The sequence below is a fragment of the Streptomyces sp. NPDC037421 genome, from assembly GCF_055602105.1.
Genome location: NZ_JBVJWV010000012.1, coordinates 1 through 81816, shown reverse-complemented (window position 1 = coordinate 81816; position 81816 = coordinate 1). Strand labels below are relative to the sequence as shown.

The window sequence follows — 81816 nt, the reverse complement described above, 5'->3', positions numbered from 1 at the left end:
ACGAACCCCCGCCCACCCCCCCCCCCCCCCCCCCCCCCCCCCCCCCCCCCCCCCCCCCCCCCCCCCCCCCCCCCCCCCACCCCGGTCCCGGCGGCGGCCTACATCCCGGGGGCGGGCTTCAGCAGCGCGAACACCGCCCCGGCCGGGTCGGAGGCCCAGGCGATCCGGCCGACGTCGGGCACGTCCGCCGCCGGCATCAGCACCGCGCCGCCGTTCCCCTCGACCGCGGTGACGGTGGCGTCGACGTCCGCCACCTGGAAGTACGGCACCCAGCGCGGCACCATCGTCGAGGCGCCGCCCGCGCCCTCGCCCTGCGGGGCCACCCCGCCGAAGGACCCCTCCTCCTGGTCCCCCTCACCGATGCTCAGCACCCGGTACGTCATCCCCGGCGCCTCCATCTCGGTGTACCGCCACCCGAACACCCCGGCGTAGAACCGGATCGCGGCGACCGGGTCGGGTACGTGGAGCTCCGCCCACACCAGGGTGTTCACCTCGGAGGCGACCTCCAGCCCGCCGGTCTTGCCGGGCTGCCAGGACGCGAACTCGGCGCCCTGCGGGTCGGTGAACTGGGCCAGCCAGCCCTCGCCCATGACGTCCATGGGCTCCATCCGCACGGTCCCGCCCCCGGCCCGCACGGCCTCGACCGTGGTCCGCATGTCGGGGCTCTGGAAGTGCACCATCCACGCCGAGTGCGCGCCCTCCTGGGTGAGCGGGCCGAGCGCGGCCACGGTCTTGCCGCCGAGCTTGAAGAACCCGTACCCGCCCGCGTCGGGCCCGGCGGAGGTGAACTGCCAGCCGAACACCGACCCGTAGAAGGCGGCGGCCGCGTCGGTGTCGGGGCTGCCGAGGTCGAGCCAGTTGGGCGATCCGGTACGGAAGGCGGTGCCGAGCATGGGGTCCTCCAGCGGGTGGGGCGACACGGTCGCTGGCCACCATGCCCACCCCTCGCGCACGGGGCGGCGTACGGCCGCCCGGGGCCCGACGGATTCACCCGTTCGGGGGGGGTGCGGGGCCGGTCCTCAGCCGCCGAGGACGAGCCCGACGCCGACGAGCACCAGCACCAGCAGCCCCGCGCACAGGACGCCGGCGCCGCGCCCGAACATCAACGCGGGCCCCACGTCCCGCGCCCGTGCGTACAGCGCCCCGGCGACCGGCAGCACCGCGAGCCCGGCGACCCACGCCCAGGTCGGCCCGAAGGGCAGCCCGCGCCGCCATCCCTCGGCCGCGTACAGGGCCGCGAGGGCCGCGCCCAGCCCGACGGCGAGGGCCGGGGCGGGCAGGCGGGTGCGCCGGCCGAGGGCCCGGGCGGCGGCGGTGACGGGCAGGGCGAACAGGACGGTGTGCAGCAGCCCCAGCAGCGGGAACAGCAGGGGGGCCAGGCAGATCAGGAGCATGATTCCGAAGGCCCCGCCGCTGGGGTCGTAATCCTCCTGCTGCGCGGCGAAGAGCGCGGCGCCCGCCAGCAGCAGCACGGGCTGCCCGGCCGCCAGGGCCATGGCCCCGGGCAGCTCGCGGTTCCACACGCTCGCCGGCTCGCGGACCTGCGGCCCCCGCCCACGCACACGTACCGCGTACGCCATCGCGCCCCACCCACTCCACTTGAACGCGTTCAATACGCTCGCACCCTACACCCGGCCGCCGACACCACCCCCGCACCCCTTCACATCTGACGATCCGTCAGCTTCAATCGGGAGGGTGATGGGACACGCAGGGATGGCGGCCACCGTCGTCCGATACCTCAGGTCAGCCGGCTCCCCCACCTCCGCCGGACACGTCGACGCTCTGCCCCGCCCCGATCTCCGGGCCGTCGGCGAGGACGAGCGCGCGCCCGTCAGCCCTGCCGAGTTCCGGGCCGTACTGGGCAACTTCGCGAGCGGGGTCACGGTCATCACCGCCCCGCCCGCGGAAGGCGAGGAGGGCCCGGCCGGCTTCGCCTGCCAGTCCTTCGCCTCGCTCTCCCTGGACCCGCCCCTGGTCACCTTCATGGTGGCCCGCACGTCGACCACCTGGCCGCGGATCGCCCGCGCCGGGGTGTTCTGCGTCAACATCCTCGGGGCCGGCCAGGGCGAGCTGTGCCGGGCCTTCGCGGTCAGCGGCGCCGACAAGTTCGCCGGGGTCTCCCACCGGCCCGCCCCCGCGACCGGATCCCCGCAGCTGGACGACGTACCGGCCTGGATCGACTGCCGGATCCACGCCGTCCACACCGGCGGGGACCACCTCATCGTGGTGGGCCGGGTCGAGGCCATGGGCGCCGCCGGCGAGGGTGACCCGCTCCTCTTCCACAAGGGCCGCTTCGCCCGCCTGGCCGACTGACTCCCCTCCCCCGACCGGCCGTTACCATGCGGTCGACGTCAAGGCGGGGGGCCGGGGGGCCATGGGGAACACGTACGGGCCGGGTCGCACCCGGTGGACGAGCACCACCGGGTGGCTGATGGTGGGCAGCGCCGCGGCCGCGGTCCTGTGCGCCCTCGTCGGAGTGAGCCCGTACCCGCCGCTGACCGCGGAGACCTGCCTGGCCGGCGCCTCCGCCCTCTTCGCGGCGTGCTGGGTGGCGGCCTCCCTCCACGCCCGCCGCGTCCCGCCCCGGGTCGACCTCCGCAAACGCCCGCCGGGACGCCGGCCGCGCGGCCGCGTGCTGCGCATCGTGCTCGCCTTCGGGATCCCCGTGGCCACCTTCGCCGCGCTCGTCGTGTGCTTCACCGACCCCGGCGACGTGGGCCGGCGCGTCGAGCGGCTGGAGCGGGCCGGGTACGACCGCCACGAGGCCCGGATCGTCCGGCTGACCGGCGAGCCGGAGCACCATGCGGCCACCGACGACAGCAACGAGTACTACACCACCGACGTGGTCCTCAGCGTCCCGTACGAGGGCGGGCCCCAGGACGTCGCCGTCGCGGGGGTGTCCACCGGGAAGCGGCCGGAGCCCGGAACCACGGCCGCGGTCTACTTCGCCCCCGCCCACCCCGAGGTCGGCGTGGGCACCGCACCCGCCCGCCCCGCCGGCAGTCAGATGATCGCCGTGGTCTTCCTGATCGCCCTCGGACCCTGGCCCTTCGTCGCGGGCGCAGCGATCAAGTCGTACATGGAACCGGCGGCCGTGGACCGGACGCGCCGCTTCGACCCCGGCACCCACCTGCCCGCCCTCGGCCTGCTGCTCCTCGGCCTCCTCGCGCTGCTGCCCCTGGCCCTGGAGGTGCCGGTGGCGGGCTCCACCCGGCTCTGGGCCCTCCTCGCGCTCCCCGCGCCGGCGCTGGCGCTGACCTGGACGGCCCGGCGCGCGTAGTGCGGCCGGGCCTCCCGGCTCAGAAGGTGAGCACCCCGCGCGCGACCCGCCCGTGGTGGGCGTCGTCCACGGCCTTCGCGAAGTCCTCCACGGGGTAGACCTCCGTCACCAGCTCGTCCAGCAGCAGCTTCCCCTGCCGGTACAGCTCGGCGTAGAGGGCGATGTCGCGCTGCGGGCGCGAGGACCCGTACCGGCAGCCCATGATCGTCTTGTCCAGGTACATCGAGGACACCAGGAAGGACGCCTCCTCCTTGAAGCCCGGCACCCCGAGCAGCACCGCCTGCCCGTGCCGGTCGAGGAGGTCGACCGCCTGCCGGATCAGCCCGACGTTGCCCACGCACTCGAAGGCGTGGTCCGCGCCCGTCGGCAGGACCTCCCGGACCGCCGCCGAGGTGTCGGGCACGGCCGAGGCGTCCACGAAGTGGGTGGCGCCGAACTGCCGGGCCACCACCTCCTTCGCCGGGTTCGCGTCCACCGCGACGATGACCGCCGCCCCCGCGATCCGGGCGCCCTGGATGACGTTGAGCCCGATCCCGCCGGTGCCGATGACCACGACGGTCTCCCCGAGCCCCACCTTGGCCCGGTTCAGCACCGCGCCCACGCCCGTGAGCACCCCGCAGCCGATCAGCGCGGCCGAGGTCAGCGGGATGTCGTCCGGGATCTTCACCGCCTGCACGGCCTTGACGAGGGTCCGCTCCGCGAACGCCGAGTTGGAGGCGAACTGGAACAGCGGCTGCCCGGCCCGCGAGAAGGGCCGGTCCGGCATCCCGATCGCCTTGCGGCACATCGTCGGCCGGCCCCGGTCGCAGTCCGCGCACGCCCCGCAGTTGGCCAGCGTGGACAGCGCCACGTGGTCACCGGGCGCCACGTGCGTCACCCCGGCCCCCACCGCCTCCACCACACCGGCACCCTCGTGCCCGAGCACCACCGGCGGCGGGAAGGGGATCGTCCCGTCGATCACCGACAGGTCGCTGTGGCACAGCCCGGCCGCCGCTATCGCGACCAGCACCTCCCCCGGCCCCGGATCCCGGATCTCCAGGTCCCCGACCACCTGGGCCTGCTTGCCGTCGAACACGACGCCTCTCACCTGGGCTCCTTAGGCAGGCCGAGCACCCGCTCGGCGATGATGTTCCGCTGGATCTCGTCCGAGCCGCCGTAGATCGTGTCGGCCCGGGTGAACAGGAACAGGCGCTGCTCCTCGTCGAGTCCGAGTTCGTACGGGTCCCCCTGCGCCCAGAGCCCCGGCCCGGCCGCCGCCACCGCCCCCCGCACCTGGACGGCCAGCTCCCCGAGCCGCCGGTGCCACCCGCCCCACAGCAGCTTCGCCACGCTGGGCGCGCCGGGGTGCCCCGCCGCCCCGAGGGTGCGCAGGGCGTTCCAGCGCATGGTGCGCAGCTCCGCCCACTGCCGTACGAGGCGCTCGCGCAGGCCCGGGTCCGGGGCGCCCGAAGCCGCGTACGCCTTGACCACGCGCTCCAGTTCGGCGGCGAAGCCGATCTGCTGGACGAGGGTGGAGACGCCGCGCTCCAGGGCGAGCAGGCCCATGGCGACGGCCCAGCCGTTGCCCTCGCCGCCGACGACCTCGGAGGCGACGGCCCCGTCGAAGAAGACCTCGTTGAACTCCGCCGTCCCGGACATCTGCCGGATCGGGCGGACCTCGACGCGGCCCGGCTGGTCCGTGCGCACGAGGAGGAAGGACAACCCCCGGTGGCGGCGGGAGCCGGCTTCGGTGCGGGCCAGGACGAAGCACCAGTCGGCCTCGCGGGCCAGGGAGGTCCAGATCTTCTGCCCGGTGACGCGCAGCAGCCCGTCCGCCGTGTCGCGTACGGCCGCCGTGCGCACCCCGGCGAGGTCGGACCCGGCGTCCGGCTCGCTGTAGCCCTGGCACCACAGCTCCTCCCCGCGGGCGATCGCGGGCAGGAAGCGGTCCTTCTGCTCGCGGCTGCCGTAGGCGATCAGGGTGGGGGCGAGGAGGTTCTCCCCGATGTGGCCGACCCGGGCGGGGGCGCGCAGCGCCGCGTACTCCTCGGCCCACACCACCTGCCCGGTGAGGGAGAGCCGCCGGTTGCCGTAGCCCTCCTCCTCCCAGCCCTGGCCGATCCAGCCGCCGCGGCCCAGCTCCCGTTCCCAGTCGCGGCGGGCCCCGAACCCTTCGTGCTCGCTGCCCGGTCCGCCGAGGCCGACCGCCTGCGCGTACGGGCCCGTGAGGTGCCCGGTGAGCCACGCACGGGCACGGACGCGCAGTTCCTCGTCCTGTGCCCCGAAGCTGAAGTCCACGCCGCTCCCCTCCCGTCTCTCCCCTCCCGTCTCAGGCGTTGGGCCGGCCCTTGGCGGCGGCGGCCTTGGCCATGGCTTCGAGCTGGGCGAGCATCGGCATCGGGTCGGTGCCGACGGTCCCGGGGAGGAAGTCGGCGATCTTCTCCGGGGTCCAGGCGCCCTCGGCGTAGCCGGCGCGCAGCTCGCGCGGCTGGGCCCAGACGGCGATCTTGGGGCCGGCGATCGTGTAGACCTGCCCGGTGATGTTCTCGGCCTTGGCGCGGTCGCTGAGCAGGTAGGTCACGAGCGCGGCGACGTCCTCGGGGTCGCCGATCTCCTTGAGCTCCATCGGCACGTTGGCGGACATCCGGGTCCGGGCGACGGGCGCGACGGCGTTGGCGGTGACCCCGTACTTGTTCAGCCCGAGGGCGGCGCTGCGGACGAGGGAGATGATCCCGCCCTTGGCGGCGCTGTAGTTGGCCTGGGCGACGGATCCGGTGTGGTTTCCGCTGGTGAAGCCGATGAGCGTGCCGGAGCCCTGGCGGCGCATGACGGCGGAGGCGGCGCGGAAGACGGTGAACGTGCCCTTGAGGTGGGTGGCGACGACGGGGTCCCACTCCTCCTCGGACATGTTGAACAGCATCCGCTCGCGCAGGATGCCCGCGACGCAGACGACGCCGTCGACGCGCCCGTACTCGGCGAGGGCGGTGTCCACGATGCGCTGGCCGCCGGCCATGGTGGAGATGTCGTCGGCGACGGCGACGGCCTCGCCGCCGGCGGCCTGGATCTCCTTGACCACGTTCTCCGCGATCTCGCTGGTGGGCTCGCCGCCCTCGATCCCGACCCCGTAGTCGTTGACGACGACCTTGGCGCCCTCGGCGGCGGCGGCGAGCGCCACCGCCCGGCCGATGCCCCGGCCCGCGCCGGTGACGGCGACCACCTTCCCTGCCAAGAAGTTCCCCACGGCCGACCCCTTCCCGTGTTTTCTGACGGACCGTTAGATTCTATGACCAGTCAGATCCCTTCACACAAGCCCTGAGCAAGCCCTGAGCCCTAGGAGCTGATGGCCGGTGACCCTCCCTCCCGAGTTCCACGAGATCGCCAAGCGGATCAACAACTGGGGCCGCTGGGGCGCCGACGACGAGATCGGCACCCTGAACCTGATCACCGACGAGGTGGTGCGGGCCGCCGCCGCGGAGATCCGCTCGGGCCGCCGGATCCCGCTGGCCCTCCCCCTCAAGGAGGACGGCGTCCAGGCGGGCCTCATCCCGGGCCGGGTCAACCCCCTCCACACGATGGTCCAGATCAACCAGGAGCTCTTCGGCCCGGGCACGGTGGCGTGCAGCGACGACGCCGTGACGATGGGCCTCCAGTCGGCCACCCACTGGGACGCCCTGACGCACGTCTCGCACTCGGGCCGCATCTACAACGGCCGCCCGGCGTCCACCATCACCGCTCACGGGCGTTCGGAGTTCAGCGGCATCGACAAGGCCCGGCACATCGTCTCGCGCGGGGTCCTGCTGGACGTGGCCCGCGCCAAGGGCCTGGACCGCCTCCCGGGAGACCACGCCGTCACCCCCGGGGACCTGGCGGAGGCGGAGGAGTTCGGCCGCGTCACCGTCCGCGCGGGCGACGTGGTCCTCGTGCGCACCGGGCAGATCCAGGTCTACCTGGCGGGCGACAAGCACGGCTACGGATTCCCGTCCCCCGGCCTCTCCGTCCACACCCCGGAGTGGTTCCACGCGCGGGACGTGGCGGCCGTCGCGAACGACACCCTGACCTTCGAGATCTTCCCGCCGGAGATCGAGAACCTGTGGCTGCCGGTGCACGCGCTGGACCTGGTGGAGATGGGCATGCACCAGGGCCAGAACTGGAACCTGGAGGAACTGTCCACAGCCTGTGCGGAAGCGGGCCGGCACTCCTTCCTCCTCTCCGCGATGCCTGAACCCTTCGTGGGCGGCACCGGCACCCCGGTGGCCCCGGTGGCGGTCCTCTGAGCCCCCTCCGGACGATCGACGGATCCGCCGCCACCGTGACCGGGGATCACGGCCCCGGTCACGGGCATGGTGGCCACAGCCGCCGTCTGACCCGTCCGGGTGAAGAAGCCGCCGTCCTTGCGGGCTTCGGGTGAAACGCGTTTCCTGCCACGGCCCGTCCGGTAGAGAGCAGGTGTCCATCGACCCCGGCGTTTGGAGTTCGTCATGGGATTCGCCCAGCTCGCCTCCGGTGACAAAGGAGTCCTCTACAGCGGTCACGAAGACGGCCGTCTGCTGTTCCTCCAGGACCTGAGCCGCGACGGGACGAACTCCCCCGACGGCTCCAGTGGCTGGTCAGGAACGTCAGGAAGCCAAATCGGCCAAGGCTGGGGCAGCGCCAGACTCCTCGCCGGCGGCGGCAACGGAACCCTGTACGACGTCCACCAGGACGGCCGTCTCTTGTTCTTCCAGGACCTGAGGCGCGACGGAACGAACGCCCCGGACGGTTCCACCGGCTGGTCAGCGACGTCAGGCAACCAGATCGGCCAAGGCTGGGACAGCGCCAGACTCATCACCAGCGGCGGCAACGGAACCCTCTACGTCGTCCGCCAAGACGGCCGCCTCCTGTTCTTCCAGGACCTGAAGCGCGACGGAACCAACGCCCCCGACGGCTCCACCGGCTGGTCAGGAACGTCAGGCAACCAGATCGGCCAAGGCTGGGACAGCGCCAGACTCATCACCAGCGGCGGCAACGGAACCCTCTACGTCGTCCACCAGGACGGCCGCCTCCTGTTCTTCCAGGACCTGAAGCGCGACGGAACCAACGCCCCCGACGGCTCCACCGGCTGGTCAGCGACGTCAGGCAACCAGATCGGCCAAGGCTGGGGCGATGTCAAGCGGATCGTCAGCGGCGGGGACGGGATCATCTACGCCGTTCGCGACGACGGGGCGCTGCTGTTCTTCCAGGACTTGAACCGCAACGGCACGCCAGGCTGGTCGCCGACGTCGGGCAGCCAGATCGGCCAGGGCTGGCCGTGACCTGACCTATCCGCCCCCGGAAAGATCGACGGATCGGCCGCCACCGCGTGGATAAAGTCGGCACATCCATTGACCTCAGGGGGAGTTGGTACGTGAGCGACAGCAGAGGGGCCCGGGATCCCGGCAGGATCCCACCGATGCCGGCCACACCACCGACGGCGGCCCCTCCCGGTCATCCGCCGCGCTGGGCGTGGTGGGTGATCGGCATCGTCGTCCCCGTCATGGGGACGGTGGCCACCCTGGCCGCGACGTCGAACAGGACCGACACCCCGACGGTGGTGGCGGGGGCGCCGTCAACATCGGCCCCCGCCCCGTCACCCTCTCCCTCCCCGCCCTCGTCCCGCAGCCCGATCGGCCCGCTCCCCGGCCAGTCGCCCTCCGCGTCCTGGAGCCCGTCGGGCGCTTCCGGCCCCCTGGAATCGACGGGCCCCGCCGGCTTCCAGGTCCACCAGGGCAAGTGGGGCATCGCACCGCCGGCGTGCGGGGAGACCCTGCTCGTCGACCTCGACGCCGGGGTGTCCACCACCGTGAAGGCGAACACCGGTGCCGGCCCCAACGCGGATCAGACCCAGGGCATCGAGCTGGAGTACCGCCCTTCCGAGGTCCTGTGCAGCACCGGAGCCATCCCGAACTCCATGGAGCTGCGATCGGTGACCGGCCGACAGGTGGGGGTGATCCGACCCGGCCGACCCCAGTCGTTCGAGGAGTGCCGGGCGGCCGCGGGCACCGGCTTCGGACCCGTGGAAGCCGGGAACGGCCGGTGGACGAGCCGGGGCCTGGTGAAGGGGGCCGCCGTGTGCTCCGTCACCGACAGGGGCAACGTGGCGATGGCCGTCTTCGACGACGTCAGCGACGATCCGGAGCTCCCGGTGGTCAGCGGCAAGCTCATCGTCTGGTCCAAGGGCTGAGGGGCGTACGCCGAACGCCGGACCGGCCCGGGACTACCCCCACCATCGCGCCACACCTGCCGGTCCGGGTCCACGGACCCGGTCCGGCCAGCGAAAACGATGCATTGACCACACACCTGATCGGATACGCCTGCGCCGCCTGGGGCCGGTGATCACGGGAGTTATCCACACAAGACCGGCAACCCGGCCGAATCCCCCCTTCATGCCCTGCCGCGACTTCGGAACGATGAGTCCCGCGACTCAGCGGCCGCCGCCACGAGCAGCGGTCGCCCGGCTGCCGAAGCAGAAGAGGGGAACACCCATGTCACCGCGCAGGATCCTCGCGACGATGACCGCCACTGCGGCCCTGATAGCGGGCCCGGTACTGACCGCCGAAGCCTCCACGACGACCGCCTTCTCCCAGCAGACCCGCGCCGCCGGCCTCACGGCCGCACAGACGGCCGAACTCCAGCAGCAGGTGGACGCGTTCCTCACGTCCGAGCCGGGGGCCCGCCAGGTCTCCGCGAACAAGCTGTCCACCGCCGGCGGCAGCGTGGTCCTGCGGGCCCCGGGCCAGACCGAGACCCGCGACCTGGCCGCTCCGGACACCGCACTGGCCTGTAACAACGGCCACCTGTGCATCACGGACGGCAACGGCAACAACTACGACTACTACCGCTGCGGCTACTACGACTTCAACGGCGTCGGCAACGGCACGTTCAACAACAACCAGACCTCCGGCACCCGGGCCCGCTTCTACAACAGCGACAACAGCGAGCGCTGGTCCCACGTGGCGAAGGGCACGGGCACCGCGAACTGGACCCCCGTGTACCACATCCGCCCCTGCTGACACGCTCCGCTGACGAGGCTGCCCGACACCCGCCCCGCGGGGGCCGGGCGGCCTCATTGCCTTGCCGCCGCGAAGCCGAACCACACCACCTTGACGCAGCCCCCCTGCGCCACGGCGGCCCAGTCATCGGCGGTGGCGGCGACGAGCGCGAGCCCCCGCCCGTGGGTGGCCATCAACCCGGCCCCATTTCCGTCCGGCCACCGCTCCGGCGCACAGTCGTAGACGTAGACGGTGACCCGCCCCCCGAGCAGGGCCACCTCGACGGCGATCTCGGGGGTGTCGGTGTGCCGGTGGGCGTTGGTCACCACCTCGGACACACAGAGCCGCGCCCGCTCCCCCACTTCGGCCCCGCAACCGGCACTCCGCAGCACGGCCACCACCCAGTCCCGGACGACCTTGACGGCCTCGGCCCGGCTGGGCGCGACCATCCGGTAGGTGAGTCCCTCCGCCTGTTGTAATGCGCTCGCGTTCATCGTGGTCATCTCCCAACCCAGACGAATCTGACGCCGGTTCCGTACGACCGTGTCCTTGGCCATCCGTTCGCCCCAACAGGGGCGCGGACAGCTGCACTTCGGTCAGCCACCGGCTGTCCCAGCCCTCGGAACGTAGGGCACAACATTGGGACGGCGCAACAGTGGGACGGCCGTAACATCCGTTTGAGTGGACCCCGGACCGGAGCGAGCGGCACACTCGTACCCGGACGAGATGGAGGGGTCATGCCGCCGAGGAGCTATCCGACTGCCCGCCAACGGCGATTGGGCGCCGAGTTGCGCAAGCTGCGCGAGAAGGCCGGTATGAACGGCGCGACCGCAGCGGCCTACTTGGGCGGTGAACGCGCCCAGATCAGCCACATCGAATCAGGTCGCTACGGCGTCAGCGATGAACGCGTGCGCCGCCTGGCCTCCCACTATTCGGCAACCGACAAGCACCTCGTCGACGCGCTGGCGAGCATGGCCGAGGAGCGCGGCAAGGGCTGGTGGGACGAGTACCGGGGGCACCTGTCACCAGGCTTCCTCGACGTGGCCGAACTCGAATTCCACGCCACGTACATCCGCGTCATCCAGATGCTGTACGTCCCGGGCCAGCTCCAGACCGAGGCCTACGCCCGGAGCCTGATCCGCAGCGGCATGTCCGAGCTGCCGGCGAACGAACTGAACACGCGCGTCGAGCACCGGATGAGGCGCCGCGCCATCTTCGACCGCCCCCGCCCCACCCCCTTCGAGGCCTTCATCCACGAAGCCGCCCTTCGCATGCGGTACTGCGACGCGGAGGTCATGCGGGAACAACTCGCCTTCCTGGACAAGGTCTCCCACTGGCCATCGGTCACCGTGCGCCTGATCCCCTTCGACCGGCAGATCACGGGCTCCGTGCATTCGATGCTCTACGCAGGGGGCGCCATCCCGGCGCTCGACACCGTCCAGATCGACAGCGCCTTCGACGGCGGATTCCTGGACGCAGAAGCTCAGCTCGCCAAGTACCGAGGGTTGCTCGAATCCATCGAGTCGATCTCGCTCGGACCGGAAGAGTCGAGAGAACACATTCACCGCATCGCTCAGGAAGTGTGAGTCAAGGCGCATGACCGACGGAATCAAGTGGCAGAAGTCCTCGTTCTCGGGACCGGACGACAACCAGAGCTGCGTTGAGCTGGCGCCCGTCGCCGGCGCGATCAAGATGCGGGAGAGCGACGACCCGCACGTGATCGTGACCACGACGGTGGAGAAGCTGCGCGCCTTCATCCTCGGAGTCAAGGCCGGCGAGTTCGATCACCTGATCTGACGAAACTCAACCGTCAGCACCCCTCATCCCCGCCGGTGAGGGGCGCTCGGCATGCGCCGGTGCAACTTTGGGACGTCGCACCATTGCGACGGTCGCCTCCGTGACGCTACCGTCGCTGTACGTCACGGACGCCGCCCGCCAGGCGACACTCCGTGCCGAAACTCCCGCCCACTATGCGCCAGTTGACGGGAGGCGTCACCGTCGTCCCCTCCCGCCGCTCGTCACGGTCCGGAGGGGGCGACCCTCAGCGACGGCAGGAGAGCCGTACATGCCCGCGCGACCCCTCCCCCTGGACCACACCGTGGCAATCCGCACCGGATATTGGTTCGAGGCCCTCTGCTACCGCGACGCCCGCGACCGGCCCCCCGAACTCCTCGACCGCGCCATGCTGGACACCCCCGAAGAGGCCGTCCGCCTGATCCGCCTCCAGATCCGCACCGCGCACCCGTTCGCCCTCTCCCCCACGGAAGTGCACCGCGCCCTGAACTGGGCCGACGGCGGCGGCCGCATCCACGCCCTGGCCGCCCTCCACCGCGGCGAAACCGCCGGATTCAGCATCGTCCTGCGCGGCGGCCTGCGCCCCGAATGGCGCGTCCGCCCGGTCGACTACCTCTCCCTCACCCCGACCCCCACGGGAACCATTCGCATTTGTGTTCGCGTCACTTGACGAGTAGACAAGGATGCTCGCGAACACAGCCCGACTTCGGGGGACGGGGTAGAAGTGGCCGACCACGTACCGATCAATCCGTGCACGATCCCGCAGTTCACGGGTGACCTGGACCTGCTGGAACAGGACCACGCGGCGATCACGGCAGCCGCGGGCACCTTCCGCGACGCGGGCTCGAACGTGGACTCCGAGTTCCAGGGCCTGTCCGCGTTCTACGCCGCCCCGGAAGCGGCCCAGCTCTTCGCGACGACCAAGCCGGTGAAGACGGACAGCGACTTCTTCGCCGACCAGCTCGAATCGGCGGCGAAGGCCCTGGGCGAGTACGTCACCGAGGCCCGCCCCATCGTCGCCCGCCTGAAGGAACTCCAGGCGAAGGCGACGACCTTCACCAGCAAGATCAGCGGGGATGAGCACTGGAAGGACGACGGGGACAAGATCGACGAGAACAACGATCTGATCCACGACGTCAACGCCGCCGCCGAGGCGTTCTGGGCCGCCGAACGCACCTGCGCGAACAAGATCCGTGCCCTGTACTGCGCGCCGCCGCTGACCGTCAACGACGGTTCCAACGGCGCGAACATGTACGGCTACAAGGCCGACGACCTGAACAAGGTCCAGGACCTGCCCTGGGGCTCCCAGCTGGAGGAGACCCACCGGGCGTGGGAGATCGGCTACTGGGCCAAGTCCTTCGTGTGGGACGGCATCATCGTCGACGGGATCTGGGGCACCATCCGCGGCCTCGGCACCCTCGTCGGCGTGGACGGCTGGGACGCGGCCGGCCAGGCCTGGACCGGCCTCGCCAAGCTCGCCACGGGCCTGGCGATCACCTCCATCCCCGGTGTCGGCACGGCGTTCTGGATGGCGGACGACAAGCAGCTCCCGGGCTGGCTGAAGGACTCCCGCACGGCGATGAAGGAGACCGGCAAGGCCCTGGTCGCCTGGGACGAGTGGGGCAAGAACCCCGCCCGCGCGGCGGGTGCGGTCACCTTCAACGTCCTCACGACCGTTTTCACCGGTGGCGCGGGCACCGCCGCGAAGACCGGTGCGGTCGCGAAGGTCCTCTCGGTGGCCGGCAAGACCGGCCGTCTGATCGACCCGATCACCTACATCGGCAAGGCCGGCTCCCTCGCGAAGCTGAAGATCGGCGACCTGTTCGCCAACCTCGGCAAGGTCGACGGCGCGTTCCCGAAGATCGACGACGTCGTGTGGAAGGACCTCCCGAAGGCCGACGCTCCCGGGGTCAAGTTCCCGCACCCGGACGACACCGTCCAGCTCACCGACGACGCGCTCGGCCGTCCGCAGTACTTCGACAAGGTCACCAACCAGCTCCTGGACCACAAGGGCCTCCCGAAGCAGGACCTCACCTCCGTCCCCAAGGGCCCCGACCACCCCCTGGCCGAAGTCCCGGTGCGCCAGGAAGTCCCGGTCGGCGTCGGCGGCCGTACGGCGGACGTCACCTCCCACACCCCGGGCGGCCCGGCCACCCACACGCCGGGCGGCACCGCGACCCACCACACGCCGGGCGGCACCGCGGACAACATGCCGCACAACAGCCACACCGAACCCGGCGGCGGCACCGGCGGCCGGGGCACCACCGACACCACCCCCACCGGCGGCGGTATCCCCCACCAGGGCGGCGGCATCCCCGACAACCTCGGGCACGACCCGGCCCACGGCACCGGCGGCGCCGGCCACGGCGGCGGCGGCGACCACGGGACCGGCAACGGCGGCGGTGGCGGGCACGGGACCGGCGGGGACGGCCCGACGACGCCCGGCCACGGCGAGCGCCCGGAGCTCCCGCCGCACCGCGACAACCCGCACGACTACACGACCGCCGAGCGCAAGCAGATCATGGAGTACCAGGTCCACCGGGCCAACGATCCGACCGACGGGTACCGCAAGCAGTACTACAACAAGCTCGGCCACCGCCTGCGGGTCGTCGGCGACCACACCGGGCTCGTCCCGCCGCAGCTGGTCGAGGTCTCGCCGGGCAAGTGGGTCCCGAAGTCCGAGCTGCCGCCGCCGGTCCCCCCGAACTACCTGGACGACGCGCAGCCGATCGCGCACGACCACCCCACGGTCACCAAGGAGATGACCGAGAAACTCGACAAGGCCGCCAAGGAACGCTGGGACGCCATGCAGGCGGACAAGCAGCCGCACACGGACTACAGGGACGCCAAGGCGGCCCACAAGGCCGCGCCCACTGACGAGACCCTCGCCGCCATGGAACGGGCCAGGGCCGACCACAAGCCCTTCCACGACGCGCTCTCGAAGAAGAGCGAGGCGTTCGGCGAAATCATCGCCCGCGAGCACGCGATACCGAAGGAGTTCCCGGGCGCCAAGGAGGAGAAGGTCTACGGCCCGGCGAACGGCAACGACCAGTTCGACCAGGTCTACAAGCACGGCGACCGGTACGTGGTGGTCGAGGCCAAGGGCAACGTCAACACCGAGCTCGGCGAACGGCGCATCGGCGCCGACCGGGTGTCCCAGGGCACACGCGCGTACTTCAAGGACATCCTCAAGCAGATGGAGAAGCGCGCCAAGAAGGACCCGCTGGAGAAGGCGCTCTTCGACAAGCTCGACGCGGCCTTCAAGGCAGGCAAGATCGATTATGTGGTGGTCAAGGGCGCCGACAACAGCGGAACGTACACCGGCCATACGATCCAACGGTTCGACATCAGCAAGTGACAGGGGAAGACATGACGGTCATCGTGGAAAGCCACACCGGCCCCGAACCTGAGAGCGCGGACTGGGTCAGGAGCCAGGACGAGCGATTGGTCGCGAACATCGAGGAGCTCTCCGTACTCCCGAGCGAACTCGACCGGGTCTGGGAGCAGGCCGACCTGCACGTCCAGTCCCGGACCCTGGTCGACCCGACGGCTGCCGAGCTGACCACGTGGGAGACCGTGGTCGACGCGGCGCAGCTGGGCTCGGCGCTCTTCCGTACGGCGGGGATGACCGAGGGCACGGCGCAGTGCCGCATCCACCACGCCGTGCGCACCCTGCCCGCGACGGGACCGAACCATGCCGCGCGCTCCTCGGCGTGGCTCCAGGCGTTCTGGTACGCGATCATCACGCGCGACCAGCCGCGCATGACGGAGCTGTGCGAGCTGCCGATCGACGTCCTGCGCGCTGCGGGCGCGGACCACGACGACTTCCTCTACCACTGGGTCGCCACCCTCCAGGCGTACTGGCTGAAGCGCCCCGAGCTGGTGGAGGAGCTGACGGCCACGTTCGACCGCTCGCATCCGGACGTCGCCGTGATCGCGGGCCGCGAGTACATCCAGCACATCGCGTACCCCCCGATCAACCTCTTCTACAAGTTCCTCCGCAAGGACGAGGAGGGCTTCCACACGGCACTGGTCGAAGCCCTGGAACTCCACAAGCGGTACTGGACGGCCACGCCGGAACGCGCCGAGGACATCGAGGGCCGGGTACCGGTCGCGGTCCTCGCCGTCGCCTGCCTCGCCTACGACGGCGGCATCTCGGTGAACGTGCAGTCCCAGTACCTGCCCGAGCACCTGCTGAAGCGCTCCTGGCTGGGCGAGTTCGAGGTCTGAGTCGCGGTGACCGTCTTCGTCGCCGGCCATGCGGAGCCGAGGCCCACCAGCGCGGCCTGGGTCAATGGAATCACCGAGGACCTGATCGAGGACCTCGACGCCCTCTCTCCATCACCCCGGAAGCTCAGGTCGGCCTGGCGCGACGCCACCTTCAACGTCGCGGCCCGGTTCAGCGTGGACCCGCAGGCCGCCGAGCTGGGTACGTGGGAGGCCGTGGTCGCGGCGGCGCAGCTGGGATCCGCGCTGTTCCGCACGGCAGGGATGGCCGGGGGAACCACCGGGGTACGCATCCACCACGCGATGCGCACCCTGCCGGCGGCGGGGCCCTCGTGGGACGCGAACGCAGAGGCATGGACCGAGGCGTTCTGGTACGCGATCATCACCCGCGACCAGCCGCGCATGACGGAGCTGTGCGAGCTCCCGATCGACGTCCTGCGCGCTGCGGGCGCGGACCACGACGACTACCTCTACCACTGGGTCGCCACCCTCCAGGCCTACTGGCTCAAGCGCCCCGAACTGGTCCCGGAACTGACCCTGACCTTCCAGCGCTCCCACCCGGACGTCGCGCTGATCGCGGACCGGGAGTACATCCAGCAGGTCGCCTACCCGCCGATCAACCTCTTCTACAAGTTCCTCCGCAAGGACGAGGAAGGCTTCCACACCACGCTGCTCGAAGCCCTGAAACTCCACAAGCGGTACTGGACGGCCACCCCCGAACGCGCCAACGACATCGACGGCCTCGTTCCGACCGGGATCCTCGCCGTCGCCTGCCTCGCCCACGACGGCGGCATCCCCGTCAACGTCGAGTCCCCGTATCTCCCCGAGCACCTCCTCAAGCGCTCCTGGCTCGGCGAGTTCGAGGTCTGATGCCCACGGACCACCCGGACGTCCAGGAATGGCACGACGGCAACCACCAGAACGCCTGCGGCCTCGCGGACATGCTCGGAGTAGCCCCCGACACGTACGCAGCCGACCCGCTGACCCTGATCCCGCGCCTCCAGAACTACGTGGACCGGGCCCCGCTCGACGAGTTCGAGCAGTCGGATTGGATCACGCTCCACTGCGACCTCGTCGCGTTCCTCGCGGACGTGATGATCCGGCACCACGGTGGCACCGCCTGGCGCATCGCCGACGGTCCCGGACACCCGCGCGGGTACGGCTACGTACTCGAAGCCCACGGCCAGGACGGCAACGTCCACCGCCTGGATCCCCATGCCGTGATCACGGGCGAATTCCGCGAACCGCCCATCGAGATCGTCAGGATGATCGCGACCGCGGAATACCATCTGCACCTGTGCCCTGAATTCCTGCGCGCGGAATGGGAGACCGGGATTCCACCGACGCCGATGCTCGCCGCCGTCATGGCGGAGCTGCAAGACCTCGAAGACCCGAAGATCCGCGCCGTGAACGAGCGCCACGGCGACGACCACGCCGTCAACCTCACCAAGCTGCGTGCCCTCGCCAAGCGCCTCAAGACGCAGCAGGACCTCGCCCGCGAGCTCTGGGCCACGGGCAACAGCGCCGCCCGCCTCCTCGCGATCCTGATCTGCCGCCCGAAGGCGTACGACTCCTCCGACCTGGACACCATGCTGCGCGGTGCCCGCACCCCCAAGGTGCACGACTGGCTCGTCGGCTACGTCGTCAAGAAGAGCCCGCACGCCGAGGAGCTGCGCCTGACGTGGTTCGCCGACCCGGACCCGGTGGTCGCGAGCGCCGGCTGGGCGCTGACGACGGACCGGGTGGCGAAGAAGCCCGAGGGACTCGACCTCCCGGGCCTCCTCGACACCATCGAGACGCAGATGAAGGACGCCCCGGACCGCCTCCAGTGGGCGATGAACCACTGCCTCGCCCAGATCGGCATCGAGCACCCCGCCCTCCGCGCCCGCGCGATCGCCATCGGCGAGCGCCTGGAGGTACTGAAGGACTACCCGACCTCCCCGGGCTGCACCTCCCCCTTCGCCCCCGTCTGGATCAACGAGATGGTCCGCCGGGCCTCAGCCTGACGCATCAAGCTCGTCGAGGGCGCGTACGAGCGGCCGCCGCAGCGCCACCGCGACGGGGCGGGGGTCCGTCCGGCTGTACTCGCCCAGCGCCCCACGGGCGGCTGCGACCGCCAACCCCGCATCCGCACCACTCAGGGTCTCGAGGATGGAACACTCATGTACCCACCTGGCGTCAAATTCCTTCCGGGAGGCCTGTCTTGATCGCCAGCACGCCTGTCGCACGATGGTCCTGGAGTGATTTCAGGGACGAGACAGACCAGTGAACCGGGTGCTATAAGGAGCCTGCGCTACTCGCGCTGGAGTGACAGCCCCACCCCCGCCGCGTACGCCGCCAGGCCCTCCGACCCCGTCGCGCCCGCCCAGGCCACGTAGCCGTCCGGGCGGATGAGGAACACGCCGTCGCCGTACGCCTCGTAGGCGGGGATGCGGACCGTACGGGCGCCACGCCAGGGGCCGGACTCGGCGGTGCCGACCGTCAGCAGGGTCCAGTGCGGGCCGCGGAAGGCGTCGAAGAGGCGGGTGCCGCCCCGGCGGCCGTCCGGGGCGCGGTCGCCTGCGCGGAGGGCGTCCGCCGGGAGGCCGGGGCGGGTTTCCGCCGCCAGGGAGGAGTCCCGGTAGCCCAGGCCGAGCTGTCGGGTGGCCGCGCCGCGGCTCGCCTCGCCGCGGTGGATGCGGGTCGACAGGCCGAGCATCTCGGCGGCGACCGGGAGGCGTTCCTCCTCGTACGTGGCGAGGAGGGCCTCGGGGGCCGCCCCGCGCAGCACGGCCGCCAGCTTCCAGCCCAGGTTGTACGCGTCCTGCACGCTGGTGTTGAGCCCCTGCCCGCCCGCCGGCGAGTGGACGTGCGCCGCGTCGCCGACGAGGAAGATCCGCCCCTCCCGGAACCGGTCGGCCATCGCCGCGCGCGGCCGGAAGTCCGACGCCCAGCGGACTTCGGTGACGGCGTCCGCGGAGATGTGCGTACGGGCGGCGATCAGGTTGCGGATCGCGGACGAGGAGAGGTCCATGGGGGCGTCGGACTGCGGGAGTCCGGCCGTCACCTGGAAGTCCTCCGTGCCGGCCAGCGGGCAGATCGCGAGGAAGCCCGCGTCGCCGTCGGCCGGCGGGAAGACGTGCCAGTTGTCGCGGTCGAGGCCGGTGATGCGTACGTCGGCCACCAGCATCGGCGCCGGGTCGACGGTCTCCCCCGTCATGCGGATGCCGAGCGCCCGCCGCACCGTGGAGCGCCCGCCGTCGGCGGCGACCGCGTACCGCGCCCGTACCGGGGCGCCCGAGGCGAACTCGGCGGTCACCCCGCCCGCGTCCTGCGCGATGCCGACCAGCTCCCGGCCGAAGGCGACCTCGCCGCCCAGTTCCACCAGCCGGGCCAGCAGGATCTCCTGGGTGCGCCACTGGGGGACCATCCACGGCTCGGCGTAGGGGGCGCCCTCGTCGGCCGTCCCGGTCTCGTCGGCGTCGAGGATCGCGTGCTCGCCCACCCGCTTCCCGTCCTGCCAGATCATCCCGACCGGGTACGGGCCGCCCGCCGCGCGGACCGCGTCGTACACGCCGAGGTCGTCGAAGACCTCCAGCGTGCGCGGCTGGACGCCCTTGCCGCGCGAGCCGGGGAAGAGGCCGGCGGAGCGTTCGACGACGAGTGCGCCGACGCCCCGGCGGGCGAGGTCCACGGCGAGTGCGAGGCCGGCCGGACCGGCGCCGACGATCAGTACGTCCACGTTCATCACACTTCCCCTTAACGCTGTTAAGTAACTGACTCCCCGAGAGTGCACTTAACGCTGTTAAGCTGTCAAGCGTGGCTACCCGCAGATCCCCCAAGCTGGACAAGAAGCAGGCCGTCGAGACCTCCCTCCGCCTGCTGAACGACCTCGGCCTCGACGGCCTCAGCCTGCGCGCCATCGCCAAGGAGCTCGACGTCCAGGCACCCGCCCTGTACTGGCACTTCAAGAACAAGCAGGAGCTCCTCGACGAGATGGCGACGGAGATGTACCGCCGGATGGCCGCCGACGCCGCCCTCCCCCCGGACCTCCCCTGGCAGGACCGCCTCCTCGCCGCCAACCGCGCCCTGCGCGCCGCCCTGCTCCGCTACCGCGACGGCGCGAAGGTCTTCAGCGGCTCCCGCTTCACCGGCACCGAGCACGCCACCCAGATGGAGGCGCACCTGACCGCCCTCACCGCCGCCGGGTTCACGCTCCCCCAGGCCGTCCGCGCCACCACCACCGCGTACTTCTTCACCCTCGGCTTCGTCACCGAGGAACAGGGCGTCGAACCGCTCCCCGGCGAACGCCGCGAGGGCTACGACGTCGCCGAACGCGCCGAACGCCTCGCCGAGTTCCCCCTGTCCGCCGAGGCCGGAGCCGACCTCTTCCAGGACTACGACCAGGGCTTCGAGGAAGGCCTGCGGCTCGTGATCGCCGGCATCGAAGCCCGGTACACCGGCCACGGAGCCGCCTGATGACCGGACGCGCCTACGGCTTCCTCGTCGCCGCCCGACCCGACCCGGCCGCCCTCGGCCCGATACTCGACGCCGTCTTCGCCGCCGGCGAGGGCGCCGTCGAGGTCGGGCCCGAGGGGGAGGCCGACGGCTGGCGGTGGGACACCCCGGTCCAGTGCGCGATCCTGTGGTTCGAGCCGTTGAACATCTCCTGCCAGCTCAACGTGTACGCCGGCCCGGCCGTCCCCGATCCGCCGTCCGCCGAGACCGTCGCGCGGGCCCTGGCCCGGGGCTTGGGCACGGCCGTACTGATCGACCACGCGACCCTGCCGTGGATCTACCACGCCTTCACTCCCGGCGGCGGGTCCACCTACGCCAGCGTCGACGACCTGGACGGCGACGACCTCCCCGCACTCCGCGTCACCGCCACCCAGGCCGGCGTGGCGGCCTTCCCCGACGCCTCCGTACGCGGGCTGACCGAGCTGGTCCGGACCGTGCCCTTCGCACCCCCGGGCACCGACCCCCGCCTGTGGGCCTGGACCGACCTGATCGGCCGCATCGAAGCCGGGTGGGCTCCGCTGCGCTGGTACGGGGCCGACATGTACGCGGAGGACCTGGACGCCCGGGACGCCCTGAGCGGCAGCGACCTGGAGGGCGATCCCCGCCTCGAAGCCCTCGACGCCCGCTTCCGGGCCGTCACCGTCGACGACGGCGGCCACGAACTCGGCTCCGACCCGGCGACCGCGCCCTGGTACCGGCTCCGGCGGCCCGCCGTACTGCCGTGGCGGGTGCTGCTGCCCGCAGACCCGGAGGCGGCGGGGTGGCTGTGGAAGTGGGTCGAGGACGGCGCCGAGGGCAAGCCCGGCGGAACCGACATGACGGACCTCGACCTCAGCGGCGCCGGCCTGAACGGGGCCGACTTCTCCTCGTCCCTGTTCTGCGGCACCGGGCTGGCCGGCGCCCGCCTGGTCGGCACCTGCTTCTACCGCACCCATCTCCAGGGCGCCGACCTGTCAGGGGCCGACGCCACCGGCGCCTGCTTCGTACGGGCCGAAATGGACGGCGCCGTCCTGCGCGGCACCGTCCTCGACGGCGCCGACCTCGTACGGGCCGAGCTGTACGGGGCCGACGCGCGCGGAGCGAGCCTGCGCGGCGCCCGCATCCTGGGGGCGGGCCTCCACGGCGCCGACCTGCGCGGGGCCGACCTCAGCGGCGCGGTGCTCCAGGAGAACGGCTTCCAGGTGACGCTGGACGACGCCACCCTCGTGGCGGGCCTGACCGGCACCGTGTTCGGTCCGGCGGAACACGTGGCGGCGGACGGCACCCGCGCCGCCCTCGCCGGGGCCGGCCTGGAGGACTGGATCCGGGCGCGCGGAGGCGACGTACGGGTGATCCCCCCACGGGGCCGGCCCTGACTCAGCGCAGCAGCACCGGCAGGGTGCGCAGCCCCCGGTGGCGCGGGTTGCGCCACCACAGCGGGCGGGCGCCGGGCGCGGCCGGGCGCAGCGCCGGATAGCGGGCGAGCAGCGCCCCGAAGGCGATCTCGGCCTGTAGCCGGGCCAGGGGCGCTCCGAGGCAGTGGTGGATGCCGTGCCCGAAGGCCAGGTGGCCGGCGGTGGGGCGGGAGGAGTCGAAGCGGTCCGGGTCGGCGAAGACGGCGGGGTCCCGGTTGGCCGACAGCATCGAGATCTGCACGAACTCCCCGGCGGGGACGGTGGTGGTGCCGATGGTCACGGGCTGCGTGGTGTAGCGCATGGTGGCGATGGAGAACGGGCTCTCGTGGCGCAGCACCTCCTCGATGAACGGCCCCGTCCGGGCGGCCGGGTCGGCGCGCAGCGCGGCCAGTTCGCGGGGGTGGGTGAGGAGGACGCGGACGCCGTTGGAGATGAGGTTGGCGGTGGTCTGGTGGCCGGCCGCCACCAGCAGGAACCCCATCGAGGTGATCTCCTGCTCGCCGAGCCGGTCGCCCTCGTCGCGGGCCGCGATCAGCGCGGTCAGCAGGTCGTCGCCGGGGTGGGCGCGCTTGTGGTCGATGAGGGCCCGGATGTGCCCCACCAGGGCCTCGGCGGTGTCGACGGAGACCTCCCCGTCGCCCTCCTCGCCACTGAGAGTGGCGGCCCAGGCCTTGAGGATGCCCTCGGCGCCCTCGGTCGCGCCGAGCAGGTCGAAGACCACGGCGAGCGGCAGCGGCACGGCGAAGTCCCGCACCAGGTCGACGGCGGGTCCGTGCCCGTCCATCTCGTCCAGCAGCCGTACGACGTGCCCCTCGATCACCGGCCGCAGGGCGGCGACCCGCCGTGCCGTGAACGCCTGCTGGACCAGGCGGCGCAGCCGGGTGTGGGCGGGCGGGTCGGAGTTGAGCATGTGCGCGGTCAGCGCCCGGCCCGGCCCGGGCCCCTCCTCGGAGCCGTCGCGGCGGTCGAAGACCTCGGTGGCGGCGTTCTTGCTCAGCCGCGGGTCGGCGAGCGCGGCCCGGCACTCGGCGTGCCCGGTGACCACCCACCCCTCCAACGGCGCCTCCCCGAGGATCCGCACCCGGTGCGCCCCGCCGTCGAGCTCGCGCCAGCGCCGGCAGTCGGAGTGCGGGTCGTCGAAGAAGGAGACGGGCACCTCCTCAACGCCCACGCCGCACCGCCCCCCTGACCACCCGTACGTCCTCCACCCCGAGCAGCCCGACCAGTGGCACCTTCGCCCTGCGTTGCGCGGGGTCGACCACCAGCCCGGCGCCCCTGACCAGGTCCAGCAGCAGTTCGGCGAGCGGCATGACCATGTGCCGGCCCCAGCAGCGCTCGGAGGAGTGCCCGAAGGGCAGGTAGCCGGGGGCGGTGTCGGGATCGAGTTGGTCCCACCGTTCGGGCCGGAACGCGTCGGGGTCCTCCCACAGCACGGGGTCCCGGTGGGACAGCAGGGGCAGCACGAGTACGTCGTCCAGGTCGCCGATGCGCGCGTCGAGGGCCGGGTACTCGGGGGAGGCGTAGCGCAGGATGTTCCAGGAGGGCGGCAGCAGCCGGGCGGCCTCGTGGAGGATGCCGCGGTCGGAGGTGCCCTCGTCGAAGGGGGAGCCGAGCCAGAGGGCGTTGGCGACGAGGGTGGACACGGTGAAGCAGACGGGCGCGGCGGCCCTCCGGTAGATCCCCATCGCGTAGCGCCGGTCGTGGTACCCACCGGCTTCCGCGAACAGCCGCGCAATTCCGCTGGACTCCGCACCCGCCTTCTTCCGCCGGGGAATGGCGGCTCCGGCGGCTATGACCGACCAGGTGAGTTTCGGGGTGAGCTCCAGATTGCGGCTCATGAGAATGCGCAGCCGGCGCGGGTCGCTGCCGAGAATGAGATCCCGCAAGAACAAATGCCCGGTGAGCGGCCAGCTCCCGGCGAGATCGACGCTCCTCACCAACGGCCTCTCCAGCGCCTCCCGTACGTCCTTCCCGATGACGCGCATGACCGCCGCGGCCTCGTTGCGCTCGATGGAGCGGCCGTGCAGGGGCTTGAAGGTGGGCCGTTCGGTCTCGGTGGCGCGGCGCGCTGCGAGGATCCGGTCGGCCAGCTCGTGGCCTGCGACGCCCATGGTGTCGGGCTCCAGCCGGAAGGCGTCCTTGCCGGCGTGCTCGCGCAGCAGGGCGGCCAGCCGGGGCGCGAACTCCGTGGTCCGCGCGGCCTGAACGGAGGCGATGGACATACGGGAAAACTCCGATGCAGCCGTCGGTCGGGGCCTCGGTACCGCCCCGGCCGCCGGGCGGCCGGGGCGGGTCTGCCGGTCTAGTACCAGAAGTACCAGGCGCTCTTCTTGAGGCTCTTCTGACCGGAAACAGCGTTACGGATGGCGAAAAGCATCTTCATCGCCGTACCCCCTCTCCCAATCCATGGCTTGTGGCCGAATCAAAGGATTACGGAACCCCACCGGAGGCGTACCGGCGAGGGCCCGTTGAGAATGCGCCGCCACCGTAGGCACTCCGCCGACCCCAAAACAACGCCCCCCTGCTCTTTATGTACGCTCCTACCAACCCCACCCCCCAATTCCGGCCGCCCACCCCCGAGTTCGCGCCGATCTCCCTCCGGGACGAAACCCCCCGACGACCTTCCCCCTCCGCCTCGCCCCACTCCCCCGGCCGGACCCACCCGCCCCCGCGTGTCGAGCTTGTGTTCCCAGCAGCTCGCCGGTAGACAGGGCTCCGCTTGTAGATCGATCTGCCGTGGGGCGGACAGCTGTGGCGGACCACATACCGATCAATCCGTGCACGATCCCTCAGTTCACGGGTGACCTGGACGCGTTGGAGCAGGACCGCACGGCCATCGCCGCGGCCGCATCCACCCTCCGCGACACCGGCGCGAACGTCGACAACACGTTCCAGGGCCTCGCCTCCTTCTACTCCGCACCCGAAGCCGCCCAGCTCTTCGCCACCACCCACCGGGTTCAGACGGAAAGCGACCACTTCGCCGACCAGCTGGAGACAGCCGCCCAGGCACTCGGCGAATTCGCCACCGAAGCACGCCCCATCGTGGCCCGCCTCAAACAACTCCAGGCACAGGCAACGGCCTTCACCAACAAGATCCAGGGCGACGCCCACTGGAAGGACGACGGCAAGAAGACCGACGAGAACAACGACCTGATCCACGACGTCAACGCCGCAGCCGAAGCCTTCTGGGCCGCCGAACGCACCTGCGCCAGCAAGATCCGCGCCCTGTGCGGCCTGCCCCCGCTCACCGTCGACGACGGCACCCACGCCGACGGCATGTACGGCTACCGCGCCACCGACCTCAACAAGGTCCAGGACCTCCCCTGGGGCTCACAACTGGAGCAGTCCCACCGCTGGTACGACGTCGGCCACTGGGCCAAGTCCTTCATCTGGGACGGCGTCATCATGGACGGCATCGTCGGCACCGTCCGCGGCCTGGGCACCCTCGTCGGCGTCGACGGCGCGGACGCCGCCGGCCAGGCATGGACCGGCCTCGCCAAACTCGCCACCGGCCTCGCCCTCACCACCTATCCCGGCACGGGCTTCGTCTTCTGGAACGCCGACGACAAGGCCATGCCCGCCTGGCTCCGCGACTCCCGCAACGCCATGAAGGAAACCGGCAAAGCCCTCGTCGCCTGGGACCAATGGAGCAAGAACCCCGCCCGCGCCGCAGGCGCCGTCACCTTCAACGTCCTCACCACCGTGTTCTCCGGCGGCGTCGGCACCGGAGCCAAAACCGGCGCCATCGCCAAGACCATCAGCGTCGCAGGCAAAGCCGGACGCCTCATCGACCCCATGACCTACGTCGGCCAAGCCGCAGGCAAAGCCGGCTCCCTCGCCTTCAGCAAACTCAAGATCGGCGAACTCCTCGCCAACATCGGCAAAGCCGACGGCACCTTCCCGAAAGTCGACGACGTCGTCTGGAACGACCTCCCCAAAGCCGACGCCCCCGGCATCAACTTCCCCCACCCCAACGACACGGCCCGCCTCCCCGACGACGCCCTCGGCCGCCCCCAGTACCTCGACAAGGTCACCAACCAGCTCCTCGACCACAAAGGTCTCCCCAAACAAGACCTCACCGCCATCCCCAAGGGCTCAGGCCACCCCCTGACTGAGGTCCCCAGGCACCAGGAGGTCCCCATCGGCGTCGGCGCCCACACGGCGGACGTCACCTCCCACACTCCGGGCGGCACGGCCGCCCACACCCCGGGTGGCGGCACGACCCACACCCCGGGCGGCACCGCCGACAACATGCCGCACAACAGCCACACCGAACCCAGCGGCAACAGCACGACCCCCGGCCACGGAGGCACCGACACCACCCCCACCGGCGGTGGAGCGACACACACCGACACCCCCTCCACCGGCGGCCACGGCGACAGCCCGAGCACGGGTGGAGGACACGGCCCCGGCGACGGGCCGGGGATCCCGCACCAAGACAGCCATGGCGGACACGACGGTCCTGCTGGTGAGCCTCTCTCTGACGGCACCCCGGCGGGGAGCAACGGCCATCCCCGCGATTCCGCAGGCGATAACGCCGGGGCGAGCGACGAAGCCGCCCCGCACGAGGTCCCATCCACGCACCCGGACCCGGTAGTCCAACGCCACGTCGACATGGCGAACAACGACCTCGAGTGGCGCCGCCAGCACTACAAGAAGAACGCTCGCCGCCTGAGCGCGGAAGGAACAGACGAGCTGGGCAACCCTCTGAGCATGCTCCGCATGACGGGTGATCCCGCACGACCTTTCACCGCAGCAACCCAACAGTTCATAAACCCCACCTACTTGGGGCCTAGGATCCCCGGCGACGTTTCGACCGTTCACCCTGATTACCTTGAAGGGCTTCACCAACGAGCGGCTGACCGCAGCACGGCCATCGACATCGACACCGCGGCCGAGCGAGCCAAACTGGCCGCAATGAAAGAATACGACAACTCCCGGACGCCAGAGAATAAACTCGCCGCAGAGGAAGCCGTCCAGAAATACAAGAAGACGCACACGGCAATGGGTGACGCCGGTGAAAATCTTGGCGAAGATGCCGCCGAATTCCACGCGATGCGCGATATCGACCCCCACGCGGACCGACTGGATGACGGGACGCGCGGAGCTCATCGGTTCGACCAGATCTGGCAGACATCCGATGGCCGTTACATCGTCATAGAAGCCAAGGCTTCACCCACAACACACCTTGGCAGCCGCATACTTCCTGACGGAATATTCCGAGCAAGGCAGGGAACGCCTCAATACTTCGACGAAACAATTCTACAGATGCACGGGCGAGGGGAAAGCAGTCTGGCCCGAAAACTAGTCCTAGCTCGCCGAAATTTGAAGCTGGATTATATCGAAGTCAGAGCCAATCCAATCGACGGTCGCTACAATGGGTATTACAAGAGATTTTTCGATATCGGCAGAGGGTGATCAATGTGACCGTGCTCGTCCCCCGGCATGAGCTGCCCGACGGGCTGGAAGGCCGTGCTGAGGAGCTTGACGAGAGCACTGCGGAGAACGTCGAGTGGCTGGAGTCGTCGCCCGCGGGTTTCAGGCTGGCCTTCGGTACGGCACTGCTCGCAGCGTTCACGCACTGCGGCGAGGACCCCCGCGCAGCCAGCCTGCCGACTTGGGAGGCATGGGTCACGGCCACCCAGGTCGGCTCCGCGCTCTTCGCCACCTCGACCGCAACGACCGGCACGGTGAAGTGCCGTATCGCGGACGAGGTTCGGACCATCCCGGCGACCGGTCCCCAGTACCACAGCAACCCAGAGAACTGGCTCAATGCCTTCTGGCTAGCGATCGCCTGTGGGGAGCCGGAGCGGATGACTGCACTGGCCCAGGTCCCTCTGGAGCTCCTGCGGGGCTCAGGCGCCGACTACGACGAGTACATCTACTCATGGATCTCGACCCTGCAAACCTGGTGGCTGCGTGCCGGTGATCTGGGCGGGCTACTGAGTGCCGCGTTCGACGGTACCGCTCCGGAGGGGCTTGAGGAGGGCGAGCGGGATCTCGTACTGCGGATCATCTACCCCCCGATGAACCTCTTCCTGCGCTACATCACCGGAGACCACGTGCGCTTCAACGAGGCCCTCGCCGATGCGCTCCGGTGGCACAAGGAGTACTGGACGCATGTGGACGGAGGTACTAACACCGGCCACTGCAGCAGCTTCGTCGCCCTCGGCCCCCTCGCCATGGCCTGCCTGGCCCGCGATGCGGGATTCCCCCTGACCGTCGAGTCCGAATACTTGCCAAAGCACCTCATCGCGCGTAGCTGGGTCGGTGAATTCGACACCCTGAGCACCTAGGGCACAGCGGAACTCATGTTGGACCTCAGCTCAAGTGCCTCAAGATGCGAAGATCCTCCATCCGCCGATGGAGCTGCTCCACCGCCTCGTCCGCGAGGACCACGATGGTTTCGACAGGGCGCTGCCGGACGCCCTCCAGCGGCACAAGGAGTACTGGAGCGACGAGGACCGCGCCCCGCACGGATCCGGTCTCGTCGCGCTCGCCCCGCTGGCCATGGCCCGCCTCGCCTACGACTCGGGCTTCCCCGTCGAGGTCCGGTCGGAGTACCTGCTGGAACGCTGCCGGGTCGGCGAGTTCGCCACCTGACGACGTACTACGCCAGGCGGACCGCCCCCGACGCGTCCGGCCTGATCGGCTCCGGGTCGGTGTTCTCGTAGAACCGGAGGGTGCCGAGCGGTGTGCCGGGGGTGGTGAGGTGCGGGGTCAGGGCCTCCAGGAACTGTTCCGCGTCCGGGAGGTTCTCGGTGTGGATCTCCTGGCGGGCCGTGAGGGTCCAACCGGTCGGGGTGCGGGTGAGGTGCGCGGTGCACTCGCCGCCCACTCGGTACGCCGGGCCGCGCTCCGCCAGCACCTTGAAGGGCGGGGGTATGTACGCGTCCAGGTCCTCGTCGTAGTGGCCGGCGTCCGCGGCGTACGGCTCCATGTGGTCGCGGATCAGCGCCAACACCGGCTCCGTGGTGGAGGCGTCGAGGTCCAGTGCGAGTTCGAGGGCATGGAGGTCGGCCATGGGCCGAGCCTACGCAACGGTGGAACCTGCGGGTGGCGGCGTGCTTTCGTGCACGCCCCGAGCGCGGCACGGCAGCCGCCACCCCACGACCCGCACTCGTCAAGGCACAGGACCCTTGGCGTCCCCTCGCGACGAATCGCTCACCACCAGGGTGATCAACAGGTGACGAACCGTCAACACCTCGTTAGAGGTACACGCGCGGTTCCCTCATCAGTCCACAATTTTTCGGCGTCTGCTCTGGAGCCTCCGGCACGCCGGCCGCCGCCCGGTCGATCTCGCACCAGATGCGCTTGCCCGCGCCCTCGCGCTGCCAGCCCCACCGGTCCGCGAGACCGTCCACCAGCTCCAGGCCGCGCCCGCCGGTGTCCTCCCCGCCGGCCTGCCGGCGGGCCGGGGCGCGGTCGCTGGTGTCGGCCACCTCGACCCGTACCCCCGGGCCGCCGAGGAGCATCCGCAGCACGGCCGGACAGCCCGTGTGCACGACCGCGTTCGTGACCAGCTCGGAGATCAGCAGGAGCAGCGTCTCGGCGAGCGGTTCGTCGTCCCCCATCCCCGAGCCCGCCAGCCGGGACCGCGCCCATCGGCGCGCCCGGCCGACCTCGGCGGGGTCGGGTCCTACCTCAAGCTGTACCTGAAGCACCTGCACCGCTCACACCATCCGAACCGGCGGACACTTCGCCTCGCGACAGGATGGGATCACCGACTGTGATCCCCGTGCCGAGCAGCATGGTTGACATACAGTCACCAAAACAAGCGCTTCGGGCATATTCCAGCGCGAAGGAGTAGGCGTGGTGCATACTGTGCGACGCTCACGCCGCTCAACCGCTCGCATCGTGGGAGCGTATCGCGGCACGCCCCCGCGTCCGGGCCGCATCGAGCTGGGCGAAGGACACAAACCGATATCAACTCTCTGTAATCGGACATGCGTCCCGCGCCGTCCCCGCCGTGCCCCTCCCGCGCCTGCCCGTAACACCCCGCTACGGCGCCGACGACTCCGCCAGCAGCGCCTCCGCGAGCAGTTCCTCCGCCCGCTCCGCCGTGCGCCACTGCTCCGCCCGCACCCAAGCGCGCTTCAAGTGCAGGTGGACGTCCGCCTCCCACGTGAAGCCCATTCCCCCGTGCACCTGGAGGCAGTCCCGGGCCCCCCGCACCGCCGACCCGTCCGCGAGCAGCTTGGCGGCGGCGATCTCGGCGGGGTCACCGGTGACCGCCGCCGCGTAGACCGCGGTACGGGCCACCTCGGCCCGCACCAGCATCCGCGAGCACAGGTGCTTGACGGCCTGGAAGCCCCCGATGGGCTGCCCGAACTGCTCGCGCTGCCCCGCGTACCGCACCGCCAGCTCCACCGTCCGCAGCGCGCTCCCGACCTGGAGCGCCGCCGTCAGCAGCGCCCCCACGTCCCGGTATCCGGGAGGGACCGGCTCCCCGGAGGCCCGCCACAGCGGGGTCAGCGGGTCCGCCGAGCGCACCGGCACCCCGGCCGGGACCTCCGGCATCCCCAGCACGGCGTCCGCCTCCCCCAGGTGGGCCACCAGCGGCCCGTCCAGGTCGAAGGCCGTCACCACCGCCGAGCCCGAAGCCGCCCCCGGGACCACTCCGGCGGCCAGGTGGGTGGCCACCAGCGGCCCGGGCAGCAGCACCCGCCCGGCCTCCTCGAAGACGAGCACCGCCTCCGGCAGGCCGAGGCCCACCCCGCCCTCGGACTCCGGCAGCCGGAGGGAGAAGAAGCCCGCCCCGCCCAGCTCCCGCCAGAGCCGCCGGTCCACGGCCCGCCCGTGCGACACCGAGTCCCGCAGCGCCTCGCGCCCGTACCGCCCGGCGAGGAGGTCCCGGATGCCCGCCCGCACGTCCCGCTGGTCCTGCGTCAGCCGGAAGTCCACGGCCGCTCACCGCCCCTTCGGGAGGCCGAGGATCCGCTCGGCCACGATGTCGTGCTGGATCTGGGAGGTGCCCGCCGCGATGGTGTACGAGAGCGAGGAGAGCCGCTCCGCCGTCCACTCCTCCTCCAGGGACAGGGACTCCGCGCCCAGGACCGCCGCGGCCGCCTCGTACAGCTCCTGCCGCGCGTGCGAGTACGCCAGCTTGAAGACGCTGCCGCCCGTGCCCGGGACGCCGCCCGAGCCCTGTGACTCGCTGACGTTCCACTGCGTCAGCCTCCACAGGGCCCCGAACTCCCCGTAGAGCCGGCCCAGCCACCGGCGCAGCGCCGGGTCGTCCCAGCGGCCGTTCGCCTTCGCGGCCCGGGCCAGCGCGCCCAGCGTCCGCCGGCAGGCGACGACCTCGCCGACGAAGGCGGTGCCGCGCTCGAAGGACAGGGTCACCATCGTGACCCGCCAGCCGTCGTTCTCGGCGCCGACCCGGTTGGCGACCGGCACCCGGACCTCGTCCAGGAACACCTCCGCGAACTCCGCCGACCCGGCCAGGGTGCGCAGCGGCCGGACCGTGACGCCGGGCTCGTCCATCGGCATCGCCAGCCAGGAGATCCCCCGGTGCTTGGGCGCGGCCGGGTCGGTGCGCACCAGCAGCTCGCACCAGTCGGCGACCTCGGCGTGCGAGGTCCAGATCTTGGAGCCGGTGACCACGTACGCGTCCCCGTCGCGCACCGCCCGCGTGCGCAGCGAGGCCAGGTCGGAGCCGGCCCCGGGCTCGCTGAAGCCCTGGCACCACACCTCCTCCCCGCGCAGCACGGGCGGCAGCCAGCGCGCCCGCTGCTCGGCGGTGCCCTCGGCGGCGATGGTCGGTCCCGCGTGCAGCAGGCCGACGAAGTTCGCGCCGACGTACGGGGCTCCCGCGCGCTCGGTCTCCTCCAGGAAGATCAGGTGCTGGGTCGGGGTGGCGCCGCGCCCGCCGGCGTCGACGGGCCAGTGCAGGCCCGCGTACCCGGCGTCGTACAGCCTGCGCTGCCAGCCCAGGTCGTACGCGCGCCGGCCGGGCCAGTCGTCGGGCGAGGGCCTGGCGGGCAGCTCGGGCAGCACCTTGCCGAGCCATTCGCGCAGCCGGGCGCGGAAGTCCTGCTCCTCCTCGGTGTGGGAGAGGTCCATGTCAGACCAGGTCCAGGCCGAGCATGCGGATGGCGTTGCCGCGCATCAGCTTGTGGACCGTCTCCTCGTCGAGGCCCTTGACGTGGTCGAGGGCGACCTCCTTGGTGTGCGGGAAGGTCGAGTCGACGTGCGGGTAGTCGGTCTCGAAGGTGGCGTTGTCGCGGCCGACGACGTCCAGCGAGGCGATGCCGTGCTTGTCGCGGAAGAAGCAGCAGAAGATCTGCCGGTAGTAGTACGTGGACGGCGGCTCGGGGATGAGGTCGCGGACCCCGCCCCAGGCGCGGTGCTCCTGCCAGACGTCGTCCGCGCGCTCCAGGGCGTACGGGATCCAGCCCATCTGGCCCTCGCTGTAGGCGAGTTTGAGCGTCGGGAACTTCACCAGCACCCCGCTGAAGAGGAAGTCCATCATCGAGGCCATGGCGTTGTTGAAGCTCAGCGAGGCCTGGACGGCGGGCGGCGCGTCGGGGGAGGCGGCGGGCATCTGGGAGGAGGACCCGATGTGCATGTTGACGACCGTGCCGGTCTCCTGGCAGACGGCGAAGAAGGGGTCCCAGTACCCGGAGTGGATGGACGGCAGCCCGAGGTGGGTCGGGATCTCGGAGAAGGTGACGGCCCTGACCCCGCGGGCGGCGTTGCGGCGGATCTCGGCGACTGCGAGGCCGATGTCCCAGAGCGGGATGATGCACAGCGGGATCAGCCGGCCGCCGCTGTCGCCGCACCACTCCTCGACCATCCAGTCGTTGTACGCGCGCACGCAGGCCAGGGCCACTTCCTTGTCGTGCGCCTCGGCGAAGGTCTGCCCGCAGAAGCGCGGGAAGGTCGGGAAGCACAGGGAGGCCTCGACGTGGTTGAGGTCCATGTCGAGGAGCCGCGCCTTGGGGTCCCAGCAGCCGCGGCGCATCTCCTCGCGGGTGATGCCCTCCAGGGTCATGTCGTCGCGGTCGAAGCCGACGGCGGCGATGTTGCGCTTGTACGGGAACTTCAGGTCCTCGTAGATCCACCAGTCGGTCGGCGGGCCGTCGGGGTCCATGGAGATCACGTACTTTCCGCCGGTGTACTCCAGCCCCCCGATCCCGGCGGTGAGGGCCTTCGGGCCGCGGTCGCGGTACTTCGCGGGCAGCCACACGTCGAAGAGGTGGGCGGGCTCGATCACGTGGTCGTCGACGCTGATGATCCGAGGCAGTTCCAGTGCCATGCGCTCGCGCTCCTTCTCCCCAATCTGATGCATCGTCAGAAACAAGCTAGCCCCGCCACCCCTGGACCGACAAGCGCCGGAGCCCTACGCTCTGCCCTTGATCTGACTCACCGTCAGCTGGCACCCGGCCGGCACGCCCAGGGGAGGTCCGCGATGACGACCACGGAAACGGCGGCGACGGACGACCCGACGGCCCTCGCCACGGAGCTCGGCCGGTCCGCGACCCTGTGGGAGCTGATCGCCCGCCGCGCGGCCCTCACCCCCGGCACCACGGTCCTCATCGAGGCCGCCGAGCAGCCCGCCACCGAACAGGGCGCCGCCGACCGCACGCTCACCTTCGGCGCCCTGCGCGACCGCGCCGAACGCGTCGCGGCGGGCCTGTACGCCATGGGCGTACGCCCCGGCACCGTCGTCGCCTGGCAGCTCCCGACCCGCATCGAGACCGTCCTGCTCTCGGCCGCCCTCGCCCGGCTCGGCGCCGTCCAGTCCCCCGTGATCCCCTTCTACCGCGACCGCGAGGTCGGCTTCGCGCTGCGCGAGTCCAAGGCGGAGTTCTTCGCCGTCCCCGGCTTCTGGCGCGGCTTCGACCACACCGCGATGGCCCACCGGCTCGGCGCCCGCGGGGTCTTCGAGGCGTACGCGAACCTCCCCGACGGCGACCCGGCCGTACTGCCCCCGCCGCCCGCCGACGGCACCTCCGTGCGCTGGATCTACTGGACCTCCGGCACCACCTCCGACCCCAAGGGCGTCCTGCACACCGACCGCTCCCTCATCGCCGGCGGCTCCTGCCTCGCCCACGCCCTGCGCCTGACCCCGGCCGACGTCGGCTCGATGGCCTTCCCGTACGCGCACATAGCCGGGCCGGACTACACGGTGATGCTGCTGCTGTACGGGTTCCCGGCGGTGCTCTTCGAGAAGTTCGCGATGCCAGACGCCCTCGCGGGCTACCGCCGCCACGGAGTCACCGTCGCCGGCGGCTCCACCGCCTTCTACTCCATGTTCCTCGCCGAGCAGCGCAAGGCCCCCGGCACGCCACTGCTCCCGAGCCTGCGGCTGCTGGCGGGCGGCGGCGCCCCCAAGCCCCCGGAGATCTACCACGCGGTGGTGCGCGAGCTGGGCTGCCAGCTCACCCACGGCTACGGCATGACCGAGGTCCCGATGATCACCATGGGGTCCCCCGACGACACCCCGGAGAACCTCGCCACCACCGAGGGCCGCCCCCCGCAGGGCATGTCCATCCGCATCACCACCCCCGACGGCACCCCCCTGCCCGACGGCACCGACGGCGAGGTCCGGCTGCGCGGCGAGGCCGTCTGCCAGGGCTACCTGAACCGGCCGGACACCGGCGACGAGACCTTCGACGCCGACGGCTACCTGATCACCGGCGACCTCGGCCACCTCACCGGATCCGGCCACCTGGTCCTCACCGGACGCAGCAAGGACGTGATCATCCGCAAGGGCGAGAACATATCGGCGAAGGAGATCGAGGACCTCCTCCACCAGCTCCCCGGCGTCGCCGACGCCGCCGTCATCGGCCTGCCGGACGAGGAGCGCGGCGAGCGCGTCTGCGCCGTCGTCGAGCAGCCCCCCGGCGCCGCCCCCCTCACCCTGCCCCAGGTCACCGCGTACCTGCGCGCCCAGGGACTCTCCCCGCACAAGCTGCCCGAGCAGCTGGAACTGGTCGACGCCCTGCCCCGCAACGACGCCCTGCGCAAGGTGCTGAAGTACCGGCTGCGCGAGCGCTACAGCTGAACCCGAGCCCGCCCCGAGCGGAGGCTGACACCAAGGTGTCAGGCCGCTTGGTGCCGGTCCGGAAACCTTCCCCGGCCCCTGGCGGACCAGCAGGATGGTGCTCACCGGAACGGCGGCGGGAACGAAACCCGAAGCCGGGGCCACCGGGGCGAACCGCCCCCGGAAGCCCGGTCAACGCCTTCCGGATCCACCGGAACCAGTAGTCGGCCAGGGGGCACCGCCATGTCGAGAACCACTCAGCTCACCGCACTCCGCACCATCGCGATCCGCAACGCCGCGGACCGCTCCATCGGGTGGGACTGAGCGGCATGCTCCTCGTCCGACTGCCCCTGATCAGCCACACCGGGGCACCGGGTACGGAGAGCGGGGCGAGCCTCCTCCAGGACGCCCTCTGGGCCCACGCGGGCCCGCAGCACGCCCTCGAACACGTACGGGTACGTCCCCTCCCGGAGGGGATGAGCGTGGCCCTCTTCGTCCGGGCCGAGAACGACGCCCAGGCCCGTGAGAAGGCCCGCGCACTGCTCGCCACCGTCCTCGGGACGGGCGCGGCCCGCCACTACTCGATGGCCCCCCTGATCCCCAACTGACGCACCGCACCACCTCTTGCGCCACCGCTCGCCCGGTGCAACCGACCGCTGTTCCTGCAGGGCAGCCGTCCCACCGGCACCACGGTGCGCCCCACGTCTTCCGGCCTCGACCAGGCCTGCCCGCGGCACACGCCCGCGGGCCACCACACCCGAAACTTCCCCGGCCCTGACGCCTCGGGCCGCCATGTCCTCTTGGAGACACCACCATGACCGCGCGCCGCTCCTCCCGCATGCTCACCATCGCCCTCACCTCCTTCGTCGCCGCCCCGATGCTGGCCATGGCCCTGCCCGCCGCCTCGGCACAGGCCGAGTCGCAGACGGTCGCCTCGATCGCCCGGGCCCAGGTCGGCAACACCTGCGGCGACTACAACTGCCAGTACCCCGGCGCCTGGTGCGCGGAATTCACCCGCTGGGTGTGGAACAAGGCCGGCGCGAACACCTCCGGCATCAGCGCGGCGGCCGTCAGCATCTACCAGTACGGCAAGAACAAGGGGACGCTGCACAGCACCCCGCAGGTCGGTGACGCGGTCCTCTACGACAAGGACGGCAACCTGAACGACGGCGAGGCCGACCACGTCAACATCGTCGTCGCGGTCGACGGGGACGACATCCAGACGGTCGGCGGCAACGAGAGCGGCGGCGTCCGCTTCCGCCCCTGGTTCAACTGGAAGACCAACTCCAGCCCGGTGGGCGCCGGCCGGGCGCTGGCCTTCATCGGCCCGGCGGGCCTGGCCGAGACCCCCTCGACCCCGGTCAGCAAGGCCGGTGACCTCTTCCACGCCACCCGCCTCGTCGACGGCAGCTGGGAGGGCTTCGCACCGCTGAACGGCTTCGGCGGCGCGGCCTTCTTCAACGCCTCCCAGGAGTCCATCGCCGCCACCCCGGACGGCTCCACGCAGACCCTCGCCACCGGCAACGACGGCAAGCTCTACCACACCGCCCGTTACTCGGACCGCACCTGGACGGGCTGGTCCCCGCTCTCCGGCTACGACGGCGCCGCCGACTTCGCGGCCAAGGACCAGTCCATGACGGGCATGTCCAACGGCGACGCCAACGTCATGGCGATCGGCAACGACGGCCGCATCTACCAGAACACCCGCTTCAAGAGCGGCACGTGGGCGGGCTGGTCCCCGGTCGGTTCGTGGCAGGCGAAGAAGATCGCGGTCGCCGGCCTTCCCGACGGCTCCACCCAGACCCTGATCATCGGCAACGACGGCAACGTCTACCACGCCGTCCGCTCCGTCGACGGCACCTGGACCGGCTGGAACGCCCTCCCCGGCACCGGCACCGCCACCACCTTCCAGGCCGGCAACATCGCCATCGCGGGCCTGCCCAACGGCGACACCCAGATGCTCGCCACCGGAAACGACGGCCTCGTCTACCACAACATCCGCTCCGCCAACGGCGCCCTCCAGGGCTGGGCCAAGGTCGACGGATACGGCGGCGCCCCCGGCTTCGCCGCCACCAGCCTCGCCATCACCGGAATGCCCAGCGGAGACACCCAGATGCTCGCCGTCGGCAACGACGGCAAGACCTACCACGCCGCCCGCTACGCCGGCGGCAACTGGCAGGGCTGGTGGGCCACCGGCATGGGCGCCCAGAAGGTCGCCATCGCCGGCCTCGCCGACGGCAGCGCCCAGATGCTCGCCACCCGCAACTGAGCACCCGGGCCGGCCCACCCCGCCCGGTGGGCCGGCCCCGCCCCGCGCCGCCCTTCCCGCCAAGCCAGAGAGAGACCCCAGCGATGTCCCGTACCGCCGCCCGCCGCCCCCGCCTCGCCGTCATCACCGCCACCGCGCTCGCAGCCGTCGCCCTCTCCACGGCCGGAGCCGGCTCCGCCCAGGCAGCCTCGGTCGCCACCTGGGACAAGGTGGCGCAGTGCGAGAGCACCAACAACTGGAGCATCAACACCGGAAACGGCTACTACGGCGGCCTCCAGATCCTGAAGAGCACCTGGGACGCCTTCGGCGGCAGGGCCTACGCCGCCTACCCCCACCAGGCCAGCAAGATGCAGCAGATCCTGATAGCCGAGAAGATCCTCGCCGGGCAGGGTGCCGGCGCCTGGGGCAGCTGCGGTGCGGCCGCCGGGCTGGCCTACGACCACGCGGACCCGTACCCGGGCGACACCGCCCCGCCCGCCCCGGTGAGCAAGGCCGGCGACCTCTACCACGCCACCCGTCTGGTCGACGGCAGCTGGCAGAGCTTCCAGGCGCTGAACGGCTTCGGCGGCGCGGCGTTCTTCAACGCCTCCCAGGAGTCCATCGCCGCGACCCCGGACGGCTCCACCCAGACCCTGGCCACCGGCAACGACGGGAACCTGTACCACACCGCCCGTTACGGCAACGGCCAGTGGACCGGCTGGGCGGCCCTGCCCGGCGTCGGCGGTGCGGCGAGCTTCGCCGCGAAGGACCAGGCCATGGCGGGCATGGGCAACGGCGACGCCCAGCTGATGGCGATCGGCAACGACGGGAAGATCTACCAGAACACCCGCTTCAAGAGCGGCTCCTGGGCCGGCTGGACGGGCGTCGGCTCCTGGCAGGCCAAGAAGATCGCGGTCGCCGGTCTCCCCGACGGCTCGACGCAGACCCTGATCGTCGGCAACGACGGCAACGTCTACCACGCCGTCCGCTCCGTCGACGGCACCTGGACCGGCTGGAACGCCCTCCCCGGCACCGGCACCGCCACCACCTTCCAGGCCGGCAACATAGCCATCGCGGGCCTGCCCAACGGCGACACCCAGATGCTCGCCACCGGAAACGACGGCCTCGTCTACCACAACATCCGCTCCGCCAACGGCGCCCTCCAGGGCTGGGCCAAGGTCGACGGATACGGCGGCGCCCCCTCCTTCGCCGCCACCAGCCTCGCCATCACCGGAATGCCCAGCGGCGACACCCAGATGCTCGCCGTCGGCAACGACGGCAAGACCTACCACGCCGCCCGCTACGCCGGCGGCAACTGGCAGGGCTGGTGGGCCACCGGCATGGGCGCCCAGAAGGTCGCCATCGCCGGCCTCGCCGACGGCAGCGCCCAGATGCTCGCCACCCGCAACTGATCTCCACCACCCCGTACGCGGCTCCGGACCACCGGAGCCGCGTACGCGCGCTTCCCCGCGTCCGCTACAGCCGGCTCAGCGACGCCGCCGCGAAGAGCACGTCGCGGATCGCCTCCCGGTCGCCGGTCTGCCCGACCGCGGCCTCCTCCGGGGAGATGTGTCCCGCGGCGAGCTGACAGAACTCCAGTCCGTCCAGCGCGACTTCCGCCACCGTGTGCTCCCGCGAGGGCTTCGCCGCCGGGGAGTCCAGGGCGATGTCCCAGCCGCCCCCGCCCGCGCCCTCGATCTCCAGGTGCAGCGTCCTCCCCGGGGCACCCGCCGCGACCAGGCCGCGCGCCGGCGCCGCCAGTCCCGAACGGCGGCGGCCCGCCAGGGCGCCGGGCAGCAGCCGGGCCGCGAGGTCGATCATCCGGTGCAGGTGCGGCCCCGAGGGCGGCTCGTACGGGTAGTCCACCGCCTCCGCGATGTCCCAGGCGTGCACCCAGCACTCGAAGGCCCGCTCCAGGAAGGCGTCCCCCAGCGGCAGCGCGAACCCCCCGTAGTCCACGGACAGTTCGGCCACTCCCCGGCCCGCGAAGGACACCGTGCGGACCAGCGTGTGCCCCTGGGCCCGCCAGGGCTCGCGGACCTGGCGGGTGACGGGGTAGTGGGAGGAGTTCCAGAAGTGCTCGGTACGGTCGGCCGGCCCGCCCGGCGGCGCCTTGGGCCCCAGCGGGTCGTCCAGCCCCAGCGCGGTGGCGATCAGCCCGTCCACCGTGAGCAGGTGCCCGATCACCCCCGCGACCGTGGTGCGGTGCGAGCGCCGGCGTTCCTCCTCGAACCACTTCAGCCGCACCGGGGTGTGCCACTCCGAGTCGCCGAAGTCCCTCAGCAGCGCGTCGAGCCGCGCGGTCTCGGTGTCGTACGGGTTCGCCCACACCGGTACGGGGATGCGGGCGGGCCGCTTGCCCAGGCAGTCCTCCAGCACCCGCGAGCGCAGCAGCGGCTTGAGGTCGAGGCTCTCCTCCGGGTGCAGCAGGCCCACCGCGTCGCGCAGCCGCAGCGCCTCTTCGGCGCAGGGCGCGCACTCGGTGAGGTGGTCCTCGACGGCCTGGGTCTCCTCCGCGGAGCAGGCGGCGAGCGCCCACGCGCCGAGCAGGGACTTCAGTACGGCGTGCGAGGGCGGTGCGGGCGGCAGGGTGGCGGGGGCGTCCAGGTCGTCACCGGCCGTGCGGGGACCCGGTATCCGTGCGCGACCGCCCGCCCGTCGCTCGTACGCGTCGTCGGGGGTGTCTTCGGAGGGTCCGGTCATCGGGGCGTTCCGTATCCGCGTGGGCCGTATCCGGGCGGGGCGGTGTCCTCCCTGGGGAGGACGTTGGCGGTCGACAGCAGCTGGAGCCCGAGCCGCAGCCTGCGCCGTGCCTCGTCCTCGCTGATCTGGAGGTCGGCGGCGGCCTGGCGGTAGTCGCGGCGCTTGAAGTACGCCAGCTCCAGGGCGGCCCGCAACGGCGCGGGCATGGAGGTGACGATGTAGTCCGCGCGGGCGGCCGCGTTGGCGCTGCGCACCTTCTGCTCGAGTTCCTCGCGCGAGCCGCGGCCCAGTTCGGCCTGGCGCAGCCGGGCGACGGCCTGGCCCTGGGTGATCCGGGCGACCCAGGAGCGCATGGAGCCCTGCTTGGGGTCGTAGGCGTCCGGGTTCTCCCAGATGTAGCCGAAGACCTCGCGGGTGATGCGGTCCGCCGCCTTCTCGTCGCCGAGGACCCGGTGGGCCAGGCTGTGGACCAGCGAGGCGAAGCGGTCGTAGAGCTCCCCCAGCGCGGCGGCCTCACCGCGGGCGAGGCGCTGCTGCATGCGACGGTCCCAGCGCGGTGGAACGTCCTTCGCCATCATGCCTCCAGCCGTGTGTCGACCCGTCAAATGTAGTGGGCAACGGATGGAACGCGCCGGTTTTGCGAGAACCTCCCCCCGGAAGCGGGACCGCCGTGCTAGGCGGGCACCTTGGCACACGCGTACGCGCCCCGGCGCGCTCCCCGTGCGCGGGTTCGATGCGGCCACCTCCTTGACCGCTTCGCTTAACGCGCAGGCCACGTAGGCCTTACGCTCCTGCCTGTCTTGATCTGAACCCCGACCGCAGCCCCAACGCACACGTGAAGGCGGAAGCCGAACATGGACAGCGCAGAGTACGAGCGCAAGATCGCCGCCCGATTCGCCACCTTCGACCAGGACGGGTCCGGCTATATCGACCGGGAGGACTTCAGCACGGCGGCGAAGGCCGTGCTGGCCGAATTCGGTACGGCCGCACGCTCGGACAAGGGCCAGGCCGTCTTCAGCGGCGCCGAGGCGTTCTGGCAGGGAATGGCCGGGATCGCCGACGTGAACGGCAACCAGCGCGTCTCCCGCGAGGAGTTCGTCACCGGGGCGGCGAAGCGGCTGCGCGACAACCCGGAGCGGTTCGCGGAAATCGCCCGGCCGTTCCTGCACGCCGTGATCGCGGTGGCGGACGAGGACGGCGCGGGCGCGAGCCCGGCGGCGGCGGCCCGCGTGCTGCGCGTCCTCGGCACCGAGCCCGCCCTGGCCGCCCAGGTGGCGGCGGCCCTGGACGCGGACGGCGACGGCCGCATCTCGGAGGACGAGATCCTCAAGGCCTTCGCCGGCTACTGCGGCGTCGACCCCGACGCCTGAGGCCCGGGGCCCGACACCTGCTCGGCAGACAGCCCGGGGGCCGTCACCCCGCCACCCCGGGCACTGTCCGAGCGCGCTGATAGCGTGCCACGACCAGCCGGAACGATCACGGGAGGCGGCTCGGCATGCAGGACGTACGGGAAGTGGCACGGCACTCGGTGGGGGAAGAGCGGACGGCCCAGGCCCTCCACGACATCGTCCTGCGGACCTGGATGCACCACGGTCGCCTGGAATCCGACCCGTCCCCCGAGTGGCTGCGGAGCCTGTCCGAGGAGATCCTCGACCACGTCGCCGCCCGCACCACGGAAGGCGGACGGCTCGGCGAGGAGGCCCGCACCGCGCTGCACACCGCCGCGCAGTGCGCCCTCGGCGTCCTCAGTGCCGGCTGTTTCCCCGGCGGCGACCAGGAGGTGCCGCTCCCGCTGATCGGTGAAACGCTCAGCAGCGAGGACCTCGACTTCCGGAGCGCCGTCACCATCGCCCCCACCGCCCGGACCTGGCTCGACGCCTTCGAGACCACGGTGGTCAGCGGCCTGGTGTGGGACTGGCAGAAGGTCACCGGTCTGCTGCTGCGCGACGACTACGCGCCGGCCGTCCGCGACGGGGTGCCGTACTCGCCCCACGACTCGCACTCGGAGCCCGGGGACCTCGCCGCGATGGACGCCCTGTGCGGCTACCTCACCGAGAGCACCGGCCACCTGCCCAGCGGCTGGCCGACCGTGCCCCTGTGCAAGCCGGACGCCGCCACGCGTACCGCGGCGGCCGCCGCCCTGGACGCCGCCGGCCCGCTGACCCCGGACCAGCGGCTGCTGCGGGTACTCCTCGACGACGACCGGGCGGCCTTCGAGGCGGCCCTCGCGGACCGGCTCACCGCCCACCGCGAGAGCGCGGCGGCCGAGGCCGACCCCGCGCCCCGGACCCTGCTGCCGCTGGGCCCGCTGGCCCTGGCCGCCCTCGCGGTCCAGACGCACCAGTGGGAACTCGGCGTCCGCTCCGGCTACCTGCCGCCCGAACTGCTGGGCTTCACCGACGCGATGCGCCTGGCCGGCCGGAGCCAGGTGAACGGGCTGGGCGGCTGGGTCGCCGCCCAGTAGGGCACCCGGGGCACGCCCGAGGGCCGTGCCCCGCCCCCGGCTACGCGAAGACGACGGTCCGGGAGCCGTTCAGCAGTACCCGGTGCTCGCTGTGCCACTTCACGGCCCGCGCCAGCGCCTGGCACTCCACGTCCCGGCCGATGGCGACCAGCTGATCCGGGGTGACCTCGTGGCCGACCCGCTCGACCTCCTGCTCGATGATCGGGCCCTCGTCGAGGTCGGCCGTCACGTAGTGGGCGGTGGCGCCGATCAGCTTCACACCGCGCGCGTGGGCCTGGTGGTACGGCTTCGCGCCCTTGAAGCTCGGCAGGAAGGAGTGGTGGATGTTGATGATCCGCCCGCTCAGCTCCTTGCACAGGGTGTCCGACAGCACCTGCATGTAGCGCGCGAGCACCACCAGCTCGACGTTCTGCTCGCGCACCAGCTCCAGGAGCCGCGCCTCCGCCTCCGCCTTGGTGTCCTTGGTGACCGGGATGTGCACGAAGGGGATGTCGTACGAGCCGACCAGCTCGGCGAAGTCGGTGTGGTTCGAGACCACCGCCGCGATCTCCACCGGCAGCGCGCCGATCCGGGAGCGGAACAGCAGGTCGTTCAGGCAGTGCCCGAACTTCGACACCATCAGCACGATCCGCATCCGCTCGTCCGAGCGGTGGATCTGCCAGTCCATCCGGAAGGAGTCGCCGATCGCGGCGAAACTGGCGCGCAGCTTCTCCACCGTCACAGCGGGCTCGGCCTCGAAGTGCACCCGCATGAAGAAGAGCCCGGTCTCCCGGTCTCCGAACTGCTGACTGTCCACGATGTTGCAGCCGGTCATGAAGAGGTAGCTCGACACGGCGTGGACGATGCCCTGCTTGTCGGGGCAGGAGACGGTCAGGACGTACTGGGCCTGGGCCTGGGGCTGTGGGTGTGCGCTCATGACGCCACAGCCTTTCACACCACGCGGGTCAGCATTTTCAGCACGTCGACGGAGCTCGGCCGGTCGTCCGGGTCCTCGCCGTCCGCCGTCGACATCCGTACGTGCGCCTCGCGCGCCGCCCGGACCGCCTCGGGCCAGTCCTGGTGGCCGAGGTACGCGGAAACGGCCGCGTCGGGGCCGACCTGGTGCAGGATCCGCAGCACCCGCAGCACGGCGTGGTCGACCAGGGCCGCCTCCTGGGCGTCGCGGAAGATCGTGCCGACGTACTTGTCGGCGGACCAGCTGTCGAGCCAGGTGTCCTCGACGAGCCGGTACACGGCGTCGGTGACGTCGCCGTACCCTTCGGCGCCCGCCAGCCAGACCTCCTCCTGGAACACCGGGTCGGAAAGCATGTGCAGCGCCGAGCGCACGTTGCCGCGCCAGCGCCACCACGGCATGTCGTTGAGGGGCATGCCGCCCATGGTGGAGGAGCGGCCGCCGCGGCGGGAAGAGTTCTTCGAACCTTGGGCGAATGTCACGCTTTCGATCGTACGTTCCCGACTGGTGCGATCTTGAAGCACCTGTGCGTGACCGCGCCCCTGCAATTCACCTCGGCGTCACCGTTTGTTGTGTCCATCTCATCGCCGAGTTACCCACGGGGCGGAAGGGTCGGTGGACATGACCAATCACCGACGCGCAACTGCCCTGTCCCGCCTGCTTATTGCCACGGTGACGGGTGCGTGTCTCACCACAGCGTGCGGGGTGGTCCCCGGTGGCTCGGGGGGCTCCGGGGACTCCCTCACGGTCATGACCTTCGCACCCATCGGAACCAAAGCGACCAATATGGCCGGAATGCCAGGCATGGCCAAGGCCTACGAACGCTGGGTGAACGCCAACGGCGGCATAAAGGGCCGCAAACTGCGCGTGATCACCTGCAACGAGAAGAACACCGCCACCGGCGCCGCCGACTGCGCCCGCAAGGCCACCACCGAGAAGGCCGTCGCCGTCGTCGGCTCCTACAGCCAGCACGGGCGCGCCTTCATGGCCCCGCTGGAGGCCGAGGGCATCCCGTTCATCGGCGGCTACGGGGTGTCCGCCGAGGAGTTCCAGAGCACCCTGTCCTACCCGGTCAACGGCGGCCAGCCCGCGCTGCTCGCCGGGGCCGGCCACCAGCTCGGCAAGGCCTGCTCCCAGGTCTCCCTGGTCCGCCCGGACACCCTCGCGGGTGACACCATGCCGGTCCTGCTGAACGCGGGGCTCAAGGCCAACAGCATGCCGGAGGCCTCCGACATCCGGGCGGCCGAGGACTCCGCCGACTTCAAGCCGCAGGCCCGCGAGGCGCTGAACGGCACCCCGACGGCCCCGGCCGCCACACCCGGCACGACCCCCGGCGCCACCACGACCACGACCCCCGCGACGACCCCGGCCACGCCTTCCGCTCCCCCCTCGCAGGCCAAGGACCCCAAGGACCCCAAGCCCGCGAAGGGCACGGCCGGCGACACCGCCAAGGACAAGAGCTGCGTGACGGCCGTCCTCGGCGAGCGCACCGAGATCTTCTTCGACGCCTTCCGCCGCGTCGACACCCAGCGCAAGACGCAGATCTCCTCCGTGCTCGGCAGCATCAGCCAGGCCCTGGTGGACCGCACCGGCGGCAAGGAGAGCCCCTTCGAGGGCGCCTACGTCACCAGCTGGTACCCCGTGTCCACCGACCCCCTGTGGGCGCCGATGCGCAAGGTGATCAGCGAGCAGGCCTTCGGCGACGACACCGTGGACCCCGACGACAGCGGGGCCCAGACCACCTGGATCGCGTACAGCGTCCTCAACCAGATCGTCCAGCGGTTCAAGAGCGACGAGGAGATCACCGCCCGCAAACTGACCCGGGCCCTCAACCAGTCCCCGGGCGTCCAGACCGGCAACCTCACCCCCGAGCTCAGCTGGCGCTACCAGGACATGCGCGCCGTCGCCGGGTTCCCGCGCCTGGTCAACGGCCGGGTCAGCTTCCAGACCGTCCAGTCGGGCCGTCTGGTAGCCCAGCTCGGCGAGCAGAACCTCGACATGACCCCGACCCTGGAGCAGGCCCCCCGCTCGGCCTGACCCGGGCGGGGCGCCCGCCGCCCGTCACAGCTGGGACTTGTCCCGCTTCGTGAGGCCGTACTTGGCGGCGATCGTGTTCCACATGGTCGCCGCCGACTCCTTCGCCCTGGTGGCCTCGGCGCTGGACTTGTTGCCGTCCTGCGCGTCGTCCGTCACCTTGGCCTTGCCGTCCTTGCAGCCGCCCTTGTCGTGGCCGGTGTCCTCCGCCCAGTCCGCGTAGCTGTTGTCGGCGTCCGCCGAGGCCTTCCACGCCTTGGTCAGGCTCGCCGCGAGACGGGCGTTGTTCGGGAGCAGGTCGATCTTGAGCTCCTGGAGCCGGGTGACCAGCCCCTCGCGCTGCTGGGCGGCTTCGCGCAGGTCCTGGGCCGCCTGGCCCAGGTTCTTGCAGTCCTTGATGTCGTCCACGGCCTTGATCACCGCGGTCCGGCTGTCGCTGGCGTCCGCGAGCAGCTTGTCGAGCTGGACGGCCTGCGGGCGGGCCGGGTCCACCGCCTCCCCGCCCGGTGCGGCGCCCGAGTTCGCGGAGCCGCTGGCGGCGGGGGCCACCGCGCCCGGGTCGGTGTTCTGGGCCTTGCCGTCGCCGAGCAGGGCGCCCACCCCGAGCCCGGCCACGACCAGCCCGAACACCGCCGCCGCGATGACGGCCGGCGGGATCCGGCGCGCGGGCGCGGGCGGCGGGGGCGCGGGCGCGTACTGCTGCTGCTGGGGCTGCGGCTGCTGGGGAGGCTGCGGCTGCTGGGTCCGGCGCGGCCCGTACCGCTGCGCCGGCGCGGGCGGCGGGGTCCGGCGGGGTCCCGGGTCCTGGACCGGCGGCAGCTGCTGGGTGTGCCCGGCGGCGGCATCGGCCTCGCCATCGGCCCGGAACAGCGCGTCGAAGCCCTCGGCGGCGTTCGCCGCGGGGGCCGCGCCGCCGGGGACGGGCGGGATGTACTGCGTCGCCTGCTCGTGCGGGGCCGCCGGACCCGCCGGGACCGGCGGGATGTACTGCGTCGCCGCCTCGGCCGGGGCGGCCGTGACCTGGGCGATGTGCTGCGTGGCCTGCTCGTGCAGCCCGGCGGCCGGAACCGGCGGGATGTACTGCGTGGCCGCGTCGCCCGCGCCCGCCGGGACGGACGGGATGTACTGCGTCGCCTGCTCGTGCGGGGCCGCCGGGACCGGGGCGATGTACTGGGTCGCCTGCTCGTGCGGAGCCGCCGGCCGAACCGGGGCGATGTACTGCGTGGCCTGCTCATGAGGAGCCGCCTGCACCGGCGGGACGTACTGCGTCGCCTGCTCGTGCTCCGCCCCCCGGACCGGCGGGATGTACTGCGTCGCCGCGTCCGGCAGCGGCGGGTAGCCGTAGCCGTGCGGGTCCCCCGGCCCCTCGAAGCCCGGGCCGACGACGTGGCCGGCCGGCGGCGGGTACCCGTACGCGGGCTGCCCGGGCTGCGGCGGCGGCTCGTACGCGGACTCGTACGGCCCGGAGTACTGCTGCGGAGCCGGCGCCGCCTGCGGGTCCTGCCCGGCCGGGTACCCGTACGCCGGGGGCGTGCCCCACGCCTCGCCGGGCTGCGGCCCCGGCTGCTGCGGGTAGCCGGGAGCCGGCACCGGCTGTGCCTGATGCGGCGTCCCGGGCTGGGGGACGCCCCCTTGTCCGTTCTCCGTCACCGGGACTCCTTCTGCCTTCTCCGACCGGCCCGAACCCACGGAACCGTCGAGTCACGCTACCCGGTCACGCCGTGATCACGTCAGGCCGCCTGAACCTCCAGCCTCGCCCCGAACTCCCGGACGGCCGGTTCCTCCCGGTACGGCTCCAGCCGCGCCCGGAAGTCGTCCAGGTACTCCGCGCCCCGGCGCGAGCGCAGCGAGCCCAGCAGTTCGGCGGCCTTCGTCGCCGTCTGGCAGGCCTGCTCCACCTCCCGCTGCTGCACCTGCGAGGCCGCCAGCAACAGCAGCCCGATGGCCCGGCGGCGCGCCTTCGCCGCGGGCAGGTTGCGCAGGGCCTCCTCGGCGCGCCTGCCCGCCGCGTCGGCCTGGCCGAGGTCCCGGTGGCAGTGCGCCAGCTCGTCCGCCAGGTAGGCCTGGTCGAAGTGCCGGATCCACACCGGGTCGTCGCCGGACTCCGGCTCGGCCCGCTCCAGCGCCGTCACCGCCCGCCCGGACAGCACCGCCGTGGCCCGGGCGTCGCCCAGCAGCGCGTGCCCGCGCGCCTCGGCCGCGTAGAACATCGCCTCCACCCGCGGGGTGACCTGCCCGCGCGTGCCCTCCTGCGCGGCCCGCGCCAGCTGCGCGATCTCCCGCGGATTGCCCAGCTCGGCGGCGAGGTGGCTCATCGACGCGGCCAGTACGTAGCCCCCGTACGCGCGGTCGCCCGCCGCCTGGGCCATCCGCAGGGCCTGGATGTAGTAGCGCTGGGCCAGGCCCGGCTGCCCGGTGTCCACCGCCATGTAGCCGGCCAGCTCGGTGAGCCGGGCCACCGCCGCGAACATGGCCCGCCCGACCGGCTCCCGGTACGAGCCCGCGATCAGCCCCGAGACCACGGAGTTGAGGTAGTGCACCACCACGGGCCGCACGTGCCCGCTGCCGAAGCGGTGGTCGAGGTCGGTCAGTGCCTCGGTGGTCGCCCGTACCGCCTCCACGTCCGACATCCCCACGCGCGCGCCGCCGCTGCGCGCCACCTGCGGGTCGGCACCGGTGATCAGCCAGTCGCGGCTCGGCTCGACCAGGGCGGAGGCCGCCACGCTCGACCCGGAGAGGAAGTCGCGGCGCCCCACGTCGCTGCGCCACAGCTCGCAGACCTGCTCGATGGCGCCGATGACGGTCGGGGAGAACTGCAGGCCCACCCCGGAGGCGAGGTTCTTCCCGTTGGCCATGCCGATCTCGTCGATGGTGACGGTCCGGCCCAGCTTGCGGCCGAGGGCCTCGGCGATGATGCCGGGCGCCCGGCCGCGCGGCTGCTGGCCGCGCAGCCAGCGGGCGACCGAGGTCTTGTCGTAGCGGAGATCGAGGCCGTGCTCGGCCCCGCACATGTTGACGCGCCGTGCGAGCCCGGCGTTGGAGCACCCGGCTTCCTGGATGAGCGCCTGCAGCCGTTCGTTCGGCTGGCGCGCTACGAGAGGCCTGGCTGCCATGAAAACCCCCTGAGGCCGCGGGTGATCGTTCGAATGATCACTTCCCGCCTGAAGTGCCGAGAATCTTCCGCTCTGCGACGTGTCGTTACCCAGCGACCGCGCCCCGGCCTCCCACGCGCCCCCGCACGTGCACCCGTGCGCCCCGTATGCAGGATCGATGCAGCGCCCACCGGCTGGTTTACGCCCGTAACCCGCCGTGACCCGGGGAGTTGTGATGGGCGTGGAAGAGACCATCACAGTCACGCAGGCCGCGCCCATCCCCCAGCAGCGCGGGGACCAGCTGCTGGACCATGCCGTGCGGTACGTGGAAGAACGGCACTGGGACGTCTTCGCCGGCACGTGGCTGGAGCCCGGCGACGGCCGGGAGGTCTGCTCGTGCGGGGTGGCCGACTGCCCGGCGCCCGGCGCGCACCCGGCGGTCAAGGACTGGGCCTCGCTGGCCTCGGGCAGCGCGGTGGGCGTGCGGCGGATCTGGGGCAAGCACCCCGGCGCCTCGATCCTGATGCCGACGGGCCGCACCTTCGACGCGCTCGACGTACCGGACTCCGCCGGGTTCCTGGCGCTGGCGCGGCTGGAGCGCACCGAGCGGACCCTGGGGCCGGTCGCTCTGACCCCCGACCACCGGATGCTGTTCTTCGTACTGCCGGGCGCCGGCGCGAAGGTGCCGGACCTGGTGCGCAAGCTGGGCTGGCTGCCGCACGCCATCGACCTGGTCACGCGGGGCGAGGGCCAGTACGTGGCCGCGCCGCCGACCCGCTTCGGCGGCAAGGGCCCGGTGCAGTGGGCCCGCAAGCCCACTCCGGCGAACCGGTGGCTGCCGGACACCGAGGAGCTGATCGACGCCATCGCGTACGCCTGCGGCAGCGAGGCGGCCGCGGCCCGCAACCGCCGCAAGGCGTGAACCCGCTCCCGTCGCGCTGACATACGTGTCCGCAAGTTCATGACATTCGTAACTGCTGGTGCCTCTCCCCCTCCTCCTATGGTGAGGAAAGTACGACCACGGGGAACAGAACGAGAGGCAGGCGCATGCCGGACCAGGGTTATGCGGCAGGCGGTACGGACGGCGGGACGGGCGGAGGCGCGCGATCCGCGCAGCCCGCGGCCGCCGTGCGGGTGGAGGGGCTGTGGAAGCGGTTCGGCGAGCAGGTGGCCGTCGCGGGCATCGACCTGGAGCTGCCGGCCGGCCGCTTCATCGGGCTCGTCGGCCCGAACGGTGCCGGGAAGACGACCACGCTGTCCATGGTGACCGGGCTGCTGCGCCCGGACATGGGCCGGGTGGTCGTCGCCGGGCACGACGTGTGGGCCGACCCGGTCGAGGTGAAGACCCGCATCGGCGTCCTGCCCGAGGGACTGCGGATGTTCGAGCGCCTCTCGGGGCGTGAACTCCTCGGCTACATGGGCCGGTTGCGCGGACTGCCGGGCGAGGAGACCGACAAGCGGGCCACGCAGCTGCTGGACGTGCTCGACCTCGCCGGCTCCCAGCACAAGCTGGTCGTCGACTACTCGACGGGCATGCGCAAGAAGATCGGCCTCGCCGCCGCGCTGCTGCACAACCCCGAAGTCCTGTTCCTGGACGAGCCGTTCGAGGGCGTGGACCCGGTGTCGGCGCAGACCATCCGCGGGGTGCTGGAACGTTACACCGCGTCCGGTGCCACCGTCGTCTTCTCCTCCCACGTGATGGAGCTCGTCGAATCGCTCTGCGACTGGGTGGCCGTCATGGCGGGCGGGCAGATCCGCGCCGCCGGCCCGCTGGCCGACGTACGGGGCTCCGCGCCCTCCCTCCAGGCCGCCTTCCTCGAACTCGTCGGCGCCCGCGACCAGGCCGCCGGTGACTCCCTCGACTGGCTCGGCGGCGCACGATGACCGGCACCGCCTCCGAGGCCTCCGTCACCTCGCTGTTCGTCCGCCTGAAGCTCTCCCTGATACGCAACGGCCTCAAGGGGTCGTCGAAGCGCAAGGCCGTCTGGATCGCCAGCCTGGTGATCTCGCTGCTGTTCTCCCTGCTCGTCACCCTGTGCCTGGCCATGCTCCACGGCCACGTCCACGCCGGCACGGTGGTCGTCCTGCTCGCCGCGATCCTCGCGCTCAGCTGGACCGTGATGCCGCTCTTCTTCCCCACCGGCGACGAGACGCTCGACCCGAGCCGGCTGGTGATGCTGCCGCTGCGCCCGCGTCCGCTCGTACGGGCCCTGCTGGCCTCCTCGCTGGTCGGCACCGGCCCGCTGTTCACGCTCTGCATCGCCGCCGGATCGGTGGCGGCCGTGGCGCACGGCCCGGCGGGCATCGCGGCAGCCGTGGTCGGCGCCCCGCTCCTGCTGCTGGGCTGCGTGGCCCTGGCCCGCGCCGTCGCCACGGCGAACGTACGGCTCCTGTCCAGCCGCAAGGGCCGCGACCTCGCGGTGCTCAGCGGCCTGCTGATCGCGATCGGCGCCCAGTTCGTCAACTTCGCCGGCCAGAGCCTGTTCAAGCAGGGCGGCCTGACCGCGCTGGAGCCGGTCGAGGCCGTCGTGCGCTGGCTGCCGCCGGCGACGGCCGTCGGCATGGTGGACTCCGCGAGCAAGGGCTCGTACGGCGTGGCCGCCGCGCAGCTCGCCCTGACCCTGGCGGCCCTGGCGGCCCTCCTGTGGTTCTGGGAACGCAGCCTGACCAGCCTGATGGTCACCCCCGACGGCTCGACCCTCGCGGCCGCGAAGCCCGAGAAGGACCGGGGCGGCGCCGGCGGCTTCTGGTCCCTGCTGCCCGGCGGGCGCACCGGCGCGGTCATGCAGCGCACCTTGCGCTACGCCGTCCGCGACCCGAAGACGAAGTCCGCCTGGGTGTCTGCGCTGGCGGTCGGCGCGATCGTCCCCGTCTTCAACGCCCTCCAGGGCACCGGCTCGGTCTACCTGGCCTGCTTCGGCGCGGGGATGCTCGGCGTACAGATGTACAACCAGTTCGGGCAGGACACCTCCGCCTTCTGGATGGTCGCCCAGACCATCTCCACGCCGCGCGACGCGTACGGCGAGCTGCGCGCCCGCGCCGGCGCGCTGGCCCTGGTCACCGTCCCGTACACGGTCCTCGTCACGGTGGCCACCGCCGCCCTGGTGGGCAACTGGTCGGGCTTCCCGGCAGCCCTGGGCCTGGGCCTGGCCCTGCTGGGCTCGATGCTGTGCACGGGCGCGCTGGCCTCGGCGCACTTCGCGTACTCCATCCCGACGGAGGGCGCGTTCAAGAACGTCGCCCCGGGGCAGGGCGGCCTGGCCTGGCTGGGCATCGTCGGCGGCATGCTCTCGTCCGCGGTGATCTGCTCCCCGGTGATCGGCCTGACGGTGTACATCAGCCTGGCGGACGACCCCGGCACCCTGGGCCTGCTCGCCCTCCCGATCGGCATCGCCTGGGGCTGCCTGGCCACCTGGGCGGGCCTCCGCCTGGCGGCCCCGGCGGTCTCCCGGAAGCTCCCGGAGATCCTGGCGGCGGTCAGCAAGGGCTGACCCGCCCTCGTACCGGTGCAGGGGGCGACGGGCGAAGGCCCGTCGCCCCCTTCGGTCGTTCTGCGGCTACCAGGTGAGCACACCTGTCGCGCTCCGACCCGTAGACCTGTGGCGGGAGGTGAAGGGTCGCTCCACGAGATGTGTGAGCGCCGGTGCGACCGCTGACCCCGGCGGGTTCGTCGGCCGCCGGGCGGGCTCGACCTTCGTCAGCCCCCGCACGAGCCAGAGGCTCGCCCCCTCGGCATCGGACGCGTCCATGCCCATCAGCCCGACCAGACCTCTCGCCCCGGGGCGTGCCCGCGCGCCCGGCCGCACCACGGCGGTACAAGGCGTCCTGCTGTGCTTCCTGTTCTGCACGGCCACGCTGCCGGTGCCGGCCATCCCCCTGACCCTGGGCGGGCTGATCGTCCTGCACACCGCCGCGGACGGCGTGATCATCCCGTTCTGGAGCGCGGCACTGCTGCTGCTGTGGCGGAGCACCCCCGTGGCGCGGGCGGCCCGCTCCGGCTTCCTCAGCGGGCTGGTCGCGGTCACCGCGTACGGCATGCTGCGGCTGCCGGTCATCTACCTGGGCGGCTGGCCGGACTTCATCCCGCGGCTCGGCCAGTGGATCACCGCCTCCGGCAGCCCGAACGCCGCGGTCGGCTACGCGTGGCGCTACATCGGCGACGGCGGGGGGATCGGCATGGCCTTCGCCCTGTTCTGCCTGGTGGCCGGTATCCGGCGGCGGCTGGTGCTGTGCGGGCTCGCGTACGGCGTCTTCGTGTGGTCCGGCCTCATCGCCACGCTCCTCCTGGTCCCGCACGGCCAGCTGCCGCTGTTCCGCCTGACCCCGGCCACCCCGACCGTCAGCCTGGCCGGCCACCTGATCTACGGCAGCACCCTGGGCTGGTGCCTCGGCCGCCTCGACGCCCGCCACCACGTCCTGGCCGACCCGCCACTGCGCCTGCCGCTGCCCGGCCGCTGACGCGGGCCGCCGGGGGCCTCACCGGACGCACCTGGCCGGATCCGCGTACTGCCGGGCGAACGGCATTTGGCTCTGCCGCCCCGCCCTGCAAAAGTTCGTTCGATCACCAGGGCTGTGGGGGGAGTTCCGCGTGGGGTTCGACGAGGAGTGGGGCCGTTTGCGAGCCGAGGCGGCCGCACGCGCCGCCACCGAGCGGGCGACGGAGACGGCTTCGGCTGTCTTGGCCGAGGCACCCGCCCGGGACCGGCTGGCGGAGTTCCGCGGCCGCGCGGTGCTCGTTCCGCAGGACGAGCGGGGCGGGCTGTGGACCGCTCAACTCGGCGGCCTGGACTGGATCTGCGCGTTCTCGGACGAGGAGGCACTGAGCCGGTTCGCCCAGGCCCGGGACGAGACCGAACGTGAATGGCGTTTCCTGCGGGTGCTCGGCGCCCGGCTGCTGGACGAGGTGATACCGGCGCTGGACTTCCCGTGCGGGGTCGCGCTGGACGCGGCAGGACCGGACGGGGCTGTGTTCCCGCCCGTACGCGGGATCGTGCCGAACTCCGTCGCGCTGGACGGCGAGGTGGCCGCATGAGCGGCGGGCAGGACGAACTCGACGTGTCGAAGGCGGCACTGGGGCAGATCGCCAAGGGCATCACGGACACCCTGTCGGAGCTGAAGGAGCTCGGCTCGATCGGAACGGCGAGCCTGGGCGGCGGGTTCACCGGGCTCAAGCTGTCGGGCATGCAGACCGGCCACGAGGCCCTGACCTCCCGGCTGGACACGTTCTGCGAGCGGTGGGGCTGGGGAGTGCGCTCGCTGGTCCGGGAAGCGAACGAGTTCGCGGCGGGCGTGGGCCTGTCGGCCGGCCTGGTCCACGAGCAGGACCAGTACGTCCAGGGCGGTTTCAAGGTGATGGCCAACGCCGTTCTCGGGGGCAATCCGCACGCCTCGGAGCAGGAGGTCACCGGCAAGGACTGGGGCGAGGTCCTCGCTTCCAACCCCTATACGAACTTCCGGGACGCCGACTACAGCGCGGAATCGGTCATCAAGTCCAAGGACGCCACCGACCGGGCCTGGGCGCAGACCTGGGAGGACATCGCCCCCGACGGCGGTGATCAGCGATGACCGACTGGGAAGCACTGGCCGACAAGGGCCTGGGGCAGCTGGGGAACGCCTGGACCGCCGCGAAGAAGAAGGCCGGCGAGGGCATCGACAAGGCCACCGACGAGATCGGCGGCATCCTCCACAAGGCCGGCAAGGACGGCTGGGCCGACGAGATCGAGGACCTCGGCGACGGCCTCGCCTCCCGCCTCGGCGCGGCCGTCGCGGAACAGCAGCTGGGCCAGACCGAGCAGGCCGACGAACTCGTCCACGGCTCGCCTGCCGACATACGCGCGTCAGCCGCGCACATGAAGGACTTCCAGGCCTCCTTCGACCGGGTCGGCCAGGGCATGAAGGCACTGGACGCCGGCAGCTGGAAGGGGGCGGCGGCCGACGCGTTCCGCGGGGCGTTCGCCGTGCACCCGGCCAAGTGGCTGCACGCCGCCGACGCCTGCCAGAAGGCGGGCGACGCGCTCACCCGGTACGCGGACACGGTGGAGTGGGCCCAGAAGCAGGCGGGGCAGGCCATCGAGCTCTACCGCAAGGCCCTCAAGGCCCACGAGGAGGCCGCCGACGCCTACGCCAAGGCCGTCGACACCTACAACGCCACCGCCCTGGCGGGGAAGAACCCGGGCCCGGTACCCGCCCAGCCGGTCAACGTCGGGGCCGCGGAGGCGAAAGCGGCCCAGGAGATGCTGGCGGAGGCCCGCCGCCAGCGCGACGAGGCCGCCGGCACGGCCGGAAGCACCCTGACCGCCGCGCTGGAACACGCCCCGACCCAGCCCTCGCCGCACACGAAGGCCATGGCCGCGGTCACCGACCAGGCCGCCGCCGCGTCCTTGGAGCTGACCCACTTCAGCGGAGGCGTCGTCAAGGGCACCGCCGGGATGATCGACTTCGCCCGCAGCGTGTCTCCGTTCGACAGCTACAACCTGACCCACCCCGCCGAGTACCAGCAGAACGTCGGCATGACCCTGGCCGGGCTGGTCTCGGCCCCCGCCCACCCCGACCGCGTCGTCAGTGCCCTCGTCGACCCCTTCCGGAACGACTTCGCCGAGGGCGCCGGCCGCCTCCTGCCCGAGTTCCTGGGCACGGGCTCCGGGACTGCGGCCAAGGGCGCCCGTGCCGGAGCACGGGTGGCGGAGGAAGCGGCGGGGAGCGCGGCCGCCAAGGAGGCCCGCGCGGCCCAGCAGGCGCAGCCGGAGGCCACCGCCCGCGCCCAGGACCAGAAGGTGTGCCGCGAGGACCCGGTCGACGTGGCGACGGGCCGCATGGTCCTGCCGCAGACCGACGTCGTCCTCCCGGGCACGCTCCCCCTCGTCTTCACCCGGACCTTCGAGTCCTCGTACCGGGCGGGCCGCTGGTTCGGCCCGTCGTGGGCCTCGACGGTGGACCAGCGTCTGGAGCGTGACGACGACGGGCTGGTCCTCGTCCGCGAGGACGGCAGCCTCCTCGCCTACCCCCACCCCGAGCCGGGGGTCCCCGCCCTCCCCGCCCACGGGCAGCGCTGGCCGCTGACCCTCGACGCGGACGGCGGATACACGGTCACGGACCCCGCATCCGGCCACGTCCGCCACTTCACCGACGACGGCCGCCTCGTCCAGCTGGAGGACCGGTCAGGCGCCTGGATCACCTTCGACTACGACGAGTCCGGTGCCCCGGCGTCCCTCGTCCACAGCGGTGGATACGAACTCCGCCTCACCTCGTCCGGGGACCGAATCACCTCCCTCTCCCTCGCCGACGGCACCCAGATCCTCCGGTACGCGTACACGGACGGCCACCTCGCGGCGGTCACCAACTCCTCGGGCCGCCCGCTCCGCTTCGGCTACGACGACCTCGGCAGGATGACGTCCTGGACCGACACCAACGACCGCCACTTCGACTACGTCTACGACGACCAGCACCGCTGCACCGCCCAGTCGGGCACCAACGGCCACCTGAACGTCCGCTTCACGTACGAGCCGGGGCGGACCATCCTCACCGACTCCCTGGGCCACACCACCCAGTTCCTGATCAACGACCGGGCTCAGGTCACGGCGGAGACCGACCCCACGGGCGCCACGACCCGGTCGACGTACGACGCCTACCACCGCCTCCTCACCCGCACGGACCCCCTCGGCCACACGACGCGCTACGAGTACGACGAGGACGGCCGCCTGACCACGCTGCTCCGCCCGGACGGCCGCGCGATACGGGCGGAGTACAACGCCCTCGGCCAGCCGGTGAAGGTCGTCCAGCCCGACGGCCGCGTCCACCTCACCACGTACGACGCCACCGGCAACCGCACCTCGTCCACCGCCCCGGACGGCACCACGACCCGCTTCGGGTACGACACCCACGGCCACCTGTCGGCGGTGACGAACGCCCTGGGCCACACCACCACGGTCCGCTGCGACCGCGCCGGCCAGGTCACCTCCACCACGGACCCCCTGGGCGCGACCACCGCGTACGAGCGCGACGCCTTCGGCCGCCCAACAGCGGTCACGGACCCCCTGGGCCACACCACCCACCTCACCTGGAGCGTGGAAGGCCGCCTCCTCCGCCGGGAGAACCCCGACGGGACCGCCGAATCCTGGACGTACGACGGCGAGGGCAACTGCCTGACCCACACGGACGCGGTCGGCGGCGTCACGGTCTCCGAGTACGGCGACTTCGACCTCCTCACAGCCCGCACGGGCCCGGACGGCGCCCGCTACACGTTCGCCCACGACACGCAGCTCCGCCTCACGGGCGTCACGAACCCCCAGGGCCTGACCTGGACGTACACCTACGACGGGGCCGGACGTCTGGCTGCGGAAACGGACTTCGACACTCGCACGCTGACGTACGAGTACGGCGCATCGGGCCTCCTGACGTCCCGCACCAACCCCATCGGGGAAACGACCGCCTTCGAACACAACGCACTCGGACAGCCGATCCGCAAGGACGCGGCGGGCCTGGTCACCACCTACGAGTACGACGCGTTCGACGCCCTGGCGGCAGCGGCCTCACCCGAGTCCACGGTCACCTGGTTCCGCGACGCCGCCACGGGCCGCCTCCTCTCGGAGACGGTGAACGGCCGCTCCCTCGTGTACGGCTACGACACCCTGGGCCGCCGCACCAGCCGCACGACTCCCGCCGGCTCCTCGTCCCACTGGGCGTACGACGCGGCCGGCCGTCGCGCCTCCCTCACCACAGCGGGCCGCACTCTGAAGTTCGAGCGGGATGCCGCAGGCCGGGAACTGGCCCGGACCCTCGGCACGTCCCTCTCCCTCACCCACGACTACGACGGGATGGGCCGCCGCACCGCCCAGTCAGTGACCGGCCAGGACGGCCGGACCCTCCAGCGGCGCGGCTACAGCTACCGCGCCGACGGCTACCTGACCGGCATCGACGACTCCCTCACCGGCCCGCGCACCTTCGCCCTCGACGCGGCGGCACGCGTCACCTCCGTGGACGCGGCGGACTGGTCGGAGCGCTACGCGTACGACGAGGCCGGCAACCAGACCAGCGCCTCCTGGCCGACGCGGCACCCGGGATCGGAATCCCACGGCGAACGCGCCTACACGGGCACCCGCATCACCCGTGCGGGCTCGGTCCGCTACGAACACGACGCCCTGGGCCGCGTCACCCTCCGCCAGAAGACCCGCCTCTCCCGCAAGCCGGACACCTGGCGCTACGAATGGGACGCGGAGGACCGCCTGACCGGGATCACCACCCCGGACGGCACCCGCTGGCGCTACCGGTACGACCCGTTGGGCCGCCGCACGTCCAAGCAGCGCCTCTCACGCACAGGCGACGTCGTAGAAGAAACCCTCTTCACCTGGGACGGCACCACCCTCTGCGAGGAGACCAGCGGCGCGGTCACCCTCACCTGGACCCACCAGGGCCCGCACCCCGTCACCCAGACGGAACGCATCGACCAGCCGGAGATCGACGACCGCTTCTTCGCGATCGTCACCGACCTGATCGGCACCCCCACGCACCTCCTGGCGGAGGACGGCACCACGGCGTGGCACACGCGGACCACCCTGTGGGGCACCACAACCTGGAACCGCGACGCAACGGCCTACACCCCACTCCGCTTCCCGGGCCAGTACTACGACCCCGAATCGGGCCTCCACCACAACTACTTCCGCACCTACGACCCCGAAACGGCCCGCTACCTCTCCCCAGACCCCCTGGGCCTCACCCCGGCCCCGAACCCGGCCACCTACGTCACCAACCCCCACACCTGGTCGGATCCGCTGGGCCTGGCACCCAACAAGTGCCCTGAGGAAGATCCGAACGTTCAGCGCATCTACAAGGCGCCCCAAACAGGGCAGGGGAAAATCCAGGAAGAGGAGGGATTCCTGGAGAAAAACTTCCCAGGCGGGCCGAATGACCCTTACATGAACGGCCAGGTGTACTTCGCAAAACAACGGGAACTCGCGGATGCCTACGCCGCCCACTACAAGGAGGGGGTTATAGAAGTCAGAATACCCATGAAGGAATACCTGGAGAAATATGCAGACTATGAGCGCCCATATGAAGGCGGCCCTCTGACGGAGCTTGAAATCCCAAACTCGGTGGTCGAAGAACTCAACCAATATTGGAGACACAGGCACAAGTGACAGAAGTGGACAGTTGGAGCGAAGCGAAGCGCACACACCCCCTGGGGTCGACGCTCCGCGGGAGAGTCCGAGCCAGATTTCCTTTCGGGGTGTTCCTTGAGATCCAAGGGGAGCCCGACGTGAAAGCGTTCGTGGATGTCGCCTCTTATGCGCCGGAGGCGAAGCCAGGCGAGATTACGCAACTGCCGGATGTCGGCGCATCAGTCGAGGGCACAGTGGTAGACCACATCGATCGCGATCAACAGATTCGGGTCAGGGTTGGACCACCCGCATGGAGCCGGTGACGGCTGAAGGGGACGTCACCCAGCGGAAATGAGTCTCCCGACAGAGAGCCCCGCGTAGATCATCCGATCACTGGTCGAGGACCAGGAGTTCGGCCATGCCGCGTCACAGGACATGGACCTGATCCTGCGCATGCTCGAGGAGCCTCCCCCGGCCGCACCCGACCCATGAGCGGGTGGACGTAGCGACTGGCCGGGCTGTCAGTGGCGGGCATTAGCTTCGGGGCATGTCGATCACCGCACAACTGCGCGACTCGGTGGGGCTGCCGGGTGGGGACTCGCTGGTCAACGGCTTCGCCTTCGAGGGGCGGTGCGGCGGGGCTCGGCGGGCTCTGCTCCGGGGTGGGGGCGGGCTAGAGGTCCGTGACTTCGACCGGCTCTTCGCCGGGGAAGGGGCTCCCGTCGTCTTCCCGGTGCCCTGGCCGGGGTGGGAGCACGGGGTCCATTCCGTGAGTCCCGACGGGGCGTTCGCCGTGTTCTCGGGGCAGCGGGCCGTGCGGGCCGTCGGGGTGGGCGGCGAGACGTTGTGGGAGTACCGGCACGGCTGCTGGGGTCCGGAGCTGGGGCATCCGCACTCCGGGGACGAGCAGGAGGTGTGCCCGGGGCTGGAGCACGGGTCGTGCCGGGTGTCGGACGACGGGCGGCTCGTGTGGGCGCACGTCGCGGGGGACGACTACCAGGAGTACTGGGTGGTGCTGGACGCCGCCGACGGGCGGGAGCTGGCCCGCCTGCCGCTGGACAGTGCCGCCTCCGGCTCGAACCACCTCTCGCACCCGGACGGGGTCCACATGGGTCTGTCCATCGGCATGGGCCAGGACGGCATCCTGCTGCACTGGGCGCGCTGGGACGGCGAGCGGCTCACCGCCTGGGACCTCAACGAGACCCTGGACCGGATTCTGGTGGACGTCCACCCCGGCCACCGGGGCTTCCTCACCGTCGAGCACTACGGCGCGGACCTGCGCCTGCACGCCCTGGACGGCGACGCACTCGCCACGGCCGTGCCGGAGCCGGCCGACGACGACGAAGAAGATCCGCTGTACTGGGACTACGGCTGCGGTTTCGTCGACGCCGACACCGTCATCGCCTCGACGGTCGACAGCGCCGCGGACCCCGCCCAGGCCGGCCACTGGCTGCTGGACGCCCACTCCCTGGAGATACGCGGGCCGATCGCCTACCCCGACGGACCGGCCACCGGCTACGTACGTCCTCTCGGCGACGGCACCTGGCTCACCTACGACGGCAGGACCGGCACCCTCAACCGCTGGAGCGCGGGCGGCTAGGCCGTGAAGGCGGCGAGGGCCTCGGCGGTGTCCGGGGGGAGGTCGGCCACCGCTGTCCGCGGCAGGGCGGCGACCACCGCCCGGAGGCCGGCGTGCAGGTCGGGGAGCACCGCCCAGGCGGCGGGCGGGGCGTGCACCACCGCGTGCAGCAGGTCGCCCTCGTAGAAGTACGCGTCCAGCAGCGGATCCTCCAGCAGCAGGCGCACCGCGAGCGGGAGGACGTACGGCAGGGCGACCTGCTGCGAGACGAGGGTGCGCAGGTCCGCCGGACGGAGGTCCCGCAGGGGGACGGTCCGCAGCCCGTGCACCTTGCGGACCAGGTGCGTCGCGTCGGCGGCGGGGAGGCCCCAGCGGGGCGGGTCGAGTTCGTCGAGGGTGCGGTCCAGGTGGAGGAGTCGGTCCATGGGCCGCACCGTAGCCCTGGTGGCCGGTGTGCCGGGCAGGGGGAGCCGTCAGGGCGTCGTCGCCCTGAAGGCGCGGCGGTAGGCCGTCGGGGAGGTGCCCAGGGTGGCCGACAGGTGCTGGCGGAGGGAGGCCGAGGTGCCGAAGCCCGCGTGGGCGGCGATCTGGTCCACCGGGAGGGCGGTGGTTTCCAGGAGGCGGCGGGCGTGGTCGACGCGGCGCTGGGCCAGCCACTGGCCCGGGGGCATGCCGACCTCCTCGGCGAAGCGGCGGCAGAAGGTGCGGACGCTCATGCGGGCGTGCTCCGCCAACTGCGCGAGGGACAACGGCTCGTCCAGGTGGCGCAGGGCCCAGGCGCGGGTCGCGGCCGTGGTGGCGGCTTCCGGTTCCGGCATGGGGCGCTCGATGTACTGGGCCTGGCCGCCCTCCCGCCACGGCGGGACCACGCACAGCCGGGCCACCCGGTTGGCGACCTCGCTGCCGTGGTCGCGGCGCAGGAGGTGCAGGCACAGGTCGACCCCGGCGGCGACGCCGGCCGCCGTGAGGACCTGTCCGTCGTCGACGAAGAGGACGTTCTCGTCGACCTCGACCTGAGGGAAGGCCTGCTGGAAGTTCCTCGCCTCGTTCCAGTGGGTGGTGGCGCGCCGGCCGTCGAGCAGGCCCGCGGCGGCGAGGACGTACGAGGCCGTGCAGATCGAGACGATGCGGGCGTGGGGCGGGAGGAGGGCGAGGGCGGCGGCCAGTTCGGCGGGCAGCCACTCGCGGGACCCGTCGGCGCCGCAGGTGAACGGGGGGATGACCAGGGTGTCGGCGGTGCGCAGGGCTTCGCTGCCGTGGGCGACGGTGATGGTGAAGTCGGCGCTCGTGGTCACCGGGGCGCCGTCCAGGCTGCAGGTGACGACCTCGTAGAGCGGTTCGCCGTCCGGGCCTTCGGCGGTACCGAAGATGCGTACCGGGATGGTCAGTTCGAAGGGGTAGACGCCCTCCAGGGCCAGGACTACGACTCGGTGTGCGGAAGGATCGGGCATGGCAAGATTCTTTCAGATGGTGGCAGTCTTGCCACTCGTTCGGGTGGGTGCGGTGCGGAAACCTTGATCTCGGGACGGGGCCGAACGGGCCCCGCGGAGAACGGGGATGACGGCATGCGCGCAGTGGCTCAGGACGGTTTCGGCGGACCCGAGGTGCTCAAGGTCGTCGAGGTGGAGCGGCCGGAGCCCGGGCCGGCCGAGGTGCTCGTACGGGTCCACGCGGCCGGGGTGAACCCGACGGACTCGTGGCACCGCGCCACCGGCGGGCTGGCCGGGGCTCCGGTCCCGCTCGGCTGGGACGTGTCCGGGGTCGTCGAGGCGGTCGGGATCGGGGTCACCACCCTCGCCCCGGGCGACGAGGTGTTCGGCATGCCGCGGCACCCCGCGCCGGCGGGCACGTACGCGGAGTACGTCACCTCCCCCGCCCGGCACCTGGTCCGCAAGCCCGCCGCGCTGAGCCACGTACAGGCCGCCGCGCTGCCGCTGGCCGCGCTCACCGCCTGGCAGGCGCTGGTGGACACCGCCGACGTGCGCCCCGGGCAGCGGGTGCTGGTCCACGCCGCGGCGGGCGGGGTCGGCCACCTCGCCGTGCAGATCGCCAAGGCGCGCGGCGCGTACGTGATCGGCACCGCCCGCGCGGCCAACCACGAGTTCCTGCGCGGACTCGGGGCGGACGAGCTCGTCGATTACACGCAGGCCGGCTTCGAGACCGCCGTCGAGCCCGTCGACGTCGTGGTCGACGCCGTCGGCGGGGAGTACGGGCCGCGCTCGCTGCGCGTCCTGCGCCCCGGCGGGATCGTGGTGTCCCTGGCCTCCCCGGCCGAGGCGCGTCTCGCGGAGGCGGCCCGCCCGCTGGGGCTGCGCGCCGTCTTCATGGCCGTGGAGGCCGACCAGGCGGGGATGCGGGAGATCGCCGCGCTGGTGGAGGCCGGCCGGCTGCGGTCCGAGATCGACACGGTGCTGCCGCTGGAGCTGGCAGGCAAGGCGCACGAGCTGAGCGACAGCCGCCGGACGCGCGGCAAGATCGTCCTCACCGTCAACGGCTGACGCCGACAGGACCCCTCCTACGACACGGCGACCCCCTCCAGGAAGGGCTCCAGCGCGGCGCGCAGCGCGGCCGGCTGGTCGTAGTGGACGTAGTGCCCGGCGTCCGGGATCTCGGCGTACTGCCCGGCCGGGAGGACGCGGACCATTTCCTGGGCTTCCGCGCGGCCCAGCTCGCCGTCCAGGCCGCGTACGACGAGGGTGGGGCAGCGGACCTGGGCCAGCTCCTCCCAGTGCGCGTCGTGCACCCAGGTCTCGCGGACGGTCAGCATCTGGCTGCGGGAGAAGAGCGGGCGCCAGCCGTCCGGCGCCTCGTGCATCACCTCGGCGAAGAAGGCGCCGCGGCCGGGGTCGGGGCGCTCCACCCGGGGGTCGTCCTCGCCGAACCAGCGGCGGGCGGCGTCCTGCGTGGGGAAGGGCACCGGCCAGCGGCGGAACCACTCCTGCCACTCCTGCTGCGAGGCCTCGCCGAGGGCGGAGGCCCGCATGTCGCAGATGACCAGGGCCTGGACCAGATCGGGGCGGCGGGCGGCGAGCTGCCAGCCGGTGAGGGCGCCCATGGAGTGGCCGATGAGGACCACGGGGCCCAGACCGAGCTGCTCGATGACGGCCTCGGCGTCCGCGACGAAGGCCTCGCGGCCCAGGCGCGCGGTCCGGTCGGGGCCGGGTACGGGGTGGCCGCTGTGGCCGTGCCCGCGCTGGTCGAGGGCGATGACGCGGCGGTGCTCGCCCAGCCAGCGCGCGGTGCCGGCCCAGTGGAGGGCGCGGCCCATCAGGCCGTGGAGTAACAGGACCGCCGGTTTCCGGGGCTCCGCGGGCGGGTCCCGGAACTCCCAGGCGGCCAGGCGTACGCCGTCGGCACCTGTGACATCGATGCGCTGTACCACCGGAGATGCACCCCCTTCGCTCCCGGCCAGACTATCGAACCCGCATTCGAAAACGGGCGTCTCGCCGACAACACCGCTCTTTCGAGTGACCTTGCTCAAGGATTGGCCGCCGCTGCCGATGGAGATCCTTTCAACAGGGAGGCGGGCCGCTCGGGGAAGACGGTCCGAAGGGGATGACCTTGAGAGCTCGGGGCTCCAGGTCAGCAAGGGGAGGATCGGTCCCGGCGCCGAAAGGCGCCGGGACCGCCTTGCTTCCGGCCGGCCGGCGGCACCTGGCCGCCGGCCGTCAACACCCTCGGGGCGTCAGCCTGACGGCTTCAGCGCTTGGCGACGAACACGTGCGAAGCGATGTCCGCGTCCAGCTCCGCGGCCTCGCCGCCGCTGCCGACCAGCACCCCGCCCGGGGACTCCGTCACGCTCACGACGGAGCCGGGCTGCACGCCCGCCCGGCGCAGCGTGTACATCAGCTGGGCGTCGGTCTGGATCGGCTCCCCGATCCGGCGGACGACCACCGTCTTGCCCTCGGTGCCCGGGTCCAGGTCCGACAGGCTGAGCATGCCGTCCTCCAGGAACGGGTCCGCCTCGGCCTTCTCGCCCAGCTCCTCCAGGCCCGGGATCGGGTTCCCGTACGGGGACTCGGTCGGGTGGCGCAGCAGCTCCAGCACGCGCCGCTCCACCGCCTCGCTCATCACGTGCTCCCAGCGGCAGGCCTCGGCGTGCACCTGCTCCCACTCCAGGCCGATGACGTCGACGAGCAGGCACTCCGCGAGGCGGTGCTTGCGCATCACGCGCGTCGCGAGCTTGCGGCCCTCGTCCGTCAGCTCCAGGTGCCGGTCACTGGCCACCGCGACCAGCCCGTCACGCTCCATGCGGGCCACGGTCTGGCTCACCGTCGGGCCGCTCTGGTCCAGCCGCTCGGCGATCCGGGCGCGCATGGGGACCACACCTTCCTCTTCCAGCTCCAGGATGGTGCGGAGATACATCTCCGTGGTGTCGATCAGTCCGGACATTCGTGCCCCTCGGATTGCGTGCGCTGGCCCTGTCCCCAATTCTGACGCATCGGGCCGACAACCGTCCCGCGTCCGGCGTCAAGGCATGTACGGGACATCGGGCCGGAGCGTGTCCGCGCCCGGATTGACGGCCGTATTGACACGCCCTTGGTCCAGACCGCACGGTGAGCGGCGGACAACGGCGACGCAGCCACCGCGCACCCCACACCCTGGAAGGGCCTACGGCGTATGAGCGAGAGCAAGCTGGCCGGGCAGTTCTTCGACGCCGCCATCGGCCTGCTGGAGCGGGTGCGCGACGAGGAGGGCTCCCGGATCACCGAGGCCGGGACCGTCATCGCCGAGGCCGTCGCCTCCGGGAACCGGCTCTTCGCCTTCGGCGCCGGGCACTCCTCGCTGCCCGCGCAGGACGTGGTCTACCGGGCCGGCGGGCTCGCGCTGATGAACTTCCTCGCCGTCCCGGGCACGGCGGGCGTCGACGTCATGCCGGCGACGCTCGGCAGCGCGCTGGAACGGGTCGGCGGGCTCGCCGGCGCGGTCCTGGACAGCAGCCCCGCCTCGGCGGGGGACGTCCTGGTCGTCATCTCGCTGTCCGGGCGGAATGCCCTGCCGGTCGAGATGGCGATGAACGCGCGCGCGATCGGCCTGAAGGTGATCGGCGTGACGTCGGTGGCGTACGCGACGGAGACGAAGTCACGGCACGTCTCGGGCACCTTCCTGAAGGACCACTGCGACGTCGTGCTCGACAGCAAGATCTCGGTCGGTGACGCCGAGCTGTCGGTGGACGGCATCGACGCGCCGTTCGCCCCCGCGTCGACGGTGGTGACCAGCGCGATCATGCAGGCGGTGATGGCGGCGGCCGCCGGGGAGCTGGTGGCGCGGGGGGTGGAGCCGCCGCTGCTGCGGTCGGGGAACGTGGACGGCGGGCACGAGTGGAACGGGCGGGTCATGCAGGAGTACGGGGACCGGATCTTCTTCCGGCACTAGGCAGCGCCGCTGCCCTGGCCGGGCCGGGTACGGGGCGGCGCCGCGGGCACGGTCTTGCGCGCGGGCCCGGCCCGTACCCGGGCGGACGGCGTCGGCCCTGGGGCGCGGGCCGTAGCGGAGCCTCGGCGCGGGGTGTGCCGCTGCGCGGAGCTGCTCCCCGCCCCGCCCTTTCTCCGTTTGCAGGGGCTCCGCCCCTGACCCCGCGCCTCGAACGCCGGCGGGGCTGGAGCGCCCGGGGTCAGGTCCGGGTCGCCAGGTCCAGGTCCGCTGCCACGCGGGCCGCCACCTCCTCCGCGTACAGGGCGTCCGCGCGTTCGAACGCGGGGCGGGAGGGGCCGCGCAGGAAGGTCAGCGCGCCCAGGGTGCGGCCGCGGCTGCGGAGGACCGCGCACAGGGCGTGCGTGGCGCCCGGGGGCCACTGGCGGGCCCGGGCCCAGGCGTCGGCCGCCTCGCCGGCCGGGGCGCTGGCCCGGACCGGGCCGATCCGGTCCAGGGCCTGGAGCGCCGGGTGCGCGGCCTCGTACCGGACCGGGATCGCGCCCGGCCCGGGGAGCAGCAGGGCCAGCCCCGACGGGGACACCGCCGAGCGGACCAGGCGCCGGCCCGCCCCGGGTTCCAGTACGTCGAGCAGCGCGTGCTCCGCGAAGCCGGCCAGCGCGAAGTCCAGCCGGACGGCGGCCGCCTCCGCCGGGTCCTCGCACTCGGCGGCGGCACGCCCCGCCCGGTACAGCTGGTTGGCCCGGAACCGCAGCTGCCCGGTGTCCAGCTCGGCCTGCCGGGCCTCGGTGACGTCCTGGAACAGCCAGCCCACCCCCAGCGGCACCGGCTCCTCCGCGAGCGGCGACCCCAGCCGCAGGAACCCGCACCGCCAGCAGCGCCGCCGCACCCCCTCCGGGGTCCGCACCGACACCCACAGCTCCAGCGGCGACGGCGGCGCCCCCTCGGCCAGTACGTGCTGGAGCGCGCCCTCCAGCTCCTCGACGCCCTGCTCCAGCAGGTCCCCGAGCGGCCGCCCGAGCAGCGCGCTGCGCCCGGCCCCGAAGGCGCGGGCGGCGTGCGCGTTGACCACGGCCGGGCGCAGGTCCACGTCGACGAGGACGACCCCCCAGGAGGCGTCGTCCATCAGCGCCTCGCTGAGGGCGATGGACCGTTCCAGGTCGATCTGGGCGTGCACCTCGCTGAAGGCGCAGTAGACCCCGGCCGGCTTCCCGGCGGCGCCGGGCACCCCGGCGGACTGGGTCCGTACGAGGATCCGCCCGCCGTCCTTGGTCAGCAGGGCGAACTCGTGCACCTGCCGGCCCGGCGCGTCCTGCGCGGACATCAGCCGGTCCTGCACGTCGTCCGCGTCGGCGGCGCGCACGGCCCAGCCCGCGAACCCGCGCCGCCCCACCGCCTCGGCGGCGCTCCAGCCGAGGATCCGCTCGGCCTCGCGGTTCCAGTGGGTGATCACGCCGTCGGAGTCGAACGCGCACAGCGCGGCGTCCATCCCGTCGAGCAGCGCTGCGAGCAGGTCGTCGGCGGTCTCACTACGCCCGGAAGCACTCACCTGGCACCCCCCGCAGGTGTTCGCGTGTGCGGCACGTCAGATCATTGAACTGGAACGTGACCCAGGCCACACCCGCTTCCCGGAATCCTCCCGGAATGTCCGCCCGAAATCCGCGCCTTAAATCGCTTGAGGGCTCCGGGGCGCCGATCTAGGCTCTGCCGTACACGAGAAGGGAGGTGGTTCCCGAAATGTACGGAAACCGGACGCGTGAGGTGACTGCGGGCTAAGGGCCCGTCGTCAGCAACGCACCCAGTGCGGTGCCCGGCGGAAACCGCCCGGCGCCAATCCCCAGCAGTCACCCGACCCGCGGTCTCGCCGGCACGTCCGGCCGGCTCCTCTCACTGCAGGAGAGGAACCCGAGATCGCGGGTCGCCTGCGTTCGAGCTCTGCCGACGGCGACGGGCCGCCGGCCCCGGCGCTACGGGCAGAGGCGCTCGACGCGCCACTCGTCCCCGTCCAGGACGTACCGCAGCCGGTCGTGCAGCCGGTTCTCGTGCCCCTGCCAGAACTCCAGCGCGTCGGGCAGCACCCGCAGCCCGCCCCACTCCGGCGGCACCGGCACCTGCTCCCCCTCCGGATACCGCTCCTCCAGCTCCGCGTAACGGCGGTCCAGCTCCGCGCGCGAACCGATCACCGTGGACTGCGCGCTCGCCCACGCACCCAGCTGCGAGCCGTGCGGACGCGAGCGGAAGTACGCGGCCGTCTCCTCCCGGCCGATCCGCTCGGCCCTGCCCGTCACGATGACCTGCCGGGCGATCGGGTGCCAGGGGAAGAGCAGCGAGACGTACGGGTTCTCGTCGATCTCCCGCACCTTGCGGGAGCCGTAGTTGGTGAAGAAGACGAAGCCCCGCGAGTCGAACTGCTTCAGCAGCACCGTGCGCGAGCTGGGCCGGCCACCGGCCGTGGCGGTCGAGACGACCATCGCGTTGGGCTCGAAGAGGTGCGAGTCGGCCGCCTGCTGGAACCACAGCGCGAACTGCGCCATGGGGTCGTCGGCGAGGCCCGCCTCCTCGACGATCTCGGAGCGGTACTGCTTGCGCATGACGGCGGGGTCAATGTCCTGATCGGTCACACGGCCATCCTGCCGCAGTACGCCGGGCACCGGTGTGCCGTATGTCACGCTTCCACAGGCCCACCGGAACGGACAAAATCTTGGGGCCGGTCCGAGGGTCCCCGCACGGATGACCTTCGGCCGTGCCGGGCATCAACGGGGATGACCGCGCCGGACCGCGAATCACGCCGGGAACCGCGCGTGTTCGCACTACCTGAGGAGCCGCCTGATGTCCGATTTCGTACCCGGACTCGAAGGGGTCGTCGCGTTCGAGACGGAGATCGCCGAGCCTGACAAGGAAGGCGGATCGCTCCGCTACCGGGGGGTGGACATCGAAGACCTGGTCGGCCACGTCTCCTTCGGGAACGTCTGGGGCCTGCTGGTCGACGGTGCGTTCAACCCCGGCCTGCCCGCCGCCGAACCCTTCCCCATCCCGGTGCACTCCGGGGACATCCGCGTCGACGTGCAGTCCGCGCTCGCCATGCTCGCCCCCGTGTGGGGTCTGAAGCCGCTGCTCGACATCGACGAGCAGACCGCCCGCGACGACCTCGCCCGGGCCGCCGTCATGGCGCTGTCGTACGTCGCCCAGTCCGCCCGCGGCCAGGGCCTGCCGATGGTGCCGCAGCGCGAGATCGACAAGGCCGAGTCCGTCGTCGAGCGGTTCATGATCCGCTGGCGGGGCGAGCCCGACCCCAAGCACGTCAAGGCCGTCGACGCGTACTGGACCTCCGCCGCCGAGCACGGCATGAACGCCTCCACCTTCACGGCGCGCGTCATCGCCTCGACCGGCGCCGACGTGGCGGCCGCCCTGTCGGGTGCCGTGGGCGCCATGTCCGGGCCGCTGCACGGCGGCGCTCCGTCACGCGTACTCGGCATGATCGAGGAGATCGAGCGCACCGGCGACGCCGTGGCGTACGTGAAGAAGGCCCTCGACAAGGGCGAGCGGCTGATGGGCTTCGGCCACCGCGTGTACCGCGCCGAGGACCCCCGCGCCCGCGTCCTGCGGCGCACCGCCAAGGAGCTGGACGCCCCGCGCTACGAGGTCGCCGCCGCCCTGGAGAAGGCCGCGCTGGAGGAGCTGCACGCACGCCGCCCCGACCGGGTCCTCGCCACCAACGTGGAGTTCTGGGCCGCGATCATGCTGGACTTCGCGGAGGTCCCGGCGCACATGTTCACCTCCATGTTCAGCTGCGCCCGCACGGCCGGCTGGTCGGCGCACATCCTGGAGCAGAAGCGCACGGGCCGCCTGGTGCGGCCGTCGGCACGGTACGTGGGCCCGGGCCGGCGGGACCCCCGCGACATCGAGGGCTTCGCGGACATCACCGCCACCGCCTGAGGGCTTCGGCCGTCGTTCCCGCCCAGGGCGCCGCATCCCGTACGGGGTGCGGCGCCCTCGCGCGTCTACGGGCTCCGGTCAGCCGAGGGCCGCGTCGATGAGCTTCGACCACTGGGCGACGACACGGGCCCGGCGGGCCGTGTCGTCGGTCAGGACATTGGCCAGGCCCAGCCCGCGGGCCATGTCGAGCAGGCCCTGCACGGTCTCCCGTACGCCGGGCAGCGACTCGTCCGCGCCCAGCAGCTCGACGGCGATCCGGTGGGTCTCGCGGCCGACCCGGGCCTCCAGTTCGATGACCTGGGGGCGCAGCTGCTCCTCGTTGGAGGCCGCCACCCACAGCTGGAGCGCGGCGCGGAAGAGGGCGCCGGTGTACAGGTCGACCAGGGCCTCGACGACCGCGGGGCGCGGGCGCGGGGCGGGGGTGGTCTGGAAGAGCTCCCGCAGGGCGGTGGACCGTTCCTCGGAGACGTACTCGACCGCGGCGGTGAAGAGGGACTCGCGGGTCGGGAAGTGGTGCTGGGCCGCACCGCGCGAGACGCCGGCGCGTTCGGCGACGACGGCGACGGTGGAGCCCGCCCAGCCGTGTTCGGCGAGGCAGGACACGGCCGCCTCCAGCAGGTGGCGCCGGGTGACGCGGCTGCGGGCCTGCTTGGGGACGGCGCCGGTCACCGTACCCATGACGGGTCCCGGCGCTCGAAGCGGGCGGTGATGCCCTCGCGGGCCTCGGCGGAGGCGAAGAGCCGTGCGGAGAGTTCCGTCAGGCGGGCGCCGTCGCGGTCCAGGGCCTCCCGTACGCCCGCGGCGACCATGGCCTTCGTCTCCGCGAGGGCCTGCGGGGACGCCTTGCGGAGTCCGTCCAGGACGGGGGCCAGGGCCGTGTCCACGTCGGTGTGGGTGTCGGTGTGGAGGGTGAGGAGCCCTATGCGGGCGGCCTCGGCGGCGTCGAAGGCCTCGGCGGTCAGGAGGTAGCGGGAGGCGGCGCGGGGGTCGAGGCGCGGCAGCACGGTCATGGAGATCACGGCGGGGGCGAGGCCGAGGTGGGTCTCGGTGAAGGCGTACGAGGACTGCGGCCCGGCGGCGGCGATGTCGCAGGCGCCGAGCAGGCCGAGGCCGCCGGCGCGGACGTGGCCGGTGACGCGGGCGACGACCGGCTTGGGCAGTGCGGTGATCTCGCGGAGCAGGGCGAGGAAGTCGGCCGGGTCGCAGGGGGACTTCAGGTCGGCGCCCGCGCAGAAGGTGTTGCCGGTGTGGGTGAGCAGCACCGCGCGGGTGTCGGGGTCGGCGGCCGCGTCGGCGAGGGCCCCGCGCAGCTCGGCGACGAGCCGGGCGGAGAGCGCGTTGCGGTTGGCCGGGGAGTCGAGGGTGAGGGTGGTGATGCCGGTCGCCGCCCGGGCGGCGTGCACGAGTGGGGCCATGTCTCCTCCGGAGGGGTCAGCGGGTGGACCCGGCCGGCCCCCCTCGGGGGCAGGGTACGCCGTTGCCCTGGCCGGGCCCTTGCCCTGGCCGGGCGGTAGCGGGTGGGGGCGGCTGCCCTGGCCGGGCGGGGTGGCGGGCGGGTGGCTGCGGGGCCGGGGCCGGTGCCGGGGTGGGGTGCCGTCCGGGACGGGCTTCGATGTTCGGCGCCTGATCCGGATTGCATTCGTACGGGGTACCGCGCGCCGAATTCATCTCGTTTTGGTCCCGGACGACACCCCACCCCGTCCCCGCCCCCGGCCGGTACCCTCCAGCCCCGCCTGGGGTAGCCGGGAGCTTGAGGCGCGGGGCCGGGCAGCGGCGGACGGCGGTGTCAGTACGACTTGGGGAGGCCCAGGGTCTGGTGGGAGACGAAGTTGAGGATCATCTCCCGGCTGACCGGGGCGATACGGGACACCCGGGCCGCGGTGATCAGCGACGCGAGCCCGTACTCGCGGGTGAGCCCGTTGCCGCCCAGGGTGTGCACCGCCTGGTCCACCGCCCGCACGCACGCCTCCCCCGCCGCGTACTTCGCCATGTTCGCCGCCTCACCGGCCCCCGCGTCGTCCCCGGCGTCGTACAGCGCGGCCGCCTTCCGCATCATCAGGCCGGCGAGTTCCAGCTCGATGTGCGCCGCCGCCAGGGGGTGGGCGATGGCCTGGTGGGCGCCGATCGGTTCCTTCCAGACCTGGCGGGTCTTCGCGTACTCCACCGCCCTGCCCAGGGCGTACCGGCCCATGCCGATGGCGAAGGCCGCCGTCATGACGCGCTCTGGGTTGAGGCCGGCGAAGAGCTGGAGGAGGCCCGCGTCCTCGTCGCCGATCAGTGCGTCGGCGGGGAGGCGGACCTCGTCGAGGACGAGCTCGAACTGCTTTTCCGCCGCCTGGAGTTCCATGTCGATGACCGAGCGGCCGAAGCCGGGGGCGTCCCTCGGGACGATGAACAGGCAGGGCTTGAGGCGGCCCGTTCGGGCGTCTTCCGTGCGGCCGACGATGAGGGTGGCGTCGGCGATGTCCACGCCGGAGATGAAGACCTTGCGGCCGGTGAGGATCCAGTCGTCGCCGTCGCGCCGGGCGGTGGTGGTGATGCGGTGGGAGTTGGAGCCGGCGTCGGGTTCGGTGATCCCGAAGGCCATGGTGCGGGTGCCGTCGGCGAGGCCGGGGAGCCAGGCGCGCTTCTGGGCGTCCGTGCCGAAGCGGGCGATGACCGTGCCGCAGATGGCCGGCGAGACCACCATCATGAGGAGCGGACAGCCCGCCGCGCCCAGCTCTTCGAGGACGATGGAGAGTTCGGCGATGCCGCCGCCCCCGCCGCCGTACTCCTCGGGGAGGTTGACGCCGAGGTAGCCGAGCTTGGCGGCGTCCGCCCACAGCTCGTCGGGGTGGCGGCCCTCGCGGGCGACGCGGGCGAGGTAGTCGCGGCCGTAGCGCTGCCCGAGGGCGGCTACGGCGGCTCGCAGGGCCTGGTGCTCTTCGGTCTCGATCACGGCTGGTCCTCCTGGACTACGGCGAGCAGGGCGCCGAACTCGACCTGGTGGCCGGTGACGGCGTGGAGCGCGGTGAGCGTGCCGGAGGCGGGGGCGAGGATGCGGTGCTCCATCTTCATGGCCTCCAGCCACAGCAGGGGCTGCCCGGCGGTGACGGCGCTGCCGGGGGCGAGGCCCTCGGCGATGCGGACGACGGTGCCGGGCATCGGGGCGAGCAGGGAACCCGGTTCGGTGCGGTCCTGGGGATCGGGGAACCGGGGTACGGGCACGAGGGCGTGGGAGCCGAGCACGGAGTCCACATAGACCGTGTTCGATTTGCGTTTCACGTGGAACATCCGCCGGACGCCCCCGACTTCGAGGGTGACGGCCTCGGGAGTGGCGGACAGGACACGGACGTCCGGGTCCTCCACCGGGGCGTAGCGGGCCTCGTACTCGGCGCCGGCCACGGTGTAGCGGCGGCTCCGGGGCTGGGAGCGGAGGTTGCGCCAGCCGCCGAGGCGGGCGGCGAGGGAGGCGCCGGAGGCCGGGGCCGCTTCGGCGAGCGCCGCGGCCAGGCAGGCGAGCGCGGGGTCCGGGGCGTCTTCGGCGAGGGTGTCGAGGTGGCGTTCGTAGAAGCCGGTGTCGAACCGGGCGGCGGCGAACTCCGGGTGGCGCAGGGAGCGCACGAGGAGTACGCGGTTGGTGGTCAGCCCGTGGATCCGGGCCCGGGACAGGGCGTCCGCGAGGATCCGGACCGCCTCGGCGCGGGTCGGGGCGTGGGCGACGACCTTGGCGAGCATGGGGTCGTAGTGGATGCCGACCGTGTCCCCGGCGGTGAAGCCGGTGTCGACGCGGACGTGGCCGGGGAGGTCGAGGGTGTGCAGCACCCCGGTCTGCGGGCGCCAGTCGTGGGCCGGGTCCTCCGCGTAGAGGCGGGCTTCGACGGCGTGGCCGGAGGGCCGGGGCGGGGCGGGGGGCAGGGGCCGGCCCTCGGCGATGCGCAGTTGGAGGGCGACCAGGTCGAGGCCGAAGACCGCTTCGGTGACGGGGTGTTCCACCTGGAGGCGGGTGTTCATCTCCAGGAAGTACGGGCGGCCGTCGGCGCCCACGAGGAACTCGACGGTGCCCGCGCCCCGGTAGGAGACCGCGCGGGCGGCGGCGACGGCGGCGGTGTGGAGGCTCTCGCGCAGGGATTCCGGCAGGCCGGGGGCCGGGGCCTCCTCGATGACCTTCTGATGGCGTCGCTGGAGGGAGCAGTCGCGGGTGCCGAGCGCCCAGACCGTGCCGTGGGCGTCGGCGAGGACCTGCACCTCGACGTGCCGGCCGCGCTCCACGTACGGCTCGGCGAAGACCTCGTCGTCCCCGAAGGCCGAAAGGGCCTCGGCGCGGGCCGCCTCCAGGGACTCCTTGAGGGAGTCGAGGTCCCTGACGACGCGCATCCCGCGGCCGCCGCCGCCCGCCGCGGCCTTGAGCAGGAGCGGCAGGTCGGCGGCCGTGGCGGCGGCCGGGTCGACGGGGTCCAGGAGCGGGACGCCGGCGGCGCGCACGAGGTCCTTGGCCCGGGTCTTGGAGGCCATGGCCTCGATGGCCTCGGGCGGCGGACCGATCCAGACCAGGCCGGCGGCCAGGACCTGCCGGGCGAAGTCCGCGTTCTCGGAGAGGAAGCCGTACCCGGGGTGCACGGCGTCCGCACCCGCCGCGCGGGCCGCCGCGATCAGCAGGTCGCCGCGCAGGTAGGTGTCGGCGGGGGCGGCCCCGGGCAGGCGGACGGCCGCGTCGGCGTGGCGGACGTGCAGGGCGTCGGCGTCGGGGTCGGAGTGGACGGCGACCGTGGACAGGCCCAGGTCGCGGGCCGTACGGAAGATCCGGACGGCGATCTCGCCCCGGTTGGCGACGAGGAGGGAGGTGATCGGTGCGGTCATCTGGGGGCTCACATCCGGAAGACGCCGAAGCCGCCGCGGGCGCCCTCGACGGGGGCGTTGTGGACGGCCGACAGGCACAGGCCGAGGACGGTGCGGGTGTCGCGGGGGTCGATGACGCCGTCGTCGTACAGCCGCCCGGAGAGGAAGAGGGGCAGGGACTCGGACTCGATCTGGGCCTCCACGAAGGCCCGCATCCCGGCGTCCTGTTCCTCGTCGTACGGCAGTCCCCGGGCGGCGGCGGACTGGCGGGAGACGATCGACAGCACCCCGGCGAGCTGCTGGGGGCCCATGACGGCGGACTTGGCGCTGGGCCAGGCGAAGAGGAACCGGGGCTCGTAGGCGCGTCCGCACATGCCGTAGTGGCCGGCGCCGTAGCTCGCGCCGATGAGCACGGACAGGTGCGGGACACGGGAGTTGGACACCGCGTTGATCATCATCGAGCCGTGTTTGACGATTCCGCCCTGCTCGTACTCCTTGCCCACCATGTAGCCGGTGGTGTTGTGGAGGAAGAGCAGCGGGATGTCGCGCTGGTTGGCGAGCTGGATGAACTGGGCGGCCTTCTGCGACTCGGCGCTGAACAGCACGCCCTGCGCGTTGGCGAGGATGCCGACCGGGTAGCCGTGCAGGGTGGCCCAGCCGGTGACCAGGCTGGGGCCGTAGAGGGGCTTGAACTCGTCGAAGTCGGAGGCGTCGACGATGCGGGCGATGACCTCGCGCGGGTCGAAGGGGGTCTTCAGGTCCGGCGGGACGATCCCGAGGAGCTCCTGCGGGTCGTACAGCGGCTCCTCGGCCCGGGGCGGGTCGGCGTACGGCTTGCGGTGGTTGAGCCGGGCCACGATGCGGCGGGCCTGGCGGATGGCGTCGTACTCGTCGAGGGCGTAGTGGTCGGCCAGCCCGGAGACGCGGGCGTGCATGTCGGCGCCGCCGAGGGACTCGTCGTCGCTCTCCTCGCCGGTGGCCATCTTGACCAGGGGCGGACCGCCGAGGAAGACCTTGGAGCGGTCCTTGATCATGACGGTGTGGTCGGACATCCCGGGGATGTACGCGCCGCCGGCGGTGGAGTTGCCGAAGACGACGGCGACGGTCGGGATGCCGGCGGCGGAGAGCCGGGTCAGGTCGCGGAAGATCGCCCCGCCCGGGATGAAGATCTCCTTCTGGGAGGGCAGGTCCGCGCCGCCGGACTCGACGAGGCTGATGCACGGGAGCCGGTTCTGGAGGGCGATCTCGTTGGCCCGCAGCGCCTTCTTCAGCGTCCAGGGGTTGCTGGCCCCGCCGCGGACGGTGGGGTCGTTGGCGGTGATCAGGCACTCGACGCCCTCGACGGTGCCGATGCCGGTGACCATCGAGGCGCCGACCGGGTAGTCGCTGCCCCAGGCGGCGAGCGGGGACAGCTCCAGGAACGGGGTGTCCGGGTCGAGGAGCAGCTCGACGCGCTCGCGGGGCAGAAGCTTGCCGCGGTCGCGGTGCCGGGCGGTGTACTTCTCCCCGCCGCCGGCGAGGGCCTTCGCGTGCTCGGCGTCGAGCTCCGCGAGCCGCTCCAGGGCGGCGGTACGGGCCTTCGCGTACTCGGCGGCGAGCGGGTCGACGGTGGTTCCGAGGCGGGTCATCGGGTCCCCTCAGGGGCGGGTGGCGGGGCGGCGGGGAGGAGGTGGGCCGGGAGGAGGTGGGCCGGGATGTCGAGGTGACGGGCGCGCAGCCATTCGCCGAGGGCCTTGGCCTGCGGGTCGAAGCGGTGTCCGGAGGCGACGCCGTCGCCGAGGAGGCCGGGGACGGTGAAGTTCAGGGCGCGCAGGTTCGGCAGCTCGTGGCGGGTGACGGCCAGCGCCCGCGTCTCGGGCAGCAGGTCCTGGAAGGCCGCCACGGTGAGGGTGCGGTGCAGCCACCGCCAGGCCTCCTCGCCCTCCACCCACACCCCGACGTTGGCGTCGCCGCCCTTGTCCCCGCTCCGGGCCCCGGCCACCGCCCCGAGGGGGGCGCGCACGGTGGGGGCGGGGGCGGGCGCCGCGGGCGGCGGCGCCGCGGGATCCGGTACGGCGGGCGGGGCCGGGGACGGCGCGGGCGGAGGCGGGACCGGCAGGCGGGTGCCGTCCTCCAGGACCGCCGCGTGCGGGACGGAGCCGGCCGGGACCAGGGTCGAGGCGAACACCCCGTAGGGCTGGGCCGGTCCCGGCGGGGCCGTCACGTGGAAGCCGGGATAGCTGGCGAGGGCCAGCTCGACCGCCGCCGAGGTCAGCGCCCGCCCCACCCGGTCCGGGGACGGATCGCGGACCACCAGCCGCAGCAGGGCGCTCGCCTCCTCCTCCGTGTCCGCGTCCGCGTGGTCCGTGCGGGCGAGGGTCCAGCGGACGGACTCCACCTCGCGCAGCGCCCCCGCCAGTTGTGCCCGCACCAGGGCGGCCTTCGCCTCGATGTCGAGGCCCGTCAGGACGAACACCACCTCGTTGCGCCAGCCGCCGACGCGGCTGACGCCGACCTTCAGGGTGGTGGGCGGGGGCTCCCCCCGGACCCCGCTGATCCGGACCCGGTCATCGCCGTCCGGGGTCAGGCGGACCGTGTCCAGGCGGGCGGTGACGTCGGGGCCGAGGTACCGCACGCCCTGGGTCTCGTACAGGAGCTGGGCGGTGACCGTGCCGGGGGTGACGGCACCGCCGGTGCCCGGATGCTTGGTGACGACCGCCGAGCCGTCCTCGGAGACCTCCGCGAGCGGGAAGCCGGGCCGCCGGACGTCGTGGGCGGTGAAGAAGGAGTAGTTGCCGCCGGTGGCCTGCGTACCGCACTCCAGGACGTGGCCCGCGGCCACCGCCCCCGCCAGCCGGTCGTACTCCTGCGGGCCCCAGTCGAACCACCAGGCGGCCGGCCCGCTGACCAGCGCCGCGTCCGTGACCCGGCCGGTCACCACCACGTCCGCGCCCGCCCGCAGGCAGGCGGTGATACCGGCGCCGCCCAGGTAGGCGTTGGCGGTGAGCGCGTCCTGCCCGTACGGCATCAGGTCGTCGCCCTCGACGTGCGCGACGGAGACGGGCACCCCCACCTTCGCCGCCAGCGCCCGCACCGCCGCCGCCAGCCCGGCCGGGTTCAGCCCGCCGGCGTTCGTCACGATCCGCACGCCCCTCTCGTGCGCGAGCCCGAGGCCCTCCTCCAGCTGCTTCAGGAAGGTCTTCGCGTAGCCGAGGTCCGGGTTCTTCAGCCGGTCCCGGCCGAGGATCAGCATGGTGAGCTCGGCGAGGTAGTCGCCGGTCAGCACGTCCAGCGGGCCGCCGGCCAGCATCTCGCGCACGGCGTCGAACCGGTCCCCGTAGAAGCCGGACGCGTTGCCGACGCGCAGCGCCCGGCGCGTCACCGCCCGCTCGCCTGCGGCTCGCGGCCCTGGCCCGCCGGGCCGGCGAAGGCCTGGGCTATGTCGAGCCAGCGGTCTGCGTCGGGACCGGTCGCGGTGAGGGCGAGGTCGGCGCGGTGGGCGCGCTGGGTGACCAGCAGGCAGAAGTGCAGCGCCGGCCCGGTGATCCGTTGCGGGGCGTCCGCCGGACCGTACGCCCACACCTCGTCCCCGTCCGGAGCCGTCAGCTCCACCCGGAACTCCCCCTCCGGCGCCGGCAGACCCCGGACGGCGTACGCGTAGTCGCGCGCCCGCACCCCGATCCGCGCGACGTGCCGCAGCCGGGCCGTGGGGGTGCGCGGTACGCCGAGCGCGTCGGCCACGTCCTGGCCGTGCGCCCAGGTCTCCATGAGCCGGGCGCTCGCCATGGACGCGGCCTTCATCGGGGGCCCGTACCAGGGGAACCGGGCGTCGGGCGAGGCCGCCGCGAGCGCCGCGTCGAGCGCGGCCCGGCCCTCGCGCCACCGGGCGAGCAGCTCGGCGGGCTCCAGCGCGGCCCCCTCCGCCGCGCCTTCGTCGACGAACGACCCGGGGGCCTTCAACGCCTCCTCCACCATCCGCGCGAAGCCCTCGGCGTCGGTGAGCGCGAGCAGCGCCGCCCGGTCGGTCCAGTGCAGGTGGGCGATCTGGTGGGCGACGCTCCACCCGGGCGCGGGTGTCGGCCGCGCCCAGGCCGGTCCGGGCAACTCCCCCACGAGCGAGTCGAGTTCCCGCCCCTCCTCACGGAGGTCGGCGAGGAGGCCGGCGAAGACGGTCGTGGTGGCGGCGGTGGCCGCGGTGGTGGCGGTGGTGGCGACGACGGACGGATCGGGCACGGCGTGCTCCCCTCTCGGCGTGGGGGGAAGCCTGGCAGCCTCCGCTAAAACAATCAAGCGTGCTTGCATTATTTTTGCGGACTGCGCTCGATTCCCGCCACGCCCGCCAATTCCGTTCGTCCGACGACGACTTGACCGGGATCGGCCATCCGGCAAGGCCCGGCCGAGGGCGCGGCCGGAACGCACCGCGACGCACCGGGAACGATCAGGGGTGGTTCCGGCCGTACGCCGCGAAGGCGCCCTGGCGGCGCCCGTCGCGCGCCGATACTGGGGGCTCCCCGCCCGCGCAGCCGCCGCACCGGGCTCCGCACCGCCTCCCGTACCGCCTCCCTCCACGCGCCCCTCCACGCCACTCGACGACGAGGACGGTCCGCCGTGAATCCCGCTGCCCCAGCCGCGTTCCACTCCCTCTACCCCGAGCTCGACGCCACCGCCCTCACCGCCTTCGCCACCGCCCTGGAGAGCGGCGACCTCGCCGGCCTGCCGCCCGCGCGCGCCGCGGAAGCGCAGGCCGCGCGGGCCGCGGCCGCCTTCAGCCGGGGCAAGGTGACCGGCGCCTGCGGGGACCTGCTCGACGCCGCGCTCTGGCGGCACACCGGCCCCGGGCCGCGGGCGGCGGTCGTGATGCCCTCGCCGTGGACGGGCCTGGGCTGGACCGCGTACGCCGTCCAGGCCGCCGCGCTCGCGGCGCGCGGCTACGACGTACTCGCCTACACGGTCCGCGGGTTCGGCCGCTCCGACGGCCAGGCCGACTTCGCCGGGCCACTGGACGTCGCCGACGGCAGACGGGCCCTGGACCACCTCCTGGAACGCGCCGCCGGCCCGGTCACCAGGACCGGCTTCCTCGGCGTCTCGTACGGCGCCGGCATCGGCCTGCTCGTCGCCGCGCACGACCCCCGGGTCGACGCGGTGGCGGCGCTCAGCGCCTGGGGCGACCTCGGCGAGGTCCTGTACGAGAACTCCACCCGCCGCGCCGCCGCCGTACAGAGCCTGCTCGCGTCGGCCGGACGGGCCCGGCTGAGCCCGGAGACGGAGCGGGCCCTGGAGGACGTCCTCGCCGACCGGGGCGCGGAGGGCGCCCTGCGGTGGGCACAGCAGCGCTCGCCGTTCGGCCACGTCAAGGAGTTCAACCGCAGGCGGGTGGCGGTCTTCCTCTCGCACGCCTGGCACGAGACGGTCTTCCCCGCCAACCAGACGCTGAGGCTGTTCGGCGAACTCACCGGCCCCAAGCGGCTCGACCTGTCCGTCGGCGACCACTGCGGCCCCGAGAGCGCGGGGCTGCTGGGACTCCCGAGCCCGGTGTGGACGGACGCGCACCGCTGGCTCGACCACCACCTGTGCGGCGCCGCCAACGGCGTGGAGGGAGAGGGCGAAGTGCTCTCCGAGGTGATGTGGAGCCGCAGCCTGGAGCCCTCCGCCGGCCTGCCCGCCCCGGGCGGGATCGTCCGCCGGCTGTACCTGACGGGGAGTGGGACGCCGTCCGGGATCGGGGGGCTGGCGGGGGAGCCCGAGCACGGCTGGACGGCGGGCACGCTGTGCGGCGTGGACACCCCGGCCGCCGTGGCCGACGCGGTGGTGCGGTCCGGGTACGCGGAGATGGCGGGCCGTCCGAAGCCGTACCCGGGCGGCGAGATCGCTTCCGCCGCGGCCGCGTCCGTCACGGCCGCCTGGTCCGGGGACCCCGCCGAAGAGACCCTCCGCGTACGGGGCGTCCCGCGCCTGCGCGTGACGTACCGCGCCGCCAACTCCGGCTCCACCTTCGTCGCGTACCTCCTGGACCAGGCCCCCGACGGCTCGGCCCGGCTGATCACACACGCCCCGTTCAGCGACCTGCAATCCCCGCCGGACAGCCTGATCAGCGCGGACATCGACCTCCAGGCCACGGCGTACGACGTCCCGCGCGGGCACCGGCTCCTGCTGGTGGCGACCGCCCGGGACCCCTTCTACGGGGACGCCAACCTGCCGCGCGCGACGCTGGCGTTCACCTCGCCGGAGCCGACGCCGTCGTACCTGGAGGTGCCGGTGGGGTGAGGGGTCCGGGATACCGCACGATTCCGCACGCTCCCGTACGCTCCCGTACGACTGTTTTAGACGAGCGTATTGAACAAGCGTATGGATCCTGAGTATGGTTCTTCACGTCAAGGCGAGAACGAACCGCGAAGGGGGCCGAACCACCATGGCCGCGAACGACACCACCACCGCCACCCGCTCCGAACTCACCATCGACGGCCGCCGGTTGTCGTACCTCGACTTCGGCGGCACCGGCCGCCCGCTGGTCGCGCTGCACGGGCACCTGTCCGAGGGCGCCACGTTCGCCGGCCTCGCCCGCGCCCTCGGCCCCGAGTGGCGGGTGATCGCCCCGGACCAGCGCGGCCAGGGCGAGTCCGACAGCGCCGCCGACTACACGCGGGAGGGCTACCTCTGCGACGTCGGCGCCCTGCTGGACCACCTGGGGCTGGAGCACGTCGTCCTGCTCGGTCACTCCCTCGGAGCCGTCAACGCCTACCAGTTCGCCGCGCGCCACCCCGAGCGCGTGAGCGCCCTCGTCAACGCCGAGGGCCCGGCGGCGCTCGGGCTGGACGGCTCGAACCCGCTGGGCTTCCTGCTGGAGCTGCCCTACGAGGCCCCGACCCGCGAGGCGCTGATCGCGGGCCTCGGGCCGGCCGCGCCGTACTTCTCCGACCGGCTCCGGGAGAACACCGACGGCAGCTGGCGACTGCCCTTCCGCCCCCGGGAGATGTACGACTCCGAGCACCACGTCCACGGCGACCACTGGGCCGACTGGACGGCCTCCACCTGCCCGGCCCTGCTGGTACGCGGCACCAAGGGGGTCATCCCGGCCGACCAGGCCCGGGCCATGACGGAACGCCGCCCCGGCACCGCCGTGACGGAACTCGACACCGACCACTTCGTGTACACCGCCGAGCCGGAGGCCTTCGCGGCGGCGGTGGCGCGGTTCCTTGAGGGGGTGTGAGGGGGCGGGGTTCCGCCGGGCGGTGTCAGGGAGGGTTCGGGGGTTTCCCGTCAGTCCCATCGTCCTTCCGGGGCGGGCCGGTCCCTCAAGGGCGCTCCTTCGTCGCGTCACTTCGTGATCGCCTTCGGCGACCCTTGACCGACCGTCCCGCCCCGGAAAGCCGAAAGA

72 protein-coding genes are annotated in these 81816 nt (G+C 72.5%); 38 read left to right on the top strand and 34 right to left on the bottom strand.

Annotated elements, in window-relative coordinates; genetic code table 11:
* Nucleotides 1–98: 98 nt before the first annotated feature.
* Nucleotides 99–893, bottom strand: coding sequence for a VOC family protein (locus tag ACZ7IF_RS19400; protein ID WP_470972936.1), 795 nt, complete (start codon nt 891–893; stop codon nt 99–101).
* 126 nt (nt 894–1019) lie between these two features.
* The gene (locus ACZ7IF_RS19395) at nt 1020–1562 is read right to left on the bottom strand and encodes a hypothetical protein (RefSeq protein WP_470972664.1); all 543 of its coding nucleotides are present in this window, start codon (nt 1560–1562) and stop codon (nt 1020–1022) included.
* 136 nt (nt 1563–1698) lie between these two features.
* Between ACZ7IF_RS19395 and ACZ7IF_RS19390 the strand changes: the two genes are divergently transcribed.
* Together ACZ7IF_RS19390 and ACZ7IF_RS19385 are read left to right on the top strand one after the other, a co-directional pair.
* Nucleotides 1699–2313: a flavin reductase family protein gene (locus tag ACZ7IF_RS19390; protein ID WP_470972934.1), complete on the top strand. Its 615-nt coding sequence runs from the start codon at nt 1699–1701 to the stop codon at nt 2311–2313.
* Nucleotides 2314–2374: 61 nt separating this feature from the next.
* Nucleotides 2375–3280 (top strand): hypothetical protein, encoded by a 906-nt coding sequence (locus ACZ7IF_RS19385; protein ID WP_470972662.1) that lies wholly within the window; start codon nt 2375–2377, stop codon nt 3278–3280.
* Nucleotides 3281–3299: 19 nt separating this feature from the next.
* On the opposite strand, the gene ACZ7IF_RS19380 is transcribed toward ACZ7IF_RS19385, so the two are convergent.
* The 3 genes from ACZ7IF_RS19380 to ACZ7IF_RS19370 are packed head-to-tail and all read right to left on the bottom strand — an operon-like array spanning nt 3300 to nt 6500.
* Complete coding sequence (locus tag ACZ7IF_RS19380) at nt 3300–4367, bottom strand: Zn-dependent alcohol dehydrogenase (protein WP_470972660.1); 1068 nt, start codon at nt 4365–4367, stop codon at nt 3300–3302.
* A complete protein-coding gene (locus ACZ7IF_RS19375) occupies nt 4364–5557 on the bottom strand; it encodes an acyl-CoA dehydrogenase family protein (protein ID WP_470972658.1) in 1194 nt (397 codons plus the stop codon). Before ACZ7IF_RS19375 ends, ACZ7IF_RS19380 begins: the two co-directional genes overlap by 4 nt.
* 31 nt (nt 5558–5588) lie before the next feature.
* Nucleotides 5589–6500, bottom strand: a complete 912-nt coding sequence (locus tag ACZ7IF_RS19370) for an SDR family NAD(P)-dependent oxidoreductase (protein ID WP_470972656.1) — start codon at nt 6498–6500, stop codon at nt 5589–5591.
* A gap of 106 nt (nt 6501–6606) precedes the next feature.
* On the opposite strand from ACZ7IF_RS19370, the gene ACZ7IF_RS19365 reads away from it, so the two are divergent.
* The 4 genes from ACZ7IF_RS19365 (at nt 6607) to ACZ7IF_RS19350 (ending at nt 10287) form a co-directional block, all read left to right on the top strand.
* Nucleotides 6607–7533, top strand: coding sequence for a cyclase family protein (locus ACZ7IF_RS19365; RefSeq protein ID WP_470972654.1), 927 nt, complete (start codon nt 6607–6609; stop codon nt 7531–7533).
* A 204-nt stretch (nt 7534–7737) separates the two neighbouring features.
* The gene (locus tag ACZ7IF_RS19360; RefSeq protein WP_470972652.1) at nt 7738–8550 is read left to right on the top strand and encodes a tachylectin-related carbohydrate-binding protein; all 813 of its coding nucleotides are present in this window, start codon (nt 7738–7740) and stop codon (nt 8548–8550) included.
* Nucleotides 8551–8687: 137 nt separating this feature from the next.
* Entirely contained in the window at nt 8688–9458 is a 771-nt protein-coding gene (locus ACZ7IF_RS19355; protein WP_470972650.1) for a hypothetical protein, read from the top strand.
* Nucleotides 9459–9786: 328 nt separating this feature from the next.
* Nucleotides 9787–10287: a hypothetical protein gene (locus tag ACZ7IF_RS19350; RefSeq protein ID WP_470972648.1), complete on the top strand. Its 501-nt coding sequence runs from the start codon at nt 9787–9789 to the stop codon at nt 10285–10287.
* Between the two features lie 53 nt (nt 10288–10340).
* Here ACZ7IF_RS19350 and ACZ7IF_RS19345 read toward each other — a convergent pair whose 3' ends face one another.
* On the bottom strand, nt 10341–10769 hold the full coding sequence (locus ACZ7IF_RS19345; RefSeq protein WP_470972646.1) for an ATP-binding protein: 429 nt from the start codon (nt 10767–10769) through the stop codon (nt 10341–10343).
* Between the two features lie 234 nt (nt 10770–11003).
* On the opposite strand from ACZ7IF_RS19345, the gene ACZ7IF_RS19340 reads away from it, so the two are divergent.
* From ACZ7IF_RS19340 to ACZ7IF_RS19310, 7 genes are all read left to right on the top strand, one after another.
* Nucleotides 11004–11852, top strand: coding sequence for a helix-turn-helix domain-containing protein (locus tag ACZ7IF_RS19340; RefSeq protein ID WP_470972644.1), 849 nt, complete (start codon nt 11004–11006; stop codon nt 11850–11852).
* 10 nt (nt 11853–11862) lie between these two features.
* Nucleotides 11863–12063 (top strand): DUF397 domain-containing protein, encoded by a 201-nt coding sequence (locus ACZ7IF_RS19335; RefSeq protein ID WP_125813976.1) that lies wholly within the window; start codon nt 11863–11865, stop codon nt 12061–12063.
* Between the two features lie 268 nt (nt 12064–12331).
* Nucleotides 12332–12730, top strand: a complete 399-nt coding sequence (locus ACZ7IF_RS19330) for a hypothetical protein (protein WP_470972642.1) — start codon at nt 12332–12334, stop codon at nt 12728–12730.
* A gap of 54 nt (nt 12731–12784) precedes the next feature.
* Nucleotides 12785–15418, top strand: coding sequence for a hypothetical protein (locus ACZ7IF_RS19325; RefSeq protein ID WP_470972640.1), 2634 nt, complete (start codon nt 12785–12787; stop codon nt 15416–15418).
* An 11-nt stretch (nt 15419–15429) separates the two neighbouring features.
* Nucleotides 15430–16290 (top strand): immunity 49 family protein, encoded by an 861-nt coding sequence (locus ACZ7IF_RS19320; RefSeq protein WP_470972638.1) that lies wholly within the window; start codon nt 15430–15432, stop codon nt 16288–16290.
* A 6-nt stretch (nt 16291–16296) separates the two neighbouring features.
* Nucleotides 16297–17157 carry an immunity 49 family protein gene (locus ACZ7IF_RS19315; RefSeq protein ID WP_470972636.1) on the top strand — a complete coding sequence of 287 codons (861 nt, stop codon included), beginning with the start codon at nt 16297–16299 and terminating at the stop codon, nt 17155–17157.
* Between the two features lie 479 nt (nt 17158–17636).
* Entirely contained in the window at nt 17637–18293 is a 657-nt protein-coding gene (locus ACZ7IF_RS19310) for a DNA alkylation repair protein (protein ID WP_470972932.1), read from the top strand.
* A gap of 287 nt (nt 18294–18580) precedes the next feature.
* Here the strand turns inward: ACZ7IF_RS19310 and ACZ7IF_RS19305 are convergent, their stop codons facing one another.
* A complete protein-coding gene (locus ACZ7IF_RS19305; protein ID WP_470972634.1) occupies nt 18581–20014 on the bottom strand; it encodes an FAD-dependent monooxygenase in 1434 nt (477 codons plus the stop codon).
* Between the two features lie 71 nt (nt 20015–20085).
* Between ACZ7IF_RS19305 and ACZ7IF_RS19300 the strand changes: the two genes are divergently transcribed.
* Nucleotides 20086–20745, top strand: coding sequence for a TetR/AcrR family transcriptional regulator (locus tag ACZ7IF_RS19300; protein WP_470972631.1), 660 nt, complete (start codon nt 20086–20088; stop codon nt 20743–20745).
* Nucleotides 20745–22139: a pentapeptide repeat-containing protein gene (locus ACZ7IF_RS19295; RefSeq protein ID WP_470972629.1), complete on the top strand. Its 1395-nt coding sequence runs from the start codon at nt 20745–20747 to the stop codon at nt 22137–22139. Before ACZ7IF_RS19300 ends, ACZ7IF_RS19295 begins: the two co-directional genes overlap by 1 nt.
* A 1-nt stretch (nt 22140) precedes the next feature.
* Here the strand turns inward: ACZ7IF_RS19295 and ACZ7IF_RS19290 are convergent, their stop codons facing one another.
* The 3 genes from ACZ7IF_RS19290 to ACZ7IF_RS19280 all read right to left on the bottom strand — a co-directional run bounded on the left by ACZ7IF_RS19290 (nt 22141) and on the right by ACZ7IF_RS19280 (nt 24555).
* Nucleotides 22141–23349, bottom strand: a complete 1209-nt coding sequence (locus ACZ7IF_RS19290; RefSeq protein WP_470972627.1) for a cytochrome P450 family protein — start codon at nt 23347–23349, stop codon at nt 22141–22143.
* Nucleotides 23339–24400, bottom strand: a complete 1062-nt coding sequence (locus ACZ7IF_RS19285) for a cytochrome P450 (protein WP_470972625.1) — start codon at nt 24398–24400, stop codon at nt 23339–23341. Before ACZ7IF_RS19285 ends, ACZ7IF_RS19290 begins: the two co-directional genes overlap by 11 nt.
* An 80-nt stretch (nt 24401–24480) precedes the next feature.
* Complete coding sequence (locus tag ACZ7IF_RS19280) at nt 24481–24555, bottom strand: tryptorubin family RiPP precursor (protein ID WP_350325497.1); 75 nt, start codon at nt 24553–24555, stop codon at nt 24481–24483.
* A 374-nt stretch (nt 24556–24929) separates the two neighbouring features.
* Between ACZ7IF_RS19280 and ACZ7IF_RS19275 the strand changes: the two genes are divergently transcribed.
* Genes ACZ7IF_RS19275 through ACZ7IF_RS19265 form a run of 3 tightly spaced genes read left to right on the top strand, consistent with a single transcriptional unit; the run spans nt 24930 to nt 28781 of the window.
* Entirely contained in the window at nt 24930–27596 is a 2667-nt protein-coding gene (locus ACZ7IF_RS19275; RefSeq protein ID WP_470972623.1) for a hypothetical protein, read from the top strand.
* 5 nt (nt 27597–27601) lie between these two features.
* Nucleotides 27602–28474: an immunity 49 family protein gene (locus ACZ7IF_RS19270; protein WP_470972621.1), complete on the top strand. Its 873-nt coding sequence runs from the start codon at nt 27602–27604 to the stop codon at nt 28472–28474.
* A gap of 34 nt (nt 28475–28508) precedes the next feature.
* Nucleotides 28509–28781: an immunity 49 family protein gene (locus ACZ7IF_RS19265; RefSeq protein WP_470972619.1), complete on the top strand. Its 273-nt coding sequence runs from the start codon at nt 28509–28511 to the stop codon at nt 28779–28781.
* A gap of 7 nt (nt 28782–28788) precedes the next feature.
* Here the strand turns inward: ACZ7IF_RS19265 and ACZ7IF_RS19260 are convergent, their stop codons facing one another.
* The 5 genes from ACZ7IF_RS19260 to ACZ7IF_RS19240 all read right to left on the bottom strand — a co-directional run bounded on the left by ACZ7IF_RS19260 (nt 28789) and on the right by ACZ7IF_RS19240 (nt 33438).
* On the bottom strand, nt 28789–29202 hold the full coding sequence (locus ACZ7IF_RS19260) for a hypothetical protein (protein ID WP_470972617.1): 414 nt from the start codon (nt 29200–29202) through the stop codon (nt 28789–28791).
* A gap of 184 nt (nt 29203–29386) precedes the next feature.
* Entirely contained in the window at nt 29387–29848 is a 462-nt protein-coding gene (locus tag ACZ7IF_RS19255; RefSeq protein WP_470972615.1) for an ATP-binding protein, read from the bottom strand.
* 331 nt (nt 29849–30179) lie between these two features.
* A complete protein-coding gene (locus ACZ7IF_RS19250; protein ID WP_470972613.1) occupies nt 30180–31082 on the bottom strand; it encodes an acyl-CoA dehydrogenase family protein in 903 nt (300 codons plus the stop codon).
* Nucleotides 31083–31088: 6 nt separating this feature from the next.
* Nucleotides 31089–32243, bottom strand: a complete 1155-nt coding sequence (locus ACZ7IF_RS19245; RefSeq protein ID WP_470972610.1) for an acyl-CoA dehydrogenase family protein — start codon at nt 32241–32243, stop codon at nt 31089–31091.
* Between the two features lies 1 nt (nt 32244).
* Nucleotides 32245–33438, bottom strand: coding sequence for an amidohydrolase family protein (locus ACZ7IF_RS19240; protein WP_470972608.1), 1194 nt, complete (start codon nt 33436–33438; stop codon nt 32245–32247).
* 153 nt (nt 33439–33591) lie between these two features.
* On the opposite strand from ACZ7IF_RS19240, the gene ACZ7IF_RS19235 reads away from it, so the two are divergent.
* From ACZ7IF_RS19235 to ACZ7IF_RS19220, 4 genes are all read left to right on the top strand, one after another.
* Complete coding sequence (locus ACZ7IF_RS19235; RefSeq protein ID WP_470972605.1) at nt 33592–35190, top strand: class I adenylate-forming enzyme family protein; 1599 nt, start codon at nt 33592–33594, stop codon at nt 35188–35190.
* Nucleotides 35191–35498: 308 nt separating this feature from the next.
* Nucleotides 35499–35777 (top strand): hypothetical protein, encoded by a 279-nt coding sequence (locus ACZ7IF_RS19230; RefSeq protein ID WP_470972603.1) that lies wholly within the window; start codon nt 35499–35501, stop codon nt 35775–35777.
* Nucleotides 35778–35983: 206 nt separating this feature from the next.
* Nucleotides 35984–37438 (top strand): CHAP domain-containing protein, encoded by a 1455-nt coding sequence (locus tag ACZ7IF_RS19225; RefSeq protein WP_470972601.1) that lies wholly within the window; start codon nt 35984–35986, stop codon nt 37436–37438.
* An 83-nt stretch (nt 37439–37521) separates the two neighbouring features.
* Complete coding sequence (locus tag ACZ7IF_RS19220; protein ID WP_470972599.1) at nt 37522–38829, top strand: transglycosylase family protein; 1308 nt, start codon at nt 37522–37524, stop codon at nt 38827–38829.
* A 64-nt stretch (nt 38830–38893) separates the two neighbouring features.
* On the opposite strand, the gene ACZ7IF_RS19215 is transcribed toward ACZ7IF_RS19220, so the two are convergent.
* Entirely contained in the window at nt 38894–40120 is a 1227-nt protein-coding gene (locus ACZ7IF_RS19215) for a zf-HC2 domain-containing protein (protein ID WP_470972597.1), read from the bottom strand.
* Nucleotides 40117–40695, bottom strand: a complete 579-nt coding sequence (locus tag ACZ7IF_RS19210) for a sigma-70 family RNA polymerase sigma factor (protein ID WP_007265652.1) — start codon at nt 40693–40695, stop codon at nt 40117–40119. The genes ACZ7IF_RS19215 and ACZ7IF_RS19210 overlap by 4 nt, the downstream gene beginning before the upstream one ends.
* 279 nt (nt 40696–40974) lie before the next feature.
* Between ACZ7IF_RS19210 and ACZ7IF_RS19205 the strand changes: the two genes are divergently transcribed.
* Nucleotides 40975–41490 carry an EF-hand domain-containing protein gene (locus ACZ7IF_RS19205; RefSeq protein ID WP_470972595.1) on the top strand — a complete coding sequence of 172 codons (516 nt, stop codon included), beginning with the start codon at nt 40975–40977 and terminating at the stop codon, nt 41488–41490.
* Nucleotides 41491–41615: 125 nt separating this feature from the next.
* A complete protein-coding gene (locus ACZ7IF_RS19200; RefSeq protein ID WP_470972593.1) occupies nt 41616–42584 on the top strand; it encodes an immunity 49 family protein in 969 nt (322 codons plus the stop codon).
* 40 nt (nt 42585–42624) lie between these two features.
* Here the strand turns inward: ACZ7IF_RS19200 and purU are convergent, their stop codons facing one another.
* Nucleotides 42625–43500 carry a formyltetrahydrofolate deformylase gene (gene purU, locus ACZ7IF_RS19195; protein ID WP_470972591.1) on the bottom strand — a complete coding sequence of 292 codons (876 nt, stop codon included), beginning with the start codon at nt 43498–43500 and terminating at the stop codon, nt 42625–42627.
* A gap of 14 nt (nt 43501–43514) precedes the next feature.
* Nucleotides 43515–43961 (bottom strand): SCO4402 family protein, encoded by a 447-nt coding sequence (locus tag ACZ7IF_RS19190; protein ID WP_470972930.1) that lies wholly within the window; start codon nt 43959–43961, stop codon nt 43515–43517.
* 196 nt (nt 43962–44157) lie between these two features.
* On the opposite strand from ACZ7IF_RS19190, the gene ACZ7IF_RS19185 reads away from it, so the two are divergent.
* Nucleotides 44158–45573 carry an ABC transporter substrate-binding protein gene (locus tag ACZ7IF_RS19185; RefSeq protein ID WP_470972589.1) on the top strand — a complete coding sequence of 472 codons (1416 nt, stop codon included), beginning with the start codon at nt 44158–44160 and terminating at the stop codon, nt 45571–45573.
* A 24-nt stretch (nt 45574–45597) separates the two neighbouring features.
* On the opposite strand, the gene ACZ7IF_RS19180 is transcribed toward ACZ7IF_RS19185, so the two are convergent.
* Together ACZ7IF_RS19180 and ACZ7IF_RS19175 are read right to left on the bottom strand one after the other, a co-directional pair.
* A complete protein-coding gene (locus ACZ7IF_RS19180; RefSeq protein WP_470972587.1) occupies nt 45598–47220 on the bottom strand; it encodes a hypothetical protein in 1623 nt (540 codons plus the stop codon).
* Nucleotides 47221–47300: 80 nt separating this feature from the next.
* Nucleotides 47301–48683, bottom strand: coding sequence for a transcriptional regulator (locus tag ACZ7IF_RS19175; protein WP_470972585.1), 1383 nt, complete (start codon nt 48681–48683; stop codon nt 47301–47303).
* Nucleotides 48684–48897: 214 nt separating this feature from the next.
* Between ACZ7IF_RS19175 and ACZ7IF_RS19170 the strand changes: the two genes are divergently transcribed.
* The 8 genes from ACZ7IF_RS19170 (at nt 48898) to ACZ7IF_RS19135 (ending at nt 60356) form a co-directional block, all read left to right on the top strand.
* Entirely contained in the window at nt 48898–49584 is a 687-nt protein-coding gene (locus tag ACZ7IF_RS19170; RefSeq protein ID WP_470972583.1) for a bifunctional DNA primase/polymerase, read from the top strand.
* 125 nt (nt 49585–49709) lie between these two features.
* Nucleotides 49710–50546 (top strand): ABC transporter ATP-binding protein, encoded by an 837-nt coding sequence (locus ACZ7IF_RS19165; RefSeq protein ID WP_470972581.1) that lies wholly within the window; start codon nt 49710–49712, stop codon nt 50544–50546.
* On the top strand, nt 50543–52153 hold the full coding sequence (locus tag ACZ7IF_RS19160) for a transporter (protein ID WP_470972579.1): 1611 nt from the start codon (nt 50543–50545) through the stop codon (nt 52151–52153). The genes ACZ7IF_RS19165 and ACZ7IF_RS19160 overlap by 4 nt, the downstream gene beginning before the upstream one ends.
* Before the next feature lie 256 nt (nt 52154–52409).
* Nucleotides 52410–53120, top strand: a complete 711-nt coding sequence (locus tag ACZ7IF_RS19155; RefSeq protein ID WP_470972577.1) for a DUF6789 family protein — start codon at nt 52410–52412, stop codon at nt 53118–53120.
* A gap of 130 nt (nt 53121–53250) precedes the next feature.
* Nucleotides 53251–53694, top strand: a complete 444-nt coding sequence (locus ACZ7IF_RS19150) for an SseB family protein (protein ID WP_470972575.1) — start codon at nt 53251–53253, stop codon at nt 53692–53694.
* The gene (locus ACZ7IF_RS19145; RefSeq protein WP_470972573.1) at nt 53691–54227 is read left to right on the top strand and encodes a hypothetical protein; all 537 of its coding nucleotides are present in this window, start codon (nt 53691–53693) and stop codon (nt 54225–54227) included. The genes ACZ7IF_RS19150 and ACZ7IF_RS19145 overlap by 4 nt, the downstream gene beginning before the upstream one ends.
* The gene (locus ACZ7IF_RS19140; RefSeq protein ID WP_470972571.1) at nt 54224–58795 is read left to right on the top strand and encodes a putative T7SS-secreted protein; all 4572 of its coding nucleotides are present in this window, start codon (nt 54224–54226) and stop codon (nt 58793–58795) included. Before ACZ7IF_RS19145 ends, ACZ7IF_RS19140 begins: the two co-directional genes overlap by 4 nt.
* A gap of 508 nt (nt 58796–59303) precedes the next feature.
* Nucleotides 59304–60356 (top strand): hypothetical protein, encoded by a 1053-nt coding sequence (locus ACZ7IF_RS19135; protein ID WP_470972568.1) that lies wholly within the window; start codon nt 59304–59306, stop codon nt 60354–60356.
* On the opposite strand, the gene ACZ7IF_RS19130 is transcribed toward ACZ7IF_RS19135, so the two are convergent.
* A complete protein-coding gene (locus ACZ7IF_RS19130; RefSeq protein WP_470972565.1) occupies nt 60353–60760 on the bottom strand; it encodes a contact-dependent growth inhibition system immunity protein in 408 nt (135 codons plus the stop codon). The genes ACZ7IF_RS19135 and ACZ7IF_RS19130 overlap by 4 nt on opposite strands.
* Nucleotides 60761–60808: 48 nt before the next feature.
* Nucleotides 60809–61786, bottom strand: coding sequence for a GlxA family transcriptional regulator (locus ACZ7IF_RS19125; RefSeq protein WP_470972563.1), 978 nt, complete (start codon nt 61784–61786; stop codon nt 60809–60811).
* Between the two features lie 114 nt (nt 61787–61900).
* On the opposite strand from ACZ7IF_RS19125, the gene ACZ7IF_RS19120 reads away from it, so the two are divergent.
* Complete coding sequence (locus ACZ7IF_RS19120; protein WP_470972561.1) at nt 61901–62833, top strand: NADP-dependent oxidoreductase; 933 nt, start codon at nt 61901–61903, stop codon at nt 62831–62833.
* Nucleotides 62834–62850: 17 nt separating this feature from the next.
* Here ACZ7IF_RS19120 and ACZ7IF_RS19115 read toward each other — a convergent pair whose 3' ends face one another.
* Both ACZ7IF_RS19115 and ACZ7IF_RS19110 read right to left on the bottom strand, forming a co-directional pair.
* Nucleotides 62851–63717, bottom strand: a complete 867-nt coding sequence (locus ACZ7IF_RS19115; protein ID WP_470972559.1) for an alpha/beta fold hydrolase — start codon at nt 63715–63717, stop codon at nt 62851–62853.
* A 317-nt stretch (nt 63718–64034) separates the two neighbouring features.
* Entirely contained in the window at nt 64035–64727 is a 693-nt protein-coding gene (locus ACZ7IF_RS19110) for a metal-dependent transcriptional regulator (RefSeq protein ID WP_362474979.1), read from the bottom strand.
* Between the two features lie 228 nt (nt 64728–64955).
* Between ACZ7IF_RS19110 and ACZ7IF_RS19105 the strand changes: the two genes are divergently transcribed.
* Complete coding sequence (locus ACZ7IF_RS19105; RefSeq protein WP_470972556.1) at nt 64956–65711, top strand: SIS domain-containing protein; 756 nt, start codon at nt 64956–64958, stop codon at nt 65709–65711.
* Nucleotides 65712–65949: 238 nt separating this feature from the next.
* Here the strand turns inward: ACZ7IF_RS19105 and ACZ7IF_RS19100 are convergent, their stop codons facing one another.
* Nucleotides 65950–67257 (bottom strand): PAS domain-containing protein, encoded by a 1308-nt coding sequence (locus tag ACZ7IF_RS19100; protein WP_470972554.1) that lies wholly within the window; start codon nt 67255–67257, stop codon nt 65950–65952.
* A 418-nt stretch (nt 67258–67675) separates the two neighbouring features.
* Complete coding sequence (gene pdxH / locus ACZ7IF_RS19095; protein ID WP_470972928.1) at nt 67676–68299, bottom strand: pyridoxamine 5'-phosphate oxidase; 624 nt, start codon at nt 68297–68299, stop codon at nt 67676–67678.
* Nucleotides 68300–68537: 238 nt separating this feature from the next.
* Here pdxH and ACZ7IF_RS19090 point away from each other — a divergent pair, with 238 nt between their 5' ends.
* Nucleotides 68538–69644, top strand: coding sequence for a citrate synthase 2 (locus tag ACZ7IF_RS19090; RefSeq protein ID WP_470972552.1), 1107 nt, complete (start codon nt 68538–68540; stop codon nt 69642–69644).
* 78 nt (nt 69645–69722) lie between these two features.
* On the opposite strand, the gene ACZ7IF_RS19085 is transcribed toward ACZ7IF_RS19090, so the two are convergent.
* The 7 genes from ACZ7IF_RS19085 to ACZ7IF_RS19055 all read right to left on the bottom strand — a co-directional run bounded on the left by ACZ7IF_RS19085 (nt 69723) and on the right by ACZ7IF_RS19055 (nt 78674).
* Nucleotides 69723–70322 carry a TetR/AcrR family transcriptional regulator gene (locus tag ACZ7IF_RS19085; protein WP_470972550.1) on the bottom strand — a complete coding sequence of 200 codons (600 nt, stop codon included), beginning with the start codon at nt 70320–70322 and terminating at the stop codon, nt 69723–69725.
* Nucleotides 70310–71059 (bottom strand): enoyl-CoA hydratase family protein, encoded by a 750-nt coding sequence (locus ACZ7IF_RS19080; protein ID WP_470972547.1) that lies wholly within the window; start codon nt 71057–71059, stop codon nt 70310–70312. Before ACZ7IF_RS19080 ends, ACZ7IF_RS19085 begins: the two co-directional genes overlap by 13 nt.
* A gap of 371 nt (nt 71060–71430) precedes the next feature.
* Complete coding sequence (locus ACZ7IF_RS19075) at nt 71431–72582, bottom strand: acyl-CoA dehydrogenase family protein (RefSeq protein ID WP_470972544.1); 1152 nt, start codon at nt 72580–72582, stop codon at nt 71431–71433.
* Nucleotides 72579–74483, bottom strand: a complete 1905-nt coding sequence (locus ACZ7IF_RS19070; protein ID WP_470972541.1) for an acetyl/propionyl/methylcrotonyl-CoA carboxylase subunit alpha — start codon at nt 74481–74483, stop codon at nt 72579–72581. The genes ACZ7IF_RS19075 and ACZ7IF_RS19070 overlap by 4 nt, the downstream gene beginning before the upstream one ends.
* An 8-nt stretch (nt 74484–74491) precedes the next feature.
* Nucleotides 74492–76090, bottom strand: a complete 1599-nt coding sequence (locus tag ACZ7IF_RS19065; protein WP_470972539.1) for an acyl-CoA carboxylase subunit beta — start codon at nt 76088–76090, stop codon at nt 74492–74494.
* Nucleotides 76087–77751 (bottom strand): acyclic terpene utilization AtuA family protein, encoded by a 1665-nt coding sequence (locus ACZ7IF_RS19060; protein ID WP_470972926.1) that lies wholly within the window; start codon nt 77749–77751, stop codon nt 76087–76089. The genes ACZ7IF_RS19065 and ACZ7IF_RS19060 overlap by 4 nt, the downstream gene beginning before the upstream one ends.
* A gap of 68 nt (nt 77752–77819) precedes the next feature.
* Complete coding sequence (locus ACZ7IF_RS19055; protein ID WP_470972537.1) at nt 77820–78674, bottom strand: TIGR03084 family metal-binding protein; 855 nt, start codon at nt 78672–78674, stop codon at nt 77820–77822.
* A gap of 375 nt (nt 78675–79049) precedes the next feature.
* Here ACZ7IF_RS19055 and ACZ7IF_RS19050 point away from each other — a divergent pair, with 375 nt between their 5' ends.
* Entirely contained in the window at nt 79050–80705 is a 1656-nt protein-coding gene (locus tag ACZ7IF_RS19050; RefSeq protein ID WP_470972535.1) for a CocE/NonD family hydrolase, read from the top strand.
* Between the two features lie 145 nt (nt 80706–80850).
* On the top strand, nt 80851–81648 hold the full coding sequence (locus ACZ7IF_RS19045) for an alpha/beta fold hydrolase (RefSeq protein ID WP_470972534.1): 798 nt from the start codon (nt 80851–80853) through the stop codon (nt 81646–81648).
* The last annotated feature ends 168 nt before the right edge of the window (nt 81649–81816 follow it).

Excerpts from the sequence above, each read along its gene's own strand:
- ACZ7IF_RS19190 (WP_470972930.1), bottom strand. The coding sequence starts at position 43,961 with ATGGGCGGCATGCCCCTCAACGACATGCCGTGGTGGCGCTGGCGCGGC.
- ACZ7IF_RS19240 (WP_470972608.1), bottom strand. The coding sequence starts at position 33,438 with ATGGCACTGGAACTGCCTCGGATCATCAGCGTCGACGACCACGTGATC.
- purU (WP_470972591.1), bottom strand. The coding sequence starts at position 43,500 with ATGAGCGCACACCCACAGCCCCAGGCCCAGGCCCAGTACGTCCTGACC.
- pdxH (WP_470972928.1), bottom strand. The coding sequence starts at position 68,299 with ATGCGCAAGCAGTACCGCTCCGAGATCGTCGAGGAGGCGGGCCTCGCC.
- ACZ7IF_RS19120 (WP_470972561.1), top strand. The coding sequence starts at position 61,901 with ATGCGCGCAGTGGCTCAGGACGGTTTCGGCGGACCCGAGGTGCTCAAG.
- ACZ7IF_RS19085 (WP_470972550.1), bottom strand. The coding sequence starts at position 70,322 with ATGGGTACGGTGACCGGCGCCGTCCCCAAGCAGGCCCGCAGCCGCGTC.
- ACZ7IF_RS19145 (WP_470972573.1), top strand. The coding sequence starts at position 53,691 with ATGAGCGGCGGGCAGGACGAACTCGACGTGTCGAAGGCGGCACTGGGG.
- ACZ7IF_RS19320 (WP_470972638.1), top strand. The coding sequence starts at position 15,430 with ATGACGGTCATCGTGGAAAGCCACACCGGCCCCGAACCTGAGAGCGCG.
- ACZ7IF_RS19185 (WP_470972589.1), top strand. The coding sequence starts at position 44,158 with ATGACCAATCACCGACGCGCAACTGCCCTGTCCCGCCTGCTTATTGCC.
- ACZ7IF_RS19090 (WP_470972552.1), top strand. The coding sequence starts at position 68,538 with ATGTCCGATTTCGTACCCGGACTCGAAGGGGTCGTCGCGTTCGAGACG.
- ACZ7IF_RS19260 (WP_470972617.1), bottom strand. The coding sequence starts at position 29,202 with ATGGCCGACCTCCATGCCCTCGAACTCGCACTGGACCTCGACGCCTCC.
- ACZ7IF_RS19330 (WP_470972642.1), top strand. The coding sequence starts at position 12,332 with ATGCCCGCGCGACCCCTCCCCCTGGACCACACCGTGGCAATCCGCACC.
- ACZ7IF_RS19305 (WP_470972634.1), bottom strand. The coding sequence starts at position 20,014 with ATGAACGTGGACGTACTGATCGTCGGCGCCGGTCCGGCCGGCCTCGCA.
- ACZ7IF_RS19135 (WP_470972568.1), top strand. The coding sequence starts at position 59,304 with ATGTCGATCACCGCACAACTGCGCGACTCGGTGGGGCTGCCGGGTGGG.
- ACZ7IF_RS19165 (WP_470972581.1), top strand. The coding sequence starts at position 49,710 with ATGCCGGACCAGGGTTATGCGGCAGGCGGTACGGACGGCGGGACGGGC.
- ACZ7IF_RS19080 (WP_470972547.1), bottom strand. The coding sequence starts at position 71,059 with ATGGCCCCACTCGTGCACGCCGCCCGGGCGGCGACCGGCATCACCACC.
- ACZ7IF_RS19220 (WP_470972599.1), top strand. The coding sequence starts at position 37,522 with ATGTCCCGTACCGCCGCCCGCCGCCCCCGCCTCGCCGTCATCACCGCC.
- ACZ7IF_RS19130 (WP_470972565.1), bottom strand. The coding sequence starts at position 60,760 with ATGGACCGACTCCTCCACCTGGACCGCACCCTCGACGAACTCGACCCG.
- ACZ7IF_RS19140 (WP_470972571.1), top strand. The coding sequence starts at position 54,224 with ATGACCGACTGGGAAGCACTGGCCGACAAGGGCCTGGGGCAGCTGGGG.
- ACZ7IF_RS19385 (WP_470972662.1), top strand. The coding sequence starts at position 2,375 with ATGGGGAACACGTACGGGCCGGGTCGCACCCGGTGGACGAGCACCACC.
- ACZ7IF_RS19170 (WP_470972583.1), top strand. The coding sequence starts at position 48,898 with ATGGGCGTGGAAGAGACCATCACAGTCACGCAGGCCGCGCCCATCCCC.
- ACZ7IF_RS19355 (WP_470972650.1), top strand. The coding sequence starts at position 8,688 with ATGCCGGCCACACCACCGACGGCGGCCCCTCCCGGTCATCCGCCGCGC.
- ACZ7IF_RS19285 (WP_470972625.1), bottom strand. The coding sequence starts at position 24,400 with ATGTCCATCGCCTCCGTTCAGGCCGCGCGGACCACGGAGTTCGCGCCC.
- ACZ7IF_RS19070 (WP_470972541.1), bottom strand. The coding sequence starts at position 74,483 with ATGACCGCACCGATCACCTCCCTCCTCGTCGCCAACCGGGGCGAGATC.
- ACZ7IF_RS19110 (WP_362474979.1), bottom strand. The coding sequence starts at position 64,727 with ATGTCCGGACTGATCGACACCACGGAGATGTATCTCCGCACCATCCTG.
- ACZ7IF_RS19225 (WP_470972601.1), top strand. The coding sequence starts at position 35,984 with ATGACCGCGCGCCGCTCCTCCCGCATGCTCACCATCGCCCTCACCTCC.
- ACZ7IF_RS19230 (WP_470972603.1), top strand. The coding sequence starts at position 35,499 with ATGCTCCTCGTCCGACTGCCCCTGATCAGCCACACCGGGGCACCGGGT.
- ACZ7IF_RS19360 (WP_470972652.1), top strand. The coding sequence starts at position 7,738 with ATGGGATTCGCCCAGCTCGCCTCCGGTGACAAAGGAGTCCTCTACAGC.
- ACZ7IF_RS19105 (WP_470972556.1), top strand. The coding sequence starts at position 64,956 with ATGAGCGAGAGCAAGCTGGCCGGGCAGTTCTTCGACGCCGCCATCGGC.
- ACZ7IF_RS19335 (WP_125813976.1), top strand. The coding sequence starts at position 11,863 with ATGACCGACGGAATCAAGTGGCAGAAGTCCTCGTTCTCGGGACCGGAC.
- ACZ7IF_RS19350 (WP_470972648.1), top strand. The coding sequence starts at position 9,787 with ATGACCGCCACTGCGGCCCTGATAGCGGGCCCGGTACTGACCGCCGAA.
- ACZ7IF_RS19125 (WP_470972563.1), bottom strand. The coding sequence starts at position 61,786 with ATGCCCGATCCTTCCGCACACCGAGTCGTAGTCCTGGCCCTGGAGGGC.
- ACZ7IF_RS19390 (WP_470972934.1), top strand. The coding sequence starts at position 1,699 with ATGGGACACGCAGGGATGGCGGCCACCGTCGTCCGATACCTCAGGTCA.
- ACZ7IF_RS19155 (WP_470972577.1), top strand. The coding sequence starts at position 52,410 with ATGCCCATCAGCCCGACCAGACCTCTCGCCCCGGGGCGTGCCCGCGCG.
- ACZ7IF_RS19160 (WP_470972579.1), top strand. The coding sequence starts at position 50,543 with ATGACCGGCACCGCCTCCGAGGCCTCCGTCACCTCGCTGTTCGTCCGC.
- ACZ7IF_RS19400 (WP_470972936.1), bottom strand. The coding sequence starts at position 893 with ATGCTCGGCACCGCCTTCCGTACCGGATCGCCCAACTGGCTCGACCTC.
- ACZ7IF_RS19065 (WP_470972539.1), bottom strand. The coding sequence starts at position 76,090 with ATGACCCGCCTCGGAACCACCGTCGACCCGCTCGCCGCCGAGTACGCG.
- ACZ7IF_RS19200 (WP_470972593.1), top strand. The coding sequence starts at position 41,616 with ATGCAGGACGTACGGGAAGTGGCACGGCACTCGGTGGGGGAAGAGCGG.
- ACZ7IF_RS19215 (WP_470972597.1), bottom strand. The coding sequence starts at position 40,120 with ATGACCGGACCCTCCGAAGACACCCCCGACGACGCGTACGAGCGACGG.
- ACZ7IF_RS19235 (WP_470972605.1), top strand. The coding sequence starts at position 33,592 with ATGACGACCACGGAAACGGCGGCGACGGACGACCCGACGGCCCTCGCC.
- ACZ7IF_RS19210 (WP_007265652.1), bottom strand. The coding sequence starts at position 40,695 with ATGGCGAAGGACGTTCCACCGCGCTGGGACCGTCGCATGCAGCAGCGC.
- ACZ7IF_RS19295 (WP_470972629.1), top strand. The coding sequence starts at position 20,745 with ATGACCGGACGCGCCTACGGCTTCCTCGTCGCCGCCCGACCCGACCCG.
- ACZ7IF_RS19045 (WP_470972534.1), top strand. The coding sequence starts at position 80,851 with ATGGCCGCGAACGACACCACCACCGCCACCCGCTCCGAACTCACCATC.
- ACZ7IF_RS19175 (WP_470972585.1), bottom strand. The coding sequence starts at position 48,683 with ATGGCAGCCAGGCCTCTCGTAGCGCGCCAGCCGAACGAACGGCTGCAG.
- ACZ7IF_RS19060 (WP_470972926.1), bottom strand. The coding sequence starts at position 77,751 with ATGCTGGCCGGCGGCCCGCTGGACGTGCTGACCGGCGACTACCTCGCC.
- ACZ7IF_RS19345 (WP_470972646.1), bottom strand. The coding sequence starts at position 10,769 with ATGACCACGATGAACGCGAGCGCATTACAACAGGCGGAGGGACTCACC.
- ACZ7IF_RS19310 (WP_470972932.1), top strand. The coding sequence starts at position 17,637 with ATGCTCGCCGCCGTCATGGCGGAGCTGCAAGACCTCGAAGACCCGAAG.
- ACZ7IF_RS19245 (WP_470972610.1), bottom strand. The coding sequence starts at position 32,243 with ATGGACCTCTCCCACACCGAGGAGGAGCAGGACTTCCGCGCCCGGCTG.
- ACZ7IF_RS19340 (WP_470972644.1), top strand. The coding sequence starts at position 11,004 with ATGCCGCCGAGGAGCTATCCGACTGCCCGCCAACGGCGATTGGGCGCC.
- ACZ7IF_RS19205 (WP_470972595.1), top strand. The coding sequence starts at position 40,975 with ATGGACAGCGCAGAGTACGAGCGCAAGATCGCCGCCCGATTCGCCACC.